Here is a 111,396-nt window from a genome sequence, read left to right on the forward strand (position 1 = left end):
TAGCCGTCATAGTCGCCGAAGGTCTCGGCGATGCTCTCGATGATCTTCACGAATCGGCTCCCACCGCCTGTTCGATGCTGGTCAGCCCGTCGCGCGCCAGCAGGCGGGCGAGCCCGTCCAGCAGCGTCGGCACCAGCGCCGGCCCGCCATAGGCGAACCCCGTGTAAAGCTGCACCAGCGAGGCGCCGGCGCGGATCTTGGCATAGGCCTGTTCCGGGGTCGCGATCCCGCCCACGCCGATGAAGATCAGCCGGCCGGCGGCGTGGCGATAGGCGGCGCGGAGCACTTCGGTGCTGCGCTCGAACAGCGGCTGCCCCGACAGGCCGCCCGCCTCCTTCGCCTGGGCCGAGCGCAGGGTCGCGGGGCGGGCGATGGTGGTGTTGCTGATGATGATGCCGGCCACGCCGCGCGCGATGCACACGTCCAGGATGCCGGGCAGGGCCTCATCCGCCAGATCGGGCGCCAGCTTCACCAGGAAGGGCACGGTGCGGGCGGGCATCGCATCCAGGATGCGGGCCAGCGCCTCCTCGCCCTGCAGGTCGCGCAGGCCCGGGGTGTTGGGGGAGGAGATGTTGATGGTCACGTAATCGGCGAAGGGGGCGAGCTGGGCATACAGCGCCGGGTAGTCCCGCACCGGGTCGCCGCCTTCCTTGTTCACGCCGATATTGGCGCCGAAGATGCCGGGCAGCGGGCGCGGCAGGGCCTTCACATTCGCCAGATAGGGCGCCAGCCCCTGGGTGTTGAAGCCCATGCGGTTGATGACGGCCGCGTCTTCCTCCAGCCGGAACATGCGCGGGCGCGGGTTGCCCGGCTGCGGCTGCGGGGCGACGGTGCCGGCCTCCACGAAGCCGAAGCCCAGCTTCAGCAGCGGCACCACGGCGGTGGCGGCCTTGTCGAAGCCCGCCGCCAGCCCGATGGGGTTGGCGAAGCGCATCCCCATCACGGTGGTCGCGAGCGCGGCGTGCCGGTCCGGGGCGCTGCCCCCGGCCAAGCCCAGGCCCAGCGCCTTCAGCGCGAGCCCATGGGCGGTTTCGGCATCGAACAGCCGCATCAGCGGCATGAGGGCGGAGGCAAGGGCGGGGGTCATCGCCGCCGGGCATGCCAGAGACGCGCCCGCTGGGGAAGCCTGCAACCGCCATCACCTGCTATGGGCGGGGCGTGAGGGGACCCATCTATCTGATGCTCGGCATCTTCCTGTTCGGGATGCTCGATGCGAACAGCAAAATGCTGTCAGGCCGCTACAGCGCCATGGATGCGCTGTTCTTCCGCTATGCCGTGCTGGTGGGGCTGATCCTGGCCGTGCGGGCCGTCATGCCCGGGGCGGGCGGTCCGCTGGCCACGCGGCACCCCTGGCTGCACCTGCTGCGCGCGGTCAGCGCCTTCGGGTCGGGCATCCTGTTCTTCCACACCTTCCGCCTGCTGCCGATGGCGCATGGCTACATGATCTTCTTCACCGCGCCCTTCATGATCCTGGCCATCACCCGGCTGTGGCTGAAGGAGCCCGTGCCGGCTTCCGCCTGGGCCTGGTGCGGGGTGGCCTTCGGCGGCGTGATGCTGGCGGTGGGGCCGCAGCTGGCGGGTGGCGCCAGCCTGCTGGGGGTGGCCGCGGCGCTGGCCGGCACGCTGACCTATGCCATCGTCGTGACGATCAACCGCCGCCTGCGCACCGAGGGCGGCTTCGCCCGGCTGATCCTGTGGCCCGCCGTGCTGGGGCTGGCGGTGGCCACGCCGGTGGTGGCGCTGGAACTGTCCATGCCGCCCGTGACGGACCTGCTGGCGCTGTCGGTGAACGGGGTGCTGGCGGGGGCCGCCACGGTCGCGCTGGCCGCGGCGTTCCGCCACGCGACCCCCGCGCGGCTGGCGCCCTTCGAATTCATCGTGCTGCCGCTGTCGATCGGCTTCGACTGGTTCCTGTTTGCCAAGCCGCCCGAGGCGATGCTGGTGCTGGGCGGCGTGGTGGTGGTGGTGGCCTGCGTGATGAGCGAGCGGGCGGTCAGGCGCTGAGGCCCGCGGCAAAAATGCCGCCGCCAGCCTTATCACCGCCCCGGTCGCCCCCAGATGCTGCCCGAGCATTCCGCACACGCGACCTGAATGAGGTGATCCGATGGCATCGAGAAACCCCGCTGAAAGCCTGCCGGCCGGTTATGAGCCGGCGAAGGTCTGGCGCTGGGAGCCGGGCAATGGCGGCGCCTTCGCCGGCACCAACCGCCCGATCGCGGGCGCCACGCATGACAAGGAGCTGCCGGTCGGCAAGCACCCGCTGCAGCTGTATTCCCTGGCCACGCCGAACGGCATGAAGGCCTCCATCATGCTGGAGGAGCTGCTGGAAGCCGGGCATGCCGGGGCGGAATACGATGCCTGGCTGCTGCGCATCGACGGCAACCAGTTCGGCTCGGGCTTCGTGGCGGCCAACCCCAATTCCAAGATCCCGGCCCTGATGGACCACGCCCCGAAGGGCGGCGGCGCGCCGGTCCGGGTGTTCGAATCCGGCTCCATCCTGCTCTATCTGGCCGAGAAGTTCGGCAATGCCTTCCTGCCCGCCGATACGGCCGGACGTGCCGAGACCCTGAACTGGCTGTTCTGGCAGATGGGATCGGCGCCCTTCATGGGCGGCGGCTTCGGCCATTTCTATGCCTATGCGCCGATGCACATCCAATACGCCATCGACCGCTACGCGATGGAGACCAAGCGCCTGTTCGACGTGCTGGACCGCCGCCTGGCGGAAACCCGCTTTCTGGCGGGCGATGCCTACACCATCGCCGACATCGCGGCCTGGCCCTGGTTCGGGGGCATGGCGCTCGGTGAGTATTACGGCGATGCCGCGACCTTCCTGGACCTGCAGAGCTACACGCATGTCCGGCGCTGGACGGCGGAGATCGCCGCCCGCCCGGCGGTGAAGCGCGGCAAGATGGTCAACCGCGCCTGGGGCGAGCCCTCCGGCCAGCTGCATGAGCGGCACGACGCCGCCGACTTCGCCACCAGGACGGCCGACAAGCTGGGCTGAGGCGGCTCACGCCGGGGCCTGGCCCCGGCGCCTTACTCCTCCGGCCGGAAGCCGCTGTCGCGCACGATCGGGCCCCATGTCCGGGTTTCCGCCTCGATGCGGCTGGCGAAGGCATCGGCGCCCATATGGGCGGCCAGGAACTCGCGCTCCTCAAGGCGCGGCTTCAGATCGGCGTCCTGGCTGATCTGCCCGAGCAGCCCGTTCAGCGCCGATACCAGCGCGGCGGGCGCGCGGGCGGGCAGGAAGATGCCGAACCACTCGTCGAAGGACAGCTGCGGGAAGCCCGCCTCGATGAAGGTCGGCACCTCCGCCAGGCGCGGCAGGCGGGTGGCGTTGGTGTGGGCCAGCATGCGCAGGCGGCCGGCGCGCACATGCTCCGTCTGGTCGCCGATCACGTTGAAGGAGGCCGGGATCTGCCCGCCCAGCAGGTCCGCGATGGCGGGCGCGGCGCCGCGATACGGCACGTGAGAGACCTCGATGCCCGCCGCCTTGCCCAGCACCACCCCCGCGAAATGCGGCATGGAGCCCGCGGCCGGCGAGGCATAATGCAGCCCGCCGCGCTGCTTCGCGAAGGTCACGAGGTCGGCCACGCTGTTCACGCCCGCGGCACCCGGGCCCACCGCCAGGCCGAAGGGATACAGCACCACGGGTGAGATCGGCGTCAGGTCGCGCGCCGGCACATAGCGCAGGCGGTCCCCATACAGGTGCGGATAGATGGTCACCATGCTGGCGGGCGTGATCAGCAGGGTGGTGCCGTCATTCTCGGCCTGCTGCATCGCCTCGATCGCCAGGCGGCCGGCGGCGCCGACGCGCTGTTCCACCACCACCTGCGGCGCCCAGCTGCCGCGCAGCTTCTCGGCCAGCATGCGGGCGACCACATCGACCGTGCCGCCGGCGGGAAAGCCCACCAGGATGCGGGCGGTGCGGGCCACGGGGGTCTGGGCGCGGGCCAGCGACGGCAGCGCGAGCGGCGCGCCCAGCAGGGCGCGGCGGGCGAGATGGATCATGGTTTCCTCCTGCGCGAAGCAGTAGCGGGCGGCAGCCTTCAGGCCAAGCCGTGAAGCGCCTTGGAAACCAGGGCTTTCACATGCGCCTCGTCCGGCCGGGCGCCCAGGAACAGGATGCGGTAGATGATGGGGGCCATCACCCCGTCGATCAGCGATTCTGTGCCAGGAGAGAATTCGCCGCGCAGTTGGGCGCGCAGGGTCAGCGTGTCCAGCGCCTCACGCAGATAGACGCAGCACTGGAAGGCCTGCTCGCCGGAGGCATTGGCCGCCAGCACGTCGCGCAGCATCGCCTGGCCGGGGGTGGAGGCATATTCATCGGCGATCTGCTCGGCCCAGGCCTCCAGGTCGCCGCGCAGCGTGCCCGTGTCGGTGGGCGGCGTGTCGGGGCGCAGGCGCTCGACCGCCACATCCGCCAGCAGTTCCGACAGCTCTCCCCAGCGGCGATAGAGGGTGGAGGGCGTGACCCCGGCCTCGGTCGCGATCATCGGGAAGGTGATCTCCGCCCGGTCATGCCGGGCCAGCAGGGCGCGCACCGCCTGATGCACAGAGGCCTGCACCCGCGCGCTGCGCCCCCCGGGCCGTAGCTGTTCTTTCCTGACCATGGGCCTCACATGGCATGTCGCTCGACAAAATCAAATTCTTTGCTTTAAGTTTTGTGCGGCGCACCCAGATAAACGCAAATCCTTTGCGTTAGGCCGTCCGATGCCCCTCTCGTCCTCCAGCGCCACCGCCTATCACGCGGCGGGGCTGATCACCTTCTTCGCGCTGGGCGCCGCCCCCACGCCCATCTACCGGCTGTATCAGGAGGCCTGGGGCTTCTCGCCGCTGACGCTCACGCTGGTGTTCGGCATCTATGCGGTGGCGCTGCTGGCCTCGCTGCTCACGCTCGGCAGCCTGGGCGACCATCTGGGCCGCAGGCCCGCGATCGCCCTGGCGCTGGTGCTGCAGATCCTCAGCCTGACGCTGTTCATCGAGGCGGACGGCGTGCCCATGCTGCTGGCGGCGCGCATCGTGCAGGGCATTTCCACCGGCATCGCCGGCAGCAGCTTCGGTGCCGCGCTGATGGACAGCAGCCCCAGCCGCGGCCCGGGCCTGAACAGCATGGCGCCGCTGTTCGGCCTGACGGTCGGCATCGTCCTGACCGGTGTGCTGGTGCAGTTCGCGCCCTTCCCGACACGGCTGGTCTTTGTGCTGATGCTGCTGGCCTGCCTGGGGCTGCTGCTGTTGCTGGCCCGGGTGCCGGAGACGGTTCGCCACCCCCGCCGCCCGCCACTGGCCGCCCTGCTGCCGCGCATCGCCATCCCCGAGGCCGCGCGCCGGCCGTTGCTGCTGGGCACGCCCATCATCGTGACCGTCTGGGCCACGGGCGGGCTGTACCTGTCGCTGATGCCTTCGCTGCTGCGGGCCGCCACCGGCAGTTCCTCGGCGCTGGTCGGTGCCGGGGCGGTGTCGCTGCTCACGCTGTTCGGGCTGTTGGGCACGCGGGTGGCGCGGCGGCTGCATACCGGCCAGATCCTGCGGCTCGGCGCCCTCTGCCTCTCGATAGGGCCGCTGGTGGTATTGGCCGGCGTGGCGCTGGGCTCGATGCCCGTCATCGCGCTGGGCAGCGCCATAGCGGGGCTGGGCTTCGGCGGGTCCTTCCTGGGCGTCATGGGCTGGGTCATGCCCTTGGGCGGGGCCGAGGGCCGGGCCGGGCTGCTCTCGGCCTTCTATGTCATCAGCTATCTGGCCTTCTGCGTGCCGGCCATGCTGGGCGGGCTGGCGGCGGGAGAGTTCGGGCTGGTGCCGGCGATCTGCGGCTATCTGCTGGGTCTGTCGGCACTGGGGGCCACGGCGCTGGCGACGGCCTGGCGGCGATAACTTGTCCGGACAGGGGGCCTTGGCCTCCTGCCCCGCCCCGCGCAAAATGCCCCCGTTCCAAGAAAGGCGAGGGCACCAATGCCACGCACGATGTTCGACAAGATCTGGGACAGCCGCGTGGTGGCTGATCTCGGGGAAGGCTGGTCGCTGCTGTATCTCGACCGGGTTCTGCTGCACGACCTCTCGGGCGGCCGCGCGATCCGGGAGGTGGTTGAGGCCGGCCACGGCATCGCCGAGCCCGAGAAGGTGTTCGCGACCCCGGACCATGCCGTCTCCTCCCGCCCCGGCCGCGATGGGGAGACCTTCGCCGGCGGCGCGCTGCTGGTGAATTCGCTCCGCGACACCACGCGGCAGACCGGCGCGCATTTCTTCGACATCGGCCAGAAGGGCCACGGCATCGTGCATGTCATGGCGCCGGAACTGGGCATCGTGCTGCCGGGCCTGACCCTGGCCTGCGGCGACAGCCACACCTGCACCAATGGCGGGCTCGGGTGTCTGGCCTTCGGCATCGGCGCCAGCGAGCTGACCCATGCGCTGGCGACGCAGACCCTGCCGCAGCGCCGGCCGCGCACCATGCGGATCCGCTTCGAGGGCGAGCGCCCGGCGGGCGTCACCGCCAAGGATATGATCCTGGCCGCGATCGGTCGCCTCGGCGCCGCGGCCGGTACCGGCTATGCCATCGAATATGCCGGCAGCGCGGTGCGGGCGCTCTCGGTCGAGGAACGGCTGACGCTGTGCAACCTGTCGATCGAGATGGGCGCCAAGATCGGCATGGTCGCACCGGATGAGACCACCTTCGCCTGGATCAAGGGCCGGGACTTCGCGCCCAAGGGCGCGTTGTGGGAAGCGGCGCTGGCCGATTGGCGCGATGTGCCCTCCGACCCCGGGGCGGTGTTCGATGCCGACCACCTGATCCCGATGGAGGAGATCGCGCCCCAGATCACCTGGGGCACCAGCCCCGCGCAGACCGCGCCCATCACCGGCCATGTGCCGGATGCGGCCGATGCCAAGGCGCTGGACTATATGGGCCTGCAGCCCGGACAGAAGCTGATCGGCACCAAGGTGGATTGGGTATTCATCGGCAGCTGCACCAATTCGCGCCTGTCCGACCTGCGCGCGGCGGCGGAGGTGATCCGGGGCCGGCGCAAGGCCGATCACGTCACCGCGTGGGTGGTGCCGGGCAGCGAGGCCGTGAAGCACGCCGCCGAGGCCGAGGGGCTGCACGAACGCTTCCTGGAAGCAGGCTTCGAATGGCGTGAACCCGGCTGCGCGCTGTGCGTGGCCGCGAACGGGGAAAGCGTGCCGTCGGGCGCGCGCTGCGTCTCCACCAGCAACCGCAACTTCGTGGGCCGCCAGGGCACCGGGGCGCGCACGCATCTGGCCAGCCCCGCCATGGCGGCGGCCGCGGCCATCGCCGGGCAATTCGTCGACGTCAGGGGGTTCTGATGACCATGCAGCCCTTCACCACCATCACCGATGTCGCCGTGCCCTATCTGCACGCCAATGTGGACACCGACGTCATCATCCCGATCCAGCGCCTGCTTGGCACGACCAGCGACGGGCTCGGCCCCTTTGCCTTCGAGCGCCTGCGCTACAACGCCGATGGCTCCGACAACCCGGACTTCCTGCTGAACCGGCCGGAGTACAAGGGCTCTGGCATCCTGATGGCGGCCGAGAACTTCGCCTGCGGGTCATCGCGCGAAGGCGCGGTGTGGGCGCTGATGGGCATGGGTGTGCGCTGCGTGATCGCGCCCAGCTTCGGCGACATCTTCTTCTCCAACTGCTTCCAGAACGGCATGCTGCCGGTGCGCCTGCCGATCGAGGTGATCCGCCGGATCGCGGAGGAAACCGAGGCCAGCCCCGGCAACGCCCGCACCACCGTCGATCTGGCGCGGCGCGTGGTCATCACCCCCACCGGCGCCGAGATCCCCTTCGAGGTGGATGCGCGCCGGCGGGAGGCCCTGCTCGAAGGCCTCGACGACATCTCCCTCACCAAGCGCCACGCGGAGGCCATCGCGGCCTGGCGCGCGAAGGACCGCGCGGCGCGGCCCTGGGCTTCCGAAGGACTTTCCCGATGATCAGGATCCTGGTTCTGCCCGGCGATGGCGTGGGCCCCGAAGTGACGCGCGAGGCGCTGCGGGTGCTGCGCTGGTTCATCGACCATCGCGGGCTGAAGGCCGAGATCACCGAGCGCGATTTCGGCCTGGTGAACTGGCAGAAGCACGGCACCATGATGCCCGACGAGACCTGGGCCCGCATCGAGGAAGCCGACGCCATCCTGTTCGGTGCCGTGGGCACGCTGGACCAGAAGGCCGTGCCCGCCGAGGAACGCCGCAAGGGCGGGCTGCTGCGCATCCGCAAGTCGCTCGACCTGTTCGCCAATATCCGGCCCGTGCGCATGCCGCGCGCGCTGCTGGAGACCAGCCCCTACAAGCCCCGCGTGATCGAGGGCGTGGATCTGTGCTTCGTGCGCGAACTGACGGCGGGGATGTATTTCGGCACCCCGCGCGGCGTGACCGGCGAAAGCCCGGACCGGCGCGGCGTGAACACCCATTCCTATACGGAAGCCGAGATCGCCCGCGCCGCGCGCTTCGCCTTCGAGCTTGCCCGCACGCGCCGCAACCACGTGACCAGCGTGGACAAGGGCAATGTGATGGAGGCGGGTGCGCTGTGGCGCGATGTCGTGACCGGCATCCATGCGGCCGAGTATGCGGATGTGGAGCTGCGCCACCTGCTGGCCGACAATTGCGCCATCCAGCTCTCCCGCGCGCCGCGCGGCTTCGACGTGATCGTGACGGACAATCTGTTCGGAGACCTGCTGAGCGATGCGGCGGGCGCCATCATCGGATCACTCGGCATGCTGCCCTCGGCCGCGCTGTCGGCGCCCGACGCCGCCGGGCGCCGCCGCGCGCTGTATGAGCCGATCCACGGCAGCGCGCCTGACATCGCGGGGCAGGGGGTGGCCAACCCGCTGGGCGCCATCCTGTCCGTGGCACTTCTGCTGCGCCATTCGGCCGGCATGCCGGCCGAGGCGGCGCTGCTGGAACGCGCGGTCGAATCCGCCCTGGACGGCGGCGCCCGCACTGCCGACATCGCGGCCCCCGGCGAGGCGGTGCTGCGCACGGAGGCCATGGCGCAGGCCGTTCTGGACCGACTGATACATGACAAAACATGAAGATCGGCGGGTCGTTGATGAAACATGATAAATGTCGAGGAAACTTTTTCGATAGCATGAAGAAAGGCGGCAACTGCCTAAAACACGATAAGTATACAGACGCATGAATTAGCGGACCCGGTGGTATCCCGAAGGGAACATCCCTTCGGAGGCGCATTGTGGCTCGTGTATATGCAGATGCCAGTACGGCACTCGATCTCGAGCGGGATCAGATCCTGCGGCAGGAAGCCATCCTGTTTTCCACCGGCTCACGCAGCGAGAGCTACGCGATGGGCACCTACGCCCTGGCCGGCGGTTCCACCCTCACGACCGAGTTGCGCGGCGTGGGCTTCACCTATGACAGCACCGGCAAGCTGACGGGCGGCACCATCGTCGATGCCCGCATTCTGACGGCGGGCGGCGGCGTCGCCTTCATGGCGGACCAGCTGACGGTGCCCGCCGCCTCCTTCGGCACCGTGGGCAATGCCGCGCTGCTGGCGGGGGCGGACACCATCATCGGTTCCTCGATGGCGGACCGGCTGTTCGGCTATGGCGGCGACGACATCATGGTGGGCGGCGCCGGCAACGACCTGGTGCAGGGCGATGACGGCAATGACGTGCTGTCGGGCAATGACGGCGACGACACGCTGATCGGCGGCGCGGGCGCGGACCTGCTCTATGGCGATGCGGGCAACGACGTCCTCTCGGGCAATGGCGGCGACGACCGGCTGGAGGGCGGCGCGGGCAACGACACGCTCTATGGCGATGACGGCAACGACACGCTGGTGGGGGGCCTCGGCAACGACATGCTGCTGGGCGGCGCCGGCGACGACATGATCTCCGGCAATGAGGGCGACGACATCGTCACCGCCGGTGCCGGCAACGACAAGGTCTGGGGGGACACCGGCAACGACGTCATCTCGGGCAATGAGGGCGATGACCGGCTGGAGGGCATGGCCGGGGACGACACGCTGTATGGCGATGGCGGCAACGACATGCTGATCGGCGGCGCGGGCAACGACCGGGTCGAGGGCGGTGCCGGCAATGACGTGCTGTCGGGCAATGACGGCAACGACATCATCGTGGGCGGCAGCGGCGACGACTACGGCTATGGCGATGCCGGCGACGACATCCTCTCGGGCAATGACGGCGCTGACCGACTGGTGGGCGGCGCCGGTGCCGACACGCTCTATGGCGACGACGGCAACGACATCCTGGTCGGGGACGGCGCGGGCGTCACGGGTGACGGCAACAACGACATCATCCATGGCGGCGCCGGCGAGGACCTGATCTCGGGCAATGTCGGCGACGACACGCTGTATGGCGAGGCCGACAACGACACCATCTACGGCGATGAAGGCAACGACGTCATCTATGGCGGCGACGGCGATGACACCCTGTTCGGTGGTGACGGCGACGACATCATCTATGGCGGCGCGGGTGCCAACTACCTGGATGGCGGTGCCGGCAACGACACCTATGTGGTCGATGTCGTGCCCGGCCTGCCGCTGGAATTCCTCGACACCATCAACTTCAACCCGGTCGAGGACACGCTGATCCTCAACATCCCCGACCAGGAGAACAACACCCTCCAGCTCAGCGTCAGCCTGCAGGGGCTGGGCGTCTTCGCCGACCTGAACGGCGACGGCACCAATGACCTGGTGATCACCCTGCCCATCCTGAGCCTGGTGGGCGGGACGGAGCTGCTGAACGGGCTGCTGGGGGAAAGCGGCCTCGTGAACCTCGGCGATGCGATGGCCGGCGTGACGGGCCTGCTGAGCGGCCTGCTGAACGGCGAGACGGGGGTGCTGGGCACGCTGCTCGGTTCCAACGGGCTGCTCGGCCAGTTGCTGGGGCCGGACAATGTGGTGACCGGGCTGCTGAACACGCTGGTCGGCCCCGACGGGCTGGTCGGCGGTGCGCTGGACGGGCTGATCGGCACCGATGGCCTGCTGGACGGGCTGCTGGGGGCGGGCGGGCTGCTCGACCTGAACTCCGCGCTCAACGGCGGCGGCGGCATGCTGAGCGGGTTGCTGGGCGAGGGCGGGCTGCTGGGCAGCGACCTGCTGGCGGGGCTGACGGGCAGCGACGGCCTGCTGGGCAGCATCCTGGGCGGCAACCTGCTGGATGGCGGCCTGCTGGACGGCGTGTTCGGCGAGAACGGCCTGCTGACCGGCCTGCTCGGCAGCACGCTGGGCGGCGATGGCGGCCTGCTGGGGGGTGACCTGCTGGGCGGCCTGCTCGGCACGGACGGGCTGGTGGGCGGCCTGCTGGGCGACAACGGCCTGGTCGGCAACCTGCTGAACGGCCTGCTGGGCGACAACGGGCTGCTGGACGGGCTGCTGGGCGGCAATGGCGGGCTGCTGGACGGCCTGCTGGGCGGCAACGGAGACCTGCTGGACGGGCTGCTGGGCGATGGCGGCCTGTTGGGCGGCCTGCTCGGCGACGGCGGCCTGCTGAGCGGCCTGCTCGGCGACAACGGCGCGCTGACCGACCTGCTGGGCGGGCTTCTGGGCGGTGACACGCTGGACGGCCTGCTGGGTGACGGCGGGCTGCTGGGTGGCCTGCTGGGCAATGACGGGCTGCTGGGCGGCCTGCTGGGCGACCTCAACCTGTTCGGCTGAGGCATTCGGAAGGGGAAGGCCCCGTGCCTTCCCCTTCTTCCTTCCCCCTCCCACAACCGCACGGAGTATTTCCGGTGACTGCGATCAAGCCCATGTCGCCCCGGCCGCGTGTTGCCGTGGTGATCGTGACCCGGAACCGCCCCCAGGAACTCCGCCGCCTGCTGCTGCAGCTGGAGCACCAGTCCCTGCCGCCCTCTGACGTCATCGTGGTGGACAACGGCGACTGCCCGTTGACGGCGCGGCTGTGCATCGATGCCGCCGTCCTGCACCTGCGCTCGGAGGCCAATCTGGGGGGCGCCGGCGGCTTCGCGCTGGGGTCGCTGATGGCGCTGGCGCGCGGGGCCGAATGGCTCTGGCTGTGGGACGATGACGGCTGGCCGCGAGAGGCCGATTGCCTGGCATGGCTGCTCGACCGGCAGCGCCAGGGCGGTGCGGCCATCGTCTCGCCCCTGGTGCTGGATGCCGAGAACGCGGCGCTCTGCGCCTTTCCCTTCCGCCTGGGCGGGCGGCGATTGCTGGCGCGGATGGATATCCAGCGCCGCCCCGTCATCCAGGGCCAGGTGCATCTGTTCAACGGCGCGCTGATGCCCGCCGCCACCTTCCACCGCTTCGGCATGCCCGACACCCGGCTGTTCATCCGGGGCGACGAGGTGGATTTCATGCTGCGCGTGATGCGCGGCGGCGGACGGGTCGAGACGCTGACCGGCGCCACCGCCTGCCATCCCTCCGGCATGAAGGAGGCAAAGCCGGTACTGGGCGGGCTGCTGCTGGCCGCGGTTCCGCCCGATGAGCTGCGGCGCGGCATGATGTTCCGCAACCGCGCCCATGTTGCGCGGCTGCATCACCGCTGGGCGATGCTGGGCATCGATGTGCTGCGCTACGGCGCCTACTTCCTCGCGCGGCGGCAGCCCGACTGGGCAGGCTTCCGGCACTGGATCGCCTCGACCGGGCTTGGCCTGCGCGGGCGACTGGGCGGTCCCGCCGTTACGGCCGCCGCCGCGAACCCGCCGCCGGCGGCCGCTCCCGCCCTCAAGGCCACGGTCCATCACCATGCTTGACGCCGCTTCCTCCCTGGGGCTCGCCCCCTTGCCGACCCAGGCCGGGGCCCGCATCGCCGCGCGCTCGGCATCCTGGAACCGCGCGGGGCCGGAGCCTGTGCTGTCCGTGGTGGTGCCGGCCTTCCGCACGCGCCCCTGGCTGCGGGTGGCGCTGGACAGCCTGGTGCCCGCCATGCCCCAGCGGGTCGAGGTGATCGTCGTGCATGACGGCGGCGATGACGGCGCGCTGGAACTGGCCTGCGGCTGGGTCACCGCCGCCCCCATGCGGGCGCTGGTGCTGGACCAGGCGAACCGGGGCCTGTCGGCCGCGCGCATGACCGGCGCGGCCCATGCCTCCGGGCGCTGCCTGGCTTTCCTCGACAGCGACGACATCGCGGATATCGCGGTGCTGCTGCGCATGGCCGCCGACATCCAGGAACGCGACTGCGACATCGTGCTCTGCCGCTCCGCCGTGCTGGACGGTGAGAGCCTGCAGGCCTGGCCCTTCTATGACGCCTGGCTGTGGGACCGCATCATGCAGGGGGCCGAGTTCCGCCGCGTGAACGTGACGCGGGAGCCCCGCCTGATGCGGCTGGAACCCAACGCCAACCCGCGGGTGATGCGGCGCTCCTTCTTCGAGGGCAAGGGCCTCGACTTCCCCGAGGGCCGCCTGTTCGAGGACATGCCCGCCCATGTCCGCGCCCTGCTGGCCACCCAGCGGATCGGGCTGCGCGGAGAGGTGGGCTACCTCTATCGTGTCAACCGTCCGGGCAAGATCACGGATGAACGCAGCGCGCGCCGGATGGACGCGCTGGTCACCTGCCGCATGGCCATGCAGGCCGCGCGCGATGCCCGCATCGAGGACCCGGCCGGGGCGGAGCTCGCCCTCGCGCTGCTGCGCATGCTGTTCTGGTGCGGGCAGAACATCACGGCCGGCCATCGCCGGCATTTCTTCACCGAGGCGGCGGCGCTGTTCGCGGCGATGCCGGCGGGCTGGCTCGATACCCCCGCGCCGTCGGGCGTGTCCCAGCGCGATGCGACATTGCTGGCGGCCTTCCGCCATGGCGATGCCGGGCTGCTGGAGGATTTCGCCACCCCTCGCCGGCCGCGCCTGAAGCCCGTGCTGCGCTTCCTGCTCGGCCGCCACGGCGCGCAGGGGCGCCGCCACGCGCGCGCCTGGCTCCGGCACCGGCTTTCCCCCCTGTTCCGCAGGAGCACGCCATGAACCCGCATCCGCAGCAGCTGCGCCGCGCGATCGCCGTCCTCCAGGGGCTGGGCGCCGACCCGCGCATGCTGGAGGACGATGCCTGGCGCACAGGCCACGGCTATTACGGCGCGCTGGCCTGGCCGATGGCCGCCGACGGGCAGCCCACGGTGCTGCTGCTCGGCGCGCGGTCGGGGCTGGAGGCGCAGCTGCAGTTCATGCGCTGCGCCGAGACCCGGGTGATCGTGGTCGAGCCCTTCACCGGCCGAAACCCGGTGCTGTCCGGGCTGCGGCGCCTGTGGCCGAACCTGCAGGTGGTGTCCGATGTCGCGGCCGCGCGCGGCCTTCTGGCCGGCCGCGCGCCCGACCTGGTGCGGGTGGACGGCACGCGGCACACGCTGGATGAGCTGCGGGCGCTGCTGGAAGGCACGCGCTGCGGCCATCTGTGCGGCGTGTTCACCGATGCCTGGGCGGACCCCATCGCGCTGTACCGCCTCAGCCGGGACGAACTGGCGCGCAGTTTCTTCTGGCGCGACGACCAGCGCCGGCACAGCTTCGGCAGCGACCGCGGCCCGGCGGCGGTCGAGGTCTCCGTCGTCGTTCCCGCCTACAAGGTCTCGGCCTGGCTGGACGAATGCCTGGACAGCCTGGCGAGCCAGACGCTGGAGCGGCTGGAGGTGATCGTCGTCAATGACGGCTCCCCGGACGACACCGGCGATGTGGCCGATGGCTGGGCCGCGCGCTTTCCGGGCCGCATCCAGGTCATCCACAAGCAGAACGGGGGCTGCGCCTCCGCCCGCAACGCGGGGCTCGCCGCCGCGCGCGGGGAGTTCGTGGGCTTCGCGGACGGCGATGACTGGGTGGACCCGGCGATGTTCGCCGAGTTGTACCGCGCGGCCATCCTGTCCGGCGCCGACGTCGCCCAGTGCGGCTATGCCGAGGCCTGGGCCGATGGCAGCTACACCAGCCATCGCGGCGCGCCCGAGGGCATCGGCGACTGGCCGCATGTGACGGAGGACACCGTCGCCCTGCTGACGGAGCGCCCCACGATCTGGCGGCGCATCTACCGCCGGGACATGTTGGCGCAGAACGGTATCATCTTTCCCGACCACGTCGCACGCTTCGACGACCTGCCCTTCCAGTTCGAGGCGCTGCTGCGCGCGCGTCGCGTCGCGATGGTGCCGGAGGCCTGGTATTTCTACCGCCAGGGCCGCCCCGGCCAGACCATCGGGGTGCGGGATGAGCGCCTGTACGTCCATTTCCCGATCTTCGACTGGATCTGGGAACGGGTGATGCCCTCGGCCACCGCCCGGGTGGAGGCGCAGTTCCAGCGGGTCGTGATGAACACCCATGCCTGGGCGATGGAGATGCTGCTGCCCGAGCATCGTGCCGGCTACCGGGCGCTGATGCGCGCGCAGATGGCCCGGCAGCGCCTGCATCTGGGGCGGCTGGACCTGCTCAGGCTCGGCCTGCGCGCCGGCAGGCTCGGCATCGTCGGCCCCTCGCTGGTCACGAAGGGGCAGGCCGATGCCGCTTGATGCCGCCAACCTCAATGCCCGCTTCTGCGTGGTGGGCGCGGGCTTCAGCGGGGCCATCATGGCGCGCGGCCTGGCAGAGGCGGGCATGCCCGTCCTCGTCATCGACGAGCGCGACCACGCCGCCGGCAACTGCCACACGGAGCGCGACGCGGCCACGGGCGTGATGGTCCATCGCTATGGCCCGCACATCTTCCACACCGGCAACCGGCGCGTGTGGGACTATGTGAACAGCCACGGCCGCATGCGCCCCTATGTGAACCGGGTGAAGGCCACAACGGGCGGGGCGGTCTATTCGCTGCCGATCAACCTGCACACCATCAACCAGTTCTTCGGCCGCACCATGGGCCCGGCCGAGGCCCGCGCCTTCATCGCCGCCCAGGCCCGCGCCGACATCACCGACCCGCAAAGCTTCGAGGAACAGGCACTCAGCATGGTGGGCGAGAAGCTCTACCGCGCCTTCTTCCACGGCTATACCCGCAAGCAATGGGGCTGCGAGCCCGCCGAACTGCCGGCCTCCATCCTCAAGCGCCTGCCGCTGCGCTTCAACTACGACGACAACTACTTCGCACACCCGTATCAGGGCATGCCCCAGGACGGATACAGCGCCATCGTCGCCTCCATCCTGGACCATCCGGGCATCGAGCTGCGGCTGGCCTGTTCCTTCGAGGATCTGGAGGAGGGCTTCCGCCACATCTTCTACACCGGCCCGATCGACCGCTATTTCCGGCACGAACAGGGGCATCTGCCCTATCGCAGCCTGCGCTTCGAACGGTTCGAGGCGCAGGGCGATTTCCAGGGCACGGCGGTGATGAACTACTGCGACGAGGCCGTGCCCCATACCCGCATCGCCGAGCACAGGCATTTCGCCCCCTGGGAGGCCGAGGGGCTGGAGCGCACGGTGTGCTTCCGCGAATACAGCCAGGCCTGCGGCAGGAACGACACGCCCTATTACCCCGTGCGCCTGCTGGCGGAACGCCGCACCCTGTCGCGCTATGTGGAGCGTGCGGGGTCGGAGGCGGGGGTCTCCTTCCTCGGGCGGCTGGCCACCTATCGCTACATCGACATGGATGTCGCGATCCTGGAAGCGCTGGAGGCCGCCGACGCCACGGTGGCCGCGCTGCGCGAGGGCAGGGCACCCGCCGCCTTCCACACGGACCCGCTGGCATGAGCGCCCCGGTCCGCCTGTTCGACGCCGCGGCCCCGCGCCGGCGTGCCGAGGCGATGGAGGATCTGGCGCAGGGCTTCCTGCGCTTCCGCCTGGCCTGGGCGCTGGCGCGCGGGGACATCATGCACAAGTTCCGCGGCTCGTTGCTCGGGCCCTTGTGGATGAGCGTGACCACGGCCGTGATGCTGGGGGCGCTGGGCTTTCTCTACGCCCATCTGCTGCGGATGGAGGTGGCGGCATACCTGCCCTGGCTGGCCGTCAGCCTGATCCTGTGGAACCTGCTGGCACAGGGCATCACGGATGCCTGCGCCAGCCTGACGGCGGCCGAGGGGATCATCCGCCAGATGCCGCTGCCGCACAGCACCCAGGCGCTGCGCGTCGTGCTGCGCAGCGGGCTGGTGGCCGCGCACAACCTGCCGCTGATCCTGGGCGTGTTCCTGGTCTTCGGCTTCAACCCGGGCTGGATGGCGCTGCTGGCCGCGCCCGGCCTGCTGCTGGCGGCGGTCAACCTGTTCTGGCTGTCGCTGCTGCTGGGCATGCTCTGCGCGCGCTTCCGCGACGTGACGCAGATCGTGGCCGCCGTGCTGCAGCTGGCCTTCTTCGTCACGCCCGTGATCTGGCAGCCGTCCATGGTGGCCTGGATGCAGCCCTGGCTGCCGCTGAACCCGCTGTTCTGCCTGATCGAGCTGGTGCGGGAGCCCCTGATGGGACAGGCGCCCGGCTGGGGCGTGCTGGCGGGCGCCGCCACCTTCACCCTGCTGATCTGGGCGCTGGGCCAGGCGGTGTTCACCCGCTTCCGCGCCCGCGTGGCCTTCTGGGTGTAGCGCCATGGCCGCCATTCATGCCGAGGGCCTGCGAGTCGAATTTCCCCTCTATCACCACAGCGCGCGCTCGCTGAAGAAAAGCCTGGTCGCGCGCAGCCAGGGCCGGGTGATGGTGCAGGCACTCCGGGGCCTGGGCTTCGAGATCGGGGGCGGTGAGCGGGTGGCGCTGGTGGGGCCCAACGGGTCCGGCAAATCCACCCTGCTGCGCACGCTGGCGGGCATCTACCAGCCCTGCGCCGGGCGGTTGAGGGTGGAGGGCGGGATCGGTTCCATGATCGACCCCATGGCCGGCATGGACCAGTTCCTGACCGGGCGCGAGAACATCATGCTGCGGGGCCTCTACAAGGGCCTGTCGGACCGTGAGAGCCGCGCGGTGGTGGATCGGGTGGTGGCGTTCTCCGGGCTGGGGGAGGCGATAGACCTGCCGGTGCGCGGCTATTCCGCCGGCATGAACATCCGCCTGGCCTTCGCCATGGCCACCGAGATGGCCCCCGACATCCTGCTGATGGATGAGTGGTTCCTGGCCGGCGACGAGGACTTCATGCGCCGCGCCGAAACCCGCCTGGCCGAGCTGGTGCGCGGGGCCGAGATCATGGTGCTGGCGACCCATGACATGGCCGTGGTGCGGCAGTGGTGCAACCGGGTGATCCGGCTGGAGCAGGGCGTTATCACCGCCGACACGCGCATGCCGCTTCTGGTCGCGGCGGAGTAGCCCGCGCCGATTTTGAGCAGGGGCGATCGGCTGGTATCATCGGCGACAATGATAAGCCGAGGAATCCAAGCGATGAAGCGTCGTCACCTGCTCTCCGTGGCCACGGCCGCGCTGCCCGGCGCGGCGCTGGCGCAATCCGGCGCCCAATCTGGCGCCTGGCCGCAGCGGCCCATCAACATGATCGTGGCCTTCCCCGCCGGCGGCGGCACCGACGTGGCGGCACGCACCGTGGCGCGCTTTCTCGAACGTGAGCTCGGCCAGCCCATCGTGGTCAACAACCGCGGCGGGGCGGCGGGCGACATCGGCTGGACCGAAATGGCGCGCTCCCAGCCCGACGGCTACACCATCGGCTTCATCAACACGCCCAATGTGCTGACCAACCCGATCGAGCGGCGCACCAGCTACAGCCTGGACAATTTCGCGCCCATCGCGAACATCGTCGACGACCCCAGCTCCTTCTTCGTGAAGGGTGACAGCCCGCTGCGCAACGTGGCGGACCTCGTGGCCTATGCCCGCGCCAATCCCGACAGCGCCACCTACGGCACCACCGGCATCGGCTCCGACGACCATCTGGCGGCCCTCGCGCTGGAGCGCGTGGCGGGCATCAAGCTGACCCATGTGCCCTTCACCGGCGCAGCACCCGTGCGCACCGCGGTGCTCGGCGGCCAGATCATGATCGGCAGCATGAACATGGGCGAGGGCATCGCCGACATGCGCAACGGCCAGCTGCGGCCCCTGGGCCAGATGAGCGAGACGCGCTGGTCCGAGGCGGCCGAGGTGCCGACCTTCCGCGAGCAGGGCTTCGATCTGGTGCAGAGCTCCATGCGCGGCCTGGCCGCGCCGGCGGGCGTGCCGGCCGAGGTGCGCACCCGCCTGGCGCAGGCGACGGAGGCCACCATCCGGAACCCCGAGTTCCGCCGCCTGGCGGCGCAGCAGGCGCTGCCGCTGCGCTTCCTCGGCCCCGACGAGTACGCGACCGTGCTGCGCGAGGAGCGCGGCCGGCTGGAGGCGCTGTGGCGCGCGCATCCCTGGAAAGAGTGAGCCCGCCTTCCACAGCCCCTGACGCCTTTGAGGAGATTGCCTCTTGATACCCAGCTCATGCCGCGCGGCCGTCGTGCGCCAGTTCAAGGCACCGATCGAGATCGAGGAGGTGCCCGTCCCGCGTGAGATCGAGCCCGGCGCGCTGCTGGTGCGCATCGAGACATCGACCGTCTGCGGCACGGATGTGCATCTCTGGCAGGGGTCGCTGACGCGCAAGGTCGATCTGCCGGTGATCATCGGCCATGAGATGGTGGGCCGCGTGGTGGCGCTGGGCTCCGGCGCGGACCGGGATTCGCTGGGCCGGCCGGTGAAGGTGGGCAGCCGCGTGGTCTGGACGCGGACCCATTGCGGGTCCTGCTATTTCTGCACCTCCGCCCGCCAGCCGATCCTGTGCGAGAACGCCCGGGCCTACATGTACGAGAACATCGAGAAGCCGCCCTATCTGCTCGGCGGCTTCGCCGAATACGGCTATGTGCTGCCGCAATCCGGCCGGGTGCTGGTGCCCGACGACGTGTCGAACGAACTGGCGAGCCTGGCGAGCTGCGCCTTCCGGTCGGTGATGAACGCGTTCGATGAGCTGGGCGAGATTTCGACCACGGACACGGTGGTGGTGCAGGGCACGGGGCCGCTCGGCCTGCTGGCCATCGCCCGCGCGCGGGTGGCGGGGGCGCGGAAGGTGATCGCCATCGGCGCGCCCGATGCGCGGCTTGCCATCGCCGAGGAATTCGGCGCGGATGAGTGCCTCTCGATGGAGCGCACCAGTGCTGCCGAGCGCAAGGCGGTGGTGCAGGCCGCGACCAACGGCCGGGGCGCCGATATCGTGCTGGAATTCGCGGGCCATCCCAGCGCCTTCCCGGAGGGCATCGACCTGACCCGCCGCGGCGGCCGCTACACCACCGTGGGCCTGCTCGGCACGGGTGAGGTGCAGTTCCGCCCCTCCCTGATCACCAACAAGAACCTGAAGGTGATCGGCGCCATCGGCGGCGAGGAGAAGTCCTATTGGAAGGCGCTGGATTTCCTCAGCGCCCACCAGAAGCGCATCCCGTTCCATCGCATCCTGTCCGGCAGCTACAAGCTGGACGACGTGAACACGGTGCTGCAGCGGATGAAGGACCAGCTGGAGGTGAAGCCGGTCATCCACATGGCCTGACCGGTTGCCCCCCCCCGCCGCTTGCCCCGGCGGCGGGGCAGGTGCCACATTCCCCGCCATGCGCGCACCGATCCTCGCCTTCGCCACGCTGCTGGCCGCCACACCCGCCATGGCCCAGCAGCGCGAGACGCTGACCATCGGCATCACGCAGTATCCCTCGACCCTGCACCCGAACATCGAGAACATGGCCGCGAAGTCCTATGTGCTGGGCTTCGCGCGGCGGCCGCTGACGGCCTATGCCCCCGACTGGTCGCTCGTCTGCCTGCAATGCGAGACGCTGCCGACCATCGAGAACGGGTTGGCCGTGCGCGAGACCACGCCCGATGGCCGCCCCGGCCTTCGCCTGACCTATCGGCTGCGCGAGGGGCTGCGTTGGGGCGACGGCACGCCCATGACGGCGGAGGATCTGTTGTTCGCCTGGCAGGCCGGGCGGGACGAAAGCACGGGTTTCGGTGCGGCGGAGTTCTATCGTTCCGCCTATGAGATGCGGGTGATCGACCCGCGCACCATCGAGATGCGGTTGGACAAGGTGACCTTCGATTTCGCCTCGATGGGCGATTTCCAGCCGCTGCCCGCGCATCTGGAACGCGCCGTGTGGCAGGCGGACCCGCGCAACTACCGCACCCGCACCCTGTACGACACCGCCCCCACCAACCCCGGCCTGTGGTCCGGGCCCTATCGCGTCTCGGCGGTGCAGCCGGGCTCGGGCATCACGCTGGTGCGCAACGATGCGTGGTCGGGCCAGGCGCCGGCCTTCCGCGAGATCCGGGTGCGGACGGTCGAGAACACGACGGCGCTGGAGGCCCAGCTGCTGTCGGGCCAGCTGGACATGATCGCCGGCGAGCTCGGCCTGCCGGTGGAGCAGGCCGCGGCGCTGGAACGCCGGGCGCGCGGGCGGTTCCGCGTGGAGTACCGCCCAGGGCTGATCTACGAGCATGTGGACACCAACCTCGACAACCCGATCCTGGCGGACCGGCGCGTGCGGCAGGCGCTGATGTATTCGCTCGACCGCGCGCGCATCGTCGCCCAGCTGTTCGACGGGCGGCAGACGGTGGCCAACAGCAACGTGAACCCGCTGGACCAGATGGCCGACCCGGCGGTGCGCCAATATCCCTATGACCTTGCCCGCGCGACCGCCTTGCTTGAGGAAGCGGGCTGGCGGCCCGGCCCCGACGGCATCCGCCGCAACGAGGCCGGGCAGCGCCTGACGCTGGATCTGATGACCACGGCGGGCAACCGCTCGCGCGAACAGGTGCAGCAGGTGATGGCCGCGATGTGGCGGCAGGCGGGCATCGAGGCGCGCATCCGCAACGAACCCCCGCGCGTGTTCTTCGCCGAGACCCTGTCGCGCCGCCGCCACCAGGGGCTGGCCATGTATGCCTGGATCTCGGCCCCCGAATCCGTGCCGCGCAGCAGCCTGCATTCGGATGAGATCCCGACCGCCGCGCGCAATTTCTCGGGCCAGAACTACCCGGGCTTCCGCAACGCGGAGATGGACCGGCTGCTGGAGCAGCTGCCCATCACCCTGTCGCCCGAGGCCCGTCGCCCCCTGTGGTCGCGGCTGCAGGCGATCTATGCCGAGGAACTGCCCAGCCTGCCGCTGTATTTCCGCCAGGACGCGCATGTGTGGCCGCAATGGCTGGACGGCGTACGCCCGACCGGCCACCTGAACCCGTCCAGCCTGTGGGCCGAGGAGTGGCGCGCGCGGTGAGCATCCCCGCGCGCCTCGTTCAGATACTGGTCACGCTGCTGGCGCTGTCCTGCGTGTTCTACCTGTTGCTGGGGCTGATGCCCGGTGACCCGATCGACCTGGCCCTCACGCTCGACCCGCGGCTGACACCCGCCGATGTGGAGCGCCTGCGGGCGCTGCACGGGTTGGATCGCCCGCTCTGGGCGCGTTACCTCGCCTGGGCGGGGGCCGTGCTGCGGGGTGATTTCGGCTATTCGCGGCTGTTCGCGCAGCCGGTTTTCGCGCTGGTGGGGCCGGCCCTGTGGTCCAGCCTGCAATTGCTGGGTGCGGCACTCGGCCTTGCGGTGCTGGTGGGGGTGGGGCTGGGCATGCTGGCGGCACTTCGTCCGCGCCTGTCGCCGCTGGTGCAGGGGCTGGCGGCCATCGCCCAGGCGATGCCGGGCTTCTGGCTGGGCATCCTGCTGATCATCCTGTTCGCGGTCACGCTGGGCATGCTGCCGGCCGGTGGCGTGGCCGAGGCCGGCGAGCCCGGCTGGCGCTTCCTGGTGCTGCCGGTTGCCACCCTCGGCTTCGGGCACATGGCCGCCTATGCCCGCCACGCGCTGTCGGCGATGCGCGGCGCGATGACCGACCCGTGGATCCGCAGCGCGCGCGCCCGCGGTGCGTCCGAGGGACGGATCGCGCTGGCGCACGCCCTGCCCAACGCGGCGGTGCCGCTGATTACGCTGCTGGGCCTCGATGCCGGGGCGCTGGTCTCGGGGGCGGTGATCACCGAGACGCTGTTCGCGCGGCCCGGCATGGGCAAGCTGATCTTCGATGCGGTGATGGGCAATGACTACAACCTCGCCCTCGTCGCGCTGCTGCTGGTCGCGGGTGTGACCATGCTGGGCAACCTCGCCGCCGACCTCGCGCAGCGGGCGCTGGACCCGCGCCTGGCATGAGGCTGTGGGCAGGGTTATCGCTGCTGTGCATCGTGCTGCTCTCGGCGTTGTCGGCCGATCTGGTGGGGGCGTGGCTGGGGCTCGATGCCGCGACACCCGACCTGTTCGCGCGCTATGCCGAACCATCCGCCGCACACCCGCTCGGCACCGATGATTTGGGGCGTGATGTGGCGATGCGGCTGCTGCACGGGGCGCGGGTGTCGCTGGCCGTGGGGCTGGCGGCGGCGGCCATCGGCGCGGTGCTGGGCACGGCGGCCGGGGTGCTGGCCGCCTGGCGCGGCGGCTGGGCCGACGCGGTGCTGATGCGCCTGGCCGACGCGCTGCTGGCGCTGCCGGCCTTGCCGCTGCTGATCATCCTCTCGGCGCTGGACCCCGCGCCGATCGGCCTGCCGCGCGGAGAGGCCGCGGCCGATATTCTGCGCGTGGCGGTCATCCTCGCGATCTTCGGCTGGGTGGGCGTGGCGCGGCTGGCGCGCGCGGCGGCGATGTCGGTGCTGGCGATGGATTTCATCCGCGCCGCCCGCGCGCTCGGCGTGCCGGAGGGCCGGCTGCTGCGCCGGCACGTGCTGCCCGCCTTGATGGGGCCGGTCGGGGTGGCCACCGCGCTGTCCGTCGGCGGGGCGATCCTGGCCGAAAGCGCGCTGTCCTTCCTCGGCCTCGGCATCGCGCCCCCGGCCTCCAGCTGGGGCAACATGCTGGCCGGCGCGCAGGAGGCGGTGTTCCAGGCCCCGCTGGTCGCGCTGTGGCCGGGCCTCGCCATCCTGCTGACGGTGCTGGGCTGCAATCTGGTGGCGGACGGGCTGCGGCGGTAGCTTCGCCGCATGGACCCGCGCCCGACCCTTTCCGCCCCCGACGACGACCCCTGGCTGTGGCTGGAGGAGATCGAAGCCCCCCGCGCCACCGCCTGGGCCGATGAGCAATCCGCGCGCACCATGGCGGCCTTCGCCGATGCGCGCTTCGCCGCCGACCGCGACGCGGTGCGCACCGCGCTCGACCGGCCGGACAAGCTGCCGCATGTCACCCGGCGCGGGGATTGGCTGTATAATTTCTGGACCGATGCCGCGAACCCCAAGGGGATCTGGCGGCGCACCACCTTGGCCTCCTACCGCTCCGCCGTGCCCGAATGGCAGCTTTTGCTGGACGTGGACGCGCTGGCCCGCGAGGAAGCCGAGGATTGGGTCTGGACCGGGGCCGGCACGCTGCCCGGCAGCCATGATCGCGCGCTGCTGCGCCTGTCGCGCGGCGGCGGGGACGCGGTGGTGCTGCGGGAGTTCGATCTGGTCGCGCTGCGCATGGTCGAGGGCGGCTTCGTGCTGCCCGAGGCCAAGGGCGGTGCCGACTGGCTGGACCGGGACACGCTGGTCGTGTCCTCGGCCTATGGTGAGGGCATGGCGACCCGCGCCGGCTACGCGCGCACCGTGCGCCTGTGGCAGCGCGGCACCGACCCCGCAGCCGCCCGGGTGATCTTCGAGGTTCCCGACGACCACATGGGTGCCTGGGGCAGCTATGAGGCGGAGGAGGACCGGCTGGTCTTCGTGGATCAGCAGGGCTTTTACGACACGGCCGTGCATCTGGGCGGGCGCGACGGCCCGGCGCAGCGCATCGACCTGCCGACCGATATGGGCTTTCGCTGGCAGCGCGGCTGGGTGGCGCTGCGCCCGCGCAGCCCCTGGACCCATGCCGGGGTGACGCACCCGGCCGACACGCTGCTGGTGGCCAGCCTGGAATCCGTCCTCGCGGGTGCGCCGGATTGCCGGGTGATCTTCACCCCCGGCGAGCGCACCGCGCTGCAGGGCTTTTTCTGGTGCGACGGCCGGCTGGTGGTGTCGGTGCTGGACGAGCTGCGCCCGCGCTTCACCATCTTCACCCCCGGCGGGGATTGGCAGGGCAGGGAGCTGTCGGGTCTCTCGGAGAATGGGGTCGCCAGCCTCTGGCCGCTCGACACCGAGGACGACGAATCCGACGGCAGCCTGCTGGTGCAGACCGAGGACCCGATCACCCCGCCCAGCCTGCTGCTGACCAATGTGGGGCTGGCCACGCCCGAACTGCTGCGCCGGTCCTCGGCCGTCTATGACGCGGCGGGGCTGGTGGTGACGCGGCACGAGGCGGTTTCGGAAGACGGGGAGCGCATCCCCTATGTCGTGACCGGCCCGGCGGCGGAAACCGGACAGGCGCCGGTGCATCTGTCGGGCTATGGCGGTTTCCGGATTTCGCGGCTGCCGCACTACCAGGGCATGATGGGCAAGCTGTGGCTGGAGAAGGGCGGCACCACCGTCATCGCCAATATCCGCGGCGGCGGGGAGTTCGGCACACGCTGGCATGAGGCCGGGCGGCGGGAGCGCAAGGCGCTGTCCCACGCCGACTTCGCCGCCGTGGCGGCCGATCTGGTGCGGCGCGGTGTCACGACCCCCGGGCGGATCGCGGCCGAGGGCGGGTCCAATGGCGGGCTGCTGATCGCCAACATGCTCACGCGCTACCCGGAGCGCTTCGGCGCCTTGTTCTGCACCATCCCGCTGATCGACATGCGCCGCTACACTAGGCTGCTGGCCGGGGCGAGCTGGATCGCGGAATACGGCGACCCGGATGTGGCGGAGGATTGGGCCTTTCTGCAGCACATCTCGGCCTATCAGGTGGCGGCGCCGGGCCGTTCCTATCCGCCCATCCTGCTCGCGACCGCGCGCAAGGATGACCGGGTGCACCCCGGCCACGCCCGCAAGATGGCGGCCAAGCTGCAGGCCATGGGCTACCCGGCCTGGTTCTATGAGCCGCCCGCCGGTGGCCATGGCTATGGCAAGGACAATGCGGAGGTCGCGAGCTTCGCCGCGTTGGGGGCGGCCTTCCTGCGGCGCTCGATCGGGTGGGAGAAGGCCTGACGCCTACTCCCAGCGGCCGTTGCGCCAGGTCAGGCGCAGCTCACCGGGGGCAGGGGCACCGGCCACCGGCTCACAGACCGGCGGCACCCGCCAGCGCGCGGCATACATGGTGTTCACCGGGCGCGGATTTTCGCTGATCAGCGCCAGCAGCTCCAGGATGGCCTCGCGCGTCTCATGGTCGTCGGGCGAGGTGCAGACCCAGCTCGGCACCAGCGTGACGCGGGTGGCCGCCGCGATGGCGGGGCGCAGGCGGTCCGCATCGATGCGCCAGTCGGGGCGCTGGGCGGCCCAGGCCGAGAACGCCGCGCGCTGCGGCGCCGCGTCGATGAACTGCAGCACGGCCAGCGCCGCCAGCGCGATGGTGCCGGTGCGGCCGGCGCGGGACAGCACGGCGGCCACCCCCAGCAGGATCGCGGCACCCACGGGCCAGAAGAAGCGGCCCGAGGCGCGGAACTGCTCCAGCGCGGCGGGCGGCGTGCCCAAATCCAGCAGCACCGCATGGCCCAGCCCCACCCGCATCGAGACGGCCAGCAGCGTCAGCCCCAGGCACACCGCGACCAGCCCGGCATGGGAGCGCAGCCCGCGCAGGGCGGTTCGCCCATGCCCCAGCACAACCAGAAAGAGAGCCAGAATCAGGCCCGTACCGAGCCAGTTATACCCTTCCCAACCGCCATGACCGGTCGCGTCTATTTCGGTGCCGACAAGACCCCCAAGGAAAAACGACCGGAACGGCCATATCGGTGAAAGCAGGTTCAGGGCGAAGGCACCGTACCAGCGCTGCCCGTCGCCCACCGCGCCGAGATAGCCGAAGGCCGCCATCACCCCGACGACGCCGGCCAGCGCCGCGGCCATGCCCAGCGCCGCGCCGATGAAGTTCCGCCCCCGCAGCAGCAGCGTGGCGGGCACGGCGGCCAGCAGCGCCAGCGTCATCACCGCCAGATAGGGATGGATCAGCAGCGTGGCGGCCTGCAGCAGCACGGCGCCCGCCCACAGGCCCCGCTTGCGCGGCCGCGCCTCATCCACCAGCCGCAGATACAGGCCGAGGCCGAGCCACAGCACCGTGTGCCCGCACAGCGCGGCATGGCCGAAGCGCATGATGAAGGCAGGCATGGAAACGGCGGCCACGGCCATGCACAGCAAGGGTAGGGGCCGCCTTTCGCCGGTGCCGGCGAAAGCCCAGGCGGCGGCTGGCGGCAATGTGGCCCAGGCGATGGCGTACCACAGCCCGATGCCGTGAAAGCCTGGCGGCAGCCATTCCCGCACCGCCTTCAGCGGCAGGGCCAGCAGGGGGATGCCGTCCGCGAAGGCCAGGTTCAGCCCGCCCATCAGCCCGATGTCCAGCGGCGGCCAGCCCCAGTCGGAGGCGATGAAGAACCGCTGCGCCACCGCGTGCTGGGCCGCATCGCCCACGGGGCGCCATGGCAGCCCCGCACCGGGGAACAGAAATGTGGCAGGCAGCAACAATGCCGCCATGAGCAGGCCAAAAAGCCCGGCGATCGTCAGGGGTATGAGAACGGAGCGCTTCACCCCGAACTGGTCGCACCCCCAGGGTCTCACGGCAAGGGCCGGGGGCATCTCGGCAAGAGTCAGCCCGGCTGGCCCATTTATATGCCGAAAAATGTTGCCTGCCACAATTTTGCCCCAACTCCACCACGCGGGCGCCCGTTACTTCCCCCAAATGGATCATGCCAGGTCGCCCCTCACCCTGGCGTTTCAAGGAACCGGATTGGTAGCCATGCCTGGCCTCGATACCTTTTCTGCCTCCATTTCCCCCGAGACGCTGGCGCGTCAGACCCCCGCGGTCGCGCTGCCCGCCGTTCCCGGCCATTCCCCCTTTGGCGCCGCGGTGAAGCGCGCGATGGATGTTATCGGCGCCGGCGCCCTGCTGGTGCTGCTGGCCCCGGTCTTCCTGGTGCTGACCTTCCTGGTCCGCCGTGACGGCGGCCCGGCCTTCTATGGCCACCAGCGCGTCGGCCAGGACGGCCGCATGTTCGGCTGCCTGAAGTTCCGCTCCATGGTGATCGACAGCGACGCGCGCCTGAAGGCGCTGCTGGCCAGCGACCCCGTGGCCCGCATCGAGTGGGAAGCCAGCCGCAAGCTGCGCAACGACCCGCGCGTGACCGCCGTCGGCCGCTTCCTGCGCAAGACCTCGCTGGATGAGCTGCCGCAGCTGCTCAACGTGCTGCGCGGTGAGATGAGCCTGGTCGGCCCCCGCCCCGTCACCGCGACGGAGCTGGCCACCTATTATGGCCCGGCCACCTCGCTCTATGCCTCCGTCCGCCCCGGCATCACCGGCCTGTGGCAGGTCAGCGGCCGCTCCGACTGCAGCTACGCCCAGCGCGTGGCGCTCGATGTGGACTATGCGGCCAACCAGTCGGTCTGGTCGGACGTCAAGATCCTGCTGCGCACCCCCGCCGTGGTGCTGGCCCGGAAGGGCGCGGTCTGAAGATCCCGCAAGGGCGCGGTCCAGGGACCCGCCTTTCCCTCGGGGGTTTCACCCCCGGGGGCTAAGACTTCCCCCGAAAAAGCTGTAGGAAGCCGTCATGACGACGGATGCCGCCACACGCGCCGGGGCCGGAAGGCTCTTTTCCGGCGTGGTGTGGAACGCGCTGGGCAGGGGGCTTCCCCTTCTCATCGCCCTTCTGCTGACGCCCGTGCTGCTCCGCCTGATGGGCGTGGAGCGATGGGGCCTCTTTACCCTGGCGCTGGCGATGGTGGGGGTGATGGGCGTGCTGGACCTGGGCGTGGGCCCGGCCCTGACGCGCACCCTCTCCGCGCGCATGCACGACCACACGGCCGAGCAGCAGGCCTCCCTCGTGCGGGCCGGCATCGCGGCGCTGGGCGGGGTCTCGGTGCTGGTCACGGCCGGGCTGTGGTTCGCGGTGCCCGGCATCGTCACCCATGCGCTGAACGTGCCCGAGGCGATGCGCCCGGAGGCCGCGGCCGCGATCCGCGTGCTGGCGCTCGCCATTCCGCTGGTGGTGGTGAATGCGGCGCTGTGGGGCGTGATGGCGGCCTATCAGCGTTTCGCGGCGGCCAACCTCGTCACGGTGCCGGTCAACCTGATGTATTATCTGGGTCCGGTGCTGGCGCTGCTGGCCTGGGATGACCTGTCGGGCGTGATGTGGACGCTGGTGGCCTGCCGCGCCGTCAACACCGTGACCTATACCTGGCTGGTCAGGCGGGACCTGCCGACCCTGTGGCATGGCCTGCCGGAGCTTCGGCTGGCCGCGCCGCTGCTGAAGCTCGGCGGCTGGATCACCTTCGCCTCCGTCACGGGCCAGGCGCTGCTCTACGCGGATCGCTTCCTGATCGGTGCCTTGGTGACGCTGACGGCGGTTGCCTATTACGCCACGCCGCTCGACCTGGTGATGCGGCTATGGATCCTGCCGGTCGCCGTCTCTCAGGCGCTGCTGCCGGCCATGGCCAGCGCCTATGCCAGCCTGCCGATCGCGACGGCCGCGCTGCTGCGCCGGGGCGGGATCCTGATCCTGCTGCTGGTGTTTCCGGCCGCCGCCATCCTGGCTGGGGCCGGGCATGAGATCCTGTGGCTGTGGCTGGGCCGGGAGATGGCCGATGGCGGCGGGCAGGTGCTGGCGGTGCTGGCGGTGGGCGGGCTGTTCTCCTGCTTCGCCTATGCCCCCAACGCGCTGCTGGAGGCGATGGGCCGCCCCGATGTGACCGCCCGTTTCGTGCTGGTGCAGGTGGTGGTGTTCATGCCGCTGTCAGCGGGCGCGCTGATGCTGGCCGGCATCCAGGGCGCCGCCCTGGCCTGGGCGTTGCGCGTGGTGGTGGATGCGCTGGGAAAGATGTTCTTCGTCAGCTGGCTGTATCCCAAGGCCGGCACGGCCATCCGCTCCCTGGTGCCGCCGCTGCTGGTGGCGGGCGCCACGCTGGGGCTGCTGACCTCGGCGGATAGCTGGACGGCCAAGGCCATCATCCTGGCGGTGGGTGGCGTGGCGCTGCTGGCGCTGTGCTGGCGCGCGCTGGAACCCGAGGAAAGGCTGGCCCTGCGCAACCCGCGCGGCTGGCGGGGATTGATGCGGGCATGAACCAAACCCTGTTCGTCAACGGCCGCTACACCACCCAGGCGATGACCGGCGTGCAGCGCTTCGCCGCCGAGGTGGCGGCGCATCTGCCCGGCGCGCAGGTGTTGACCCCCAGCGGCCGCCTGCGCGGCCAGGCCTGGGAGCAGCTGTCGCTGCCCGGCGCCGCGCGCGGCGGGCTGCTGCTGAACCTGGGCAACACCGCGCCGCTGATCCGCCGCGGGCGCCAGGCGGTGGTGATCCATGACGCGGGCGTGTTCGACACGCCCGAGAGCTATTCGGCGGCCTTTCGCCTCTGGTACCGCACGCTGCACTGGGGGCTGGCGCGAAACGGGTCGCGGCTGATCACGGTCAGCAACTTCTCCCGCACGCGGCTGGCGCTGGCCCTCGGCGTGCCGGAAAGCCGCTTCGGCGTCGTGCCCGAGGGCGGCGAGCATATCCTGCGCCAGCAGGCCGATACCGCCGTGCTGGCGAAACACGGGCTGGAGCCGGGCCGCTATGCGCTGGCCGTCGGCACCCGCGCCGCGCACAAGAACCTCGCCGCGCTGGAAGGCGCCGCCGCCCTGCTGGAGCAGCACGGCATGGCACTGGCGCTCGCCGGTGCGCGCGATGCCAGCGTGTTCCGCGCCCAGGGTGCCGAGGCCGCCCGCCCGCTGGGTCGCGTGAGCGATGCCGAACTGCGCGCACTGTATGAGAACGCGCTCTGCCTGCTGTTCCCCAGCCGCTATGAGGGCTTCGGCATTCCCCCGCTGGAGGCGATGTGGTGCGGCTGCCCGGTGCTGGCGAGTGCCGCCGGCGCCGTGCCCGAGGTCTGCGGCGATGCCGCGCTGTGGTTCCAGGCCGATGCGCCCGAGACCATACGCGCCCAGCTGGAGCGCCTGATCACCGAGCCCGGCCTGCGCGAAACCATGGCATCCACCGGCCGGTGTCGGGCACAAGCCTATTCCTGGCCCGAGGCCGCGCGGCAGGTGCTGGCCCTGGCGGAGGAAGCGTGATGACCATGATGATCTTCCCGGCCGCAGCACGGCCGGCGGCGCCCACATGCCCTTCCCGCCCGGCGCCTGAGGGCACGACATGACCAGAATAGCCATCGTCCATGAATGGCTCGACAGCTACGCCGGCTCCGAACGCGTGCTGGAGCAGATGCTGATCGCCTTCCCCGAGGCCGATCTGTTCGCGCTGTGCGACTTCCTGCCCGAGAATGAGCGCGGCTTCCTCAACGGCCGGGTGCCGCGCACCAGCTTCATCCAGCGCATGCCCTTCGCGCGGAAGCGCTTCCGCAACTACCTGCAGCTGATGCCCATCGCGGTCGAGCAGTTCGATCTGTCGGGCTATGACGTGGTGCTGTCCTCCTCGCATGCGGTGGCCAAGGGCGCTATCACCGGGCCGGGGCAGCGGCATATCAGCTACGTCCATTCCCCCATGCGCTATGCCTGGGATTTGCAGCACCAGTACCTGCGCGAGGCCGGGCTGACGCGGGGGCTGAAGTCGCTCTACACGCGCTGGCTGCTGCACAAGCTGCGCATGTGGGACCAGGCGAGCGCTGCCCGCCCGGACGTGCTGCTGGGCAATTCCACCTATATCGCGGAGCGTATCCGCAAGGCCTGGGGCCGCGAGGCGGGCGTGCTGCATCCGCCGGTCGACCTCGACGGCTTCCCGATGCAGCGGGACAAGGCGGGGCATTTCCTCGTGGCTTCCCGCCAGGTGCCCTACAAGCGCGTGGAGCTGGTGGTCGAGGCCTTCGCCGGCATGCCGGACCTGGTGCTGAAAGTGGCGGGCGACGGCCCCTCCGGCCCGCGCGTGCGGGCGGCGGCCGCCGGCGCGCAGAACGTGCATGTGCTGGGCCGGGTGTCGCGCGGGGAGCTGATCGGCCTGACCCAATCCGCCCGCGCCTTCGTCTTCGCCGCCGAGGAGGATTTCGGCATCGCGATGGTCGAGGCCCAGGCGGCGGGCACGCCGCTCATCGCCTATGGCAAGGGCGGCGCCGTGGACATCGTGCAGCCGGGCGAGACGGGGCTGCTGTTCCGCGAACAATCCGTGCCCGCCATCCAGGCTGCGGTGCGGGAGTTCCTGGCCGGCCCCGGCATCGCGCCCGAGGCCTGCCGCGCCAATGCCGAGCGCTTCTCGGAGCAGGGATTCCGTGAGGCATTGCAGGCCATGGTGGGGTCATGACGCGCTTTTCCCTCGTCGTCGCCACCATGGGGCGCGACGCCGATATCGCCGTGCTGCTCGACAGCGTGCTGGCCCAGGCCTGGCCGGACGTGGAGATCATCATCGTCGACCAGAACAAGGACAACCGGGTGGCCCCGGTGGTCGCTGCCTATGAGAAGCGGTTGCCGATCATCCACATCCGCACCCCGCGCCCGCATGCCAATGCCGCCCGCAACCTGGGGCTGGGCCGGGCAGGGGGCGATGTGGTCGCCTTCCCGGACGATGACTGCATCCTGCCGCCCGGCACCCTGTCCAAGGTGGCGCGCACCATGGAGCATGAGGGCGCCGATGTGCTGACCGGGCCTTCCGCCTCACCCGCCGGGGGGCTCGGCTCCGGCCGCTGGCAGCCGGAAAGCGCGCCCATCACGCTGCGCAACGTCTGGACCAGCGTCATCGAATTCAATCTGTGGCTGAAGCGCGGCGTGGCCGTGGCGCTCGGCGGCTTCGACGAGAAGCTCGGCCCCGGCAGCGTCTATGGCAGCGCCGAGGGCAATGACCTGGTCGCGCGTGCCATCGCCGCCGGCCATCGCTGCTGGTACGAGCGCCCGCTGGAGGTCATCCACCCCGACAAGCGCCTGACCGACGTGGCCACCGCGCGCGCCTATACCTATGGCGCCGGTCTGGGCGTGGTGCTGGCCCGGCATCGGCCGCCCTTCATGACGTGGTTCGCCTTCTTCTGGCGGCCGCTGGTGGGGGTTGCGGTGTCTCTGCTGCGCGGGCGCAGGCACCATGCGGGCTATTACTGGCAGACCTTCCGGGGGCGTCTGGCGGGTTTCCGCGCGCAGCCCGGTCTGGACGGCGCGGCATGAACATCACCATCGGCATCGCCACCCGCGGCCGCCCGGCCATCCTGGCCGAGGTGCTGGCCGAGCTGGACCGCCAGACCCGCCCGCCCGAGGCGATCGTGATCTGCCCCGTGGGCCCCGAGGATGTGGCCGGCATCGCGGAACGCTTCCCCGGCGTGCGCATCATCTCGGGCCCCGTGGGGCTGACGCGCCAGCGCAACGCCATCATGGACGCCTCGCCCGACGCGGACGTGATCCTGTTCCTCGATGATGACTTCCTCTGTGCCCCCGAATGGCTGGCGGTGCTGGAGGAGGTGATGCAGCGTGAACCCGATTGCGTGGTCGCCACCGGCACGGTCATCGCCGATGGCGCCAAGGGCCCGGGCATCACGGTGGAGGAAGGCCGCGCCTTCCTGGCCGCCGACACCGCACCCGCCGACCCGCTGGCCACCATCCCGCATTTCAACGGCTATGGCTGCAACATGGCCGTCCGCATGGCGCCCGTGCGCGCCCATGGCCTGCGCTTCGACGAGGCGCTGCCGGCCTATGGCTGGTATGAGGACCTGGATTTCACCCGCCGCCTGCTGCCCTACGGCACGATCCGCCGCCTGGCGGGCGCGCGCGGCGTGCATATGGGCGCCAAGGTGGGCCGCACCCCGGGCAGGAAGCTGGGCTACAGCCAGGTGGTGAATTCCATCTACCTGGCGCGCAAGGGCAGCTACCCGTGGTCCCACGCGCTGCGCAGCGCGGGACGGCATCTGCTGATCAACGGGTTGAAGTCGCTGCGGCCGGAACCGGAAGTGGATCGCTGGGGGCGCTTCCAGGGCAATCTGCGCGGGCTGTGGCATGTGCTGACCGGGCAGGCGCATCCGGGCAGGATCAGTGAGCTATAATAGTAATCGTTCTTTTTTGTAAAAAAGAACCAAAAAACTTTTAGCTTTTTGGTGTCGCGCCGAAGGGTTGTCTTCCGGCGCGCCAAACTCGAAAAGTCTTTTTGCTTCTTTTTCTTCAGAAAAAGAAGAATCCTTTAACCCAAAATCCTTTCCACGACTTCCTGCACCTCCAGCGCTTCCCGCAGCGTCGCCAGGTTCTGCGCCTCGCCCTTGGTCAGTGCCGCCAGCTTGTTCAGCTGGCCCTGCAGCACCATCGGGCGCATCTTCTCGTTCGGCAGCGCGTCGGGGGCGGGGGCGAAGCCGTCGGGGCCCAGCCTTTCCGCGATGGACCAGTTGCGCAGGCGGATGGTGCCGCCCTCGCATTCCAGCCGCCATTCGTTGAACTCATCCTCGGCGATCTGGCCGACGTCGCCGGTGATGCTGACGGGCACGCCGCCGGCCGACAGCGTCGCGCTGATCGCCAGCTCGCTGCCGTCACCGGGGGGGAAGGTGGCCTCGTGCTCCCGCAGGTCCAGCGCGCCCAGCTGGCGGCGCGTCAGGAACAGGAAGTGGGACAGCACCTCACGCGTGAAGCCGCCCTCGGCGCGCTTGGCCAGCCAGCCGGCCGCGCCGTGCTGCCAGCCGCGCGGCCACTTCCCGAAACGCACGGCGATGCTGAGGGATTTCGGCGCGCCCAGCTCCTGCCGCCAGGCGGTCAGCTGCGCCACCGCCGGGGAGGACGCCATGGGAAAGTTCACCCCGGCGCGTTCGGCCGCATGCGCCGTGACGAAGGCGCGGGCGGCCGCGACATCGGCGGCCAGCGGCTTTTCCAGGAATACCGAGCGCCCCGCCGCGAAGGCGGCGCCGGCATGTTCCAGATGCGATGACGGCGGAGAGGCGACATACAGCGCATCGCAGGCCTGGATCACGGCCTGGGCGCTGGCCATCAGCGGCAGGTTGGGCGCGATGCCGGCCAGCTTCTCGGCCGCGCCCGGTGCCGGGTCCCAGACCGCGACGGGGCGGATCACCGCCTGGTCGTGGTTCAGCGCCGCGCGCAGCAGCCGCTCACCCATGATGCCGAGGCCGATGATGCCCAGTGCCACCGCCATGCCGAATCTCCCGGAGAAATGCGCGCGGAGGCTACAGCCTGCCCGCCCCGGCGCCAATGCGGGCGGGGAGAAGGCATATCGGGGCATCCTGACTGATTGTTAGACAATCTGGCCTCGGTTAGATTTCACTGAAATGAATGAGCCGGAGATTTCCATGACCATCGCCCCCTCCCGTCGCCATGTTCTGGCGGGGCTTACCGGCAGCCTCGCCCTGCCGGGCCTGGCCCGCGCGCAGGAGAATTGGCCGAACCGCCCGATCAAGGTCGTGGTGCCCTTCGCGGCCGGCGGCGCCACCGATGTCAGCGCGCGCATTATCGCCCAGAAGCTGACCGAGATCCTGGGCCAGCCGGTGGTGGTGGAGAACCGCCCCGGCGCCGGCGGCACGGCGGGCATGGACTATGTCGTGAAGTCCGCGCCGGACGGCTACACCTTCGTCATGGGCTCCGTCTCCAACACGGCGCTCGCCATGGGGCTGTACTCGCGCCTGCCCTATGACCCGGTGCGGGATCTCGCCTGCGTGACGCCCTGCGTGTTGGCGCCGCTGGCGCTGGTGGTGCGCAAGGAACTGCCGGTGAACACGCTGCAGGAGTTCATCGCGCTGCTGAAGGCGAGCCCCAACCGCTACAGCTACGGCACGGCGGGCAACGGCAGCTCGGGCCATATCTCCTGGGTGGGCTTCCTGCAGATGACGGGCACCCAGGCCACCCATGTGCCCTATCGCGGCAGCGGGCCGGTGTTCAACGATCTGCTGGGCGGCGTGATCGACGCCACCATCGACGTACCGGGCCTGATCAAGCCCCATACCGACACGGGCGCGCTGAAGGCGCTGGTGATGGCGACGCGTGAGCGTTCCTCGGTGCTGCCCGACGTGCCCACCATCGTCGAGGCCGGGCTGCCCGACTACAAGGCCTATTCCTGGTTCGGCCTGTTCGGCCCCGCGGGCACCCCGGAACCCATCCGCGCCAAGCTGGCGGAGGCCACCCAGGCCGCCATGGCGGACCCCGTGATCACCCGCCGCCTGGACAATGAGATGGGCCTGCCGCCCATGCGCGGCTACAACCCCGCCCGCTTCGAGGAATTCCTGCGCAGCGAGATCGCCTATTGGACGCCGCTGGTGCGTGCCAGCGGCGCCCGGGCGGACTGAGCGGGGTTCTTGGACCGGGGCCATTGCTTCCCCATCTCTGACGCTCTGCGGCAAGGGCGACGCGCATGGCGACGGGATGGGCCCCGGACGGGGCGGTGCAGGACCAGATCGACGACACGGTGACGGATGGCGTGCTGCGGGCCCGCGCCGCGATACCGGCCGGGGAGGGCAGCACCCACTGCGTCGAATGCGGTGAGCCCATTCCCGAGGCCCGGCGCCGGGCCATCGGCGGCGTGCGGACCTGCGTGGACTGCCAGGCAGTGCGGGACAGCCGGCCGGCCAGCTTCGGCATCAACCGCCGGGGCAGCAAGGACAGCCAGCTGAAGTAGCGGTCAGCCCGCCACCTTCTCCGCGATGGCCATGGCGGCCGCGGGGTTCAGCACCTTGTGGCCGCTGATGACATACAGGAACACGTCGCGCGGCTTGCCGGCCTCGGGTTTGCCGACATAGTCCAGCCCCTCCGGCGCGCGGCCGGCCGCCCAGTCCTTCGCGCGCCCTGCCCAGGCGTCCAGCGCCTGCTCCGGATAGCCCTTCTCCTCACCCTCCTGCGTGCCCATGATGCGGGCATAGACGAAGGGGGCCGTCTGGTCCGCGATCTGCGGGTATTGGCTGTCGGCCGCCATCACGATGGCCACGCCATGCTCGCGCGCCAGATCGATGAAGGCCGGGCAGCGGAAGCTGTCATGCCGCACCTCCACCGCATGGCGCAGCGGCAACCCTTCGGCCTGCTGCGGCAGCAGGGCCAGGAAGGCGCCGAAATCGGCGGCGTCGAAGGCCTTGGTGGGGGCGAACTGCCAGTTGATGGGGCCTAGCTTCTGTTTCAGCTCGGTCACCCCGCTCTCGATGAAGCGGCGGATGGAATCGCCGGCCTCCGCCAGCACGCGGCGGTTGGTCGCGAAGCGCGGGGCCTTCAGCGAGAAGACGAAATCATCCGGCGTCTGGTCGTGCCAGGCGCGGAAGCTCTCGGGTTTCTGGCTGCCGTAGAAGGTGCCGTTGATCTCGATCGTGGCCAGTTGGCGGCCGGCGTATTCCAGCTCCCGCTTCTGCGGGTGCCTGGGCGGGTAGAACACCCCGCGCCAGGGTTCATAGGTCCATCCGCCGATGCCGGTGCGGATGGTGGGCGAGGCTGCGTTCATGGCGCCATCATGCCATGAAGCGCGGCCCCGCGCAGGCGTTACTTGTTGCGCAGCTTGGCATCCAGGCTGATCGGCCCGCCGCCCACCAGGCTCAGATACAGGAAGACGAAGCTGTAGAGGGCCGCCAGCTCACCGCCGTTCAGGATCGGGTAGAAGCCCCTGGGCGCATGGGCCATGAAATAGGCCACCGCCGTGAAGCCCGAGGCCAGGAAGGCCGCCGGCCGGGTGAACAGCCCCGCCGCGATCAGGATGCCGCAGACCAGTTCGATCACGCCCGAGAACCACGTGAGCGAGCCGAACTCGATGGGGCGGGGATAGGCGGCGGGGAAGCCCAGCATCTTCTGCGTGCCGTGCTGCAGCAGAAGCAGGCCCGACATGAGGCGAAGCAGGCTCAGCGCCAGGGGGCCGCCAGAGGCGAAAATACGGTTCATGAGGTTGAAGCGCTCCGGGTGATGTCGCGAACCGCCTTTAGCGGCGATTCTTAACGCCATGTTACCCGGTTACAGTTTCGATGTTATTTCAGTTGTGTATATTACGACTGCGTCTCAATCGCGGCGCACAATGGCGGCAGCAGCTCCCTCAGCCGATGCAGCAGGGGCGATTCCTGGCTGTGCATCAGCGTGATGTCGCGGCGCACCTCAGGCAGGAAGGGGCGTGCCACCACGCCTTCCGGCAGGCGCATCCGCACCAGCCCGTCGAGGATGGCATAGCCCAGCCCCTCCTGCACCATCGCCACCGCCGTGACGGCGCTGCCTACCTCCACCGACAACTGCCTGTCGACCCCCTCCTGCGCGAAGGCGGCCTCCACGCTTTGGCCGAAATCCTGCCACCCGGCGAAGCCGATCTCGGGCTCACCGGCCAGCAGGCTGGGGCGCAGCACGGCCTCGCCGGCCAGCCGATGCCCCGCCGGCAGCAGCACCACGCAGGTCGTGCTGGCCACACGCTCCGTCGTCAGCCCCGGCAAGGACAGCGGGGTGAGGGAGAGCGCGACATCCAGCCGCCGCGCCAGCAGCGCCTCGGCCAGTTCGCGCACCGGCAGCAGATGCACGGTCAACCGGGCGGAGCGGCGCTCGGCGCGCAGCATCGCCACCGCGCGCGGCACCACCGTGACCGCCAGGGATGAGGAGGCGCCGAGCCTCAGCAGCCCGCCGCGATGGCTGCCCAGGTCACGCGCGAAGGATTTGAAGCCCTGCAGCTCGGCATGCAGCCGCTCGGCTTCCGGCAGCAGGGTCTCGGCCTCGGCGGTCGGCACCAGGCGGCCGGCCAGGCGTTGGAACAGGGAAAAGCCCAGCCGGTCCTCGCAATGGCGCACGGCCTTGGAGAGGGCGGGCTGGGACACGCCGAGATACTCCGCGGCCGCGCGCAGCGTGCGGCACTGCATCACGGCGCGGAAGATCTCGATGTCGCGGGCGGTCATCATGCCCGCGACCTATAGCCCCCGTTGGGCGGGGCGTCAGGCGTCGATGTACTTGATCGCGCAGCCATAGGGCGGTGTGGAGGCCCGCGCCGGGGCCCGCCCCTCGGAAACCGCGATCATCGCGTCCTTCGCCCAGGTCTCGGCGCGGGCCACATCCTCGACGCGGGTGGAGCGGATGCTGTCGATCGCGCCGTTGTAGCGGATGATGCCTTGCGCATCGATCACGATGATCTGGGGCGTCACGGTCGCGCCATAGGCCCGGGCGGCGACCGAGCGGTGGTCCAGCAGCACGAAGGCCGGGGCCGCCTGGCGGCTCGCAGTCAGTTCCCTGGCGCGGGCACCGGTGACATGGCCCTGCTCCCCTTCGGGCGAGGACGCCATGGAGATCCAGGTGATGCCCTTGGCCGCGGCCTCACGCTGCAGGTTCTGCATGTTGCTGCTGGTGTAGTGCTTGCGCACGAAGGGGCACTCGAAGTTTTCCCACTGGATCACGACCGTGCGGCCGCGCAGCGCGGAAAGGCTGCGCGCCGTGCCGTCCTGGTCGGGCAGGGTGAAGTCGGGGGCCTGGGTTCCGGGCGCCACGGTGGCATGCGCGGCAAAGGGAATGGCAGCAGCTGGCAAGGCAAGCCCAGCGGCCAGGGTGGTGCGACGTGACATCAGCATCTTCTGGTCTCCGGTTGTCGTGTCGTGTGTCTATGTCTGGGCGCCGACGAGCCGCAGCAGCATTCCCTCGGTCAAGATCTGCGGCAGCACCACGGGGGCGCCGCCGCCCGCGGGATAGAAGATATAGAGCGGCACCCCCTCGCGCCCATGCTCACGTAGCACGGATGTGATCGCGGGGTCGCCGCGCGTCCAGTCGCCGGTCAGGCGCGTCACGCCGCGGGCCTCGAAGGCCGCGAGCGTCGCGGTGGTGTCCAGCGCCACGCGCTCGTTCACCTTGCAGGAAATGCACCAGGCCGCCGTCAGGTTCACGAAGACGGGCTTGCCCTCGGCCCGCAGGGCGGCCACGCGGTCGGCCGACCAGGGCTCCCCATGCGCGGCGGCGGTGGCGGTGGGGGAAGGCGCGTCGGCCAGGCGGGGCAGCAGCGCGGCGGCCCCGGCCAACGCCAGCAGCGCCAGCCCCCGGCCGACCCAGCTGCCGCCCGCGCGCTGCGCGATACCCAGCGCCCAGGCGGCGAAGCCCACCAGCACGCCGCCCACCAGCACCGCCAGCACGCCTGTGGCACCCGACTGCTCCGCCAGCACCCAGGCCAGCCAGGCGGCCGCGCCGTACATCGGGAAGGCCAGCCCCTGTTTCAGGTATTCCATCCACATGCCCGGGCGCGGGAAGTGCTGCGCGATGCCCGGCAGCAGCCCGATCAATGCGTAGGGCAGGGCCATGCCCAGCCCCATGGCGGCGAAGACCGACAGCATGGCGACAGGCGGCATCGCCATGGCCGCGCCCAGCGCCGCCGCCATGAAGGGCGCGGTGCACGGGGTGGCGACCAGCACGGCCAGCGCGCCGGTGAAGAAGCTGCCGGCATGCCCGCCCTTGCCGGCCAGCCCCTGGCCGGCCGAGACCGGCCCGCCCACATGGAACACGCCCGACAGGTTGAGGCCCACGGCCAGCATCAGCCAGGCCATGCAGGCCACGAAGACCGGCGAGGTGAACTGGAAGCCCCAGCCCGCCACGCCGCCGGCCAGCCGCAACCCGAGCAGCGCCCCGCCGACCGCCACGAAGCTGAGCACCACCCCCGCCGTATAGCTGGCGGCATGGGCGCGGATCTCACCGCGCGCGGCACCCGACATGCGGGCCAGGCCCAGTGCCTTCATGGCCAGGATGGGAAACACGCAGGGCATCAGGTTCAGGATCAGCCCGCCCAGCGCCGCGAACAGCACGGCCTGCCACAGCGGCAGCCCGGCGGCGGCCGAAGGCACGGGCCCCGGCGTGGCCGAGACCAGATAGGCCCCGCGCACCCCCTGCGCGTCGGTGATGGTCACGATGCCGTCCACCCGGGCCGGCACATCGCCCAGACCCCGCGTCAGGGAAAGCCGCAACGCGCCATCGCGCAGCGACATCTCCTGCGGGGCGGGGTTGTCGATCAGCTGCTCGGTGGTGGGGAAGAAGGCGGCCTCCCGCACGGCGCCCGGGGCGATGCCGGGGCCCGCGATCTCGATGGCGCCGCCGCGCCCCTCGAAGCCCAGCCGCACCTGGAAGGGGGCCTCGCGCGGCAGGGCGGCATCGGCGGCGGCGAAGCGGCTGGCGGTCTCGGGCTCGGGGCGGGGGGCGGCCTCGACCGGAAGGGTCAGGGTGAAGCTGCCTTCCTCGGGGATGCAGACGCGCTCGCACACCAGCCAGGTGGCCTCGGCCGAGATGGTGATGGTCTCGCCGGGGCGGGCATCAGGGGGCACGGTCAGCGTGACCGGGAACAGCGCCTGGCCCTCATAGCCGAAATTCATCAGCGGCCCGTAGGGGATGCGGTGCGGCGCGGGGAATTGCAGCGGGCCGGCGGAGGCACCCTCGGGCAGGGTGAAGGTCACCTCGGGCGGGCTGCCGGCGTCGCCCGGATTGGTCCAGTAGGTATGCCAGCCCGCCGTCAGGTCCTGCTGCAGCGCCAGGCGGAACGGCCGGCCGGGGGCCACCGCCGCGTCCTCGCTGATGATCGTGACACTGGCCCGGGGGGAGCTGACGCGCGGTGCCTCGGCCGCGCGGGCGGGCAGCGCGGCAGTCAGCGCGAGGGCAAGAAGCGGCAGGGCACGAAGCATGCGCCTTAATGTGCTGCCGCGCACCGGGATGACAAGCGCCAAAATCCGCGCCATAGCCCGGACATGAGCAGCAAGATGCAACCGGTGCGCGGCACGCGCGATCTCATTGGCGCGGATGCCCGCCGCCACCACCATGTGGCCGAGACCGCGCGCCATACCGCCGGGCTCTATGGCTTCGAGGAGTGGTTCACCCCCATCTTCGAGGATACGGGCGTGTTCGCGCGCGGCCTGGGCGACACCTCGGACGTCGTCTCGAAGGAGATGTACAGCTTCGAGGACCGCGGCGGCGACAGCATCACCCTGCGCCCCGAAGGCACCGCCGGCGTCTGCCGCGCCCTCGTCTCCAACGGCCTGACCCAGACCCTGCCGCAGAAGGTGTTCTACGCGGGCCCCATGTTCCGCTACGAACGCCCGCAGAAGGGCCGCTACCGCCAGTTCCACCAGATCGGCATCGAGGTGCTGGGCGCCGCCGAGCCGCTGGCCGATGCCGAGGTGATCGCCTGCGGCTGGCAGATCCTGAACCGGCTGGGCGTGGCCGACGGCGTGGTGCTGGAAATCAACACGCTGGGCGACGACGCCAGCCGCGATGCCTATCGCGCGGCCCTGGTCGAGCATTTCTCGGCCCAGGCCGACAAGCTCTCCCACGACAGCAAGCTGCGGCTGGAAAAGAACCCCCAGCGCATCCTGGACAGCAAGGACGAAGGCGACCGCGCGATCGTGGCCACCGCGCCCACCATCGACGCCTACCTCACGCCCGAAGCCGCCGCCTTCTTCGAGGCGGTGCAGAAGTACCTGACCCAGTTCGGCGTGCCCTTCCGCCGCAACCCGCGCATCGTGCGCGGCCTGGACTACTACAGCCACACCGCCTTCGAGTTCGTGACCGACCGCCTGGGCGCCCAGGGCACCGTGATGGGCGGCGGGCGCTACAACGGCCTGGTCGAGGAAATGGGCGGCCCCGCCACCCCCTCGGTCGGCTGGGCGGCCGGCATGGAACGGCTGTCCCTGCTGATGGAAGTGGTGGGCAACAACCCGCAGCCGCCGCGCCCCGTGGCCGTCATCCCGCAGGGCGACGCCGCCGAAACCCCGGCCCTGGCCCTGATCCAGAAGCTGCGCCAGGCGGGCATCACCGCCGAGATCGGCTATCGCGGCAACCTCAAGCGCCGGATGGAACGCGCCAACCGCCAGAACGCGCGCGCCGCCCTGTTCGTGGACGAAGCCGGCGCCATCCAGCTGAAAGACCTGGACAGCGGCGAACAGCGCGCCGTCAGCGAAGACGCGGCGGTGGCTGCGCTCGGGGGGTGAGGGCGTGCTCCGGGGGCCTTGCCCCCGGTCCCCCGCGCAGGGGCTCTGCCCCTGCACCCCGCCAAAGGCCGAAAGGCCTTTGGAAACCGGGAGCTGAAAGTTTGGGGAAGGGGCGCCGAGCGCGCTACGGCCCCATGCGTGTTCTGAGCCCCTTCCCCACACTTTCAGATAACTCATGGGTTCCAAGGGTCGTTACGACCCTTGGCGGGTGTCCAGAGGGCGGAGCCCTTTGGTGGGGCCCGGGGCAAAGCCCCGGCGCGCGCCCTCAGAACTCCGTGCTCAGCCCTGCCAGCACGGCGCGGCGCAGGCCGTATTGCGGCGCGCCCACGCCGATGCCGGTGCCGTCGCGCAGCATGTAGCGTCGGTCGAACAGGTTGATCACGTCCAGCCGTGCCACCCATTGCCCGGCGCGCGGCAGGGTGAAGCGGTGGCTGACGCCCAGGTTGACCGTGACATAGGGCGTGACGGACTGGCTGTTCGCGAAGCCCCGCCGCATGCCGCTGCCGTAGAGCAGGCTGGCGTTCACGGTGCCGCCTTCCCAGCCTTGCCAGCTGGCGCCGGCGGAGCCGGTGATGAGCTGGTCGTGGTCGGTGCGGACGTATTTGCTCGCGACCTGGGCCTGTTCGGCGGCGCTCCAGACATATTGGCTGGAGATCAGCCCGCGCCCTTCGGAGCGGGAGATGGCGAGGCTGGCCTGGGCCGAGAGGGAGCCGCGCCGCCAGCCGGCCGAGAACTCCACGCCATGCGCCCGGCCGCGCTGGTAGTTGTAGGGGCTGAACACGAGCGCCCGGCCGAACTGGCCCAGGTCCTGCATGTCCCGCACGGTGCGGTGATACAGCTCCACGCCCAGCGTCACTTCCTCATTCAGGCGGTGGCGGATGCCCAGGTTGATGTAGTGCGCGCGTTCGGGCCGCACCGGGTCGTTGCGGAACACCTCCGGCTGCAGGGTGCTGCCGGCGTAGCGCGCGAGGGCGGGCAGGGCGAGCAGCTCGGCGGGGGCGGGGGTGAAAGTGCGGGCGTAGCCGAGGGAGACGCTGGTCTTTTCCGTCGCCTGCCACACCAGGGAGGCCCGGGGCGACAGCTGGCTGGCCGTCACCTGCTGGTCCATGTGGTCGAAGCGCGCGCCCAGGTTCAGCGTCAGATCGGGCGTCAGGCGCCACTCGTCGAGCGCATAGAGGCCGAACAGGCGTGAGGCGATGCGCCCGCGCTCGCTGATCGTATAGGGGGTGTCGGGGCCGCTCAGGGGCAGCACGGTGTTGTCGCTGGCGTTGCGGGTGATGTCGTGGCTGGCGGTGAAGCCGGCGCGCAGGGTGTGCGCCTCGTTCAGCCGCCAGGTCACGTCGCCCTGGGCGCCGATCGACAGGTTCTGCCGCAGTACGCGTGAGGCGACGCCGCCGCCCAGCAGCTCTCCCTGCACATCCGGCAGGTAGTTGAGCGAGGTCTGGCGCAGGTTCAGCGCCAGCACCGCCTCCCAGGGGCCGCTTTCATAGCGCGCGCCGGCGATGGCGAAATGGCTGCGGTTCCATTGGCGGGATCGCAGGGCCCCGCTGTCGAACATGGTGTTGCCCAGCACGGAATAGGCGGCGGGCTGGCCCGCGATGTTCGGGATCTGGAAGCGCTGTTGCACCGTGCCCGCGATCAGGATGGCGCGGGTGGTGTCGGTGACGGGATAGGAAAGCTGCACCACCCCGCGGCCCTGCCGGGTCTCGTTATGCAGGGAGGACGCGCTGCCGGTCGGGTTTTCCAGCCCCCGGTCGCTGAACAGCAGGTTGCCGCTCATGAAATAGCGCAGGCCGCCGGCGGCGCCGCCGTAGCTGGCGCCGGGCTGGATCAACCCGTTGGACCCGCCGGAGATGCCGATGCTGCCGCCCGGGTCGGTCAGTCCGTCGCGCAGCCGGATATCCACCACGGCGGCCGTGCGCTGGCCGTATTGCGCGGGCAGGGCGCCCGTGACGAGAGAGACGGAGGAGACCGAGCGCCCTTCCAGCAGCGCGCCGAAGCCGCTGATGCCCTCGGGGATGGCGATGCCCTCGATGCGGTACTGCAGGTTGCGGTGGTCGCCGCGCACATGCAGGTCGCCCGCTGCCTCCTGCACCACGCCTGGCGCGAAGAGCAGCACCTGGTTCAGTGTCGCGGCCTCACCCTGGGGCAGGGCCTGGATTTCCTCACGCCCGAAGCGCGTGACGGAGGCGCCCGAGCCCGGGTCCTGCCCGGTGCGGCTGGCGGCGGCGCGGGCGGTTTCCACCACCAGCTCCGGCAGTTCTGCGAAGCTTGCGGCCTCCTGCGCCAGGGCGGGCATGGGCAGCGCCAGCACCAACATCTGAACAGGCCTACATATGTATAGGTTCAATGCCCGCACAGCTTTACACCTCTTCAGATAATTGTTTGTTTTCAATGGTTTATTCGAAAGGCTCGGCTGCGATCCGTCAAGCGGGCAAATCGCGCTTGGCCGCGCGCGGGCGCGGGTGCCATGCTCGCGGCCAAGAAGAACGACACGAGGAAGCGGCGCTTGTCCGAGAACCTGTTCGACCATGTGATCTGCGGGGGCGGCTCCGCGGGCTCGGTACTGGCCGCGCGCCTGTCGGAGGACCCGGGGCGCCGTGTCTGCCTGGTCGAGGCCGGGCCCGACACGCCGCCGGATGCCGTGCCGGCCGATATCCGGCTGAGCTACCATGGCCACGCCGTCTACAACCCGGATTTCCTGTGGCGCGGGCTGAAGGTCACGCTGCCGCACCGCCCGCACAACCAGCCCGGTGAGGGCCCGAAGCCCCGCAGCTATGAGCAGGCGCGGGTGATGGGCGGGGGCAGCTCCATCAACGGCCAGCTCGGCAACCGGGGCGTGCCCAGCGATTACGACGACTGGGCACGCGAGGGTGCGGCGGGCTGGAGCTGGGAGGAGGTGCTGCCCTTCTTCCGCCGGCTGGAGACGGACCTCGATTTCGGGGAGACGCCGCTGCATGGCGGCCAGGGCCCCATCCCGGTGCGGCGCATCCCGCGCGATAGCTGGCCCGGCTACAGCCGCGCGGCGGCCGCGGCGTGGGAGGCCTCGGGCCTGCCCTACCTGCCGGACCAGAACGGGGACTTCCGCGACGGCTGGTTCGCGCTGACCACGGCCAATGCGGCGGCCGACCACCGCGTCTCGGCCGCCATGGGCTATCTGACCGAGGCGGTGCGCGCGCGGCCCAACCTGACCATCCTGGCGCGGCACCAGGCGCTGGGGCTGGATTTCAATGAGGCGGGCAGGGCGGTGGCGGTGCGTCTGCGCGCCCCCGATGGTGCCGAGCGCCGGCTGGAGGCGCGGCGCGACATCATCCTGTCCATGGGGGCCATCCGCTCACCCGCCTTCCTGCAGAGCCAGGGCATCGGCGACCCCGCGGATTTCGCGCCGCACGGCATCGCCACGCGCAACCACCGCGCCGGCGTGGGCCGCAACCTGCAGGAGCACCCGACCATGGGCATGGCCGCCCTGCTGCCGGCCGAAAGCCGGATGCCGGGCGCGCTGACCCAGCGCAACATCCACGCGGGGGTGCGCTGGTCCTCCGGCCTGCCGGGCATCGCGGGGGGCGACATGTTCGCGCTGGCGATCGCGCGCCCCTCCTGGCACGCCGTCGGCGCCCGGCTGGGGGCCATCCAGGCCTGGGTCAACCGCAGCTACAGCCAGGGCAGCGTGCGCATCCGCTCGGCCGACGCGACCGAGCATCCGGAGGTGAACCTCAACCTGCTGTCGGATGCGCGCGATGCCGAGCGGCTGATGGACGCGCTGCGCCGCATCGCGCTGTGGCACGCGCTGCCCAGCCTGCGCGGGGCCATCCGCTATGCCTTTCCGGCCGTCTATAACGAGGCCGTGCGCAAGGTGGCCGTGCGGGGGCTGAAGAACGACATCATGACGCGCCTGCTGGCGCCCATCCTGGAACTGCCCGGGCCCATCCACCGTGCGGCCGTGCATGCCTTCATCACGGAAGGGCCGCCCATCGGCCAGTTGCTGGGCGACGACGATCGGTTGGAAGCCTTTGTTCGCGCCAATGCCACCGGGCAATGGCATGTCAGCTGCACCTGCCGCATGGGCCGCGAGGACGACCCGATGGCCGTGACCGACAGCGCCGGGCGCGTGCACGGCACGCCGGGGCTGCGCGTGTGCGATGCCTCGGTGTTTCCCTTTGTGCCGAGCGCCAACACGAATTTTCCCACGCTGATGACGGCGGAGAAGATGGCGGCGGGGATACGGGCGGAGGGGTAGAAGTCAGGGGCTTTGCCCCCGACACCCCGACCAAGGCGCTCTGCCCCTTGGAGCCCCGCCAGGAGATAATATCTCCTGGACCTGATCATAGCTTGGCGCCTTACCTGCGCAGGTCGGGCGCCATTTTCATTATCAATATCAACAAGAAAAACCTTGGTAGGGTGCGGTGCCAAACTCCTCGCGGTCCAGGGCCGCTACGGTCCTGGCGGGGATGCAAGGGGCAGGGCCCCTTGCTGGGGCCCGGGGCAAGGCCCCGCCTTAAGACAGTCGAAGCCCGAGACGCTGAATCAGCGCCCGTTCCTCATCCATCGTCCGCCGCACGAAGCTCGTATATTCGTCCGTGTTCATCGGCATCGGCGCCATGTCGTAGCGGTCCAGGATCTCGATATGCCTGGGGTCCATGGTCGCCGCGCGGAAGGCCTGGTCCAGCGTGCGCACCACGGCCGGGTCCATGCCCTTCGGCCCCGCGAGCCCATAGGGGCTGGCCGAGACCACGTCGATGCCGCTTTCCTTCAGGGTGGGCGTGTTGGGGAAGCGCTTGGCGCGCTCCGCGCCCCAGGTGGCCAGCAGCTTCATCTGCCCGTCCATCACCGCCGGCGCCCAGCCGGAGCTGTCGGCCACGATGTCGATCTGCCGCCCCAGCAGCGCCTGCGCATTCTCGGCATAGCCACGGAAGGGCACATGCACCCATTCGATGCCGGCGCGCTGGGCGATCAGCTCCATCGTCAGGTGCAGGGAACTGCCGACGCCCGGCGTGCCATAGGTCAGCTTGCCCGGATTGGCGCGTGCATAGGCCACCAGATCCTGCATGCTGTTCCAGGGCGCATCGGGGCGCACCACCGTGCCGAACAGATAGCCGGAGATGTGGGAGATGTAGGTGAAATCCGTCAGCGGGTCGAACAGCGCGCGGCTGTTCAGCAGGGGCTGGCGGAACACGCTGATGGGGATCTGGCTGATCGTGTAGCCGTCGGGCCGGGCCGAGAGCAGCGCCTGCGCACCCAGCACGCCGCCCGCACCCGCGCGGTTCTCCACCACCACCGGCTGGCCGATGCGGCGGGAAACCTGGTCGGCCAACGCGCGCATCTGCACATCCGTGGTGCCGCCCGCGCCCCAGGGGCAGATCAGCCGGATGGGGGCGTTGGGAAAGCCCGACTGGGCGAAAGCGGGAGCGGCAAGCCCCAGGGGCAGCGCGGCCAGGGCACGGCGCGTTACGTTCATGGACATCCTCGGCGGGTTTTTCTGACTTTACATATCTGGGCAGACCCCGCCGGGGTCAATGCGTCGCATTGCGACAAAATGTCGGGGGCAGGCAGCCCCCGACGGCGTCACGCAACCCCGATCTCGCCGCGCTCGATGATGAAGCTCTGCTCCACCAGCGGGATCAGCAATTCCGGGTTGCTCTCGCTGATCAGGATCGCGACATCGGGCAGCGCGTCCTTCAGCCGCTTCAGCGCGTCGGCGTAGCGCAGCGCCAGGGCCGGGGCCAGGCCCTGGAAGGGCTCGTCCAGCAGCACGGCGCGGGTGCCCACCATCAGCGCGCGGCCGAGGGCCACCATCTTGCCCTGGCCGCCCGACAGCCCCGCCGCCTTGCGCGGCGCCAGCGTCTTCAGCTCCGGCAGCAGGGTATAGACCTGCTCCAGCCGGCGGTTGATCTCGGCGCGCGGCAGCTTCAGCACCTCGGCCGGCAGCAGCATGTTGGCTTCCACCGTGAAGCTGCCGAACAGGCGCCGTTCCTCGGGCGCATAGCCGATGCCGAGGCGCGCGCGATGGTGCGCGGGGATGGCGGTCGCGTCCTGCCCGTCCAGAAGCACACGCCCGGCATCGGGCTCCAGCAGCCCCATCAGGGTGCGGAAGGTCGTGGTCTTGCCCGCGCCGTTGCGCCCGATCAGGGCCACGCGACCGCCGGCGGGCACGGCCAGCTGCACCGCGCGCAGCACCGGCGCGCCGGCGATGGAAACCGAAACACCCTCAAGCCGCAGCATGGCTTCCTCCGGTCTCGATGCCGATGACCTCACGCCGCACGTCGGGGTCGTTCAGGATGTGGTCCGGCGTGCCGAGGGCGGCGATGCGCCCCTGGCTCCAGACCGCCACGCGGTCCGCGAAGCGTCCCACCACCTCCATGTCATGCTCGACGAACACGGCGGTGACGCGGGCATCACGCAGCACCGTGGCCAGGCGCTCCACGATCGCCATCTTCTCCGATGCCGCGACGCCGCTGGTGGGCTCGTCCATCAGCAGCAGGCGGGGCTTGAGGGCCACGGCCATGGCGATGTCGGCCAGCTTGCGCGCGCCCTCGTTCAGCGCGTCGGCGCGGGTATGGGCGATGCCGGTCAGGCCGAAGCGTTCCAGCAGCTCCATCGCTTCCTCCCGCCAGCGCGGGCGCAGCAGGGGCGTCAGCGCGGAGAAGAACCCCTCGCGCGAGGCCACGGCCAGCGCCGCGTTTTCCAGCACCGTGTGCTCGGTGAACAATTGCGGCAGCTGGAAGCTGCGCCCCACCCCCTTGCGCACGATGGCGCGCGGCGACAGGCCGAGGATGCGCTCACCCGCGAAGGAGATCTCCCCGCCTTGGGGCTTCAGGTAGCCGGTGGACATGTTGATGAAGGTGGTCTTGCCGGCGCCGTTGGGCCCGATGATGGCGAGGAACTCGCCCTCCATCACGTCCAGGTCGATGCCGTCCGCGGCCTTCACGCCGCCGAAGGCCAGCCGTAGCCCCTTCGCTGAGAGCAGAACCCCGCTCATGCGCGCCTCCCTGTCAGCTTCAGGACAAGCCCCCACAGCCCGCCGCGCGCGAACATGATGACGAGCAGCAGCGTGGTGCCCAGGATGAGCTGCCAGGCATCGGCGAAGCTGGCGGCGGCATAGACGCGCACCAGCTCGAAGGCGATGGCGCCCAGGAACGGCCCGATCACCCCGCCGGCACCGCCCAGGATGGCGATGAACACCAGCTCACCCGAAGCGGTCCAGTAGCCCAGGTGCGGCGTGACGTGGCGGGACGTCATGGCGATGATCGCACCGGCCATGCCTGCCATCAGCGCGGAAATCACATAGGCCGAGAGCAGCACCAGCCGCGCCGAGACGCCCATGAATTCCAGCCGCGCCTCGCGCGTCTTGATGGCCGACAGGCCCTGGCCCATGGGCGAGGCGAGGTAGATGCGCGCGAACACTGCGCACGCCACCGCCAGCACCAGCGCCGTGACCAGCACCGCCCATTCATAGGCATGGCGTTCCAGCGCCATCCCGAAAAAGCGGGGCAGGGAGACGCGGATGCCGTCCGTGCCGTGGGTGATGGTGTAGAGCTTCTCCAGCAGCGAATAGAACACCATGGACAGCGCCAGGTTCAGCATGCCGAAGAAGATCTCCCGGTAGCGCACGACGAAGGCGCCGACGACGAGGCCCAGCGCCATGGCGGCCAGCGCCCCGAGGGGAAGCAGCAGCGCCACATCGTTCAGCACCGGCGCCAGGAAGGCGACCGTATAGGCCGAGAAGGCCACGAACAGCGCATGGCCGAAACTGACCTGCCCCGCGCGCAGCAGCAGCAGGATGCCCAGCACCGCGATGCCCTTGGCGGTCGCGATGGTCAGGATGAAGATCAGCCAGGGCGAGACGGCGGCAGCGGCCAGCACGGCTGCGACCAGCAGCGCCGCGAGAACGGCTTCGTGTTTGGCGATCATATCCGGCGCGTCTCCACCACCCCGAACAGCCCGTTGGGCCGCACCAGCAGCACGCCCACCATGATGATGTAGGGCACCAGCACCTCGGCCTCGGGCAGGAAATAGACGGCGATGGACCGGCCGAGCCCGATCATCAGGGCGGCGATGGCGGCGCCCTCGATCTGGCCGAGGCCCGCGGTCGCCACCACGGCGAAGGACAGCACCATGGTGCCCGCGCCCACGCCCGGCACCAGCGCGGCCGTGGGAGAGGACAGCGCCCCACCCAGGGCCGCCAGCGCCGCGCCGAAGGTGAAGGTCAGCAGGAACACCTTCTTGGCGTCGATGCCCATCGCGGTCGCGGCCTCGCGGTCGGTCGTGACCGCCACGATGACGCGGCCCGTCAGGGTGCGGCGCAGGAACCAGGCCAACCCCACCAGCGTGAACAGCGCCACACCGGGCAGGACATAGAGCTGGTAGGCGGTGAAGGGGATGCTGTCGTGCCCGAAGGGCACATCCACCGTGCCCAGCAGCCGCATCGCGGCGTCATGGTGCACGGGCTGCACGCCCCAGATCAGCTTCTGCACGTCCTCCAGGATCATGAACAAGGCGAAGGTGACCAGAAGCTGCAGCACCGGTTCCTCGGCGTAGATGCGCCGCAGGATGAAGCGTTCGATCAGCGGGCCGGCGATGCCGCCGACGACGACCGCCGCCAGCACCAGCACCGGCAGGGCCAGCCATTCCGGCAGGCCCCGCGCCATCACGAACGCCCCGATCGAGGCGGCCGTATAGCCGCCGATCGCGAAGAAGCTGCCATGCGCCACGTTCAGGATGCGCAGCACGCCGAACACCAGGTTCAGCCCCACCGCCACCATGAACACCAATGCCGCGTAGGCGAGCCCGTCCAGCAGGGCGAGCCCGAGCAGCAGCCCGTTATCGGCGAACCAATCGGCCATGAAGCGACCTCAGCCCGGCACGCGGTTCAGGTAGTCGGGCGTCAGCGTCTTCAGCCAGTCCACGCTCTTCTGGCCCACGGGCGGGTAGAGCAGTTCAGGCGGATACACGACCATGTCGTTCATGATGGGGAACGGATAGTCGGGGCTGCGCACGGTGGTGCCGATCAGCTGCGCCTCCAGCCCCTGGCCGTCCTCGCGGATCTTCATGCGGCTGGTCAGCGTGTCGTATTCCAGGCCCCGGAAGGCGGCGGCCAGCTGCGCGTCGGAAGGCCAGGCGCCGCCGGCGGCCGGAATGGCCTTGGCATAGGCGGCCTGCATGGCGCTGACGGCCTGATACATGTGGTGCGTGCAGTAGATCGGCCAGGCATTGAAGCGGCGGCGGTAGTTCTCGGTGAAGGCGCGCAGCTTCGCGGGGTCAGCCGGGTTCGGGTGCAGGTGCCAATGGTCGCCGCGCGCGCCGATGAAGTGGCCGGGGGGCAGGGCATTGCCCACGCGCTCCAGCGAGGATTCGGCCAGCGGCATCACCAGCGTCGAGCGCTCGAACAGGCGGCGCTCCGAAGCCTGCTTGATGAAGGTATCCAGCTCCCCACCCCAGGAGGTGGTGAAGATCACTTCCGGGCGCAGGGCCAGCAGGCGGGTGATCTCGGTGCTGAAATCGGTGGAGTTGAAGCGCGGGAACAGCTCCGCCACCACGCGCACGCCGGGCTTCAGCGCGTCCATGCCGGTCTTCCACAGCTCCCAGCTGTCGCGGCCCCAGGCGTAGTCCTGGTTGATGACCGCGAGCGTGCGCAGGTTGGGCTTGCGCTTCAGCGTGTAGAGCAGCGGGGCCAGAACCTCGGGCGTGCCGTTGGCCTGGGTGCGGAAGGCGTATTCGTAGCGGCGGTCCTCGAAGATGCGCTGCGTGCCGCAATCCCACAGCAGAACGGTCTTCTTCAGTTCTTCCGCGACCGGGGTGCAGGCGAGGCACGAACCCGAGGAGATGGAGGAGAACAGGATGTCCACGCGCTCGTTCTGCACGAGGCGGCGGATCTCACCCAGCGTGTGCTCCACGCCCGGGCCTTCGTCGACGAAGATGGGGCGGACGGGAACGCCGCCGATGCCGCCGGCGCGGTTGATCTCGTCGAACAGCATCTCGGCCGCCTGGCGGCCGGGCACGCCGAACACGCTGGCCGGCCCCGAGAGGATGGTCACGATGCCGACCTTGATCTCGGCCGGCTTGTTCGCGGGCTGCGCGTGAGAGAGCGAGGCAGGCATCAGCATGCCGCCAAAGCCCGTTGCCAGCAGCGCATCGCGCCGCGACAGGGTGTTGTGCATCAGGACGTTCCCTTAAGGGTTTATCCGCCGACTATGCACAAACCCCGCCGAGGCGGTCCAGCCCTCACATGACCAGCTCCGCCTTCACGATACGGGCATGGCGGCTGCCCGCGATCTCGGCGAAGCGGCGGTCATGGGTGACGATGATGCCGCTGACGTCATGGGCCAGCAGCTCCGCCTCCAGCGCCTCGCGGCCCGGGATGTCCAGGTGGTTGGTGGGTTCGTCCAGCAGCACGAAATTGGGCTCGGTCAGGCGGAAGGCGAGCATGGCCAGCCGCGCCCGCTGGCCGGGCGAGAGCTGCGCGACCGGCCGGTGCTGGCGGTCCGGCGGGATGCCAGCGCCGGCCAGCAGCGACAGCGTGCGCTGGTCCGCCTGCCCGAAGCGGGAGATGGCGGCGAAGGGCGTCTCGGCCGTGGCCGCCGCATGCTGGTCGAGGTGAAAGGGCAGCAGGGTGGCGCTGGGGCGGATGCCCGGCACGGCTTGCGTCAGCGCGCGCCGCACCAGCGCGAGCAGCGAGGACTTCCCGCTGCCGTTCGGCCCGCGCAGCACCAGCCTTTCTCCCTGGCGCAGCACAAGCCGGGGAATGCGCAAAAGCGGGCGCCCGTCGGGGGCCGTGACGGTGGTGTTCTCGATATCCAGCAGGATGCGGGCATGGGTCGTGCCGGCCGCCAGTTGCAGCCGCGCCGCGCGCGCCTTCGGGGCTTCGCGCAGGGTGGCTTCCAGGGCCTCTGCGCGTCGCCTGATCTGCGCGGATTTGTGCTGGGCGGCATCGCTGCGGCTGTTGATGCCGATGTTGCGCAGCTCGGCAGCGCTGCGGCGCAGGCGGGCGGCCTCGCGGCTGTCGCGCTCGAAGCGGTCGGCCTGGGCGGCGTCGTCGGCGGCCAGCAGCTCCCGCGCGCGGGAGAACGGGTGGTCGAACAGCGCGGACGCGCCCGGCCGCAGGAACAGCGTGCGGTTGGTGCAGGCATCCAGGAAGGCGCGGTCATGGCTCGCGATCACCATGGGCACGCCCAGGCCCCACAGCCAGTTCTCCAGCCAGGCGATGCGGTCCTCATCCAGGTGGTTGGTGGGCTCGTCCAGCAGCAGCAGGTCTGGCCCTGCCAGGGCGGCGCGCGCCAGCAGGGCCAGGCGCTGCCAGCCGCCCGACAGCGCGCCGAGCGCCGTGCCGCGCAGGGCAGGCGGGGTGTCGAGCTCGTCCAGCATGGCTTCCGCGCGCCAGGCCTCAGCGGCGCGGCGCTCGGCCGGGATGGCCCGCCGCAGGGCCTCGGCCAGCGACAGGCCCGGCAGATGGGGCGGCACCTCCTGCTCGACGAGCGCCACGCGCAGGCCGCGGGCGCGGGTGATGGTGCCGGCCTGCAGCTCCGCCTGGCCTGCCAAGCAGCGCAGCAGGGTGGATTTGCCGGCGCCGTTCGGGGCGACCAGCCCCAGCCGGTCATCAGCGGTGATGGAGAGGGTGAGGTTGCTGAACAGCGGCGCCGGCGACAGCGCGCCGGCGCCCTTCAGGGCGATGGAAACCATGATGCATGAACCCGGGTATTCGGCGCGCGCGCCGCATCCTTCAGAAAGGACGCCGTTCCATCGGTGAGGGATGGATCGTCGCCCTGCGAGAGCTATCGCAGGGCGGAAACGGGACCGCGCGGATGGCGCTGGTTGTAGTCGGACACGGCACCCTCCCGGGCTCAGGTTGAGGCATCAGGCTATGGAAACCCGCAGCCGGAAGCAAGCGGGATCGGCCGTGGCGCGGCTATTCCGCCGCTCGCGCCAGGCTCGGCATCTCACGCGCCGCCAGCACCGCCGCGATCGCGGCCGCGGCCGCGGCCTGGGCGGGTTCGATCACCGGCACGCCCGCCGCGTCCTCGGCGGCCGCGCGGTGCTTGGCCATGCCGGCGCAGCCCAGGATGATGGCCTTGGCGCCGTTGGCGGCCAGTTCCTTCGCGGTGGCGGCGATGCGCTCGCGCGGCGCCACCGGGTCGGTCAGCACCTCCATGCCCAGGTTCAGCGGGATCCAGGCGGCGACCCGGTTCTCCACCCCCAGGGATTGCAGCACCTTGGCATGGCGCTCGCGGGAGGCATCGGTGAAGCCGATCACGCCGAAATGCTCGGCGCGGTTCATCGCCGCCGTGATGGCGCTGCGCAGCATGCCGAAGACGGGCTTGGCGGTGGCCACGCGGGCCGCGTCATAGCCGGGGTCGGAGACGCAGCCGATGATGAAGGCGTCCGCCGCATGGCTTTCGACGATGCGGCAGATGGGCTCTGCCACGCTGAACCATTCGCGCCAGTTGGTGATCGCCGGCGGGCCTTCGGCGATGCGCATCACCTCCAGCTTCGGCAGGCCGGGGGCCGCGAAGCCCGCCACGGCCTCTCCGATGCCGTCGGTGCAGGAGACGGAGGAGTTCGGATTGATGATCAGGATGCGCTCGGACATGGCGGGCAGGGTGGGCCCAGGCGGCGCGCCGCGCAAGGCTGGGCTGCGCGCCGGGGCTTGCCGTAAGGGTGGATTTGCTGGACATCTGGGCGCAGAGGATGCACTGTTGCTGCAACGCACAAGACGCCGTGCGGGCAACGACATGATAACGCCAGATCGAAAAACAGGCCCGGGACACGCCGCGGGCCGCTCACCCGGGGCCTGATCCATGACCGAAACACCCGTTGCGGCGGCGCCGGAGCCTGTCCGCCCGGACCCCGTTCGTTGGGTGCCGCCCTCAGGTCAGGCGGGCGCCGAGCAGCCCCGGCCGCCGCTGATGCTGGCGATGCGGCGCGGCGTGATGAACCGCTGCCCGGTCTGCGGCGAGGGCCATGTCTTCCGTTCCTTCCTGAAGCTGGTGCCGGCCTGCGAGAGCTGCGGCACCCGGCTGGGCAAGCTGCGCCCCGATGACGCCGCGCCCTATTTCGTCATCCTGATCGCGGGCCATGTGCTGATGCCGCCCATCTTCTGGATCGACCGTGCCTATGAGCCGCCGGTGTGGCTGCACATGGTGGTGTGGCTGCCGCTGTTCGCGGTGCTGTGCACGCTGCTGCTGCGCCCGGTGAAGGGCGCCATCGTCGGGCTTCTGTGCCGGCTGGGCATCACCGGGAATACCGATGATCCCAACCTGTACGGCGACGCGCCGCGCTAGATCATGGTGGACCGACGCCTCATCCGCGTGGACATGCCGGAAATGGCCCCGCTGCCCAGCGCCTATGCCGAGGCGGACCGGCTGCAGGCCATGCGCGACCTGCTGGCCGACAACCAGTTCGCCCCCGCCGGCATGGGGGTGGGCCCCTATGGGCTGGAACTGACGCTGCGCGAGGGCCGGCTGGTCTTCGACATCCGCGATGCCGACCATCAGCCCCTGCGCGCCATCGTGCTGGCGCTGGGGCCGTTCCGGCGCCTCATCAAGGACTATCACATGGTGGTCGACAGCCATGAGATGGCCGTGACCCAGGGCATGGGCGAGGCCCGGATCCAGGCGATCGACATGGGCAGGCGCGGCCTGCACAACGAGGGCGCGGCCCTGCTGATGGAACGGCTGGATGGCCGCGTCGCGCTGGACCACGAGACGGCACGCCGCCTGTTCACCCTCATCTGCGCCCTGCATCAGCGGATCTGACGCCATGATCATCGGGCTCGGCAGCGACATCGTGGACATCCGCCGCATCGCCTCGGCGCTGGAGCGGCACGGGGACCGGTTCCTGGACCGCATCTTCACCGCCGAGGAGCGCCGCAAGGCCGAACGCCGGGCCGAGCGCATCCGGGTCGCGACCTATGCCAAGCGCTTCGCCGCGAAGGAGGCCGCGAGCAAGGCGCTGGGCACGGGCTTCCGGGCGGGCGTGTTTTGGCGGGACCTCGGGGTGGTCAACCTCTCGACCGGGGCGCCCACCCTGCGCATGACCGGCGGTGCCGCCCTGCGCCTGGCCGCCATCACGCCGCGCGGCATGGTGTCCCAGGTCAGCCTGACGATGACCGACGAATACCCCTATGCCCAGGCGATGGTGCTGATTTCGGCCATTCCGAGCCCCATTCCTTGACAGGCGCGGGGTCGGCGCGCTTCATCCGCCCGTTTTATACCTCCCTTTGCCGGACAGCACCCCGCCGATGAGCCATTCCATGACCAAGAAGAAGTCCGGCTGGGGCGAGAGCATCCGCACGGTGCTCTATGCCGGGCTTATCGCCATCGGCATCCGCAGCATCGCTTTCGAGCCCTTCAACATCCCCTCCGGCTCCATGATCCCGACGCTGCTGGTGGGGGATTACCTGTTCGTCTCGAAGTATTCCTACGGCTATTCGCGCCATTCCTTCCCGTTCAGCCCCAACCTGTTCTCGGGCCGCATCCTGGGCGCCATGCCCCAGCGCGGGGATGTCGCGGTGTTCAAGCTGCCGCGCGACACCAGCCAGGACTACATCAAGCGCATCATCGGCCTGCCCGGGGACCGCATCCAGGTCATCCGCGGCATCCTGCACGTGAACGGCGAGGCGGTGCGCCGCGAATCCATCGGCCCCTATGTGACCGAGGGCGACGGCCCGCGCATGACGGTGCGCCTGTACCGTGAAGTGCTGCCGGGCGGCCGCACGCATGAGATCATCGAGCAGACCGATGACGGCGTGCTGGACAACACCCCCGAATACATCGTGCCCGCCGGCCATGTCTTCGCCATGGGCGACAACCGCGACAACAGCCTGGACAGCCGCGTGCTGTCCGCCGTGGGCTTCGTGCCGATCGAGAACCTGGTCGGCCGCGCGGAATTCATCTTCTTCTCCGTCGATGGCTCCAGCCCCATCTGGCAGGTGTGGAACTGGCCCTTCGCCATCCGCTGGACCCGCCTGCTCAGCGCGGTGCGATGACCGCGCCGGGGCTGGAACAACGCCTCGGCCACAGCTTCGCGAAACCCGAGCTGCTGGCCCACGCGCTGACCCACCGGTCCAGCGCGGGCGGGGCCGGCAGCAACGAGCGCCTGGAATTCCTGGGCGACCGGGTGCTGGGGCTGTGCATCGCCGAATGGCTGTCCGAGCGGTACCCCACCGAAAGCGAGGGCGCGCTGAGCAAGCGCCTGTCCTCGCTCGTCTCGCGTGAGGCGCTGGCGCCCATCGCCGAGGCCATCGGCCTGCCCGCCGCGCTGAAGCTGCCGCGTGCCGAGCGCCGCAGCGGCGTCTCGGGCAGCCTGAACGTGCTGGCCGATGCGATGGAGGCGCTGCTGGGCGCCATCTACCTCGATGCCGGGCTGGATGCCGCGCGCGCCGTGATCCGCCGCGAATGGGCGACGGCCGTCGAGCGCGCCGCCGCCCCGCCGGTGCCGATGAAGACCCGGCTGCAGGAGCACACGCTGGGGCGTGGCGCCGGCCTGCCGGTTTATGAAACAGTCTCTGCCACCGGGCCCGCGCATGCCCCGGTCTTCGTGGTGCGGGTGCGCGCGATGGGAAGGGAGGCCGAGGGAATGGGCGATACGAAACGGGCGGCTGAATCGGCCGCCGCCGAAGCCTGGCTGGCCGCGCTGTGAGCGAGGAGGTTCAGGCCCCCCAGCGCTGCGCCATCATCGCGGTGATCGGCGCGCCGAATGCGGGCAAGTCCACGCTGGTCAACGCCGCGTCGGGCACCAAGGTCAGCATCGTCTCGCCCAAGCCGCAGACCACGCGCTTCCGCATCCGCGCCGTCATCATGCGCCCGCCGGCGCAGCTGGTGCTGACGGATACGCCGGGCATCTTCAACCCGCGCCGCCGGCTGGACCGTGCGATGGTCGCGGCCGCCTGGGGCGGGGCCACCGATTCCGACATGGCGCTGCTGGTGGTCGATGCCCGCGCCGGCATGACCGAGGCGCTGCAGGCCATCATCGCCAAGCTGAAGAAGGTGAAGCTGCCGATCTGGCTGGTGCTGAACAAGATCGACCTGATCCCCCGCGACCGGCTGCTGCCGCTGACGGCGGCGCTGACCGCCGAGCTGACCTTCGCCGAGACTTTCATGATCTCGGCCGAGAAGCGGGACGGCGTGGACAAGCTGCTGCAGGCCCTGGCCGATGCGGCGCCGGAAGGACCCTGGCTGTTCCCAGAGGACGACCTCTCGGACGTGCCGAACCGCATGCTGGCGGCCGAGGTGGTGCGCGAGCAGATCCTGCGCATGACGCATGAGGAAGTGCCGCACCACGCCCATGTCGAGACCGAATCCTGGACGGAGCGGCCCGATGGTTCCGCCCGGGTGGACTGCACCATCTACGTCAACCGCGCGAGCCAGAAGGCCATCGTGATCGGGGACGGCGGCAGCCGGATCAAGGAAATCGGCCGCCGCGCGCGGCAGGAGCTGGTGGGGCTGCTGGAACGGCCGATCCATCTGTTCCTGAACGTGAAGGAGAAATCCGGCTGGGATGAGAGCCGGATGCACATCCGTGCCCTGGGCCTGGAGGATGAGGGCTAAGGCCCGCGGGGCAAGCGCCCCTAGGCCGCGAATTCCTCTCGCAGCGCGTCCTCATCCAGCGTGACGGCGCCGTGTGGGTGGTGCAGCACCACCCACAGCAGCCGCCACGCCAGCGGCCGGCGGTCGGACCCGGTCCCGGCCGAGAACGGGTCCAGCACATGGGAGCCCCAGGTCGAGACGGTCTTGCTCAGCATGGCGCTGTTCGGGGGCAGCGGCAGCACCACCCGGAAATCCTGCCCCGGCACTACCTGCAGCGTGGCCAGAACCTCTCCGTTCAGCATGAAGTCGAGCGTCGCGTCGGCGGGCAGGTGCGATCCGTGGATGCCCGCGATCTCCACCCGGTCGGCATGGGCTTCGCCATGGATGACGAAGCTGCCGTTGGGGCCGAACCACATGTCGTCGCGATAGAAGCCGATCGCGGAATGAACGGTATGCCGCGCCTCGCCGGGCGCGGGTGGGGCCAGCAGCGGCATGAAGGCCGCGATCCGCGCGAAGGCCGGGTCGGTCATCAGGTCATGCAGTGACAGGCGCTTGGCCATGAAGCGCTGCCTTTCCTCCAGCAGCTGGGCCTCGATCTCCTCGGGCGAGGGCAGGGCGGGGGCGATGTCCTCCGCCGAATGGCTGTCCTCGAACATCTCCGCGCGGGAGAAGCCGAGCCGGGAGAACTCCTCGGGCGCGTAGTTCTGCCCCACCTCGCCGATGTTGCGGGCCAGCACGGCCCGGGTGCTGATCCGCACATAGCCCAGCGTGTTGAGGGTAATGTTCTTGGCCAGGTCCTGGTTGGTGGGCATCGGCGGCCAGCCCATGCCGGCATACCAGCGCGCGATGTCCAGCGTCGGGCGGTCGCGGTAGTCGACGGCATCCAGCAGCCGCGTATAGGCGCCCATGCGCTGCTCACGCTCGTGCCAGGCGTGGCGCATCAGCCCGAAGCCCCAATTGTGGTGCATGGGGCCCACGGCGCCGCGTTCCCGGAACTGGTCGGCCGCGGGCAGCGCGATGTCGTCGCCATAGGCACTGAACATCGCGATGCGCGGTTCCCGCAGCGCCAGCGCGTGCAGCCGCCGCATCACCGCCATGTAGCCGGGCGACAGCACCATATCGTCCTCGAAGAACAGCCCGCATTCGTAGCCGCCATCCTCGAACACCCAGCGTTCGGCACGGTGGATGTTGCGGGCGATGCCCAGGTTCTCGCCGGCGGTGCCCATCACGACGCCGTTGGGAAAAATGGCCTGGAACACGGCGACGGATTGCCGGATCAGCGCGGGGTCGGTCTTGTCGCAGCCGGAATGCCGGTTGAACACGCCGTCCTGGAACAGCAGTACCGGCCCGGCCATCCCGGCGGCCTGCCTGCTGTCGCGAAGGGTCAACAGCGTCGGTTCCAAGTAATGCGGGCGGTCGAAACTGATGATGCAGACCGGCAAATTATCGAACGCGTTCAAACCGATGTCTCCGGACCCAGGCGGCGCTTAGCCTTTATGTGCGCTTTCGTATCAATATAGGATTGATGGCAGCGCCGGCCAATTGCCAAGGTGGAGGAGAGCCCTCACTTCCCCTGCACCCCCCATCGGGGCTACATTTCCGGCCGGCTAAGCCGGATAGCCAGGCCAGACCGGATCGCTCCGGCGCAGGCATGGCGGCGGCTGGCCGTCCATGTTGTCCAGGAACGCGCTGTCATGCCCGCCTATCGCTCACGCACCACCACCCATGGCCGCAACATGGCCGGCGCCCGCGGCCTGTGGCGCGCCACCGGCATGAAGGACGGCGATTTCGGCAAGCCGATCATCGCCGTGGTGAACAGCTTCACCCAGTTCGTGCCCGGCCATGTGCACCTGAAGGACCTCGGCCAGCTCGTCGCGCGCCAGATCGAGGCAGCCGGCGGCGTCGCCAAGGAATTCAACACCATCGCGGTCGATGACGGCATCGCCATGGGCCATGACGGCATGCTGTACAGCCTGCCGTCCCGCGAACTGATCGCCGACAGCGTGGAATACATGGTCAACGCGCATTGCGCGGATGCCATGGTCTGCATCTCCAACTGCGACAAGATCACGCCGGGCATGCTGATGGCGTCCATGCGCCTCAATATCCCCACCGTGTTTGTCTCGGGCGGCCCGATGGAGGCCGGCAAGGTCGAGCTGCGCGGCCACACCAAGAAGATCGACCTGATCGACGCCATGATCATGGCCGCCGACAGCAGCGTGACCGACGCCGAGGTCGAGGTGATCGAGCGTTCCGCCTGCCCGACCTGCGGCAGCTGCTCGGGCATGTTCACCGCCAATTCCATGAACTGCCTGACCGAGGCGCTGGGCCTTGCCCTGCCGGGCAACGGCACGATCGTGGCCACCCACGCCGCCCGCCGCGCCCTGTTCGAGGAAGCCGGCCGGCTGATCGTGGAGCTGTCGCGCCGCTATTACGAGACCGATGACGTGTCGGTGCTGCCGCGCTCCATCGCGACGGTGCCGGCCTTCCGCAATGCCATGGCGCTGGACATCGCCATGGGCGGTTCGACCAACACGGTGCTGCACCTGCTGGCCGCGGCGCAGGAAGGCAATGTGGCCTTCGACATGCTGGAAATCGACACGCTGTCCCGCAAGGTGCCGGTGCTGTGCAAGGTGGCGCCCGCCGTCGCCAACGTGCATGTCGAGGACGTGCACCGCGCGGGCGGCATCATGGGCATCCTGGGGGAGCTGGACCGCGCGGGGCTGCTCGATACCTCCGTCAGCCGCATCGACGCGCCGAGCCTGGCCGACGCGCTGGCCGGCTGGGACGTGAAGCGCACCGAGAACGAGCGCGTCCACACCCTGTTCAAGGCCGCACCGGGCGGCGTGCCGACGCAGATCGCCTTCAGCCAGTCCTCCCTGTGGGATGACCTGGACCTGGATCGCGAGAAGGGCGTGATCCGCAACAACCAGCATCCGTTCTCCAAGGATGGCGGGCTCGCGGTGCTGTACGGCAACATCGCGCTGGACGGCTGCATCGTGAAGACGGCGGGCGTGGATGAGAGCATCCTGAAGTTCACCGGCCCCGCCCGCATCTTCGAGAGCCAGGACAGCTCGGTCGAGGCGATCCTGGGCGGCAAGGTGAAGGCCGGCGACGTGGTGCTGGTGCGCTACGAAGGCCCGCGCGGCGGCCCGGGCATGCAGGAAATGCTGTACCCGACCAGCTACCTGAAGTCGAAGGGCCTGGGCAAGCAGTGCGCCCTGGTGACGGACGGCCGCTTCTCCGGCGGTTCCTCGGGCCTGTCCATCGGCCACCTGTCGCCGGAAGCGGCGGAGGGCGGCAATGTGGGCCTGATCGAGGAAGGCGACCTGATCGTCATCGACATCCCGAACCGCACCATCAACGTGGATGTCTCGGACGAGGTGCTGGCGCATCGCCGTGCTGCCATGGAGGCGCGCGGCGCCGACGCGTGGCAGCCGACCGAGAAGCGCACGCGCAACGTGTCCACCGCGCTGAAGGCCTATGGCGCGATGGCGACCAGTGCGGCCAAGGGCGCGGTGCGGGATGTGAACGCGCTGCGGCGGCGGTAAGCGCGCCCCCGGGGCGTTGCCCCGGACCCCATTGAGGGGCGCTGCCCCTCAAACTCCCCGCCAGGAGATAATATCTCCTGGACCTGAAGGGAGTTTGGCGCCCGACCTTCGCAGGTGGGCGCCAATTTTATTTATAAGATTCAAGCAGAAAGGCGTTTCAAGGCAATGGCGCCAAACTGCTCGGGGTCCAGGGCCGCTACGGTCCTGGCGGGGGTGTCCGGGGCGGAGCCCCTGACATCTTTCCGTCACTCGCCGGCGTCCTTCCTTCCGCCTAAACCCCTGCTCATGCTGCGCCGTACTGCCCTCGCCTTGCCGTTCCTCGCCACCGTTGCGCATGCGCAGGCCTGGCGCCCCGCCCGGCCGGTGCGCCTCGTCATCGCCTTTCCGCCCGGCGGCAGCACGGATGTGCTGGGGCGGCTGATCGCCGCGCCCATGACCGCTGGCCTGGGTCAGCCCGTGGTGCCGGAGAACCGCTCCGGTGCCGCCGGCAGCATCGGCAGCGCCTATGTCGCGCAGAGCGCCCCGGACGGCCTGACCCTGTTGCTCGATTCCGGCGGGCATGCGGTGAACCCCTACATCATGCGCGGCCTGCCCTTCGACTACGCGACGGCCTTCGCGCCCGTCACGCTGCTGGCCACCCTGCCGCTGGTGCTGGTGGTCGCCGCCGATTCCGGCATCGACAGCCTGGAGGCGCTGCGCGCCCGGGCGGCGAACGCCACTTATGGCAGCGTGGGGGTCGGCAGCCGTACCCATCTGGCGGGCGCGCTGCTGCTGCGCCGCTGGGCGCTCTCGGGCACTCATGTGCCCTATCGCGGTGGTGCCGATCAGATCACGGCGCAGCTGCGCGGCGAGACCACCTTCGGCTTCTCCTCCATCGCGCTGACGGCCGGGCTGATCCGTGAGGGCAAGCTGCGGGCGCTGGGTGTTTCCTCGCCCGGCGTGGCCTCGCAACTGCCGGGCGTGGCGCCGCTGGCGGAACAGGGCCTGTCCGGCTTCTCCATGATGGACTGGCTGGCCCTGCACGCGCCGGCGGGCACCCCTGCACCCGTGGTCGCGGCCCATGCCGAGGCCGCGTCCGCCGCCATGGCGGAGCCCGCCATCCAGCCGCGCCTGTCCGATATGGGCCTGCTGCCGGAGGCCCATGGCCCCACCCATCTGGCGCGCTTTCTCGCCGAGGAACGCGCGGCCATGAGCCAGCTGGTCGAGGCCGAGGGCATCCGCCTGGATTGAGGCTTGCTCAACCCCTGCCTATGATCCCCCCAGCAACGCTTTCGGGGGAACTTCCATGCGCCTGGTGACATTCGATGATGGCAAGGGCGCGCGCGTCGGCGTGCTGGATGGTGACGCGATCCGCGACATCGGCGCCCCGGACATGCTTGGCCTGATCGCCGGCGGCGCGGCCGCGCTGGAGGCCGTGCGCGGCAAGCTGGCCACCGCCCCCGTCGTGACCGGCGCCAGGCTGCTGGCCCCCATTCCCCGCACGCCCAAGAACATCTTCTGCGTCGGCAAGAACTATCACGAGCACGCCAAGGAATTCGCGGGCAGCGGCTTCGACGGCGGCGCGAAGGAGGTGGTGCCGAGCTATCCGGTCGTGTTCTCCAAGCCGCACACCGCCATCATCGCGAACGGCGAGCCCATCCTGAGCGCGATGGATCCCACCGGCGGCCTGGACTACGAGGGCGAGCTGGCGGTCGTGATCGGCCAGGGCGGGCGCGGCATCAGCAAGGCGGACGCGCTGGCGCATGTGTTCGGCTACACCATCGTGAACGACGTGACCGCGCGCCACATGCAGAAGCGCCACAGCCAGTGGATCCTGGGCAAGGGGCTGGACAGCTTCGCCCCCATGGGCCCCGCCATCATGACCGCCGACGAGGCGCCGGACCCCACGAAGCTCACGCTCACCACCTGGCTGAACGGTGAGCGCCGCCAGCATGCCCCGCTGTCGGACCTGATCTTCGACATCCCGACGCTGATCGAGGCGATCTCCGCCCACATCACGCTGGAGCCGGGCGACATGATCGCCACCGGCACGCCGGCCGGTGTCGGCATCGGCTTCAACCCGCCGAAGTTCATGCAGCCGGGTGACGTGGTGCGTATCGAGGTGCCCGGCATCGGCGTGCTGGAGAACCCGGTGGTGTAGCGACGCAGCCCGTGTCCTGCCCGCCCCTGGCGTTGGATTTCCAACGTCAGGGGCGGATCGGCAGGCCACCAGCGAGAGGAAACGACCAATGAACATCGGAACATTCGGGCGGCGCGCGGTGCTGGCTGCCTCGGCCGTTCCCGCCCTGGCGCGGGCGCAATCCGCGTGGCCGCAGGGCAGGGCGGTCAGCATGGTGGTGGCCTTCCCACCGGGTGGGCAGGCCGATGTATCGGCCCGGCCCACGGCGGCGGCCATGGAGCGCATCCTGGGCTCCGCCGTGCCGGTGGTGAACCGGGCAGGGGCGTCCGGCGCGCTGGGCAACGCCTTCGTGGCGCGGGCGCCGGCCGATGGCTCGACCCTTCTGATGGCCTTGTCCTCCGTGCTGATCCTGCCGGAATCGGAGCGCGTGAACGGCCGCCAGCCGCAATATGAGGTGGAGCAGCTGTCCCCCATCGCGCGCATCACCGCCGACCCCACCGTGCTGGTGGTGCGCGGCGACGCGCCTTGGCGCGACATCGATGCCTTCATCGCCGATGCCCGGGCACGGGCCGGGGCGATCAGCTATTCCTCCTCGGGCAACTACTCGGCGCTGCACACGCCCATGGCCATGTTCGCCAATGCCGTCGGCATCGACATGCTTCATGTGCCTTTCCAGGGCGGCGCGCCCGCGCTGACGGCGCTGCTGTCGGGCACGGTGCAGGCGCTGGCCAGCGGCACCGGCCCCATCATGCAGCACATCCGCGCCGGCCGCCTGCGCGCCCTGGCCAGCTGGGCCGGTGAGCGCCTGCCGAGCCTGCCGGACGTGCCGACCTTCAAGGAGAAGGGGCTGGAGGAGGTGCAGTACACCATCTGGGCCGGCGTCTTTGCCCCCGCCGCCACGCCCGCGCCGGTGCAGGAGGACATCCGCCGCTGCCTGGCCCAGGCCGCGCGCGACCCCGAGGCGCTGCGCGCCCTGGAGGCCGCGGGCAGCCCCATGGCCTATATGGACGGCGACGCCTTCCGCGGCTTCGTGGCCGAGGATCACGCACGGCTGGTGCGGGTGGTGCAGCGCATCGGCAAGGTGGAGTAGAAGCGGGCATGACCCGTGCCCAGCGTATCCATGCCCAGATGACCAGCCGCTTCGCGCCCGAGGCGCTGGAGGTGATCGACGACAGCGCCCTGCATGCGGGCCATGCCGGGGCGCGGCCGGGGGGCGAGACGCATTATACGCTGGTCATGGTCAGCGCCGCCTTCGCGGGGCTGAACCGGGTGGCGCGCCAGCGCCTGGTGAATGAGGCGCTGGCGGAGGAATTCAGCACCGGGCTGCATGCCATGGCGCTGAAGTTGAAGGCCCCTGGGGAGTAAAAGCAGTCTTCTTTTTCTGTAGAAAAAGAAGCAAAAAGATTTTTAAGAGTTTAACTGATAAAAGTTTTTTGGTTCTTTTTTTCAAAAAAGAACATTCTATTCTTGAAGAAAAGGATTGCTCACCCTCTCCTTGCCGAAGGTGCTTCCCGGCCCGTGCCCGCAGATGAACTGGATATCGTCGCCCAGCGGCAGCAGCTTGGTCATGATCGCGGAAATCAGCGCCTCGTGGTCGCCATAGGGAAAGTCGGTGCGCCCGATCGAGCCCTGGAACAGCACGTCGCCCACGATGGCGAAACGCATGTCCTCATTCACGAACACCACATGGCCGGGCGCGTGGCCGGGGCAGTGCAGAACGGCGAAATCGGCAGCACCGATCCGCACCGTGTCGCCTTCCTCCAGCCAACGGTCGGGCGTGACGTTGCGCGCACCGTCGAAGCCATAGGCGCTGGCCTGCTTTTCCAGATTGTCGAGCAGCATCTTGTCGGCCAGCTGCGGACCCTCGACCGGCACCTTCAGGGCGGCGCGCAGCTCGTCCGCGCCCGCCGCGTGGTCGATATGGCCGTGGGTCAGCAGGATGCGCTGCACCTTGATGCCCTGGCTCTCGATGGTCGAGAGGATCCGGGGGACATCGCCCCCCGGATCGACCACCACACCTTCCATCGTCTCGTCATCCCACAGCAGCGCGCAGTTCTGCTCGAAGGCCGTGACGGGGATGATCGCGCCCTTGAAGGCCATCAGCGCCACTTCGCCCAATAGAAGCGCGGCAGCTCGTCGCGCCAGGTCTGGAACTCCAGATTGCGCACATAGCCATAGGTGTTGACGTAGGTGTTGATGGGCACGAAGGCCGCCTGTTCCGTCACGCGGCGGATGGCCGCCGAATAGGCGCGACGGCGCGCCGCCTCGTCATTGGTGGACCCGCCTTCCTCCAGCAGCCGGATGGTCTCGGCGTCGCGGAAATAGTCGTCGCCGCCGCCGCCGAACCAGGTCGGCATGAAGGAGGACGCGTCGTTGACCGAGTAGCTGCCCCAGGAACCGAGGTAGAGCGGCGCGCGGCCTTCCTGGCTGCGCTGGATGGCCGCGGCCACCTGCAACTGGGTCAGCCGGGCGCGGATGCCCACCGCCTGCAGGTAGTTCTGCACGGCGGAGCCCCACTGCGGCAGGACATAGCTGACGATCTCGGTGTCGAAGCCGTTGGGGAAGCCCGCCTCGGCCAGCAGGGCCTTCGCCTTGTTCGGGTCGTAGTCGTACTGCACCGCGGCCTCGGCATCGCAGCCGAACTGGCTGGGATAGCAGGGGGCGGGCGGCACGCGGCTGCCGCCCTGCACCAGGCGGGTCGCGATGGCGTTGCGGTCGATGGCGTGCAGGATGGCCTTGCGCACCGGCAGCTTGGTCAGCGGGTTGCCCGCCCCGGTCCGCCCGGCGCTGTCGATCGTCATGTAGCCCACGCGCATGCTTTCCTGCCGCGCCACGCGGAAGTTCGGCAGGCGCTCCAGGTTCGGCATCTGGTCGGGGTTGATGTTCCAGATCCAGTCGGTGCGGCCCGAGAGAAGCTCGGTCAGCTCCGTCGCGGCATCGGGCACGAAGCGCACGGCCAGGCGGCGGATCGCGGGTTTCCCCTTGGGGCTGTCGGCGTAATAGCCCTCATGCCGCTCGAACTCGATCGAGGCGCCGGGATTGTTGGCCACGATCTTGTAGGGGCCGGCGGCGACCGGCGCGCGGGCATAGCCGTCGGCGCCCACGCGCTCGCGATAGGCCTTGGGCCAGATCGGATAGACGAGGGAGAAATATTCCAGCGCCGCGGGCGTCGGGCGCTTCAGGTGCACGCGCACGGAGAAATCCCCGGTCTTTTCCGCGCGGTCGATCCAGGAATAGTTACTGGGTGTCGCGGTGCGCGTCTCGGGGTTGGCCACCGTGTTGAAGGTGTAGACCACGTCGTCGGCGGTGAACGGGTCGCCGTTGTGGAAGGTCACGCCCTGGCGCAGCGTGAAGTCGATGGTGGTGGTGTCCACCCAGTTCCAGGCCGTGGCCAGCAGCGGCTTGAAGGAGAAGTCGTTGGGGTCGCGATGGACCAGGCAGTCCCAGCCCTGATGCGCCAGGATCAGCCCGGTGCGCTGGCTGTTGAAATAGGGGTCCACATTAGGCACGCCGTCGCGGAAGACGATGCGCAGCGTGTCGCGCGCCTGCTGGGCGCTGGCGATCTCGGAGCCGGCACCCAGCATGGGCAGGGCCAGGCCGCCGGCCAGCACGCCACGCCGGCGCGGGCGAATCGTCGCGGTGATGTCACGCATCGCATTGTCTCCTCTCGACATGACGAACAGGTTAGGGGCGGCTTGCGGGGGGCGGCAAGCGTGCCAGTCTGGGCCGATGTCAGGATCGCGCCCGCTGCCCGCCAAGGCATCGCTCATCATGCTGCTGCTGTGTGCCTGCTGGGGGCTGAACATGGTGGCGATGAAGCTGGGGGTGGAGGGTATTCCGCCCGCCATGCAGGGGGCCATGCGCTCCATGGGGGCCGCCGCGCTGGGTGTCGTGTGGTGCCTGCTGCGCGGCGTGCGGCTGACGCGCGGGCTGCATGACGGCACGCTGTGGCCGGGTGTGGCGGCGGGGCTGATCTTCGGGGTGGAGTTCGGCTGCTTCTATCTCGGCGTGGCGCTGACCACGGCCTCTCGCGCCGTGCTGATGGTCTATACCGCGCCCTTCTTCGTGCTGCTTCTGTCGCGCTGGTTCCTGCCCGGCGATGTGCTGGGGCCGCGCGTGCTGGTCGGCCTGGGCGTGGCTTTCCTGGGGCTGGTGCTGTCCATGGCCGACGGGCTGCTGCGGCCGGCCGGCCCGAATGCCATCTGGGGGGACCTGCTGTGCCTGGCGGGCGGTTTCGGCTGGGCCGCCACCACGGTGCTGATCAAGGCGAGCCGCCTGTCCCGCGCCTCGCCCGAGGCCACCATGCTGTACCAGCTGGTGGTCAGCGTGCCGGTGCTGCTCGCGTTTTCCTGGCTGTTGAATGAGCCGCCGATGGCACCCACGCCGCTGGTCTGGGCGGGGCTGGCGTACCAGACCATCGCGGTGGCCTTCATCAGCTACATCGCCTGGTTCTGGCTGGTGCAGCGCCATTCGGCGGCCCGGCTGTCGGCTTTCACCTTCATCACGCCCATTTTCGGCGTGCTGGCCGGCTGGCTGGCATTGGGGGACCCGCTGGGACCGCTGTTCCTGGCCGCGCTGGTGCTGGTCTGTGCCGGGATATGGATCGTGCAGCGACGCTGATCATGATTCAGTGAAATGTTTCAGATGTTTGCGCGTTTCTTGGGCGAGATGATCTGTATTTGCGCCGACTCTGCGCAGTCCTTCCGGCTGGGCGCCTTCTGATCGGTTCGGTCGCCGTTGTTGCGGGCGTTTCTGCCCCACAGACTGGCAGCACCGGGACGGACCCGAACATAAGGAAGGCGAGACCATGACGCTCCCCACCATCACACGCCGCGCGGCGCTGGCCGGCATGGCCGGCAGCATGGCGCTTCCCGCCATTCATTCCGCCTCGGCGCAGGGCGCCCCCATCAAGGTGGGCGTGCTGCACAGCCTGACCGGCACCATGGCCATCAGCGAGACCGCGCTGCGCGACACCGTGCTGATGATGGTGGAAAAGCAGAACGCCGCCGGCGGCATCATGGGCCGCCGCCTGGAAGCCGTGGTGGTGGACCCCGCCTCCAACTGGCCGCTGTTTGCCGAAAAGGCGCGCGAGCTGCTGGCCGTGCACAAGGTGGACGTGACCTTCGGCTGCTGGACCTCCGTCTCCCGCAAATCCGTGCTGCCGGTGTTCGAGGAGCTGAACGGCCTGCTGTTCTACCCCGTGCAGTATGAGGGCGAGGAAGAGAGCCGGAACATCTTCTACACCGGTGCCGCGCCGAACCAGCAGGCCATCCCGGCCGTGGAATACCTGATGGGTGCCGATGGCGGCGAGGCCAAGCGCATCGTGCTGCTCGGCACCGACTATGTGTACCCGCGCACCACCAACCGCATCCTGCGCGGCTTCCTCAACTCCAAGGGCATCACCGATGCCGACATCATGGAGGAATACACCCCCTTCGGTCACAGCGACTGGCAGGGCATCGTCACCCGCGTGAAGGCCTTCGCGGCCCAGGGCAAGAAGACCGCCATCGTCTCGACCATCAACGGCGACGCCAACGTCCCGTTCTACCGGGAGCTGGGCAACCAGGGCATCAAGGCCGAGGACATCCCCTGCGTGGCGTTTTCGGTCGGTGAGGAAGAGCTGGCCGGCATCGACACCAAGCCGCTGGTGGGCCACCTGGCCGCCTGGAACTACTTCATGAGCGTGGATGCGCCGGCCAACCGCGAATTCATCAGCGACTGGCACACCTTCATCCGCAACCCGCGCCGCGTGACCAACGACCCGATGGAGGCCACGCTGGTGGGCTTCAAGATGTGGGCGCAGGCCGTGGCCCAGGCCCGTTCCACGGGCGTGGACGCGGTGCGCACCGCCATGATCGGCCAGAAGGTCGCCGCCCCCTGCGGCTTCACGCTGGAGATGCTGCCGAACCACCACCTGACCAAGCCGGTGATGATCGGCGAGATCCAGGAGAACGGGCAGTTCAACATCGTGTGGCGCACCCCGGCCCCGGTCCCGGCCGAGAACTGGTCCCGCTACATCCCCGAGAACGCGAACCGCCGCCGTTGATCGCGCGCCTTCTCGCGGTTCTTCTGTTCTGCGCGCTGGCGGCCTCCGCCCGCGCGCAGACGAGTTTCGAGGAACTGGTACCGCGCCTGGGCGGAGGGTTCGGCCCCGCTGCCGAGGCGGCCCAGGCGCTGGGCACCCAGGGTGACCCGCGCGCCCTGCCCATCCTGCGCGCCCTGTCCGAAGGCCGCCTGCTGCGCAACGCCGAGGGCCGTGTGATCCTGGACGGGCGCGATGCCGCGACCGGAGAGGCGATCGCCGCCGAGGGCGCCACCCGCATCAACCTGAACAACCGCCTGCGCGTCGTCCTGCGCGGCGCGATCGGGCGTCTCGCCCTGTCCTCCCCCAATGCGGCCGAGCGCCGCGCCGCGGCCGATGCCGTCTTCCGCACCCGCAGCGCCGAGAACGTGCCGCTGCTGGAGGACGCGCTCTCCCGCGAGGCCATCCCCGAGATCCGCGCGCTGATGGAGCTGGCGCTGGGCGCCTCGCGCCTGCTGGTCGATGACGTGACGGTGCAGCGCGCGGGCATCATCGTGCTCAGCGGCGCGGGCACCGCCGAGGCGCGGTCCCTGCTGCTGGAGGCGCGCGCCGCCAAGCCGGAGCTGGCCGTCGACATCGATGCCGGCATCGCCACCATCGACCGCCGCCTGGCCATCCGCCGCGGCTTCGAGACGGCCTTCCAGGGCATTTCGCTGGGCTCCGTGCTGCTGCTGGCCGCACTCGGCCTGGCCATCACCTTCGGCGTGATGGGCGTGATCAACATGGCCCATGGCGAGATGGTGATGATCGGTGCCTACACCACCTTCATGGTGCAGGAAGCATTGCGCCACACCGCCTGGGCTGCCTGGTCGCTGCCGCTCTCGGTGCCGGCCGCCTTCCTGGTGACGGCGGCCGTCGGCGTGGTTCTGGAACGCTTCCTGATCCGCCACCTGTATGGCCGGCCGCTGGAGACCCTGCTGCTGACCTTCGGCATCGGCATGATGCTGCAGCAGGGCGTGCGGCTGATCTTCGGCGCCCAGAACCGGGAGGTTCTGAGCCCCGCCTGGATGCAGGGCACGCTGATGCTGCCGGGCGGGCTGCCCGTCACGCAGAACCGGCTGTGGATCATCCTGTTCGGCCTGGCGGTGCTGGCGCTGACCATGGCGGCCATCCGCTTCACGCGCTTCGGGCTGGAGATGCGGGCCGTGGTGCAGAACCGCCGCATCGCCGCCACCATGGGCATCCGCACGGGCTGGGTGGATGCCATGACCTTCGCCTTCGGTTCGGGCCTCGCGGGGCTGGCGGGCGTCGCGCTCAGCCAGATCGACAATGTCAGTCCCAACCTCGGCACCGGCTACATCATCGACAGCTTCATGGTCGTGGTGTTCGGCGGCGTGGGCAGCCTGGTGGGCACGCTGGTGGGGGCGCTCACGCTCGGCATCGTCAACAAGCTGCTTGAGCCCTATGCGGGCGCGGTGCTGGCCAAGGTGGCGGTGCTGGTGGGCATCATGCTGTTCATCCAGCGGCGGCCCAAGGGCCTGTTCGCACTGAAGGGGCGGGCCGCGGAATGAGGCGCCTGATCATCCTGGCCATCACGCTGCTGCTGGCGCTGCTGCCTGCCCTGAACCTGGCGGGGCTCGGCGTGTCGGATTTCGTGATCACCGTTGTCGGCAAATGGCTGTGCTACGCCATCCTGGCACTGTCGATCGACCTGGCCTGGGGCTATGCGGGCATCCTGTCGCTCGGCCATGGCGCGTTCTTCGCGCTCGGCGGCTATGCCATGGGCATGCATCTGATGCGGCTGATCGGGCCGCGCGGGGTGTATGGCCATCCGGTGCTGCCGGATTTCATGGTGTTCCTGGGCTATCAGGAGCTGCCCTGGTTCTGGTGGGGCTTCCAGTCATTCCCCTTCGCCATGCTGATGGCGCTGCTGATCCCGGGGGCGCTGGCCTTCCTGGTCGGTTACCTCGCCTTCCGCAGCCGCATCACCGGCGTCTACCTGTCCATCCTGACCCAGGCGCTGACCTATGCGCTGATGCTGGCCTTTTTCCGCAATGACATGGGGCTCGGCGGCAACAACGGCTTCACCGATTTCAAGGAGCTGCTGGGTATCGCGCTCAACACGCCGCTGGCCCGCGCGCTGCTGTTCTGGTCGAGCCTCGCGGCACTCGGCGGCTGCCTTTGGCTCGGCACCTCCATCGCGCGCAGCAAGCTGGGCCGGGTGCTGGTGGGTGTGCGCGACGCCGAGGCACGGCTGCGCTTCCTGGGTTACGACACGCTGCAGCACAAGCTGTTCGTCTTCGTGCTGTCGGCCATGATGGCGGGCATCGCGGGCGCGCTGTACGTGCCGCAGGTGGGCATCATCAACCCCAGCGAGTTCAGCCCCGGCAACAGCCTGGAGGCTGTGGTCTGGGTCGCCTTCGGCGGGCGCGGCACGCTGCTGGGTGCTGTGCTGGGCGCCTTCACCGTGAACGGGCTCAAGACCTGGCTGACCTCGGTGGCGCCCGACCTGTGGCTGTTCGTGCTGGGCGCGGTGTTCGTGGCGGTCACGCTGCTGCTGCCCCGAGGGCTCATCGGCCTGCTGGAGAAACGCCGATGAGCGGGCGCGCGCTGTATGTGGATGGCGTCTCGGTCGTGTTCGACGGGTTCCGGGCGCTGAACAACCTGTCCTTCATCATCGAGCCCGGTGAGCTGCGGGCGGTGATCGGCCCCAACGGTGCCGGCAAGACCACGATGATGGATGTCATCACCGGCAAGACGAAGCCTACCGCCGGCATCGTGAAGTTCGGCGACACCGACCTGACGCGGCTGGACGAGCCCCGCATCGCCATGCTGGGCATCGGCCGGAAGTTCCAGAAACCCACCGTCTTCGACGCGCTGACGGTGTTCGAGAACCTGGAGCTGGCGCTGAAGGCCGTGCGCGGCCCGATCGCCTGCTGGAAGTGGCGGCTGGCGGCCGAGCAGCGCGACCGCATCGAGGCCGTGCTGCGTGAGATCGGCCTTTCCGAGCGCGGTCAGGACCTGGCCGGGCTTCTCAGTCACGGCCAGCGGCAATGGCTGGAAATCGGCATGCTGCTGATGCAGGAGCCGGAGCTGCTGCTGGTGGACGAACCCGTGGCCGGCATGACCGATCAGGAAACCGAGCACACCGCCGCCCTGCTCGCGCGCATCGCGGGCCAACGCAGCGTGGTGGTGGTGGAACACGATCTGGAGTTCGTCCGCGCCCTGGGCTGCAAGGTGACGGTGATGTGCGAGGGCACGGTGCTGTCCGAAGGCAGCATCGACCATGTCCAGAACGACCCGCGCGTGATCGAGGTGTATCTCGGCCGATGACACTCTCCGTCGAAAACATCGACCTGTACTACGGTGCCAGCCGCTGCCTGTCGGGCGTGTCGCTGCTGGCCGAACCGGGTTCCATCACCTGCGTGCTGGGGCGCAACGGCGTGGGGAAATCCTCCCTGATGCGTTCCATCATCGGGCTGGAGCGCGTCCGCGCCGGCAAGATCATGTGGGAGGGCAGGGATGTCGCCCCCCTGGCGCCGGCCGAGCGCGCGCGCGCCGGCATCGGCTATGTGCCCCAGGGGCGGGAGATCTTCCCCTTCCTGACCGTGCGCGAGAACTTGGAGACGGCGCTGGCCGCCGCGCCGCGCGGTTCCCGCGTGCCCTCAGACGTGTTCGACCTGTTCCCCATCCTGCGGGACTTCCTGTGGCGGCGGGGCGGCGACCTGTCGGGTGGGCAGCAGCAGCAGCTGGCCATCGCCCGCGCGCTGACGGCGCGGCCGCGCCTGTTGATCCTGGATGAGCCGACCGAGGGCATCCAGCCCAACGTCATCAAGGACATCGCCAAGGTCATCCGCCACCTGGCGAAGGACCGCGGCATGGCGGTGGTGCTGGTCGAGCAATACTACGAGTTCGCCAAGAGCCTGGCCGACCGCATCGCCGTGATGGTGCGCGGCGAGGTGGCGCTGGGCGGCATCGCCAGCGAACTGGATGATGCCGCGGTGCAGAAGCTGCTCACCGTCTGACCCGCCCGCGCAGCGGGCTATCGGGTGAACAGCCCGCCGCGCGGGCCCATGCTGCCCGCGATCAGCGGCCCGGCCGCGCGGTTGGTCATGAAGATGGGGCCCGGCGGGCGCGCGGCGGTGGTGGCCACGGCCACGGCGGGCGGCGTCGGGCGGATCGCCACCACCGGGTTGGCGCGATAGGCATCCAGGCCCCGTCCGCGTCCGGGCTGGGCTGCCGGCATCACCTGCACCTGCTCCGCGCGGTTGGACAGCATGGCGGGCGCCGGGGCAGGCGGGTCGGGGCTGCGCTGCTGCTCACCGGTCCAGGCGGCCAGCACGCGGGCGCGATAGCCTTCGGCGCGTTCCGGGGTCTGGGAATGGTAATGGCCGGCCGCCGTTTCCCAACTGCCGCTGCGTTCATACAGCGTGTTCAGGAAACGCGCCGCGTAGCGGGCATTGATGGTGGGGTCGAAGGCATCCTCCAGGCTGGGAAAGGCCGAGGCGTGATGGTGCAGGTTCACTTGCATGCAACCCACGTCGATGATCCGCACCCCGCGCCCCTGCAATTCGCGCACGGCGGCAATCGCTGCCTGCTTGTCCGGGAAGAATCTGCCCTGCCCCTCGGCATTGATGACCCAGGGCCAGGGGCCGACCTCGCCGGTTTCGGGATTCCGCCGCCCGGATTCGACCCGCGCGATGGCCTGGAGGAGCCCCACCGGCAGATTCAGCTCTCGCTCGGCGGCGGAAATCGCAACCCGGCATTGCGCGGTAGGATTGGCCTGCGCAAAGGCCCCCGGCGCCAGGGCCAGAAAAAACAACAGGATGGCTGACATATTCCGCATGGAGACCGCCACGCAAGCCGCGTGCCATGGGCATCTCTCATGTTTTGGGACGGAAATTTAATGGTGCGATGCGAAAAGTCGCTTGCACACGAACGATCTCTCCCGTATATCCGTCTTCAGCAACCGAGGGTTCTCCCTCGCTTGCCTTTCTTGGACGTTTCCTCCCTAAACTTGGCGGGCCTTGTGCCCGCCATTTTTTTTGCCCGCCACCCTAGTTTTCGGGGCGCAGGCCCGTCCGGCGCACCATGCCGCCCCAGCGCGTCCATTCCTCCTGTACAAATCCCCAGAAGGCTTCCGGTGTCATCGGTTCCGGTATCGCGCCTTCATCGGTCAGCCGCGCCAGCACTTCCGGCTCCCGCAGGGCCTGGGCCGCGGCGGCCTGCAGCCGGGCCAGGATCTCGGGCGGGGTGCGGATGGGCGCCATCAGCCCATACCATTGCAGCGCCTCGAAGCCCGGGATGACCTCCGCGATGGCCGGAACATCCGGCAATTGCGCCAGCCGGTGACGGGAGGTGACGCCGATCGCGACCACCCGCCCGTCGCGCAGGGCGGGCAGGGCGGCGGGCGGGCCGGTCATGCCGGAATCGATGTTGCCCGCCACCAGGTCCAGCGCCATCGGGCCGGAGCCGCGATACGGCACATGGACCATCTTCAGCCCCGATGCGTCCAGGAAGCTCGCCATGCCGATATGCACGTTGGAACCGGCACCGGCCGAGCCATAGGTGAAGGCGTCCGGTGCCGCGCGCACGCGGTCCATGAAGGCGCGCAGGCCCCCGGCGGCCAGTTCCGGCTTTGCCAGCAGCACCATGGGCACCTTCGCCACCAGGCCGATCGGCGCGAAGTCGCGCATCGTGTCGTAGCGCAGGCGGGGATAGACATGCGGGTTCACCGCAATGGTGCCGATCATGCCGATGCCGATGCTGTAGCCGTCCGGCGCGGCCAGGGCCAATTGCTCGGTGCCCACGGCGCCTGCCGCGCCGCTGCGGTTTTCCGCCACCACCGTGCCGCCCAGTGCCGGGCCCATGGCCTGGGCCATGACCCGGCCCATCAGGTCCGTGGCGCCGCCCGGGGCGGCGGGGATCATCAGGTTGATGGGGCGGCGGGGCCAGCCGGGCTGCGCCGAGGCGGGCTGCGTCACGGCGGGGGCGGCGAGCAGCGTGCCCGCCAGGGCCCGGCGCGTATGGGTAATCGGCATGTCTCTTCCCTTTCCGGGCTATGGCCCGGTTGCGGGAAGGTTCCGGCTAAACCCCGCCGGGCCGCAAGCGGAAAGACATCAGGCGGCGTAGGCGCGCACCATCATCTCCACCGCCTCCGCCACGCAGGCCGCGATCTCCTCGTCACCCGCCGCGGGGCCGAGGCCCAGCCCCGCCCGCAGCCACAGGTCCGTGCGCAGCAGCGCGCCGAACTGGGTGGCCAGGCGCAGGGCAGGGACCTGCGGATCCAGCCTTCCGCGCCGTTGTTCCTCGGCCATCCATTCCGACAGCAGCAGCCGGGCCGTGCGGGGCCCCGCTTCCAGGAAGGCTTCGGCCAGGGCGGGGTCGCGGCTGGCCTCCGCCATCACCAGCCGGTGCATCGCGATGGTGCGCGGCTGCATCAGGAAGCGCAGCAGGGTGTCGCCCACCCGCGTCAGCCCCTCTCGAATCTCCGCGTCATGGCCCGCGCCCTTCACGATGGTGCCGGCCATGGCCTGGCAGTTCGAGGCGACCACGGCGGAAAACAGCGCGTCCTTGCCCTCGAAATGGGCGTAGAGCGTGGCCTTGGAGACCCCGGCCTGCCTGGCCACCGCGTCCATGGAAACAGCGGAGTAGCCGTCGCGCAGGAACAGGTCTCCGGCGGCGTGGAGGATGGCGCGGGGCTTGGGCGGTAAATGGGTATCCATGGCGACGCATAGCAGACCGCAAAAAAACTGAACCGTCCAGTTCAATTTCTGCCTTGCGCGTCCGAAACGCCGGATGCAACTTCCGACTGAACTGAACGGTTCAGTAAGCTATGCCCGACGCCCTTCCTCCCCCCTCCAAGACCGCCCCCGGCAAGCCCGCCCAGGCCGAGAAGAAGCGCAGCCCGCTGCGCACGGCGCTGATTGCCGTGGTGCTGCTGGGGGCCGCCGCCGGCGGCGGCTGGTGGTGGTATTCCGGCCTGGGCTGGGAGACGACGGACAACGCCTATCTGGCGGGCGACATCTCGCCCCTCTCGGCCCGCATCGAGGGCGACGTGGCCGAGATCATGGTCGCCGACAACGCCCCCGTGACCGCGGGCCAGCCGCTGATCCGGCTGGAGGACGCCGATTGGCGTGCCCGCCGCGACGCCGCCGCCGCGACGGTGGCCGACGCCGAGGCCAGCATCCAGACGCTGAACGCGCAGCTCGGCCAGTCCCGCGCGCAGCTGGTCGCCGCCGAGGCCGCGGTCGCCCAGGCCGATGCCGCCCGCGTGCTGGCGGTGCAGGAGGCCAGCCGCTTCGGCACGCTGGCCAGCTCTGGGGTCGGCTCGCGGGAACGCGCGGAGCAGACCCTGGCCGAGCGCCGCCGCGCCGAGGCCGCCCAGGCCGCCGCCGATGCCCAGCGCCTGGCCGCCGCCGCCGCCATCCCCGTGATCGAGGCACAGACGCGCTCGGCCGAGGCCAAGTTGGAGCAGGCCCGCGCCAATCTGGTGCTGGCGGAAAACAACCTCTCCTACACGGTCATCCGCGCGCCCTTCGACGGCTTCGCCGCCAATCGCGCGGCCCAGCTGGGCCAGCATGTGCGCGCCGGGCAGTCGCTGATCGCCGTGACGCCGCCGCCCGCGAGGCAGTGGCTGGTGGCCAATTTCAAGGAAACCCAGCTGGCGCGGATCCGCCCCGGCCAGCGGGCCGACATCACGCTGGATGTGGGCGACCAGCGCCTGCATGGCCGGGTGGAGAGCCTGGCGGGGGCCACCGGCGCCCTGTTCAGCCTGCTGCCGCCCGAGAACGCCACCGGCAACTTCACCCGCATCGTCCAGCGCGTGCCCGTCCGCATCGAGATCCTGGACCCGCCGGCCGGCCTGCGCCCCGGGCTTTCCGCCCGCGTCTCCGTCGAGGTCGGCAGGTGAGCACGCCCGCGGAGCCGGAGATCACGCCGAAGCGGCTGTTCGGCTTTTTCGCCATGGTGCTGGGCATGTTCATGGCGGTGCTGGACATCCAGATCGTCTCGGCCAGCATCGCGGACATCCAGGCGGGCCTTGCCGCCAGCCCTGACGAGGCCAGCTGGGTCCAGACCAGCTACCTGATCGCGGAGATCGTGATGATCCCGCTCTCGGGCTTCCTGTCCCGGCTGCTGTCCACCCGGGTGCTGTTCACCATCTCGGCCCTCGGCTTCACCGTCTTCTCCCTGACCTGCGCCCTGGCCAATTCGCTGGAGATGATGATCTTCTCCCGCGCGCTTCAGGGCTTCCTGGGCGGGGCGATGATCCCGACCGTGTTCGCCAGCAGCTTCCTGCTGTTTCCGGGCCCCGCGCGGGTGCGTGCCACGGTGCTGATCGGCCTGACGGCCACGCTCGCGCCGACGCTCGGCCCGACGCTCGGCGGCATGATCACGGAAGCCCTGTCCTGGCACTGGCTGTTCCTGCTGAACGTGCCGGTCGGCATCTTCATCGCCATCTCTGTCTGGCTCTGCATCGACATCGACGAGCCCGACCACTCCCTGTTCCGCCTTTTCGATTGGTGGGGGCTGGTGCTGATGGCGCTGTTCCTGGGCAGCCTGGAATATGTGCTTGAGGAGGGCGCGCGCTGGCAGTGGCTGCAGGATGAGACGGTGGCGAGCTTCGCCGTGATCGCGACCGTGTCGGGCATCGGCTTCTTCTGGCGCGCCTTCGCGGCCGAACAGCCGATCGTCGACCTGCGGGCCTTCGCGGACCGCAACTTCGCCATCGGCAGCCTGTTCGCCTTCATCCTGGGCATGGCGCTCTATGGCTCGGTCTACCTCGTGCCGCTGTTCCTGGGGCGGGTGCGGGGCTACGACTCCCTGCAGATCGGCCAGACCATGTTCGTCACGGGGGCTGCCATGTTCGTCTGCGCCCCCATCGTGGGCGCGCTGTCGCGCAAGCTGGACCTGCGCATCCTGGTCGCCTTCGGCCTGATGGTCACGGGCGTGGCGATGTACCTCACGGGCCAGTTCACCGCGCAATCGGCCCTGCCGGAGCTGTGGCTGCCGCTGCTGCTGCGCGGCGTGGGCATGATGTTCGTGATGGTGCCGGTAACGACGATCGCGCTCGGCACCTTGCCGCCGGTGCGCATCAAGAATGCCTCGGGCCTGTTCAACCTGATGCGCAACCTGGGCGGTGCTTTCGGCCTCGCGCTGATCAACACGCTGGTGACCGACAGGGGGGCGGCGCATCGCCTGCACCTGGCCGAGGGGCTGGGCTGGGCCCGCAATGAGGCGGTGGCGGCGCTGACCAACATGCAGAACGCCTTCGCCGACAAGATCGTGAACGGCGCGCCTTCGGATCTGGTGGCGCTGCGCCGGCTGTCGCAGCTGGTGACGCGGGAGGCCAATGTCCTGGCCTATAACGACACGCTGTTCGTGATGGCGGTGTTCTTCTTCGTGGCGGCGCCGCTGGTGTTCCTGCTGCGTGCGCCGCGCGCGATGCCGCCGGGCGAGGGCGGGGGGCATTGAAGGGCGACTTGGTAGAAGATGAGTGTTCTTTTTTGTAAAAAAGAACCAAAAAACTTTTGTTCGTAAAAACAAACAAAAGTATTTTTGCTTCTTATTCTACAGAAAAAAGTTTCTCTACTCCCACCTCATCTGCGTTTCCAGCTGCGGATTGAAGCCTTTCATGGCCTCCCGCAGCCCTTCCGGCCAGGGCGACATCAGCGGCGGCACCGACAGGCTGCTGGTGTTGCCCACCCACAGCATGGTGGCCAGCTGCTCCGACCGCGGGTTGTAGCCCAGGAACACCCGGTGGTCGGCCAGCCGGGCCCAGCCCGCGATCCAGCCGCCCTGCCAGGCCAGCCCCGGCCCCTCTCCGCGCAGCGTATCGCTGACCTGCTTCTGCCGGCCGCGCGCCACCACGCGCAGGCGCGGCCCCACGGCGGGGTGCTGGGCCAGCGCCACCACCGGGCGGCCCGGCAGCTCCGCGAACTCGGCCGGGATCGCTTCCTCCGCCGCCAGCGCCGTGCCGGGCGCCAGCAGGAACAGCCGCCTAGTCCAGACGGACATTGGCCGCCCTTACCATGTTGCCCATTTCCTCACGCCCACGCGTGACGAAGGCGGTGAAATCATCCGGCGTGGTGCCGACCGGCTCGGCGCCCAGGCCCAGCAGGCGCTCGCGCACCGCGGCCTCCTGCAGGGTGGTGGTTAGCGCGGCATAGATGGCCTGAAGCTGCGGCGCGGGGGTGCCGGCGGGGGCGAACAGGCCCACCCATTCCGACAGCTCGACACCCGGCAGCCCCGCCTCGGCGAAGGTCGGCACCTCGGGGCGCAGGGCGGAGCGCCGGGCATTGGCCACGCCCAGGAAGCGCCCGCGCCCGCTCTCGACCACCGGCCGGGCGCTGAGCACCGTGATGAACACCCCGTCCAGCGCGCCGGAGGCAAGGTCCCGCGCGGCGTCGGAGCCGCCGCGATAGGGCACATGCACCACCTCGATGCCCGCCTGCTGCATCAGCCGCAGCACGCCCATATGGCCAGCCGTCGCATTGCCCTGGGTGCCGAGGGTGATCGCGCCCGGCCGCGCCTTGGCCTGGGCGATGAACTCGGCCAGCGTGGCGGCGGGGAAGGACGGCTTCACCGCCAGGGCCTGCGGAAACTGCGCGACCAGCGAGATCGGCGCGAAGGCGGTGGCGTAGTCGAAGGGCAGGCCACGGATCAGCGACGGGTTCACGATATGCGAGGACGCGTCGAGCATCAGCGTGTGGCCGTCGGCGGGCGAGCGCGCCACCTCTCCGCCGCCGATGGAGCCGCTGGCGCCGGTGCGGTTCTCGACCACGAGCGACTGGCCCAGCAGCTCACCCATGCGGGGGGCGATGGCGCGGGCCGCGCTGTCCGCCGCGCCGCCGGCCGCGAAGGGCACGAGAAGGCGGATGGGGCGGTTGAACAGCGGCTGCGCGGTGGCCAGGCCTGGCAGGGCCAGGCCCGTGGCCAGAAGGGAGCGGCGGAAGATCGTCATCCGCCGCCAGTCGCGCCGCGCAGGCCCGAGGTCAAGTCAATGACGCTGCCCTAATCGGCGCGCATGCCGGTGCCGCCCACCACGTCGCGGAAGCGGGTGGTCTCGCTCTGCACGAAGGCGCGGAAGGTGGCGCTGTCCATCGGGCGCGGGATGCCGCCGGCGGCGGCGATCCGCTGTGCCACGGCGGGGTCGCGCACGGCGGCCAGCGTCTCGGCCTCCAGCTTCGCGATGCGGTCGGTGGGCACGCCGGTCGCGACGAACAGCCCCCACCAGCCGGAGGTCGAGAGATCGACCCCCGCTTCCTTCAGCGTGGGCACCTGGGGCAGGGCGGCCACCCGCGCGTCGCCCGTCACGGCCAGCGCCTTCATCTGCCCGCCCTGCACCAGCTGCGACGCCGCCGAGAAGGTCTGGAAGATGGTGTCCACCCGGCCGGTCATGACATCGGTGTTGACGGCGGAGGTGTCGCGATAGGGCACATGCTGCATCTCGATGCCCGCGGCCTTGCAGAACAGCGCGCCCGCCAGGTGCATGGAGGTGCCGTTGCCGATGGAGCCATAGGTCATGCCGGGGCGGGACTTCGCCAGCGCCACGAAATCGGCCACCGAATTCACCCGCATGGAGGGGCTCACCACCATCATGTTCGGCATCTCGCCGATCAGGGCGACGGGGGTCAGGTCGCGGTCCGGGTCATAGGGCAGGTTGTTGAACAGGAAGCGGTTGGCGGCCAGGCCCTGGGCGTGCAGCAGGATGGTGTGGCCATCCTTCTCGGCCTGCAGCACCTGCTGCGCGCCGATGTTGCCGCCCGCACCCGCGCGGTTTTCCACCAGCACGGGCTGGCCCAGCGTGGTGGTCATGCGTTCGGCCACCACCCGGCCCAGCAGGTCGGCAGCCCCCCCGGGGCCGAAGGCGATGACCAGGCGCAGCGGGCGCGTGGGGAAACCCGGCTGCGCGAGGGCGGGAGAAGCAAGCGGGGCAAGCGCGGCCGCGAAAAGGCCGCGGCGCGGCAGAGTGATTCCCATGAGGGGCAGGCTCCAGTCAGTGCATGAGCCGCGCGCCGCGTTTTCCCGATCCCGATCAAATATTACGGAGTGTCCACTTTGTCCAGGAATTCCAGCAGCATCGCGTTGAATGTGTCGGGGACCACGGCCGTGAAGGCATGGGCCCCGTGGGGCACCTCCCTCACCACGGAACCGGGGATCAGCGCCGCCAGTTCCTCGCCCAGATAGGCCGGCACCAGCGCGTCGTCGCGGGAGATGGCGATCAGGGTGGGGGCCGCGATGCCGCGCAGCGCGTCGCGCCCGTCAAAGCCCAGGAACATGCCGATCCGGTGGTTCATCGTCTCGATGGGCGGGAAATGCGCGAGGATCTTCGCCTCATCCGCATCCAGATGCGCGGTGTTGCGCGCGATCCATTCGGGCGGGAACAGGAAGATGGGCTGGGCGCGCACATAGGCCTGCGGGCCCTGGCTGGCCAGGATGCCCTGCCGCACCTCGAAGCAGCGGCGTAGATAGTCGTCGGCATGCGCCCAGCCGTTCACCACCGTCAGGCTGCGCACGCGGTCGGGGTGCAGCAGGGCGAATTCCAGCCCCACGATGCCGCCGATGGCATGGCCCACGACATGGGCGGCCGGGATGTCCAGCGCGTCGAGCACCGCGGCCATGTCCTCGGCCATGCCGGCCAGGTCGCGCGGGGGCAGGTGGCGGGTGCTGCGCCCGGTGCCAGCGTGGTCATACAGAATGACCTGGTGCGTGCGCGACAGTTGCTCGACCTGCGGGGTCCAGAAGCTGCCGCTGCCGCCCATGCCGGCCGAGAACAGGATGGGCGGGCCGCTGCCGTGGCTTTCGTAATGGATGGCCGCGCCATCCCGTTCCACCGTCGGCATGTTCAGCGCTTGTGCGCGATGGAGGCGATCTCGACCAGCGCCTCGGGCTTCACCAGGCCGCACTGGATGCAATAGCGCGCGGGCTTCTCGCCCGGGAAATACTCGGCATAGACCGCGTTGATGGCGGCATAGTTGGCCCAGTCGGTCAGGAAGATGTGGTTGAACACCACATCGGCCATCGAGGAACCGCCGGCCTCCAGCACGCCCTTGATCGTCTCCAGCACATGGCGGGCCTGGGCGGCGGCGTCGCCGACATGGACCACGTTGTTCTTCTCGTCGAAGGGCAGGGTGCCCGACACGTAGATCACGTTGTCCGCCATCATCGCCGGGGAGAAGGGGGCGATGGGGGTGGGGGTGCCGGGGGGGATGATCGCGCGTCCGGTCATGCTGGCCTCAACAGGTTGAGGGCGCAGCATGCACCGGGGCGCCGGATTACCCCATGGTTATCTGGCGGATGATCACGCCGCCGGGGCGGCGGGTGCCTCCACCGCAAGCTCCAGCGCGCGCGCGGCGCGCAGAACCAGGTCATCGCGATACAGGGCGGCTGCCAGTTGCACGCCGCGCGGCAGGCCGTCCTCATCCGTGCCGACCGGCACCGTGATGGCGGGCTGGCGGGTCAGGTTGAAGGCGAAGGTCCAGGGTGCCCAATCGCGCCACAGCGCGTCGCGCGGCTTGATCTGCGGCGCGTCGGTTGCCATCGCCGCCGTGGGCGTGGTGGGGCACAGCACCAGGTCGTACTGCTGGTGGAAGCGCGCCATGGCGTGGGCCGCCTCGATGCGCAGGGCCTCCGCGTTCAGCATGCCGATGGCATCGAAATCGCGCTCGGCCTCGGCCACTTCCAGGATGCCGGGGTCGATCATCTCCCGCTGCTCGGCCGAAAGCCCCGCGACCAGCTTCGCCAGGGCCACGCCCCAGACGCGGCCGAAGATGTAGCGGGTGTCGGGCATCTCGGGCGAGGCTTCCTCGACGATGGCGCCCTGTTCCTGCAGCAGAGTGGCCGCGTGGTCCACTGCGGCACGGCCGGCGGGGTCCAGGGGCGTTTCGAAGCCCAGGCGCCGCACCACCGCCACGCGCAGCCCGCGCACGCCGTCCTCGATGCCCGCCAGCCAGTCGCGTTTGTCCTCCGGCAGGCAGAACGGGTCGCGCAGGTCGTAGCGGGCCATGGCGCCGAACATCAGGGCCGCATCGCGCACCGAGCGCGTCATGGGCCCGGCCACCGCCACATTGGCGAAGCTGCCATGGGGCCATTGGGGGATGCGACCGAAGCTCGGCTTGAAGCCCACCAGCCCGCACCAGGCGGCGGGGATGCGGATGGAGCCCCCCGCATCGGTGCCGATATGCAGCGGCCCGAAACAGGCCGCCCCCGCCGCACCCGCGCCCGAGGAGGAGCCGCCCGGCGTGCGGTCCCGGTTCCAGGGGTTGCGGGTGATGCCGTTCAGCGGGCAGTCGCCCGGCGTCTTCCAGCCGAATTCGGTGGTCGTCGTCTTGCCGATGATGACCGCGCCCTCGGATTTCAGGCCCATCACCGCCGGCGCGTCGGCGCCCACGGGCTTGGTGCTGGTGGCGCGGCTGCCGCGCCGGGTCGGGAAGCCCGACAGGTCCAGCAGGTCCTTCACGGTAGCGGGCACGCCGTCCAGCGCGCCCATCGGGCGGCCGGCGAACCAGCGGGCCTCCGATTCGCCCGCCTGCTGGATGGCGCGCGGGTTCATCGCCGCGAAGGCGTTCACCCAGCTGTTCATCCGCGCGATTCGCTCCAGCACCGCCTGCAGCGCCTCAACGGGCGAAAGCGCCCGTCGGCGGTAGAGATCCAGCAATTCCTCGGCGCCCATCAGGGCGGGATCGGTCTTCGTCATGGCTGGAATGTGCATGAGTTTCGGGGGAAGGCTAGACAGGCGGCCCGCTCTCCCATATTCCACCGCTCGCGTCGGAGTGTAGCGCAGCCTGGTAGCGCACTTGTCTGGGGGACAAGGGGTCGTGGGTTCGAATCCCGCCACTCCGACCATCTTCACCACAAGCCGTCATTTCCGCCTGGGGCAACCCGGGCCGGTTTCGTGCGTCTTTGCTGGTGAAGGAGCATCCGTGATGCAACGCCGACACCTGTTCACCCTGATCGCCGCCATGGCCGTGCCCGCGGCCCTGGCCGCCCCCCTGGCCGCCCCCGCTTCGGCCCAGACGCCGCAGGATCTGCTGAACCAGTTCCTGGGCGGCGCCAATTACGGCCGGGATGACGAGGCCCGCCGCCGTTACGAGGAAGACCAGCGCCGCGCCTATGAGGCCGGCCGCCGGGACCAGGCGGAGCGTGAGCGTTGGCGCGACGAACGCGGCCGCCAGCGCTGGGAGGAAGAGCGCCGCCGCCGAGAGGACGAGCGCCAGCACGCCGAGCGCGAGCGCCATCGCTGGGAGGAGGAGCGCCACCGGCGCGAGGCCGAGGACCAGCGCCGCCGCGTCGAGGAAGAACGCCGGATGATCGAGGCGGACCGCCGCCGGATCGAGCGCGAGCGGTATCGCTAGACCGCTTCCCCCGCGCACCAGCCGCTGGCCCAGGCCCACTGGAAGTTGTAGCCGCCGAGCCAGCCGTTGACGTCCACCGCCTCACCGATGACGAACAGGCCCGGCACCTCCGTGGCCTGCATATCGCGGGAGGAAAGCTGGGCGGTATCCACCCCGCCCAGCATCACCTCGGCCTTGGCATAGCCCTCGGTGCCGGCGGGCGTCAGCGTCATGGCGCGCAGGCGCTCGGCCAGGGCGCGCAGCCCCTTGTCGGGCTGATTGGCCATTTCCATCGACGGCAGATGCGCCTCCGCCAGCGACTGGGCCAGGCGTTGCGGCAGGAACTCCGACAGGACGGTGCGGGGCTCGGCGCGCGGCCGGGCCTTTTTGCGGTCCAGCAGCAGGGCGGCCGGGTCCTGGTCGGGCAGCAGGTTCAGCGCGATGGGCTGGCCCGGCCGCCAATAGGAGGAGATCTGCAGGATCGACGGCCCTGACAGCCCGCGATGGGTGAACAGCATCGCTTCCGGAAAGCGCGGACCCTCCGCCGCGCGCGCGATCACGGGCAGCGCCACCCCGGCCAGCGGGCGCATCATCTCGAGCGCGGCGCCCTCGAAGGTCAGCGGCACCAGCCCGGGGCGGGTCTCCACCACGCGCAGCCCGAAGCGGCGGGCGAGGTCGAGCGAGAAGCCCGTGGCGCCCATTTTCGGGATCGACAGGCCGCCGGTGGCCAGCACCAGGGCAGGGGCCTCGAACTCGCCCCGGTCGGTGGCGATGCGGAAGGGGCCGGGCTTCGTCACCTCCGTCACGCGGGCGCCGGTGCGGATGGCGACACCCGCCGCCTCGCATTCCGCCACCAGCATGGCCACGATGTCGCGCGCCGAGTTGTCGCAGAACAGCTGCCCAAGCGTCTTCTCGTGCCAGGGGATGCGGTGCTTCTCGACCATCGCCAGGAAGTCTCGCGGGCGGAAGCGCGACAGGGCGGACTTCGCGAAGCGCGGGTTGGCCGAGACGAAGCGGTCCGGCGCCGTGCCGGTATTGGTGAAATTGCAGCGCCCGCCGCCCGAGATCAGGATCTTGGAGCCCACCTGCGGCGCGTGGTCCAGCACCAGCACGCGGCGGCCGCGCCTGCCGGCGCTGATGGCGCACATCAGCCCGGCGGCGCCGGCACCCAGAATGACGGCGTCGAACTGTTGCATGGGCCGCGTGTAGCCCGGCGGCAACCGCAAGGAAACAGCTGGCGTTTCCATCGTTCCCGGCGGAGAAGCCAGCGTCATGGATCGCCCCCACCGCGCCCTGGATGCGTTGAATTTCCTGCTGGCCGATGTCCGCGACGGGCTCGGCCCCTATCTGGCCATCTATCTGCTGGCCGTGCGCGGGCCTGAGCAGGGCTGGAACGAGGCGACGATCGGGATGGTCATCACCATCTCGGCCATCGCGGGGCTGCTGTCGCAGACGCCGGTGGGGGCGCTGATCGACCGGTCCGGCAGCAAGCGCGCGGTGGTGATCGCCGCGGCGGTGGCGGTCACGCTCAGCTGTGTCATCCTGCCCTTCGTCAGCGATGTCGCGGTGGTGGCGGCCACGCAGTCGGTCGCGGGCATCGCGGGGGCGGTATTCCCGCCCGCGCTCGCCGCCATCACGCTGGGCATCGTGGGGCCCCGCGCATTCTCCCGCCGCATCGGCCGCAATGAGGCCTTCAACCATGCGGGCAACGCCGTCTCGGCCGCGCTGACGGCGGGCACGGCGATCCTGTTCGGACCGATGGTGGTGTTCTGGATCATGGGGCTGCTGGCCGTGGCCAGCATCGGGGCCGTGCTGATGATCCCGTCCGATGCCATCGACAACGACTTGGCGCGCGGCCTGGACGAAGGCGGGCCCGTGCATGAGGAGCCCTCGGCCTGGGCGGCACTGCTGGGCTGCCGGCCGCTGCTGATCTTCGCGGGGCTGATGGCCTGCTTCCACCTGGCCAATGCCGCCATGCTGCCGACGGTGGGGCAGAAGCTGACCCTGCTGGTCGGCAAGGAACACGCGACATCGCTGATCGCCCTGTGCATCGTGGCCGCGCAATGCGTGATGGTGCCGGTGGCGCTGCTCGCCGGCAGCCGGGCCGAGGCCTGGGGGCGCAAGCCGATCTTTCTCGCGGCCTTCGGCGTGCTGGCGCTGCGGGGCATGCTGTATCCGGCCTCGGACAGCGCGTGGTGGCTGCTGGGGGTGCAACTGCTGGACGGCGTGGGCGCCGGCATCTTCGGCGCGCTGTTCCCGGTGGTGGTGGCGGACCTGACGCGCGGCACCGGCCGGTTCAATGTCAGCCAGGGTGCCGTCGCCACGGCGCAGGGGGTGGGTGCGGCGCTCAGCGCCTCTCTCGCCGGCTGGGTCATCGTGGGTGCGGGCTATTCGGCGGCCTTCATGGTGCTGGGCGGCATCGCCGCCATCGGCTTTCTCGGCTACCTGCTGCTGATGCCGGAGACGCGCGTGCCAACGCGATAGGCGCCGCGCGCGGTTTCGCGGCACAACATGTCCAGGACATGCCCTTGCATGGTTCCAGGCGGGTTCCGTTTTGCCGCCCCCTGGCCGACCCTCGCGCCCTCACATTGGCAAAGAGGTTTCCCATGGATATCGGCGTCTTCATCCCGATCGGCAACAATGGCTGGCTGATCTCGAAGAACGCGCCGCAGTACAAGCCGAGCTTCGCCCTCAACAAAGCCGTCGCCCAGAAGGCGGAGGCCTACGGGCTCGACTTCCTGCTCTCCATGATCAAGCTGCGCGGCTTCGGCGGCGAGACGCAGTTCTGGGACTACAACCTGGAATCCTTCACGCTGATGGCGGGCCTCGCGGGGGTGACCGAACGCATCAAGCTGTTCGCCACCGCGGCGTCGCTGGTGTTGCCGCCCGCCATCATGGCGCGCATGGCCGTCACGATTGATTCCATCGCCCCGGGCCGCTTCGGGGTGAACCTGATCACCGGCTGGCAGCGGCCCGAATATTCCCAGATGGGCCTGTGGCCGGGCGACGAGCATTTCGCCAGCCGCTACGGGCATCTCTCGGAATACGCCCAGATCGCCAAGGAATTGTGGACCACGGGCCGGTCGGACCTGAAGGGCGAGCATTTCCAGATGGATGACTGCCGCCTGCTGCCGATGCCCGAGGGCAAGATCCAGATCGTCTGCGCCGGGCAGTCCGATGCGGGGCTCGCCTTCATGGCGGAGCACGCGGACTACAATTTCTGCCTGGGCGTGGGCATCAACACGCCGCTGGCCGTGACCGAAACCACCGCCCGCGTGCAGGCCGCCGCCGCGAAGACCGGCCGCAAGGTGGGCGCGCTGGGCCTGTACATGATCATCGCCGCCGAGACCGACGAGGAAGCGATGGCCCGCTGGAACCATTACCAGGAAGGCGCCGACGTCGCGGCCATCACCTGGATGGGCGACCAGGCCGCCGCCGACAAGCATTCGGGCGAGGACACCAATTCCAAGCGTTACGCGCTGCCTGAGGGCGCGATCAACTTCAACATGGGCACCTTCGTGGGTTCCTATGCCTCCGTCGCGCGGATGCTGGATGAGCTTTCGACCGTGCCCGGCATGGCGGGCGCCATGCTGACCTTCGATGACTTCCTGCAAGGGCTCGATGATTTCGGGCAGAAGATCCAGCCGCTGATGAAGAGCCGCAACAAGGTGATGGCATGATCGATACCGCGGCTTTCCTCGCCGACCTCGATACCCTCAGGAAGATCGGCGAGTACAAGACGGGCGTCCATCGCCCGACCTTTTCCCCGCAGGACATGGAATCGCGCCACTGGCTTGCCGCGCGCATGGCCGAGGTGGGGCTGGAACCCACCATCGACGGCATCGGCAACGTGTTCGGCCGCCACACCGGCCCCGGGCCGCATGTGCTGGCGGGCAGCCATATCGAAAGCCAGAACTACGCGGGCTGGCTGGACGGCGCGCTGGGCGTGATTTCGGCGCTGGCACTCGCGCGCGCCGGCCTGCCCGTGGACGTCTGCGCCTATTGCGACGAGGAATGGCATTTCGGCGCGGGCTTCATCGGCAGCCGCAGCCTGATCGGGCGCCTGAGCGAGGAGGAGATCGACGCCTCCGTCGGCACCTTCACCGGCCAGCCGTTGCGTGAGGCGCTGGAGCAGGCGGGGCTTGCCGGAAAACCCCGCATCGTGATCGACCCCGCCCGCTACAAGGGCGCCTTCGAGATGCACATCGAGCAGGGAACCCAGCTGGAGAATGCCGGGCTGCGCGTCGGCGTCGTCACCGGCATCGTGGGCATCCGCAACTATGTCATCGAGGTGGAGGGCAAGCAGGACCACACCGGCGGCACCACCATGGCCGAGCGCAAGGACGCCCTGGTGGGCGCGATGCGCATCCTGCACGCCATCGACATGGAGTTCCCGCGCGTGTGCGGCGAGCGTTCGGTCTGGACCGCCGGCAAGCTGGTGCTGGACCCCAACGCCCCGCACATCATCCCCGGCCACGCCACGATCAACTTCAGCTTCCGCGACATCGACAACGCGGTGATGGACCGGATGGCGGCGGCCCTGGAGCGCATTGTCCAGGAACACAACCGCCGCGACCGATGCCCGGCCACCCTGCAGCTGACCGCGCGCAGCGAGCCCGCGCTGAGCGATCCGGCCATGCTGGCGGCCCTGACCTCAGCGGCGGGGGAGCTGGCCCCCGGCGCCTGGCAGGCCATGCCGAGCGGCGCCATTCACGACAGCCAGCACCTGGCGCGCGTGATGCCCGTGGCCATGCTGTTCACCCCCTCCATCGGCGGCATCAGCCACCACTGGACGGAAGACACGAAGCGAGAGGACCTGGAGCTGGGGATGCGGGTTCTGCATGAGGGCGTGAGCCGCTTCCTGGCGGCGTAGCATCCTCACCCAGTGCCGCCAGGAAGCCCTTGGACCACCGGGCGGCGCTGTTCTGCTTCAGCAGCGCCATGTTCTCGCGCCAGCGCGCCTGCCGCTCCTCCAGCGGCATGGACAGCGCGTCGTTCAGCCCCTCGGCGATCTCGTCCGGGTCATGCGGGTTCACCAGCACGGCGCCCGGCAGTTCCGCCGCCGCGCCCGCGAAGCGCGAGAGCACCAGAACGCCGGGGTCCTTCTCGTCCTGGGCCGCGACGTATTCCTTGGCGACCAGGTTCATCCCGTCCCGCAGGGGCGTGACCAGCCCCACCTTGGCCAGCCGCAGATAGCCCGAGAGGCTGGTGCGGGAGCTGGCGCGCGTGATCCAGCGGATGGGCGCCCAATCCACCTCCGCGTGCTGGCCGTTGATGCGGCCCGCCAGCTCGTCCAGCTCCCGCCGCAGGGAGCGGTATTGCTGAAGCTCCCCGCGTGACACGGGGGCGACCTGCAGGAAGGTCACGTTGCGGCGCTGCTCCGGGAAGCGGCGCAGCAGGCGGTCCACGCCCAGGAAGCGGTTGGGCAGCCCCTTGGAATAGTCCAGCCGGTCCACGCCCAGCAGCAGCGCGCGGCCGTTCAGGCTCTCGGCCAGGCGCTTGGCCTCGGCGCTGCGGGCGGCGCGGGCGGCGGTCTTGGCGAAGCCCTCGGCATCCATGCCGATCGGGAAGGCCTCCACGCGGGTCGAGAGCCCCGCGCCGGCCAGCGCGCCGGAGAGGTTGGCCGCATCCTCCTCGGTCTGCATGCCCACCAGGTCATACTGCGCGATGTCGGCCAGCAGCGCCTCGCCGCGCGGCAGCGCCGCGAAGAAGGGCGCGGGCGGGAAGGGGACGTGCAGGAAGAAGCCGATGCGGTTGCCCAGGCCCAGCCGCCGCAGCGCCCCCGCCAGCGGGAACAGATGGAAATCATGCACCCAGATCACGTCATCCGGGCGCAACCGGGCGGCCAGCACGCGCGCGAAGCGCTCATTGACGGCGCGGTAGCCTTCCTCCTCCTCGCGGCGGAACTCCACGAGGCCCATGCGATAGTGCAGCAGCGGCCACAGCGTGCCGTTGGAATAGCCGGTGTAGTAGAGCTTCAGCTCCTGCTCCGTGAGGTCCACGGTGGCATAGCTGACGCCGTTGGCCTCCACGATGGCCGGCTCGTCGCCCGGCTCGCGGGAGGTCTGGCCGGACCAGCCGAACCAGATGGCGCTGCGACCTTCCAGCGCATCCTTCAGCGCGACCGCGAGGCCGCCGGGCTGGGTCTTCGCGCCGGGCTTGGGCACCGGCACGCGGTTGGAGACGATGACGAGGCGCGGCATTACAGCTTCTCCTCAGCCTCGGCCGGCAGGCTGGCCAGCCAGGCGCGCAGGGCGGTGGGCGTCTCGAAGCTCGCATCCATCTGCAGGCCCATCCCGCCCATGGCCTCGGCCGCGGCGATCGCCGCCTGGTCGGTCACGTCGTCGCCGATGAACAGCGGCAGGCGCCCGGCGAAGGCGGGGCTTTCCATCAGCGCGTTCAGGCCGATGCCCTTGTCCGTGCCGCGCGGGCGCAGCTCCCACGCCATGGAGGCCGGGAGGATCTCGAAGCGGGCATCACCCGCGATCATGTCGCGCAGCCCCTGTTCCAGAACCAGCCCCGCCTCGGGGATGGCGCGGTAATGCAGCACGAAGCCGGCATGCTTGGTCTCGACCCGGGCGCCGGGATGCGCCTCGGCCAGCCGGGCGGCGGCCGCGCGCCAGTCATCGGGCACGCGCGGCAGGTTCAGGCGGACGGGTTCGGCCGGGGGCAGGCACAGCACAGCGCCATGTTCGGCGGAGGTCGGCAGGGAACCCATCAGCGCCACGGCCTGGACCAGCGGCCGCCCCGTCACCAGGGCCAGCGCCCCGCCCATCTGCCGGTGCAGGGAGGCAAGCAGCATGGGCAGCCCCTCCGGCACGTGAACCTGCTCAGGGGTGGGCGCGATGTCGAGCAATGTACCGTCGATATCGAGCAGCAAGGCATGGCGGCTGAGCAGGTCCGCGCTATCGGGTATTCCGGGATGCATGACATAGAAACGTTCGACGGTTGCATTCGGCTGCGGATTTTTCCCCATGCAGCGAAAAAATGTTCCGCGCGTGTCGGCTCCGTGGCGGTTGTCCGACAATGCCGCGCGCGTATCCTGCCCGGCCAGACAGACGGAGTCCCAGCCCATGCCCCTCATGGTCGATCGCATCACCCCCACCGAGGATATGCCCGCACAGGTGGATGTGGTGGTGATCGGCGGCGGCATCGTGGGCGTATGCGCCGCGCTTTATGCCGCCAAGCGCGGCCGGACGGTGGCGCTGGTCGAGAAGGGGCTGGTCGGCGCCGAACAGTCCAGCCGCAACTGGGGCTGGGTGCGCCAGCAGAACCGCGACGTGTCCGAGATCCCGATGGCCACCCATTCCCTGCGGATGTGGGAGGAGCTGCAGACCGAGACCAATGAGGATCTGGGCTTCCGCCGCACGGGCCTCGTCTATGTGACGCGCAGCCAGGCCGATGTCGCGACCTGGGAGAATTGGGCGAAGCTCGCCAAGCCCTTCGACATCGACACCCGCATGCTGACGGCCGAGCAGGCGCGCGAACATTCGCCGGGCTCCGTCCTGCCCTGGGTGGGGGGCGTGTATTCGCCCACCGACGGCCGCGCGGAACCCCGCCTGGCCTGCCCGGCGCTGGCGCGCCTGGCCATGCGGATGGGCGTGTCGGTGCTGGAGAACTGCGCGGCGCGCGGGCTGGACCTGACGGGCGGTCGCGTCAGCGGCGTGGTGACGGAGCGCGGGCTGATCCGGACCGGCAGCGTGATCGCGGCCAATGGCGCCTGGGCGTCCATGTTCCTGCATCATCACGGCGTCTCGCTGCCGCAGGCCACGATCCGCGCCACCACCTTCCGCACCACAGCCGTGCCGGGCGTGACGGAGGGCGGGCTCTCCACCCCCGAATTCACCCTGCGCCGCCGGCTGGACGGAGGCTTCACCGTGGGGCTGTCGGGGCGCGGCCGGTATGAGGTGGCGCCCCGCGGCATGCGCTATGCCCGCGAGTTCTGGCCCCTGTTCAAGTCCCGCTGGGACAAGATGCTGCTGCGCGCCGGCACCTCCTTCTTCAACGGGCCCGAGGCGTGGTCGCGCTGGACGGACGACCAGGTTTCGCCCTTCGAGAAGCTGCGCATCCTGGACACCGCCCCGGAGGCGAGCTGGGTGGACAAGGCGCTGGAGGAGATCGTCACGGCCTATCCGTCGCTGAAGGGCATCAAGGCCGCGGAGAGCTGGGGCGGGGCCATCGACTGGACGCCGGATGGCCTGCCGGTGATCGCGCCCATCGCCGCCCTGCCGGGGCTGGTGCTGGCGGCGGGCTTCAGCGGGCATGGTTTCGGCACCGGGCCGGCATCGGGCCATCTGGCGGCGGACCTGGCGCTGGGCGATGCGCCCATCGTGGACCCGTACCCGTTCCGGCATGAGCGGCTGATAGACGGTTCGGTGGCCAAGGCGCCGGGAATGATCTGACGGGCGCGTGACCCGATAGCGGGCAACCTGGGCGCCTGCTGGGCGGAACGACGTTCCAAAAAGCGGAAATGCTGCATTGCGGTGCAGGCTTTCCGCTTGTCCTGACAACTGCTCCGCCTAAGCTCGGCATCGACACCTTGCCGAGTATCGCCCCATGTTCACGCGTCGCCAGGCCCTCGCGGGCCTTTCCCTCTCCCTTACCGCCCCCTCGCTGGCCGTGCGCGCCGCGCCCATGGTCCAGCGCGACGTGCGCCTGATCTGCCCCTATGCCCCCGGCGGCACGGTGGACATCCTGGGCCGGCTGCTGGCGGAGGCGATCAGCCCGCGCCTGGGCGGGCGCAACGTCGTGGTCGAGAACCGCAGCGGCGCCGGCACCTTCATCGCCATGCAGGCCGCAGCCAACGCGGCCGACGGCTACACCATGTCGATGTCCTCCACCGCGACGCTGGCCACCACCCCGGTGCTGCCGGGCGCCATGGCGCCGATCGACGTGGACAAGGCGCTGACCAACGTCACCAGCCTGATCCGCGTGCCCATGCTGCTGGTGGGCCAGCCCAGCGCCTCCTTCCGGACGGTGTCGGAGCTGGTGGCCTATGCCAAGGCGAACCCGGGCAAGCTGAACATCGGCAATTCCGGCCAGGGCGGGCAGACCCATCTGCTGGCGGCGCGCCTGATGCATGAGGCCGGGATCAGCATGGAGCAGATCCAGTATCGCGGCGGCATCCCGGCGCTGACGGACATCATGGCCGGCAATTCGGACCTGTACTTCTCGCTGCTGCCGGAATCGCTGCCCTTCGTGCGCGATGGGCGCCTGCGCGCCATCGCCTTCGCCTCCGAACAGCGCAACCACAACCTGCCGGACGTGCCGCTGATCCGCGAAACCATCGCGGGCTTCACCGGCGATGTGGGCTACGGGATGGTGATGGCCGCGGGCACGCCCAATGAATGGGTGCAGTTCTGGAACGAGGAAATCAACCGCGCCATGAACCTGCCCGAGGTCAAGGCGCGGCTGGAAAGCCGCTTCCTGGTGGCGACGAACGGCACGCCCGCCGCCTATACCGCCGAAATCATGGAAGACCGCCGCGTATGGGGCGCCGTGATCCAGGCCGCCGGCATCCGCGCCGGCGCCTGAGGCTTCAGGCCACGGGCAGCCAGAGCATGACGGTGGTGCCGAGGCCGGGCGCGCTGCGCAGGGCCAGCCCACCGCCGGACTGCTCGGCAAAGCCCTTGGCCATCGGCAGGCCGAGCCCGGTGCCCTGCTCGGCGGGCTTGGTGGTGAAGAAGGGTTCCAGCACGCGGGCCAGGGTCGCCTCGTCCATGCCGGTGCCGTTATCCGTCACCTCCAGCCGCACATAGCGGCCGGGCTTCAGATCACCGCCCTCCGGCGCTTCGTCCAGCGCGGCCGAGAGCCGGACCACGCCGCCCTCGGGCATCGCGTCGCGCGCATTGACGGCCAAGTTGACCAGCGCGGCTTCCAGCTGGCGCCGGTCGGCCATCAGGCGCGGCAGGCCGGGTTCCACCGCCACATCGCAGGCATAGGCACGGCCCAGCGTGCGCTCCAGCACGATGCGCAGGTCGTCCAGCAATTCCGCCGCGTCGATCGCGGCGGCGCTGAGGTCCGAGCGGCGGGCGAAGGCCAGCAGGCGGCTGGCGACCGCGTCGCCGCGCTCCACCGCCACATTCAGCGCATCCAGCAGCGCCATCACCTGGTCCGGCTCGTCCACCACGTCACCGATCAGGGCGGAGGCGCTTTTGACCATCTGCAGGATGTTGCGCATGTCATGCGCCATGCCGCCGGCCAGCTGGCCCAGCGCCTGCATGCGGTCGGCATGGGCGGTGCGGGCCTGCATCGCCTCGCGGCGGGCCACTTCCTCGGCCACGCGCTGTTCCAGGCTGTGGTTCAGCGCCTGCAGCTCCGCCTGCGTCTCACGCAGGGCGGTCACGTCGTCGAAGGTTTCCATGACCGCCAGCGGCTCACCGTCGGGGGCGCGATGCAGCACCTTGCGGGTGGCCAGCACCAGGGCGCGGCGGTCGCGGTGGCGGCTGATCAGGTCACCCGACCATTCGCCGTCCCGCAGCAGGATCCGCTGGATGTCGTCGAAGGGCTTGGGGAAAATGGTCGCCAGCAATTCCCAGGCGATGCGGCCCACCGCCTCGGCGGCGGTCCAGCCCAGCAGGCGTTCGCACCCCTGAGACCAGAAGGTGATGCGCCCCTGCATGTCGCGCACCATGACGGAGGCCAGGTCGAGCTGCGCGAGCTGGTTCTGCAGTTCGGCGCGGCTGGTGGCCAGCGCGGCCTCGATCTCCTTCTGGCGGGTCACGTCCACATGGGCGCCGACCACACGCACCGCGCGGCCGTCGGGGGCGCGCTCGATCTCGGCGCGGGCCGAGATCCAGCGCACATCGCCGGTGGGCGTCACCACGCGGTATTCCTGGGCGTATTCGGTGACGCCTGATTCGAGCGAGATGGCCTGCAGAAAGACGCGCTCGGCGCTCTCGCGGTCCTCAGGGTGCAGGCGCGCGACCCAATCCTGATGCCGTTCGACCACGGGCGCGGCCGAGGCGCCATGCAGCGCCATATACTCGCCCGAGCGGTGATTGAGGCCGCTGTCGAGCTCGATCTCGAAGCCGCCGACGAGGCCGATGCGCTGCACCCGCCGCAGGCGGGCCTCGCTGGCGGCAAGTGCCGCTCGCAGCTCCGGGCTATCGCCCGCTTCCTCGGCCGTCGTCATCGTCTCCGCTCGCTGGGGAGGCTTCGCACCTTAACGAAGCCCGTCCCTCATATCTATTACGGCAGAGATAGAATCACCAGCGGCCGGAACCATATCAAATCAAACGTCTGTAAGATTAAATCATTCTATGGAATGAATAAACCGCCCCAAAGTTAACCCATGTTGTTGTGGCGACGCGAAGCGGCCCAGGCGTGGCGATGGTCTTGTCGGGGGGAGCGGGCAGGCGCATCGAAGCGCCCGCCCGCGCAGTATCAGGACCGATAGGACCCGTTGATGTCGATGTAGCCGTGCGTCAGGTCGCAGGTCCACGCCGTGGCCTTGCCCTTGCCCAGGCCGATATCGACCGTGATCTCGACCTCGCGGCCCTTCATGTGGGCCACCACCGGGGTTTCGTCATAGCCCGGCACCACGCCGCCGTCCTTGGCCATCCAGGTGCCGCCCACGGCGACCGAGAGCTTGTCGCGGTCGGCGGGCTCGCCGGCCTTGCCCACGGCCATCACGATGCGGCCCCAATTCGCGTCCTCGCCGGCGATGGCGGTCTTCACGAGCGGGGAGTTGGCGATGGCCATCGCGATGCGATGGGCGGACCTGGCGCTGACCGCCCCCGTCACGTCGATGCGCACCAGCTTCTGCGCACCCTCGCCGTCGCGGGCCACCATCAGGGCCAGCTCCATGCACACCTCGTTCAGGGCGCGGGCGAAGTCCTTCAGCATCGGCCCACCTTCGGCCGGCACGCGGGCGTGCTTGGCCTTCCCGGTCGCGAACAGCATCACGGTGTCGCTGGTCGAGGTGTCGCTGTCGACCGTGACGCAGTTGAAGCTGGGGTTCACGGCCTTGGTCAGCAGCTTCTGCAGCACCGGCGCCGGGATCTTCGCGTCGGTCGCGATGAAGGAGAGCATGGTCGCCATGTCCGGCGCGATCATGCCGCTGCCCTTGGCGATGCCGTTGATGGTGACCACGGCATCCCCGATCAGCGCCGTGCGGGTGCTGGCCTTGGGGAAGGTGTCGGTGGTCATGATGCCGCGCGCGGCATCGGCCCAGGCGGTGTCCGTCAGGCTGGTGTGCAGGCCGGGCAGGGCGGCGGTCAGGCGCTCATGCGGCAGGGTCTCGCCGATCACGCCGGTGCTGGCCAGGAAGATTTCGCGGGCCTTGCAGCCCAGCAGCTTGGCCGCTGCCTCGGCGGTCGCCTTGGTGGCCTCGCGCCCGGCCTTGCCGGTGAAGACATTGGCGTTGCCGGCATTCACCACCAGGCCGCGGGCCTTGCCGCCCTTCAGCACCTCGCGGCACCACTCGACGGGCGCGCCCGGGCACAGGTTCTTGGTGAACACGCCCGCGGCCGTGGTGCCGGCGGGGAATTCCATCATGGTCAGGTCCGCACGGCCCTTGTAGCGGATGCCCGCCGCGACGATGCCGAGGGTGACGCCCGCGATGGCCGGCAGCGCCGGCATCGGAAGGGCGAGGGGAGAGACGGGGATCTTGCCGGCCATGGCTATTACCTCCGGGCGGGAGCAGGGGCGGCAGGGGGCTGGGCACCCTGCATCAGGCCGCCGGGGGCGGCGGGGGGCGTCACGCGTTCGATGTTGACGGTGCCGCGGATGCGCTCGACGGCGGCCTGCACCTCCTCCTGAAGCAGGCGCTGGCGGATCTCCTCCTTCGAATCGTCGAAGGACGGGCCCTGGCTGCTGCGGCGCTCATCCACCTTGATCACGTGCCAGCCGAACTGGGTGCGCACCGGCTGGGCGCTGACCTGGCCGGGCTGCATGCCGAAGGCGGCGGCGCTGAACTCAGGCACCATGTCGCCGCGCTTGAACCAGCCGAGCTCGCCCGACTCACGCGTGCCGGTGCCCTGCGCGAAGCGGCGACCCACCTCGTCGAAATCCTGGCCGCGCTGGATGTCGGCCAGCGCCGCGCGGGCCTCGGCCTCGGTCGGCACCAGGATGTGGCGGGCGCGCACCTCTTCCTCGGCCGGGCGGTTGGCGAAGTCGCGGTCGAAGCGCGCGCGCACGGCCTCATCGGTCACGCGGGGCAGCACCTCGCGGCGCAGCAGCGCCTGGGTCAGCTCCTGCTGCTCCAGCCGGGCCAGGCGGGCGCGCAGCTCGGGGTCGTTCTGCAGCCCGGCGCGGCGGGCGGCGATGCCGAGCGCCCGGTCGGTGATGGTGCGTTCCACCAGCTGGCGCATGGCTTCGGGCGGCAGCATGGAGGCCAGGGCCTCGGGCGGGACATTGCGCAGCTCGGGCGGCAGCACGTCGCCGGCGGCGGCCAGCACGTCGGACAGCTTGATGGCCTCGCCCTCGACGCGGGCCAGGACCGGGTCCTCGGCGGCGGCCGGGGTGCCGGCGGCTGCGGGCGCTGCGGGGGCCGCGGCCGAGGGGGCGGCCGAGGGGGCGGCCGAGGGGGCAGCCGGGCGCGCGCCCGGCGGGGCCGCGACCGGCGGCGGAGCTTGGGCGAAGGCCGGAGCCCCGGCCAGGAAGGTAGCGGCAAGCAGCGCGATACGGCGCATCGGGAAGCTCCGAGGAGAGGGGTGGCCGAAGATGAAGGAATCCGGCCCGCGCCACAATCGGGGGGCGGTGTCACACGGCAACGGCAGGTTTCGCGGCGTATGCGTGTAACGGCGCGCCTTGCGGGTGTTGCATATCCGCACCATTTCCGCCCCCGTGACAATGCCCTGAAACCCGGCAGCCCCCGCGCCGTTCGGCAGGGGATTGCCTGCCCCTCGCGTTGACCCTGTGCGGGGCGGGCCCTATGTCGATGCTGCTATCAATGCCGCCCTGGCGCCTGCCCGCGCCGTGGTGCCACGGGGCGCGGCCCCGCCAGGAGTGTAAATACGCATGTTCGCCCGTCTTGCCCGTGCCCTGTTCGGTTCCGCCAATGACCGCTCGCTGAAGCGCCACCAGGCCCTTCTGCCGAAGATCGCGGCGTTGGAATCGCAGATGGCGGCACTCACCGACGACGCGCTGCGGGCCAAGACCAGCGAGTTCCGCGACCGCCTGGCCAGCGGCACCGAGCTGGACGACCTGGTAGCCGAGGCCTTCGCCGTGGTGCGGGAGGGTGCGAAGCGCGCGCTGGGCATGCGCCACTTCGACGTGCAGATGATCGGCGGCATGGTCCTGCATGAGGGCAAGATCGCCGAGATGAAGACCGGCGAGGGCAAGACGCTGGTGGCCACCCTGGCCGTCTACCTCAATGCGCTGCCGGGCAAGGGCGTGCATGTCGTCACCGTCAACGACTACCTGGCCCGCCGCGACGCGGAGTGGATGGCCAAGCTCTATGGCTTCCTGGGGCTGACCACGGGCATCATCGTGCATGGCCTGACCGATGAGCAGCGCCGCGATGCCTATGCCTGCGACATCACCTACGGCACCAACAACGAATTCGGCTTCGACTACCTGCGCGACAACATGAAGTACCGGCTGGACGAGATGGTCCAGCGGCCCTTCGCCTATGCCATCGTCGACGAGGTGGACAGCATCCTGATCGACGAGGCGCGCACGCCGCTCATCATCTCGGGCCCCACCGACGATACTTCGGAGCTGTATCGCCGCGTCGATGCCGTGATGGCGGAGTTCGTGAAGGACCCCGAGCATTACGAGAAGGACGAGAAGCAGCGCACCGTCACCATGACGGAGAAGGGCGGCGAGAACATCGAGGCCATGCTGGAGGCCGCGGGCATCCTGACCGAGGGCGGGCTGTACGACACGCAGAACGTGACGCTGGTGCACCATGTGAACCAGTCCCTGCGCGCGCACACCCTGTTCAAGCGCGATGTCGAGTACGTGGTGCGCGACGACAAGATCGTCATCATCGACGAGTTCACCGGCCGCATGATGGAAGGCCGCCGGTATTCGGATGGCCTGCACCAGGCGCTGGAAGCCAAGGAAGACGTGACCGTCCAGCCTGAGAACCAGACGCTGGCCAGCATCACCTTCCAGAACTACTTCCGCCTGTACCCCAAGCTGGCCGGCATGACCGGCACGGCGGCCACCGAGGCCGATGAGTTCGCCGAGATCTACAAGCTGGAAGTGGTCGAGATCCCGACCAACGTGCCCGTCGCGCGCCTGGACCAGGACGACGAGGTGTACCGCACGGAGGAGGAGAAATACCTCGCCGTGATCAACCTGGTGGCCGAGGCCAGCGAGCGCGGCCAGCCCACCCTGGTCGGCACCACCAGCATCGAGAAGAGCGAGGTTCTCTCCGCCCTGCTGAAGCAGAAGCGCGTGCCGCATGCGGTGCTGAACGCGCGCTATCACGAGCAGGAAGCCGAGATCATCACCCAGGCCGGCCGCCCGGGCGCCATCACCATCGCCACCAACATGGCCGGCCGCGGCACCGACATCAAACTGGGCGGCAACCCCGAGATGCTGGCCCGCCAGGAAACCGGCGAGACCGAGGGCGAGGCCTATGAGGCGGCCCTGGCCCGCCATGAGGCCGAGGTGGCCGTGCTGCGTGAGCAGGTGAAGCAGGCCGGCGGCCTGTTCGTCATCGGCACCGAGCGGCATGAGAGCCGGCGCATCGACAACCAGCTGCGCGGCCGCTCCGGCCGCCAGGGCGACCCCGGCGCCAGCCGCTTCTTCCTCTCCCTCGAAGACGACCTGATGCGCATCTTCGGCAGCGACCGCATGGGCGGCGTGCTGCAGAAGCTGGGCCTGAAGGAAGGCGAGGCGATCACCCATACCTGGATCAACAAGGCGCTGGAGCGTGCGCAGAAGAAGGTCGAGGCGCGCAACTTCGACATGCGCAAGAACGTCCTGAAATACGACGACGTGATGAACGACCAGCGCCGCGAAGTGTACGCGCAGCGCCGCCTGTTCATGGAGAGCAACGACCTCTCCGAGATCATCGTCGAGATGCGCCACGAGACGATCGAGGACATGGTCCGCCGCCATATCCCCGAGAACACCTATCCCGAGCAGTGGGACCTGGTGGGCCTGGAGGACCAGGTGCGCAACGTGCTGGGCCTGGACCTGGCCGTCGCCGCCATGGGCCAGGAAGAGGGCATCGACGACGACATGATCCTGGAGCGGATCCGCGACACCGCGGACCGCATGGCCGCCGCCAAGGCCGCCGAGATCGGCCCCGAGACCATGCGCATGGTCGAGAAGAGCCTGCTGCTGCAGCTGTTCGACCAGGTGTGGAAGGAACATCTGCTGGCGCTGGACCATCTGCGCCAGGGCATCGGCCTGCGCGCCTATGGCCAGCGTGACCCGCTGAACGAGTACAAGCGCGAGGCCTTCGCGCTGTTCAACGGCATGCTGGAGGAGCTGCGCGGCCGCGTCACCTCGCTGATGCTGCGCCTGGAACTGCGCCCGCAGGACCCGCTGCCGATGCCCGAGCCCATTCAGGTAACGGACATGCGCCACCCGGCACCGGACGGCGCGATCGAGGAATATGGCGGCGCGACGGAGCTTGCCTCCCCGCGCGTGGCGGTGGACCCGAACGACCCCAGCACCTGGGCCGAGACGCCGCGCAACGCGGCCTGCCCCTGCGGGTCGGGCAAGAAGTTCAAGCACTGCCACGGCCGCCCCGTGTGATGTCGATTGCCCCGGCTTCGGCCGGGGCCTAGGCTCGCCGCCCAGAAGGCGGCAGCGTCCCCCCGCATGGCGCCCATGCCCGGAGGTGACGTCATGCCCGACAACCATGTCTCCTACTCACAGGACAATCTGAGCCGGGCGGTGCTGGACCGCATCGGGCCCGAGACCGACCCGCGCCTGGCGGAAATCATGCGCTCCCTCCTCAGCCACGCGCATGCCTTCGTGCAGGAGGTGCGGCTGAAGCCCGAGGAATGGGAGCGCGCCATCGCCTTCCTCGTGGAGATGGGCCGGTTCTGCGACGACAAGCGCAATGAGTGGATCATGCTGTCGGACGTGACGGGCGTGACGATGCTGGTGGACGCGATCGCCCATGCCGGCCACGCCGATGTCACCGAGACGACCGTGCTCGGCCCCTTCCACCGGGAGAATCCGCCGCTGCTCAAGAACGGCGACAACCTGTCGCCGGACATGGCGGGGGAGACGCTGGAACTGCGCGTGACGGTGGCGGACGCCGGGGGGCGGCCCATCGAGGGCGCCCAGGTCGACATCTGGCACGCCGATGGCGCCGGCGGCTACGACAGCCAGATAGGCGACGGCGAGCAGCACCTGATGCGCGGCCGCTTCACCACCGGCGCCGATGGGCTGGTGCAGTGCTGGACCATCAATCCCTCCAGCTATCCGGTGCCGCATGACGGGCCGATGGGGCGGGTCCTGGCCTCCATGGGCCGCAGCCCGATGCGGCCCGCGCATGTGCATTTCTGGCTGAAGGCGCCGGGATACCGGGACCTGGTGACGCATCTGTTCGCCGATGGCGACGCGCATCTGCACGACGACGCGGTGTTCGGCGTGAAGGCCAGCCTGGTCTGTGACCTGCAGGCACGCCGCAGGGCGGGGCAGAGCGACCATCTGGTGATGGAATACGAGTTCCGCCTGCCCAGGGCCTGAGGCCACCCGGCTGCGGGCGTGCCCTAGGCGCGCGCCAGAAGCCTTTCCTCCGGCAGGGTCAGCCAGGCGCGGCTGCCGATGCCCGGTGCCGTCTCGAACACCAGGTCGCCGCCCAGCGCCGCCAGCAAGGACCGCGCCAGCCCCATGCCGAAGCCCAGCCCGCGGGAACCCGGCATGCCCTGCTGCCGCAGGTCGCCCTCGGGCAGCGCCACGCCCTCATCCTCGATGATGATGGCGGCCATGCCGCCCAGCCGCGCGAAGCGGATGTCGATCACCTGCTGCGATTCCGAAAGCCGCGCGGCCCGCACCAGCACCTGCACCACCGCGCCGCGCAGGGCGCGGCGGTCCGCGGTCAGGGCCACGCCCTCCAGCGCGCGGTCCACCCGGCAGCGCCGCGCGGCTGCCCCCAGCTGGGCGCTGGCCACCGTCACCGCTTCCTCCAGCAGGGGCAGCAGCTCCACCCGTTCCTCATGGATGCGGCGGCGGCTTTCCTCGGCGGCCAGCACATCCTCCAGATAGTCGGACATCTCCAGCAGCTGCATGGCCAGCGCCTGGCATTCGGGCGCCTGCCGGCCGCGCAGCGCGAGGCCGATGGACAGGGATTCGGTGGCGGCATGGCGCAGCGCGCGCTGCTGGTTGCCCGCCGGCGGCCTGCCGCGGCGCGCCAGCAGCCAGCCGGCGGCCGCCCCCAGGGCGAGGCCGGGCAGGGTCAGCAGCCAAAAGGTCGTCAGGGGCAACATGGCCGCAGCCTGAACGCTTCGCCTGAAGCCCTGGTTAACGGCAGCCGTTGCGGTCCGCCGCCTCCTGCGCCAGCCCCAGGCGGAAGCGCCCAAGCTCGAAGGCGCGGCCGACGGCGGCGGCACTGGGCTCAGTGCCCGCGCGTTCCGCCTGGCCGATCGTCTCGCCCGTCAGCTCCGCCAGGCGCGGGCAGCCGCAGCCGGTGAAGATGCCCTGGGAGGCGCGCAGCGTGCCCGCGATGGCCAGGCCGCGCTCGCGCCCCTCCAGCAGGCCCTGCAGCGGGCGGGAGAATTCCTGCGCGGCCGTGCGCAGCCCGGCCAGCCCGCTGCCGTAGTCACAGCGCGGGCGCTGGGCCTGGGCAGGGCCGGCCGCCAGCAGCAGCGGGATCAGCCACCACATGCGCGGATCGCCTTTTCCATATGGGCGGGCACCGGGGCGGTGGCGGCGATCTCGCCCTCCGGGCCGGGCAGGGCAATGGCGCGGGCCAGCAGGTGCAGCACGCCCTCGCCGCCGCCATAGCGGGCATCGCCCAGGATGGGATGGCCCAGATGGGCGGCGTGCACGCGGATCTGGTGCGTGCGGCCGGTGCGGGGGTGGAATTCCAGCCAGCTCAGGCCCGGCGCGCGGCCCAGCACGCGCCAGTCGGTCACGGCGGGCTGGCCCTTGGCGTCCACCACCATGCGCCAGCCATCGGCGGCGCTGCTGCGCTTCAGCAGGGGGGCATCGATCGTGCCGGCATCGCCCGCCACATCGCCCCGCAGCACCGCCCAATAGGTCTTGCGGGCCAGATGCTTCTCGAAGGCCTGGGCGAGGGCCGCGATGCCGGGTTTCGTGCGCCCCAGCACCAGGCAGCCGGCGGTGTCCGTGTCCAGCCGGTGGACGGGGCGGGGCAGGTGGCGCCGGCCGTTCTGCAACGCGGGCAGCCAATCCTCCAGCGAGGGGCCGCCGCGCGGGCCCGGATGCACCGGCAGGCCCGCCGGCTTGTTCAGCACATAGGCGGCCGGGCTCTCATGCAGGATCGTGGCTGCCAGCCAGTCCGGCAGAGGGCCCCGCCGCGCACTGTTCAAAACAGGCGTTGCCCCTGTTCCATCCAGTGGAAATACAGCTCCCGCGCCTTGGTCGCGATCGGGCCGGTGGGCAGGTCGCGGCCATTGTAGCGGATGCAGGGCTGCACCTTGCCGAAATTGCCGGTCGAGAACACCTCGTCCGCCGTGTCCAGCTCCTCTGGCTTCACCGCGCGCACCTCGACCGGGACGCCGGCCGATTGCAGCAGGCCGATGATGCGCTTGCGGGTGATGCCGGCCAGGAAGGTGAAGTTCTCCACCGGCGTCACGGCCACACCGTCCTTGGCGAACCAGATATTGGCCGAGGCGAGCTCCGCCACATTGCCCGACGGGTCCAGCAGCACGGCGTTGTCGGCACCGTGCTGGCGCGCCCAGGTCGCGGCGCGGGCACCGTTCGGATACAGGCAGGATGCCTTGGCGTCGGTCGGCGCCATATCCTGCGCGGAGCGCCGGAACGGGGCCAGCATGGCCGAGAAGCCGCCGAAGCCCGGCAGCGGCGCGTCGTAGATGGACAGGATGAAGTCCGTGCTGTCCGGATCGGGCTGGGAGGCACCGAGGCCCCGGCGGATGAAGAACATCGGCCGCACATACAGCTCTGCCTCCGGGCCCATGCGACGGATGCCTTCCTTGCACAGCGCCTCGATCTCGGCGGCCGAGATCTTGGGCGCCATCAGCATCGCCTTGGCCGAGCGGATGACGCGGGCGCAGTGCAGGTCGAGGTCGGGGGCGTAGCCGCGGATGCCGCGCGCGCCGTCGAACACGGAGGAGCCGAGCCAGAAGGCATGGTCCATGGGGCCCAGGATCTTGGGCTCCTCGGTGGTCCATGCGCCGTTGTACCAGAACACGCCGGCCATGCTGGCTCTCCCCTCATCTCAAGGCCGGCATGTCTGCCACGGGGCGGGCGGCGGGGAAAGAGAGCGCTGTTCAGCCGGTCTTGAGCGCTGCATTCCGCCGGCGCGTCGCAGCCGCCTTGCGGGCGCTGGCGGATCGGGCGGAGGCCGGGCGGGCCGCCGCTGCCTTTCCGCCCCGCCTCGCCGAGGCGCTGGTATCCGGCACGCCCCGGCCGGAGCCGGACTTGTTGCCGCCGCCGCTGTCCTTGTTCACGGTGGCCCAGGCGCGCGCCTCTGCCTCATCCTCGCTGAGGCCGCGCTCCCGATAGGATTGTTCGATATGCGCCGCCTTGCGCTTCTGCTTGTCGGTGTAGCTGGATTTGTCGCCACGGGGCATGGGGCGTCTCCTTCCATGGCAGGAAACGCCCCCGGCGGCGCCGGGTTGGCCGTCACGCGCGCGTGGTGACCAGCGACTGGGCCGCGCGCTCCTCCTCCAGCATGTAGTCGCGGGTCAGCGGCAGGGCATCGACGCGGCGCGCCAGCTGCACCTGCCACACCATGTGGCCGCCATGCCGGAAGGCGAATTCGCTGCCCGAGAGGTACATCTCGAACATCCGGCAGAAGCGCTCGTCATAGAGCGCCTTGATCTCCTCCCGGTGCAGCAGGAAGCGGGCGCGCCATTCGGCCAGGGTGCGGGCATAGTGCAGGCGCAGCACCTCGATGTCGGTCACCCACAGTCCGGCCTTCTCCACCGCCGGCACGACCTCGGACAGGGCAGGGGAATAGCCGCCGGGGAAGATGTATTTCTGCATCCAGGGGTTGGTGGTGCCGGGCCCGTCGGAACGACCGATCCCATGCACCAGCGCCACCCCGTCCTCCTTCAGGTGGCGGGCGATGGTGCCGAAATAGGTCGCGAAATGGTTGATGCCGACATGCTCGACCATGCCGACCGACACGACGCGGTCCACCGGCCGGTCCCAGGCGCGATAGTCCATCAGCTCGAACCGCACGCGGTCCTGCAGTCCCTCGGCCTGCGCGCGGGCGCGGGCATGGGCCAGCTGTTCCTCCGACAGCGTGACGCCCGTGACGCGCGCGCCGTGATCGCGCGCCAGGGTCAGCGCCATGCCGCCCCACCCGCAGCCGATGTCCAGCACCTCGAGCCCCGGCCGGTCCAGCCGCAGCTTGGCCGCGATGTGGCGCTTCTTGTCGCGCTGGGCTTCCTCCAGCGTCTCTCGGCCCGTGCGGAAATAGGCGCAGGAATACTGGCGGTCCTCGTCGAGGATGAACGCATAGAGCTGGCCGTTCAGGTCGTAGTGATGGGCCACGTTGCGCTTCGACCGCCCGGCGGGGTTCAGTTGAACCGACCGGCGCGCGAGGCGGCGCAGCCGGTCCAGCCAGCGCCCGAGGCCCGGGTCCCCCGCGATGGCCTGGTTGAGCGTGAGCAGCCTCAGCAGGTCATGGATGCTGCAGTCCAGCGGCTCGATCTCGCCGTCCATGTACAGCTCGCCGAAGGCCATGGCAGGGTCCAGCACCAGCCGCCTGATGGCGTTGGCGGTCTTGAGGTGCATGCCCGCGACAGGGGCCGACCCGGCCTCTCCGGGCGGGCCGAGCGCCACGGTGGTGCCGTCGGGCAGGCGCAGGTTCAGCCTTCCCTGGCGGGTGAAGTTTCCGAGCACGCTCCTGATGAGGGTTTGCAGCATATGAAGCTCCGTCCGGACTGATCCATCGGCGGGCCGCGTGCCTCGCCGGCACCTGCGGCCCGGAGACATTGCTGAATGGCTAACGGGTAACAGTTGGGCGCAATTCGTGATCTGTCCAGGCTGAAATGCGTGAATCGTTACGCCCCCATGGCTGCGAAACGAGGGACGAAAAAATTTTCCGGCAGCGCAACCGCCCTGCGCAAATCAGAGTTGCAAATGGTGACAGGGCTTTGCCTTGATTGCGCCATGCGGCAGCGGTAGCGGTGCTGCGCTGCATGATTTTGTTTCGGGCGCGGAGCCATGGAGGTTTCGCGCTCATGTCAGACCGATGGAGATCCCCATGTCCGCTTCCAAGCTGCTGACGGCCCTCGCCGCCGCCTCCCTGCTCGTCGCCTGCTCCTCCGACCCCGAGACCGCCGCGACCGGCGGCGGCGGCGCCGGTGGCCCGACGGCTTCGAGCATCCGTCCGGGCAGCCAGGAAGACCTGCGCGCCAATGTCGGTGACCGCATCTTCTTCGAGACCGACCGCAGCACCGTCGCCGCCGACCAGCGCCCCGTGCTGGAGCGCCAGGCCCGCTGGCTGGCCCAGTACTCCTCCGTGCAGGTGACCATGGAAGGCCATGCCGACGAGCGCGGCACGCGTGAGTACAACCTGGCCCTCGGCCAGCGCCGCGCCAACAGCGCGCGTGACGTGCTGGTGGCCTCTGGCGTCGCTTCCACCCGCATCCAGGTGATCAGCTACGGCAAGGATCGTCCGGAAGCCCTGGGTTCCGACGAAGGCTCCTGGGCCCAGAACCGCCGCGCCGTGACGGTGGTCCGCTAAGATGCTGCTGCGCGTTTCCGCCCTAGCACTGGCGGCGTCGCTGGCGCTGTCACCCGTCGCCCAGGCTCAGGTGGATTCGCGCGAAGGCATCTACCTCCAGAACCAGCTCCTGCAGCTTCGGCAGGAGCTGGAACAGATGCGTGCCCGGGGCGGTTCGTCCCTGGGCGCTGCCCCCCCCCCCCGCCCCCCCGGCGGCCGCGCCGCCGGCCGCCGAGGCGCCCGCCGCCCGCCCGCCCGCGCGCGCGCTTGCCGATGGGCAGGCCGCGCTCGGCCGTCGCGACTATGCCGCCGCCGAGGCCGCGGCCCGTGAGGTCATCGGCAACCGCGCCGCCGCTTCTTCCACCGTGAATGCGCAGATGCTGCTGGGCGATGCCCTGATCGGCAAGCGGGACTTCGGCAACGCGGCCATCGCCTATAACGAGGCCTATACCCGCGGCCGCGCCACCCCGCGCGGGCCGGAGGCCCTGGTCGGCCTGGCCAATGCCTTCCAGCAGCTGGGCCACCGGCGCGAGGCCTGCGACACGCTGAACGACCTGCGCAGCAACCACCCCAACATCCCCGGGCCCCTGCAGGAGCGTGCGAACGCCGTGCGCGGCCGGGCCCAATGCCGGTAAGCCACTGCCGGTGAACTGATGTGGCTTGCGCGCGTCTCGGGCTCTGTCCCGCGCCGCGCGCATGACGGTTGCGGCGTTTTCCGCACTGGTCCGGTCTGCTTTGTCCCGGTCTGCTGGCGGCCATGAACGCCAGTCCAAGAAGAATCCTGTGGGTCGCCATCGCCGCGGCTGCCCTCACATCCTCCCTCGCCATGGGTATCCGGCAGACCTACGGGCTGCTGATGATGCCGCTGAACGTGGAGCAGGGGGTGGCCCCCTGGGCCTTCGGGCTGGCGGTGGCGCTTCACAACCTGGTCTGGGGCCTGGGCCAGCCGGTGGCGGGTTCGCTGGCCGACAAGCACGGCTCCGGCCGCGTCATGGCCTTCGGCGGCGTGTTCTACCTGCTGGGCTGCGGGTTGCCGGCGCTTTTCCCCACCAACACCATGGTCATCGTCGGCATCGGCTTGTTCAGCGGGCTGGGCGTGGCCTGCGCGGGCACCGGCATGGCGCTTGCTGCCATCGGGCGCCTGGCGCCGCCCGAGAAGCGCGGCGAGATGATCGGCGTGGCGAGCGCCGGCGGGTCCCTCGGCCAGGCCTTCATGGTGCCGGTCGTCTATAACGCCGCCGGCATGCTGGGCGCGGTGGGGGCCCTGGGCACCTTGGCGGTCTCCGCGCTGCTGATCGTGCCGCTGGCGCGCGGCATCGAATGGCGCACGCCTGTCGGGCGCAAGCCGGGGGCTGGGCTCGCGGGGCTGCCGGCCCTGGCGCGCCGGGCGCTCGCTGACCGCGACTTCGCCCTGCTGACCGGCGGCTTCTTCGCCTGCGGCTTTCAGCTCGCCTTCATCACCACCCATCTGCCCACCCATATCGCGCTGTGCGGCCTGCCGCCGGCGCTGGGTGCGACGGCGCTGATGCTGATCGGGCTGTTCAACATTCCCGGCAGCTGGTTCTGCGGCTGGCTCAGCGGGCGGGTGCGGCCGGAGCTGGCGCTTGGCATCATCTATCTGGCGCGCACCGTGGCGGTGGGTGCCTTCGCCCTGGCCCCGCCGACCGAGTTCGGGACCATGCTGTTCGCTGCTACCATGGGTTTCATCTGGCTGGGCACGGTGCCGCTGACCTCGGCTGCGATCGCGCGGCGATTCGGCGTGGCGGATCTGGGCGCGCTGTACGGCGTGTGCTTCTTCAGCCACCAGATCGGCGGCTTCCTTGGCGCTGCCTCGGGTGCCGTGCTGCTGCAGGTCGCGGGTGATTTCAGTGCCTTCTGGCCGGTGATGGTGCTGGTGGGGCTGCTGGCCGCGGTGCTGAACTGGCTGTGCCGGCCGCCCGCGCCCTCGGCCGTGGCGGCTTGAGCATGGCGTGCGAGGCTGCCTGTCTGGCGGCTCCGTAACCGATAAGTTACGCTCCGGCACGGACTGCAATCAGAACTGTCCGTGCCGTGGAGCTGCGATGCCATCCGATATTCAGTCACGCCGAATCGCCTCCGAGATCCGTGTGTTTGCCGGGCAGGAAAAGCTTCACCTGTCGAACCCCGCCGCCGACTGGCGGAACATCGAGGGCCTTCTCAAGCCGCTGCAGCATCAGTTCGGCGTGCAGCTGGTGCATGAGATCTATGCCACCGTGATTCACGAGGCCCTGGAGCGTGTCGGCCCCGCGCCCGTCTACAGCATCGGCTGCGGCGCGGGCGCCGAGGAGATCGAGGTGCTGCGCGCGGCCGACCGGCTGGGTTTCGCCCCCTTCACGATCATCGGCCTGGAGCTGTCGCCGATCTCCGTCGAGCGTGCGGGCGCGGCGGCCGCCGCTGCGGGCTATGCGGACCGCTTCGTGCCCCGCGTGCACGACCTGAACGCTGGGCTGCCGGCGCTGGCACCCGCCGCCGCCATCATGGCGCACCATGTATTGCACCATA

Annotated in this window: 104 protein-coding genes and 1 tRNA gene (2 of these 105 only partly in view); 61 read left to right on the plus strand and 44 right to left on the minus strand. The window is 69.9% G+C overall.

Annotated features, from left to right (window positions below; all coding sequences use genetic code 11):
* Positions 1-50: the beginning of a TIGR01459 family HAD-type hydrolase gene (locus EOD42_RS06770; RefSeq protein ID WP_127786752.1), read on the minus strand. Its footprint begins 814 nt before the window's first position; the window shows 50 of its 864 coding nt (coding positions 1-50); it begins with the start codon at positions 48-50; the stop codon falls past the left edge of the window.
* Entirely contained in the window at positions 47-1,087 is a 1,041-nt protein-coding gene (locus EOD42_RS06775; RefSeq protein ID WP_127786753.1) for a quinone-dependent dihydroorotate dehydrogenase, read from the minus strand. Before EOD42_RS06775 ends, EOD42_RS06770 begins: the two co-directional genes overlap by 4 nt.
* A 71-nt stretch (positions 1,088-1,158) precedes the next feature.
* On the opposite strand from EOD42_RS06775, the gene EOD42_RS06780 reads away from it, so the two are divergent.
* Both EOD42_RS06780 and yghU read left to right on the plus strand, forming a co-directional pair.
* Entirely contained in the window at positions 1,159-2,004 is an 846-nt protein-coding gene (locus EOD42_RS06780; protein ID WP_164867815.1) for a DMT family transporter, read from the plus strand.
* 100 nt (positions 2,005-2,104) lie between these two features.
* Complete coding sequence (gene yghU / locus EOD42_RS06785) at positions 2,105-3,004, plus strand: glutathione-dependent disulfide-bond oxidoreductase (RefSeq protein ID WP_127786755.1); 900 nt, start codon at positions 2,105-2,107, stop codon at positions 3,002-3,004.
* A 32-nt stretch (positions 3,005-3,036) separates the two neighbouring features.
* On the opposite strand, the gene EOD42_RS06790 is transcribed toward yghU, so the two are convergent.
* Together EOD42_RS06790 and EOD42_RS06795 are read right to left on the minus strand one after the other, a co-directional pair.
* On the minus strand, positions 3,037-4,011 hold the full coding sequence (locus EOD42_RS06790) for a Bug family tripartite tricarboxylate transporter substrate binding protein (RefSeq protein WP_127786756.1): 975 nt from the start codon (positions 4,009-4,011) through the stop codon (positions 3,037-3,039).
* 38 nt (positions 4,012-4,049) lie between these two features.
* Positions 4,050-4,613, minus strand: coding sequence for a TetR/AcrR family transcriptional regulator (locus EOD42_RS06795; protein WP_127786757.1), 564 nt, complete (start codon positions 4,611-4,613; stop codon positions 4,050-4,052).
* A gap of 100 nt (positions 4,614-4,713) precedes the next feature.
* On the opposite strand from EOD42_RS06795, the gene EOD42_RS06800 reads away from it, so the two are divergent.
* The 17 genes from EOD42_RS06800 (at position 4,714) to EOD42_RS06880 (ending at position 25,824) form a co-directional block, all read left to right on the plus strand.
* A complete protein-coding gene (locus EOD42_RS06800; protein ID WP_164867816.1) occupies positions 4,714-5,871 on the plus strand; it encodes an MFS transporter in 1,158 nt (385 codons plus the stop codon).
* 78 nt (positions 5,872-5,949) lie between these two features.
* Positions 5,950-7,317 (plus strand): 3-isopropylmalate dehydratase large subunit, encoded by a 1,368-nt coding sequence (gene leuC / locus EOD42_RS06805; RefSeq protein WP_127786759.1) that lies wholly within the window; start codon positions 5,950-5,952, stop codon positions 7,315-7,317.
* A 5-nt stretch (positions 7,318-7,322) separates the two neighbouring features.
* A complete protein-coding gene (gene leuD, locus EOD42_RS06810; protein WP_127787190.1) occupies positions 7,323-7,949 on the plus strand; it encodes a 3-isopropylmalate dehydratase small subunit in 627 nt (208 codons plus the stop codon).
* Positions 7,946-9,046, plus strand: coding sequence for a 3-isopropylmalate dehydrogenase (gene leuB, locus EOD42_RS06815; protein ID WP_127786760.1), 1,101 nt, complete (start codon positions 7,946-7,948; stop codon positions 9,044-9,046). The genes leuD and leuB overlap by 4 nt, the downstream gene beginning before the upstream one ends.
* A gap of 158 nt (positions 9,047-9,204) precedes the next feature.
* Positions 9,205-11,649 (plus strand): calcium-binding protein, encoded by a 2,445-nt coding sequence (locus tag EOD42_RS06820; RefSeq protein WP_127786761.1) that lies wholly within the window; start codon positions 9,205-9,207, stop codon positions 11,647-11,649.
* Positions 11,650-11,723: 74 nt separating this feature from the next.
* Positions 11,724-12,707 carry a glycosyltransferase family 2 protein gene (locus EOD42_RS06825; RefSeq protein ID WP_127786762.1) on the plus strand — a complete coding sequence of 328 codons (984 nt, stop codon included), beginning with the start codon at positions 11,724-11,726 and terminating at the stop codon, positions 12,705-12,707.
* The gene (locus EOD42_RS06830; protein ID WP_127786763.1) at positions 12,700-13,911 is read left to right on the plus strand and encodes a glycosyltransferase family 2 protein; all 1,212 of its coding nucleotides are present in this window, start codon (positions 12,700-12,702) and stop codon (positions 13,909-13,911) included. Before EOD42_RS06825 ends, EOD42_RS06830 begins: the two co-directional genes overlap by 8 nt.
* Positions 13,908-15,428: a glycosyltransferase gene (locus EOD42_RS06835; RefSeq protein WP_127786764.1), complete on the plus strand. Its 1,521-nt coding sequence runs from the start codon at positions 13,908-13,910 to the stop codon at positions 15,426-15,428. The genes EOD42_RS06830 and EOD42_RS06835 overlap by 4 nt, the downstream gene beginning before the upstream one ends.
* Positions 15,418-16,596 carry a UDP-galactopyranose mutase gene (gene glf / locus EOD42_RS06840; protein ID WP_127786765.1) on the plus strand — a complete coding sequence of 393 codons (1,179 nt, stop codon included), beginning with the start codon at positions 15,418-15,420 and terminating at the stop codon, positions 16,594-16,596. Before EOD42_RS06835 ends, glf begins: the two co-directional genes overlap by 11 nt.
* Complete coding sequence (locus tag EOD42_RS06845) at positions 16,593-17,417, plus strand: ABC transporter permease (RefSeq protein ID WP_127786766.1); 825 nt, start codon at positions 16,593-16,595, stop codon at positions 17,415-17,417. Before glf ends, EOD42_RS06845 begins: the two co-directional genes overlap by 4 nt.
* A 4-nt stretch (positions 17,418-17,421) precedes the next feature.
* Positions 17,422-18,129 carry an ABC transporter ATP-binding protein gene (locus tag EOD42_RS06850; protein WP_127786767.1) on the plus strand — a complete coding sequence of 236 codons (708 nt, stop codon included), beginning with the start codon at positions 17,422-17,424 and terminating at the stop codon, positions 18,127-18,129.
* A gap of 72 nt (positions 18,130-18,201) precedes the next feature.
* A complete protein-coding gene (locus EOD42_RS06855) occupies positions 18,202-19,170 on the plus strand; it encodes a tripartite tricarboxylate transporter substrate binding protein (RefSeq protein WP_206020279.1) in 969 nt (322 codons plus the stop codon).
* 43 nt (positions 19,171-19,213) lie between these two features.
* Complete coding sequence (locus tag EOD42_RS06860) at positions 19,214-20,320, plus strand: zinc-binding dehydrogenase (RefSeq protein WP_127786769.1); 1,107 nt, start codon at positions 19,214-19,216, stop codon at positions 20,318-20,320.
* Between the two features lie 58 nt (positions 20,321-20,378).
* The gene (locus EOD42_RS06865) at positions 20,379-22,031 is read left to right on the plus strand and encodes a peptide ABC transporter substrate-binding protein (protein WP_127786770.1); all 1,653 of its coding nucleotides are present in this window, start codon (positions 20,379-20,381) and stop codon (positions 22,029-22,031) included.
* The gene (locus EOD42_RS06870; protein WP_338069631.1) at positions 22,028-22,951 is read left to right on the plus strand and encodes an ABC transporter permease; all 924 of its coding nucleotides are present in this window, start codon (positions 22,028-22,030) and stop codon (positions 22,949-22,951) included. The genes EOD42_RS06865 and EOD42_RS06870 overlap by 4 nt, the downstream gene beginning before the upstream one ends.
* A complete protein-coding gene (locus EOD42_RS06875; protein WP_127786772.1) occupies positions 22,948-23,763 on the plus strand; it encodes an ABC transporter permease in 816 nt (271 codons plus the stop codon). Before EOD42_RS06870 ends, EOD42_RS06875 begins: the two co-directional genes overlap by 4 nt.
* Positions 23,764-23,772: 9 nt before the next feature.
* A complete protein-coding gene (locus tag EOD42_RS06880) occupies positions 23,773-25,824 on the plus strand; it encodes a prolyl oligopeptidase family serine peptidase (RefSeq protein ID WP_127786773.1) in 2,052 nt (683 codons plus the stop codon).
* A gap of 3 nt (positions 25,825-25,827) precedes the next feature.
* Here the strand turns inward: EOD42_RS06880 and EOD42_RS06885 are convergent, their stop codons facing one another.
* Entirely contained in the window at positions 25,828-27,399 is a 1,572-nt protein-coding gene (locus EOD42_RS06885) for a DUF6311 domain-containing protein (protein WP_276318132.1), read from the minus strand.
* 160 nt (positions 27,400-27,559) lie between these two features.
* On the opposite strand from EOD42_RS06885, the gene EOD42_RS06890 reads away from it, so the two are divergent.
* The 6 genes from EOD42_RS06890 (at position 27,560) to EOD42_RS06915 (ending at position 33,759) form a co-directional block, all read left to right on the plus strand.
* Positions 27,560-28,270, plus strand: a complete 711-nt coding sequence (locus EOD42_RS06890) for a sugar transferase (RefSeq protein ID WP_206020280.1) — start codon at positions 27,560-27,562, stop codon at positions 28,268-28,270.
* A gap of 97 nt (positions 28,271-28,367) precedes the next feature.
* Positions 28,368-29,876 (plus strand): flippase, encoded by a 1,509-nt coding sequence (locus EOD42_RS06895; RefSeq protein WP_127786776.1) that lies wholly within the window; start codon positions 28,368-28,370, stop codon positions 29,874-29,876.
* Positions 29,873-30,865 (plus strand): glycosyltransferase family 4 protein, encoded by a 993-nt coding sequence (locus EOD42_RS06900; RefSeq protein WP_127786777.1) that lies wholly within the window; start codon positions 29,873-29,875, stop codon positions 30,863-30,865. The genes EOD42_RS06895 and EOD42_RS06900 overlap by 4 nt, the downstream gene beginning before the upstream one ends.
* 79 nt (positions 30,866-30,944) lie before the next feature.
* Positions 30,945-32,042 (plus strand): glycosyltransferase, encoded by a 1,098-nt coding sequence (locus tag EOD42_RS06905; RefSeq protein ID WP_127786778.1) that lies wholly within the window; start codon positions 30,945-30,947, stop codon positions 32,040-32,042.
* Complete coding sequence (locus EOD42_RS06910) at positions 32,039-32,890, plus strand: glycosyltransferase family 2 protein (RefSeq protein ID WP_127786779.1); 852 nt, start codon at positions 32,039-32,041, stop codon at positions 32,888-32,890. Before EOD42_RS06905 ends, EOD42_RS06910 begins: the two co-directional genes overlap by 4 nt.
* Positions 32,887-33,759 (plus strand): glycosyltransferase family 2 protein, encoded by an 873-nt coding sequence (locus EOD42_RS06915; protein WP_127786780.1) that lies wholly within the window; start codon positions 32,887-32,889, stop codon positions 33,757-33,759. Before EOD42_RS06910 ends, EOD42_RS06915 begins: the two co-directional genes overlap by 4 nt.
* Before the next feature lie 134 nt (positions 33,760-33,893).
* Here EOD42_RS06915 and EOD42_RS06920 read toward each other — a convergent pair whose 3' ends face one another.
* Complete coding sequence (locus tag EOD42_RS06920) at positions 33,894-34,847, minus strand: Gfo/Idh/MocA family protein (protein ID WP_127786781.1); 954 nt, start codon at positions 34,845-34,847, stop codon at positions 33,894-33,896.
* Between the two features lie 154 nt (positions 34,848-35,001).
* On the opposite strand from EOD42_RS06920, the gene EOD42_RS06925 reads away from it, so the two are divergent.
* A complete protein-coding gene (locus EOD42_RS06925; RefSeq protein WP_127786782.1) occupies positions 35,002-35,991 on the plus strand; it encodes a Bug family tripartite tricarboxylate transporter substrate binding protein in 990 nt (329 codons plus the stop codon).
* A gap of 65 nt (positions 35,992-36,056) precedes the next feature.
* On the plus strand, positions 36,057-36,320 hold the full coding sequence (locus EOD42_RS06930; RefSeq protein WP_127786783.1) for a DksA/TraR family C4-type zinc finger protein: 264 nt from the start codon (positions 36,057-36,059) through the stop codon (positions 36,318-36,320).
* A gap of 3 nt (positions 36,321-36,323) precedes the next feature.
* Here EOD42_RS06930 and EOD42_RS06935 read toward each other — a convergent pair whose 3' ends face one another.
* From EOD42_RS06935 to EOD42_RS06955, 5 genes are all read right to left on the minus strand, one after another.
* A complete protein-coding gene (locus tag EOD42_RS06935) occupies positions 36,324-37,127 on the minus strand; it encodes a DUF72 domain-containing protein (RefSeq protein WP_127786784.1) in 804 nt (267 codons plus the stop codon).
* 38 nt (positions 37,128-37,165) lie between these two features.
* Positions 37,166-37,558, minus strand: coding sequence for a DoxX family protein (locus EOD42_RS06940; protein ID WP_127786785.1), 393 nt, complete (start codon positions 37,556-37,558; stop codon positions 37,166-37,168).
* 101 nt (positions 37,559-37,659) lie between these two features.
* The gene (locus EOD42_RS06945; RefSeq protein ID WP_127786786.1) at positions 37,660-38,547 is read right to left on the minus strand and encodes a LysR family transcriptional regulator; all 888 of its coding nucleotides are present in this window, start codon (positions 38,545-38,547) and stop codon (positions 37,660-37,662) included.
* Positions 38,548-38,580: 33 nt separating this feature from the next.
* The gene (locus EOD42_RS06950; RefSeq protein ID WP_240655021.1) at positions 38,581-39,201 is read right to left on the minus strand and encodes a redoxin family protein; all 621 of its coding nucleotides are present in this window, start codon (positions 39,199-39,201) and stop codon (positions 38,581-38,583) included.
* A 36-nt stretch (positions 39,202-39,237) separates the two neighbouring features.
* Positions 39,238-41,289 (minus strand): protein-disulfide reductase DsbD family protein, encoded by a 2,052-nt coding sequence (locus EOD42_RS06955; RefSeq protein WP_127786788.1) that lies wholly within the window; start codon positions 41,287-41,289, stop codon positions 39,238-39,240.
* 63 nt (positions 41,290-41,352) lie between these two features.
* On the opposite strand from EOD42_RS06955, the gene hisS reads away from it, so the two are divergent.
* Positions 41,353-42,591 carry a histidine--tRNA ligase gene (gene hisS / locus EOD42_RS06960; protein ID WP_240655025.1) on the plus strand — a complete coding sequence of 413 codons (1,239 nt, stop codon included), beginning with the start codon at positions 41,353-41,355 and terminating at the stop codon, positions 42,589-42,591.
* Between the two features lie 265 nt (positions 42,592-42,856).
* Here hisS and EOD42_RS06965 read toward each other — a convergent pair whose 3' ends face one another.
* On the minus strand, positions 42,857-44,911 hold the full coding sequence (locus tag EOD42_RS06965) for a TonB-dependent receptor (protein ID WP_127786789.1): 2,055 nt from the start codon (positions 44,909-44,911) through the stop codon (positions 42,857-42,859).
* 189 nt (positions 44,912-45,100) lie between these two features.
* Here EOD42_RS06965 and EOD42_RS06970 point away from each other — a divergent pair, with 189 nt between their 5' ends.
* The gene (locus EOD42_RS06970; protein WP_206020282.1) at positions 45,101-46,828 is read left to right on the plus strand and encodes a GMC family oxidoreductase; all 1,728 of its coding nucleotides are present in this window, start codon (positions 45,101-45,103) and stop codon (positions 46,826-46,828) included.
* Positions 46,829-47,086: 258 nt separating this feature from the next.
* Here EOD42_RS06970 and EOD42_RS06975 read toward each other — a convergent pair whose 3' ends face one another.
* The 8 genes from EOD42_RS06975 to EOD42_RS07010 all read right to left on the minus strand — a co-directional run bounded on the left by EOD42_RS06975 (position 47,087) and on the right by EOD42_RS07010 (position 55,171).
* Positions 47,087-48,046, minus strand: coding sequence for a tripartite tricarboxylate transporter substrate binding protein (locus EOD42_RS06975; RefSeq protein WP_240655027.1), 960 nt, complete (start codon positions 48,044-48,046; stop codon positions 47,087-47,089).
* 107 nt (positions 48,047-48,153) lie between these two features.
* The gene (locus EOD42_RS06980; protein ID WP_127786791.1) at positions 48,154-48,810 is read right to left on the minus strand and encodes an ABC transporter ATP-binding protein; all 657 of its coding nucleotides are present in this window, start codon (positions 48,808-48,810) and stop codon (positions 48,154-48,156) included.
* Complete coding sequence (locus tag EOD42_RS06985) at positions 48,797-49,567, minus strand: ABC transporter ATP-binding protein (protein WP_127786792.1); 771 nt, start codon at positions 49,565-49,567, stop codon at positions 48,797-48,799. Before EOD42_RS06985 ends, EOD42_RS06980 begins: the two co-directional genes overlap by 14 nt.
* Positions 49,564-50,499 carry a branched-chain amino acid ABC transporter permease gene (locus tag EOD42_RS06990; protein ID WP_127786793.1) on the minus strand — a complete coding sequence of 312 codons (936 nt, stop codon included), beginning with the start codon at positions 50,497-50,499 and terminating at the stop codon, positions 49,564-49,566. Before EOD42_RS06990 ends, EOD42_RS06985 begins: the two co-directional genes overlap by 4 nt.
* Positions 50,496-51,431 (minus strand): branched-chain amino acid ABC transporter permease, encoded by a 936-nt coding sequence (locus tag EOD42_RS06995; protein ID WP_127786794.1) that lies wholly within the window; start codon positions 51,429-51,431, stop codon positions 50,496-50,498. The genes EOD42_RS06990 and EOD42_RS06995 overlap by 4 nt, the downstream gene beginning before the upstream one ends.
* 9 nt (positions 51,432-51,440) lie before the next feature.
* Positions 51,441-52,745, minus strand: a complete 1,305-nt coding sequence (locus EOD42_RS07000) for an ABC transporter substrate-binding protein (RefSeq protein WP_127786795.1) — start codon at positions 52,743-52,745, stop codon at positions 51,441-51,443.
* A gap of 64 nt (positions 52,746-52,809) precedes the next feature.
* On the minus strand, positions 52,810-54,264 hold the full coding sequence (locus EOD42_RS07005) for an ATP-binding cassette domain-containing protein (protein WP_127786796.1): 1,455 nt from the start codon (positions 54,262-54,264) through the stop codon (positions 52,810-52,812).
* Positions 54,265-54,490: 226 nt separating this feature from the next.
* Positions 54,491-55,171, minus strand: a complete 681-nt coding sequence (locus EOD42_RS07010; protein ID WP_127786797.1) for an aspartate/glutamate racemase family protein — start codon at positions 55,169-55,171, stop codon at positions 54,491-54,493.
* Positions 55,172-55,379: 208 nt separating this feature from the next.
* Here EOD42_RS07010 and EOD42_RS07015 point away from each other — a divergent pair, with 208 nt between their 5' ends.
* From EOD42_RS07015 to era, 6 genes are all read left to right on the plus strand, one after another.
* Positions 55,380-55,862, plus strand: a complete 483-nt coding sequence (locus tag EOD42_RS07015; RefSeq protein WP_127786798.1) for a DUF983 domain-containing protein — start codon at positions 55,380-55,382, stop codon at positions 55,860-55,862.
* 3 nt (positions 55,863-55,865) lie between these two features.
* Positions 55,866-56,336: a UPF0262 family protein gene (locus EOD42_RS07020; protein WP_127786799.1), complete on the plus strand. Its 471-nt coding sequence runs from the start codon at positions 55,866-55,868 to the stop codon at positions 56,334-56,336.
* Between the two features lie 4 nt (positions 56,337-56,340).
* The gene (gene acpS, locus EOD42_RS07025; RefSeq protein WP_127786800.1) at positions 56,341-56,754 is read left to right on the plus strand and encodes a holo-ACP synthase; all 414 of its coding nucleotides are present in this window, start codon (positions 56,341-56,343) and stop codon (positions 56,752-56,754) included.
* Between the two features lie 79 nt (positions 56,755-56,833).
* Entirely contained in the window at positions 56,834-57,568 is a 735-nt protein-coding gene (gene lepB / locus EOD42_RS07030) for a signal peptidase I (protein ID WP_127786801.1), read from the plus strand.
* Positions 57,565-58,221, plus strand: a complete 657-nt coding sequence (rnc, locus tag EOD42_RS07035; RefSeq protein WP_127787193.1) for a ribonuclease III — start codon at positions 57,565-57,567, stop codon at positions 58,219-58,221. The genes lepB and rnc overlap by 4 nt, the downstream gene beginning before the upstream one ends.
* Positions 58,218-59,129, plus strand: coding sequence for a GTPase Era (era, locus tag EOD42_RS07040; protein WP_127786802.1), 912 nt, complete (start codon positions 58,218-58,220; stop codon positions 59,127-59,129). Before rnc ends, era begins: the two co-directional genes overlap by 4 nt.
* Before the next feature lie 20 nt (positions 59,130-59,149).
* Here the strand turns inward: era and EOD42_RS07045 are convergent, their stop codons facing one another.
* Positions 59,150-60,496: a hypothetical protein gene (locus tag EOD42_RS07045; protein WP_127786803.1), complete on the minus strand. Its 1,347-nt coding sequence runs from the start codon at positions 60,494-60,496 to the stop codon at positions 59,150-59,152.
* A 306-nt stretch (positions 60,497-60,802) separates the two neighbouring features.
* Between EOD42_RS07045 and ilvD the strand changes: the two genes are divergently transcribed.
* From ilvD to EOD42_RS07070, 5 genes are all read left to right on the plus strand, one after another.
* On the plus strand, positions 60,803-62,659 hold the full coding sequence (gene ilvD / locus EOD42_RS07050) for a dihydroxy-acid dehydratase (protein ID WP_127786804.1): 1,857 nt from the start codon (positions 60,803-60,805) through the stop codon (positions 62,657-62,659).
* Between the two features lie 285 nt (positions 62,660-62,944).
* Positions 62,945-63,889, plus strand: coding sequence for a Bug family tripartite tricarboxylate transporter substrate binding protein (locus EOD42_RS07055; protein ID WP_164867817.1), 945 nt, complete (start codon positions 62,945-62,947; stop codon positions 63,887-63,889).
* A 64-nt stretch (positions 63,890-63,953) separates the two neighbouring features.
* A complete protein-coding gene (locus EOD42_RS07060) occupies positions 63,954-64,799 on the plus strand; it encodes a fumarylacetoacetate hydrolase family protein (RefSeq protein ID WP_456308031.1) in 846 nt (281 codons plus the stop codon).
* A gap of 88 nt (positions 64,800-64,887) precedes the next feature.
* On the plus strand, positions 64,888-65,868 hold the full coding sequence (locus tag EOD42_RS07065; protein WP_127786807.1) for a tripartite tricarboxylate transporter substrate binding protein: 981 nt from the start codon (positions 64,888-64,890) through the stop codon (positions 65,866-65,868).
* A gap of 8 nt (positions 65,869-65,876) precedes the next feature.
* A complete protein-coding gene (locus tag EOD42_RS07070; RefSeq protein ID WP_127786808.1) occupies positions 65,877-66,143 on the plus strand; it encodes a BolA family protein in 267 nt (88 codons plus the stop codon).
* 96 nt (positions 66,144-66,239) lie between these two features.
* Here the strand turns inward: EOD42_RS07070 and EOD42_RS07075 are convergent, their stop codons facing one another.
* Both EOD42_RS07075 and EOD42_RS07080 read right to left on the minus strand, forming a co-directional pair.
* A complete protein-coding gene (locus tag EOD42_RS07075) occupies positions 66,240-66,878 on the minus strand; it encodes an MBL fold metallo-hydrolase (RefSeq protein WP_127786809.1) in 639 nt (212 codons plus the stop codon).
* The gene (locus EOD42_RS07080) at positions 66,878-68,431 is read right to left on the minus strand and encodes an ABC transporter substrate-binding protein (RefSeq protein WP_164867818.1); all 1,554 of its coding nucleotides are present in this window, start codon (positions 68,429-68,431) and stop codon (positions 66,878-66,880) included. Before EOD42_RS07080 ends, EOD42_RS07075 begins: the two co-directional genes overlap by 1 nt.
* Positions 68,432-68,507: 76 nt before the next feature.
* Between EOD42_RS07080 and EOD42_RS07085 the strand changes: the two genes are divergently transcribed.
* The 6 genes from EOD42_RS07085 (at position 68,508) to urtE (ending at position 74,825) form a co-directional block, all read left to right on the plus strand.
* Positions 68,508-69,398, plus strand: a complete 891-nt coding sequence (locus EOD42_RS07085; protein ID WP_127786811.1) for a DMT family transporter — start codon at positions 68,508-68,510, stop codon at positions 69,396-69,398.
* Positions 69,399-69,585: 187 nt separating this feature from the next.
* Positions 69,586-70,824, plus strand: a complete 1,239-nt coding sequence (urtA, locus tag EOD42_RS07090) for an urea ABC transporter substrate-binding protein (RefSeq protein ID WP_127786812.1) — start codon at positions 69,586-69,588, stop codon at positions 70,822-70,824.
* A complete protein-coding gene (gene urtB / locus EOD42_RS07095; RefSeq protein ID WP_206020283.1) occupies positions 70,821-72,371 on the plus strand; it encodes an urea ABC transporter permease subunit UrtB in 1,551 nt (516 codons plus the stop codon). The genes urtA and urtB overlap by 4 nt, the downstream gene beginning before the upstream one ends.
* A complete protein-coding gene (gene urtC, locus EOD42_RS07100; RefSeq protein ID WP_127786813.1) occupies positions 72,368-73,399 on the plus strand; it encodes an urea ABC transporter permease subunit UrtC in 1,032 nt (343 codons plus the stop codon). The genes urtB and urtC overlap by 4 nt, the downstream gene beginning before the upstream one ends.
* A complete protein-coding gene (gene urtD, locus EOD42_RS07105; RefSeq protein WP_127786814.1) occupies positions 73,396-74,133 on the plus strand; it encodes an urea ABC transporter ATP-binding protein UrtD in 738 nt (245 codons plus the stop codon). Before urtC ends, urtD begins: the two co-directional genes overlap by 4 nt.
* Positions 74,130-74,825 carry an urea ABC transporter ATP-binding subunit UrtE gene (gene urtE, locus EOD42_RS07110; protein WP_127786815.1) on the plus strand — a complete coding sequence of 232 codons (696 nt, stop codon included), beginning with the start codon at positions 74,130-74,132 and terminating at the stop codon, positions 74,823-74,825. Before urtD ends, urtE begins: the two co-directional genes overlap by 4 nt.
* A 17-nt stretch (positions 74,826-74,842) precedes the next feature.
* Here urtE and EOD42_RS07115 read toward each other — a convergent pair whose 3' ends face one another.
* From EOD42_RS07115 to EOD42_RS07125, 3 genes are all read right to left on the minus strand, one after another.
* The gene (locus EOD42_RS07115; RefSeq protein ID WP_127786816.1) at positions 74,843-75,646 is read right to left on the minus strand and encodes a lytic transglycosylase domain-containing protein; all 804 of its coding nucleotides are present in this window, start codon (positions 75,644-75,646) and stop codon (positions 74,843-74,845) included.
* Between the two features lie 211 nt (positions 75,647-75,857).
* Positions 75,858-76,841: a Bug family tripartite tricarboxylate transporter substrate binding protein gene (locus tag EOD42_RS07120; protein WP_127786817.1), complete on the minus strand. Its 984-nt coding sequence runs from the start codon at positions 76,839-76,841 to the stop codon at positions 75,858-75,860.
* Between the two features lie 78 nt (positions 76,842-76,919).
* Positions 76,920-77,525, minus strand: a complete 606-nt coding sequence (locus EOD42_RS07125; RefSeq protein ID WP_127786818.1) for a TetR/AcrR family transcriptional regulator — start codon at positions 77,523-77,525, stop codon at positions 76,920-76,922.
* Between the two features lie 110 nt (positions 77,526-77,635).
* Between EOD42_RS07125 and EOD42_RS07130 the strand changes: the two genes are divergently transcribed.
* Entirely contained in the window at positions 77,636-78,712 is a 1,077-nt protein-coding gene (locus EOD42_RS07130) for an HlyD family secretion protein (RefSeq protein ID WP_127786819.1), read from the plus strand.
* Positions 78,709-80,274, plus strand: coding sequence for a DHA2 family efflux MFS transporter permease subunit (locus EOD42_RS07135; RefSeq protein WP_240655029.1), 1,566 nt, complete (start codon positions 78,709-78,711; stop codon positions 80,272-80,274). The genes EOD42_RS07130 and EOD42_RS07135 overlap by 4 nt, the downstream gene beginning before the upstream one ends.
* Positions 80,275-80,388: 114 nt before the next feature.
* On the opposite strand, the gene EOD42_RS07140 is transcribed toward EOD42_RS07135, so the two are convergent.
* From EOD42_RS07140 to EOD42_RS07165, 6 genes are all read right to left on the minus strand, one after another.
* Positions 80,389-80,817 (minus strand): hypothetical protein, encoded by a 429-nt coding sequence (locus EOD42_RS07140; protein ID WP_127786820.1) that lies wholly within the window; start codon positions 80,815-80,817, stop codon positions 80,389-80,391.
* Complete coding sequence (locus tag EOD42_RS07145) at positions 80,801-81,763, minus strand: Bug family tripartite tricarboxylate transporter substrate binding protein (protein WP_127786821.1); 963 nt, start codon at positions 81,761-81,763, stop codon at positions 80,801-80,803. The genes EOD42_RS07140 and EOD42_RS07145 overlap by 17 nt, the downstream gene beginning before the upstream one ends.
* A 50-nt stretch (positions 81,764-81,813) precedes the next feature.
* Positions 81,814-82,782: a Bug family tripartite tricarboxylate transporter substrate binding protein gene (locus tag EOD42_RS07150; protein WP_127786822.1), complete on the minus strand. Its 969-nt coding sequence runs from the start codon at positions 82,780-82,782 to the stop codon at positions 81,814-81,816.
* Between the two features lie 62 nt (positions 82,783-82,844).
* Entirely contained in the window at positions 82,845-83,645 is an 801-nt protein-coding gene (rutD, locus tag EOD42_RS07155) for a pyrimidine utilization protein D (RefSeq protein ID WP_127786823.1), read from the minus strand.
* A gap of 2 nt (positions 83,646-83,647) precedes the next feature.
* Complete coding sequence (gene rutC, locus EOD42_RS07160) at positions 83,648-84,031, minus strand: pyrimidine utilization protein C (protein WP_127786824.1); 384 nt, start codon at positions 84,029-84,031, stop codon at positions 83,648-83,650.
* A 72-nt stretch (positions 84,032-84,103) separates the two neighbouring features.
* On the minus strand, positions 84,104-85,498 hold the full coding sequence (locus EOD42_RS07165) for an amidase (protein WP_127786825.1): 1,395 nt from the start codon (positions 85,496-85,498) through the stop codon (positions 84,104-84,106).
* 72 nt (positions 85,499-85,570) lie between these two features.
* Between EOD42_RS07165 and EOD42_RS07170 the strand changes: the two genes are divergently transcribed.
* Together EOD42_RS07170 and EOD42_RS07175 are read left to right on the plus strand one after the other, a co-directional pair.
* A tRNA-Pro gene (locus EOD42_RS07170) sits at positions 85,571-85,647 on the plus strand.
* Between the two features lie 80 nt (positions 85,648-85,727).
* A complete protein-coding gene (locus EOD42_RS07175) occupies positions 85,728-86,156 on the plus strand; it encodes a hypothetical protein (RefSeq protein WP_127786826.1) in 429 nt (142 codons plus the stop codon).
* Here the strand turns inward: EOD42_RS07175 and EOD42_RS07180 are convergent.
* Complete coding sequence (locus EOD42_RS07180) at positions 86,153-87,331, minus strand: BaiN/RdsA family NAD(P)/FAD-dependent oxidoreductase (protein WP_127786827.1); 1,179 nt, start codon at positions 87,329-87,331, stop codon at positions 86,153-86,155. The two genes, EOD42_RS07175 and EOD42_RS07180, sit on opposite strands and share 4 nt — an antisense overlap.
* Positions 87,332-87,407: 76 nt before the next feature.
* Between EOD42_RS07180 and EOD42_RS07185 the strand changes: the two genes are divergently transcribed.
* From EOD42_RS07185 to EOD42_RS07195, 3 genes are all read left to right on the plus strand, one after another.
* Positions 87,408-88,619, plus strand: a complete 1,212-nt coding sequence (locus EOD42_RS07185; RefSeq protein WP_127786828.1) for an MFS transporter — start codon at positions 87,408-87,410, stop codon at positions 88,617-88,619.
* Positions 88,620-88,741: 122 nt separating this feature from the next.
* Positions 88,742-89,815 (plus strand): pyrimidine utilization protein A, encoded by a 1,074-nt coding sequence (gene rutA / locus EOD42_RS07190; protein ID WP_127786829.1) that lies wholly within the window; start codon positions 88,742-88,744, stop codon positions 89,813-89,815.
* A complete protein-coding gene (locus EOD42_RS07195; protein WP_127786830.1) occupies positions 89,812-91,008 on the plus strand; it encodes a Zn-dependent hydrolase in 1,197 nt (398 codons plus the stop codon). Before rutA ends, EOD42_RS07195 begins: the two co-directional genes overlap by 4 nt.
* On the opposite strand, the gene EOD42_RS07200 is transcribed toward EOD42_RS07195, so the two are convergent.
* Together EOD42_RS07200 and otsB are read right to left on the minus strand one after the other, a co-directional pair.
* On the minus strand, positions 90,914-92,338 hold the full coding sequence (locus EOD42_RS07200; protein ID WP_127786831.1) for an alpha,alpha-trehalose-phosphate synthase (UDP-forming): 1,425 nt from the start codon (positions 92,336-92,338) through the stop codon (positions 90,914-90,916). The two genes, EOD42_RS07195 and EOD42_RS07200, sit on opposite strands and share 95 nt — an antisense overlap.
* Positions 92,338-93,063 (minus strand): trehalose-phosphatase, encoded by a 726-nt coding sequence (gene otsB, locus EOD42_RS07205; RefSeq protein WP_127786832.1) that lies wholly within the window; start codon positions 93,061-93,063, stop codon positions 92,338-92,340. The genes EOD42_RS07200 and otsB overlap by 1 nt, the downstream gene beginning before the upstream one ends.
* A 145-nt stretch (positions 93,064-93,208) precedes the next feature.
* On the opposite strand from otsB, the gene EOD42_RS07210 reads away from it, so the two are divergent.
* Positions 93,209-94,537 carry an NAD(P)/FAD-dependent oxidoreductase gene (locus EOD42_RS07210; RefSeq protein WP_127786833.1) on the plus strand — a complete coding sequence of 443 codons (1,329 nt, stop codon included), beginning with the start codon at positions 93,209-93,211 and terminating at the stop codon, positions 94,535-94,537.
* Positions 94,538-94,691: 154 nt separating this feature from the next.
* The gene (locus EOD42_RS07215) at positions 94,692-95,669 is read left to right on the plus strand and encodes a Bug family tripartite tricarboxylate transporter substrate binding protein (protein ID WP_127786834.1); all 978 of its coding nucleotides are present in this window, start codon (positions 94,692-94,694) and stop codon (positions 95,667-95,669) included.
* Positions 95,670-95,673: 4 nt separating this feature from the next.
* On the opposite strand, the gene EOD42_RS07220 is transcribed toward EOD42_RS07215, so the two are convergent.
* The 3 genes from EOD42_RS07220 to EOD42_RS07230 all read right to left on the minus strand — a co-directional run bounded on the left by EOD42_RS07220 (position 95,674) and on the right by EOD42_RS07230 (position 99,769).
* Positions 95,674-97,269, minus strand: coding sequence for a PAS domain-containing sensor histidine kinase (locus EOD42_RS07220; RefSeq protein ID WP_127786835.1), 1,596 nt, complete (start codon positions 97,267-97,269; stop codon positions 95,674-95,676).
* A 251-nt stretch (positions 97,270-97,520) separates the two neighbouring features.
* Entirely contained in the window at positions 97,521-98,756 is a 1,236-nt protein-coding gene (argJ, locus tag EOD42_RS07225) for a bifunctional glutamate N-acetyltransferase/amino-acid acetyltransferase ArgJ (RefSeq protein WP_127786836.1), read from the minus strand.
* 5 nt (positions 98,757-98,761) lie between these two features.
* A complete protein-coding gene (locus tag EOD42_RS07230) occupies positions 98,762-99,769 on the minus strand; it encodes a peptidylprolyl isomerase (protein ID WP_127786837.1) in 1,008 nt (335 codons plus the stop codon).
* A gap of 328 nt (positions 99,770-100,097) precedes the next feature.
* Here EOD42_RS07230 and secA point away from each other — a divergent pair, with 328 nt between their 5' ends.
* Both secA and EOD42_RS07240 read left to right on the plus strand, forming a co-directional pair.
* Entirely contained in the window at positions 100,098-102,797 is a 2,700-nt protein-coding gene (gene secA, locus EOD42_RS07235) for a preprotein translocase subunit SecA (protein WP_127786838.1), read from the plus strand.
* Between the two features lie 93 nt (positions 102,798-102,890).
* On the plus strand, positions 102,891-103,742 hold the full coding sequence (locus EOD42_RS07240) for a dioxygenase family protein (protein WP_164867819.1): 852 nt from the start codon (positions 102,891-102,893) through the stop codon (positions 103,740-103,742).
* 23 nt (positions 103,743-103,765) lie between these two features.
* Here EOD42_RS07240 and EOD42_RS07245 read toward each other — a convergent pair whose 3' ends face one another.
* From EOD42_RS07245 to EOD42_RS07270, 6 genes are all read right to left on the minus strand, one after another.
* Positions 103,766-104,482 carry a sensor histidine kinase gene (locus EOD42_RS07245; RefSeq protein ID WP_127786840.1) on the minus strand — a complete coding sequence of 239 codons (717 nt, stop codon included), beginning with the start codon at positions 104,480-104,482 and terminating at the stop codon, positions 103,766-103,768.
* Positions 104,483-104,516: 34 nt separating this feature from the next.
* On the minus strand, positions 104,517-104,879 hold the full coding sequence (locus tag EOD42_RS07250) for a hypothetical protein (RefSeq protein WP_127786841.1): 363 nt from the start codon (positions 104,877-104,879) through the stop codon (positions 104,517-104,519).
* A complete protein-coding gene (locus EOD42_RS07255; RefSeq protein WP_240655031.1) occupies positions 104,867-105,547 on the minus strand; it encodes an RluA family pseudouridine synthase in 681 nt (226 codons plus the stop codon). Before EOD42_RS07255 ends, EOD42_RS07250 begins: the two co-directional genes overlap by 13 nt.
* A complete protein-coding gene (locus EOD42_RS07260; RefSeq protein WP_127786842.1) occupies positions 105,544-106,398 on the minus strand; it encodes a branched-chain amino acid aminotransferase in 855 nt (284 codons plus the stop codon). Before EOD42_RS07260 ends, EOD42_RS07255 begins: the two co-directional genes overlap by 4 nt.
* A 70-nt stretch (positions 106,399-106,468) precedes the next feature.
* Positions 106,469-106,771, minus strand: coding sequence for a plasmid stabilization protein (locus tag EOD42_RS07265; RefSeq protein ID WP_127786843.1), 303 nt, complete (start codon positions 106,769-106,771; stop codon positions 106,469-106,471).
* A 52-nt stretch (positions 106,772-106,823) separates the two neighbouring features.
* The gene (locus EOD42_RS07270; protein WP_408902153.1) at positions 106,824-108,071 is read right to left on the minus strand and encodes a class I SAM-dependent methyltransferase; all 1,248 of its coding nucleotides are present in this window, start codon (positions 108,069-108,071) and stop codon (positions 106,824-106,826) included.
* 343 nt (positions 108,072-108,414) lie between these two features.
* Between EOD42_RS07270 and pal the strand changes: the two genes are divergently transcribed.
* The 4 genes from pal to EOD42_RS07290 all read left to right on the plus strand — a co-directional run.
* Positions 108,415-108,897 carry a peptidoglycan-associated lipoprotein Pal gene (gene pal / locus EOD42_RS07275; RefSeq protein WP_127786845.1) on the plus strand — a complete coding sequence of 161 codons (483 nt, stop codon included), beginning with the start codon at positions 108,415-108,417 and terminating at the stop codon, positions 108,895-108,897.
* Between the two features lie 140 nt (positions 108,898-109,037).
* A complete protein-coding gene (locus EOD42_RS07280; protein WP_127786846.1) occupies positions 109,038-109,511 on the plus strand; it encodes a tetratricopeptide repeat protein in 474 nt (157 codons plus the stop codon).
* Positions 109,512-109,633: 122 nt separating this feature from the next.
* Positions 109,634-110,839 carry an MFS transporter gene (locus tag EOD42_RS07285; RefSeq protein WP_127786847.1) on the plus strand — a complete coding sequence of 402 codons (1,206 nt, stop codon included), beginning with the start codon at positions 109,634-109,636 and terminating at the stop codon, positions 110,837-110,839.
* Positions 110,840-110,936: 97 nt separating this feature from the next.
* Positions 110,937-111,396, plus strand: partial view of a class I SAM-dependent methyltransferase gene (locus EOD42_RS07290; RefSeq protein ID WP_127786848.1) — the 5' end (the start) only. Its footprint extends 1,121 nt past the window's final position; only the first 460 of its 1,581 coding nucleotides appear in the window; it begins with the start codon at positions 110,937-110,939; the stop codon falls past the right edge of the window.

It is taken from the genome of Rhodovarius crocodyli (genome assembly GCF_004005855.1).
GTDB classification, from domain to species: domain Bacteria; phylum Pseudomonadota; class Alphaproteobacteria; order Acetobacterales; family Acetobacteraceae; genus Rhodovarius; species Rhodovarius crocodyli.

What these genes read in the sequence shown, in the direction of transcription:
- leuC (WP_127786759.1), top strand. Translation starts at nt 5,950, where the DNA reads ATGCCACGCACGATGTTCGACAAGATCTGGGACAGCCGCGTGGTGGCT.
- EOD42_RS06880 (WP_127786773.1), top strand. Translation starts at nt 23,773, where the DNA reads ATGGACCCGCGCCCGACCCTTTCCGCCCCCGACGACGACCCCTGGCTG.
- rutD (WP_127786823.1), bottom strand. Translation starts at nt 83,645, where the DNA reads ATGCCGACGGTGGAACGGGATGGCGCGGCCATCCATTACGAAAGCCAC.
- EOD42_RS07080 (WP_164867818.1), bottom strand. Translation starts at nt 68,431, where the DNA reads ATGCGTGACATCACCGCGACGATTCGCCCGCGCCGGCGTGGCGTGCTG.
- EOD42_RS06790 (WP_127786756.1), bottom strand. Translation starts at nt 4,011, where the DNA reads ATGATCCATCTCGCCCGCCGCGCCCTGCTGGGCGCGCCGCTCGCGCTG.
- EOD42_RS06855 (WP_206020279.1), top strand. Translation starts at nt 18,202, where the DNA reads ATGAAGCGTCGTCACCTGCTCTCCGTGGCCACGGCCGCGCTGCCCGGC.
- EOD42_RS06930 (WP_127786783.1), top strand. Translation starts at nt 36,057, where the DNA reads ATGGCGACGGGATGGGCCCCGGACGGGGCGGTGCAGGACCAGATCGAC.
- EOD42_RS07260 (WP_127786842.1), bottom strand. Translation starts at nt 106,398, where the DNA reads ATGGCCGGCGTGTTCTGGTACAACGGCGCATGGACCACCGAGGAGCCC.
- EOD42_RS06915 (WP_127786780.1), top strand. Translation starts at nt 32,887, where the DNA reads ATGAACATCACCATCGGCATCGCCACCCGCGGCCGCCCGGCCATCCTG.
- urtA (WP_127786812.1), top strand. Translation starts at nt 69,586, where the DNA reads ATGACGCTCCCCACCATCACACGCCGCGCGGCGCTGGCCGGCATGGCC.
- EOD42_RS07015 (WP_127786798.1), top strand. Translation starts at nt 55,380, where the DNA reads ATGACCGAAACACCCGTTGCGGCGGCGCCGGAGCCTGTCCGCCCGGAC.
- EOD42_RS07075 (WP_127786809.1), bottom strand. Translation starts at nt 66,878, where the DNA reads ATGGCCTTCAAGGGCGCGATCATCCCCGTCACGGCCTTCGAGCAGAAC.
- EOD42_RS07070 (WP_127786808.1), top strand. Translation starts at nt 65,877, where the DNA reads ATGACCCGTGCCCAGCGTATCCATGCCCAGATGACCAGCCGCTTCGCG.
- EOD42_RS06865 (WP_127786770.1), top strand. Translation starts at nt 20,379, where the DNA reads ATGCGCGCACCGATCCTCGCCTTCGCCACGCTGCTGGCCGCCACACCC.
- urtE (WP_127786815.1), top strand. Translation starts at nt 74,130, where the DNA reads ATGACACTCTCCGTCGAAAACATCGACCTGTACTACGGTGCCAGCCGC.
- EOD42_RS07020 (WP_127786799.1), top strand. Translation starts at nt 55,866, where the DNA reads ATGGTGGACCGACGCCTCATCCGCGTGGACATGCCGGAAATGGCCCCG.
- rutC (WP_127786824.1), bottom strand. Translation starts at nt 84,031, where the DNA reads ATGACCGGACGCGCGATCATCCCCCCCGGCACCCCCACCCCCATCGCC.
- EOD42_RS06980 (WP_127786791.1), bottom strand. Translation starts at nt 48,810, where the DNA reads ATGCTGCGGCTTGAGGGTGTTTCGGTTTCCATCGCCGGCGCGCCGGTG.
- EOD42_RS06945 (WP_127786786.1), bottom strand. Translation starts at nt 38,547, where the DNA reads ATGATGACCGCCCGCGACATCGAGATCTTCCGCGCCGTGATGCAGTGC.
- glf (WP_127786765.1), top strand. Translation starts at nt 15,418, where the DNA reads ATGCCGCTTGATGCCGCCAACCTCAATGCCCGCTTCTGCGTGGTGGGC.
- EOD42_RS06905 (WP_127786778.1), top strand. Translation starts at nt 30,945, where the DNA reads ATGACCAGAATAGCCATCGTCCATGAATGGCTCGACAGCTACGCCGGC.
- EOD42_RS06990 (WP_127786793.1), bottom strand. Translation starts at nt 50,499, where the DNA reads ATGATCGCCAAACACGAAGCCGTTCTCGCGGCGCTGCTGGTCGCAGCC.
- leuD (WP_127787190.1), top strand. Translation starts at nt 7,323, where the DNA reads ATGCAGCCCTTCACCACCATCACCGATGTCGCCGTGCCCTATCTGCAC.
- argJ (WP_127786836.1), bottom strand. Translation starts at nt 98,756, where the DNA reads ATGGCCGGCAAGATCCCCGTCTCTCCCCTCGCCCTTCCGATGCCGGCG.
- EOD42_RS07175 (WP_127786826.1), top strand. Translation starts at nt 85,728, where the DNA reads ATGCAACGCCGACACCTGTTCACCCTGATCGCCGCCATGGCCGTGCCC.
- EOD42_RS07140 (WP_127786820.1), bottom strand. Translation starts at nt 80,817, where the DNA reads ATGTCCGTCTGGACTAGGCGGCTGTTCCTGCTGGCGCCCGGCACGGCG.
- EOD42_RS07240 (WP_164867819.1), top strand. Translation starts at nt 102,891, where the DNA reads ATGCCCGACAACCATGTCTCCTACTCACAGGACAATCTGAGCCGGGCG.
- EOD42_RS07120 (WP_127786817.1), bottom strand. Translation starts at nt 76,841, where the DNA reads ATGCCGATTACCCATACGCGCCGGGCCCTGGCGGGCACGCTGCTCGCC.
- EOD42_RS07130 (WP_127786819.1), top strand. Translation starts at nt 77,636, where the DNA reads ATGCCCGACGCCCTTCCTCCCCCCTCCAAGACCGCCCCCGGCAAGCCC.
- otsB (WP_127786832.1), bottom strand. Translation starts at nt 93,063, where the DNA reads ATGCATCCCGGAATACCCGATAGCGCGGACCTGCTCAGCCGCCATGCC.
- lepB (WP_127786801.1), top strand. Translation starts at nt 56,834, where the DNA reads ATGACCAAGAAGAAGTCCGGCTGGGGCGAGAGCATCCGCACGGTGCTC.
- EOD42_RS07005 (WP_127786796.1), bottom strand. Translation starts at nt 54,264, where the DNA reads ATGGTTTCCATCGCCCTGAAGGGCGCCGGCGCGCTGTCGCCGGCGCCG.
- pal (WP_127786845.1), top strand. Translation starts at nt 108,415, where the DNA reads ATGTCCGCTTCCAAGCTGCTGACGGCCCTCGCCGCCGCCTCCCTGCTC.
- EOD42_RS06935 (WP_127786784.1), bottom strand. Translation starts at nt 37,127, where the DNA reads ATGAACGCAGCCTCGCCCACCATCCGCACCGGCATCGGCGGATGGACC.
- EOD42_RS06885 (WP_276318132.1), bottom strand. Translation starts at nt 27,399, where the DNA reads ATGCCCCCGGCCCTTGCCGTGAGACCCTGGGGGTGCGACCAGTTCGGG.
- EOD42_RS07200 (WP_127786831.1), bottom strand. Translation starts at nt 92,338, where the DNA reads ATGCCGCGCCTCGTCATCGTCTCCAACCGCGTGCCGGTGCCCAAGCCC.
- EOD42_RS07065 (WP_127786807.1), top strand. Translation starts at nt 64,888, where the DNA reads ATGAACATCGGAACATTCGGGCGGCGCGCGGTGCTGGCTGCCTCGGCC.
- EOD42_RS06920 (WP_127786781.1), bottom strand. Translation starts at nt 34,847, where the DNA reads ATGGCGGTGGCACTGGGCATCATCGGCCTCGGCATCATGGGTGAGCGG.
- EOD42_RS07195 (WP_127786830.1), top strand. Translation starts at nt 89,812, where the DNA reads ATGATCGATACCGCGGCTTTCCTCGCCGACCTCGATACCCTCAGGAAG.
- EOD42_RS07115 (WP_127786816.1), bottom strand. Translation starts at nt 75,646, where the DNA reads ATGCGGAATATGTCAGCCATCCTGTTGTTTTTTCTGGCCCTGGCGCCG.
- EOD42_RS06925 (WP_127786782.1), top strand. Translation starts at nt 35,002, where the DNA reads ATGACCATCGCCCCCTCCCGTCGCCATGTTCTGGCGGGGCTTACCGGC.
- hisS (WP_240655025.1), top strand. Translation starts at nt 41,353, where the DNA reads ATGAGCAGCAAGATGCAACCGGTGCGCGGCACGCGCGATCTCATTGGC.
- EOD42_RS07265 (WP_127786843.1), bottom strand. Translation starts at nt 106,771, where the DNA reads ATGCCCCGTGGCGACAAATCCAGCTACACCGACAAGCAGAAGCGCAAG.
- EOD42_RS06975 (WP_240655027.1), bottom strand. Translation starts at nt 48,046, where the DNA reads ATGAACGTAACGCGCCGTGCCCTGGCCGCGCTGCCCCTGGGGCTTGCC.
- EOD42_RS06830 (WP_127786763.1), top strand. Translation starts at nt 12,700, where the DNA reads ATGCTTGACGCCGCTTCCTCCCTGGGGCTCGCCCCCTTGCCGACCCAG.
- EOD42_RS07180 (WP_127786827.1), bottom strand. Translation starts at nt 87,331, where the DNA reads ATGCAACAGTTCGACGCCGTCATTCTGGGTGCCGGCGCCGCCGGGCTG.
- EOD42_RS06845 (WP_127786766.1), top strand. Translation starts at nt 16,593, where the DNA reads ATGAGCGCCCCGGTCCGCCTGTTCGACGCCGCGGCCCCGCGCCGGCGT.
- EOD42_RS06985 (WP_127786792.1), bottom strand. Translation starts at nt 49,567, where the DNA reads ATGAGCGGGGTTCTGCTCTCAGCGAAGGGGCTACGGCTGGCCTTCGGC.
- EOD42_RS07230 (WP_127786837.1), bottom strand. Translation starts at nt 99,769, where the DNA reads ATGCGCCGTATCGCGCTGCTTGCCGCTACCTTCCTGGCCGGGGCTCCG.
- EOD42_RS06995 (WP_127786794.1), bottom strand. Translation starts at nt 51,431, where the DNA reads ATGGCCGATTGGTTCGCCGATAACGGGCTGCTGCTCGGGCTCGCCCTG.
- EOD42_RS06950 (WP_240655021.1), bottom strand. Translation starts at nt 39,201, where the DNA reads ATGTCACGTCGCACCACCCTGGCCGCTGGGCTTGCCTTGCCAGCTGCT.
- EOD42_RS07185 (WP_127786828.1), top strand. Translation starts at nt 87,408, where the DNA reads ATGGATCGCCCCCACCGCGCCCTGGATGCGTTGAATTTCCTGCTGGCC.
- yghU (WP_127786755.1), top strand. Translation starts at nt 2,105, where the DNA reads ATGGCATCGAGAAACCCCGCTGAAAGCCTGCCGGCCGGTTATGAGCCG.
- urtD (WP_127786814.1), top strand. Translation starts at nt 73,396, where the DNA reads ATGAGCGGGCGCGCGCTGTATGTGGATGGCGTCTCGGTCGTGTTCGAC.
- secA (WP_127786838.1), top strand. Translation starts at nt 100,098, where the DNA reads ATGTTCGCCCGTCTTGCCCGTGCCCTGTTCGGTTCCGCCAATGACCGC.
- EOD42_RS06965 (WP_127786789.1), bottom strand. Translation starts at nt 44,911, where the DNA reads ATGTTGGTGCTGGCGCTGCCCATGCCCGCCCTGGCGCAGGAGGCCGCA.
- EOD42_RS07285 (WP_127786847.1), top strand. Translation starts at nt 109,634, where the DNA reads ATGAACGCCAGTCCAAGAAGAATCCTGTGGGTCGCCATCGCCGCGGCT.
- EOD42_RS07010 (WP_127786797.1), bottom strand. Translation starts at nt 55,171, where the DNA reads ATGTCCGAGCGCATCCTGATCATCAATCCGAACTCCTCCGTCTCCTGC.
- EOD42_RS06955 (WP_127786788.1), bottom strand. Translation starts at nt 41,289, where the DNA reads ATGCTTCGTGCCCTGCCGCTTCTTGCCCTCGCGCTGACTGCCGCGCTG.
- EOD42_RS06940 (WP_127786785.1), bottom strand. Translation starts at nt 37,558, where the DNA reads ATGAACCGTATTTTCGCCTCTGGCGGCCCCCTGGCGCTGAGCCTGCTT.
- EOD42_RS06875 (WP_127786772.1), top strand. Translation starts at nt 22,948, where the DNA reads ATGAGGCTGTGGGCAGGGTTATCGCTGCTGTGCATCGTGCTGCTCTCG.
- EOD42_RS07165 (WP_127786825.1), bottom strand. Translation starts at nt 85,498, where the DNA reads ATGACGAAGACCGATCCCGCCCTGATGGGCGCCGAGGAATTGCTGGAT.
- EOD42_RS06795 (WP_127786757.1), bottom strand. Translation starts at nt 4,613, where the DNA reads ATGGTCAGGAAAGAACAGCTACGGCCCGGGGGGCGCAGCGCGCGGGTG.
- EOD42_RS07085 (WP_127786811.1), top strand. Translation starts at nt 68,508, where the DNA reads ATGTCAGGATCGCGCCCGCTGCCCGCCAAGGCATCGCTCATCATGCTG.
- EOD42_RS07250 (WP_127786841.1), bottom strand. Translation starts at nt 104,879, where the DNA reads ATGTGGTGGCTGATCCCGCTGCTGCTGGCGGCCGGCCCTGCCCAGGCC.
- EOD42_RS06900 (WP_127786777.1), top strand. Translation starts at nt 29,873, where the DNA reads ATGAACCAAACCCTGTTCGTCAACGGCCGCTACACCACCCAGGCGATG.
- EOD42_RS07215 (WP_127786834.1), top strand. Translation starts at nt 94,692, where the DNA reads ATGTTCACGCGTCGCCAGGCCCTCGCGGGCCTTTCCCTCTCCCTTACC.
- EOD42_RS07125 (WP_127786818.1), bottom strand. Translation starts at nt 77,525, where the DNA reads ATGGATACCCATTTACCGCCCAAGCCCCGCGCCATCCTCCACGCCGCC.
- EOD42_RS06775 (WP_127786753.1), bottom strand. Translation starts at nt 1,087, where the DNA reads ATGACCCCCGCCCTTGCCTCCGCCCTCATGCCGCTGATGCGGCTGTTC.
- rutA (WP_127786829.1), top strand. Translation starts at nt 88,742, where the DNA reads ATGGATATCGGCGTCTTCATCCCGATCGGCAACAATGGCTGGCTGATC.
- EOD42_RS06895 (WP_127786776.1), top strand. Translation starts at nt 28,368, where the DNA reads ATGACGACGGATGCCGCCACACGCGCCGGGGCCGGAAGGCTCTTTTCC.
- EOD42_RS06850 (WP_127786767.1), top strand. Translation starts at nt 17,422, where the DNA reads ATGGCCGCCATTCATGCCGAGGGCCTGCGAGTCGAATTTCCCCTCTAT.
- EOD42_RS06890 (WP_206020280.1), top strand. Translation starts at nt 27,560, where the DNA reads ATGCCTGGCCTCGATACCTTTTCTGCCTCCATTTCCCCCGAGACGCTG.
- EOD42_RS07055 (WP_164867817.1), top strand. Translation starts at nt 62,945, where the DNA reads ATGCTGCGCCGTACTGCCCTCGCCTTGCCGTTCCTCGCCACCGTTGCG.
- urtC (WP_127786813.1), top strand. Translation starts at nt 72,368, where the DNA reads ATGAGGCGCCTGATCATCCTGGCCATCACGCTGCTGCTGGCGCTGCTG.
- EOD42_RS06800 (WP_164867816.1), top strand. Translation starts at nt 4,714, where the DNA reads ATGCCCCTCTCGTCCTCCAGCGCCACCGCCTATCACGCGGCGGGGCTG.
- EOD42_RS07145 (WP_127786821.1), bottom strand. Translation starts at nt 81,763, where the DNA reads ATGACGATCTTCCGCCGCTCCCTTCTGGCCACGGGCCTGGCCCTGCCA.
- EOD42_RS07245 (WP_127786840.1), bottom strand. Translation starts at nt 104,482, where the DNA reads ATGTTGCCCCTGACGACCTTTTGGCTGCTGACCCTGCCCGGCCTCGCC.
- rnc (WP_127787193.1), top strand. Translation starts at nt 57,565, where the DNA reads ATGACCGCGCCGGGGCTGGAACAACGCCTCGGCCACAGCTTCGCGAAA.
- acpS (WP_127786800.1), top strand. Translation starts at nt 56,341, where the DNA reads ATGATCATCGGGCTCGGCAGCGACATCGTGGACATCCGCCGCATCGCC.
- EOD42_RS07000 (WP_127786795.1), bottom strand. Translation starts at nt 52,745, where the DNA reads ATGCACAACACCCTGTCGCGGCGCGATGCGCTGCTGGCAACGGGCTTT.
- EOD42_RS07210 (WP_127786833.1), top strand. Translation starts at nt 93,209, where the DNA reads ATGCCCCTCATGGTCGATCGCATCACCCCCACCGAGGATATGCCCGCA.
- EOD42_RS07150 (WP_127786822.1), bottom strand. Translation starts at nt 82,782, where the DNA reads ATGGGAATCACTCTGCCGCGCCGCGGCCTTTTCGCGGCCGCGCTTGCC.
- EOD42_RS06910 (WP_127786779.1), top strand. Translation starts at nt 32,039, where the DNA reads ATGACGCGCTTTTCCCTCGTCGTCGCCACCATGGGGCGCGACGCCGAT.
- EOD42_RS07220 (WP_127786835.1), bottom strand. Translation starts at nt 97,269, where the DNA reads ATGACGACGGCCGAGGAAGCGGGCGATAGCCCGGAGCTGCGAGCGGCA.
- EOD42_RS06835 (WP_127786764.1), top strand. Translation starts at nt 13,908, where the DNA reads ATGAACCCGCATCCGCAGCAGCTGCGCCGCGCGATCGCCGTCCTCCAG.
- ilvD (WP_127786804.1), top strand. Translation starts at nt 60,803, where the DNA reads ATGCCCGCCTATCGCTCACGCACCACCACCCATGGCCGCAACATGGCC.
- leuB (WP_127786760.1), top strand. Translation starts at nt 7,946, where the DNA reads ATGATCAGGATCCTGGTTCTGCCCGGCGATGGCGTGGGCCCCGAAGTG.